This window comes from Longitalea arenae, from assembly GCF_016924755.1.
Lineage (GTDB): Bacteria > Bacteroidota > Bacteroidia > Chitinophagales > Chitinophagaceae > Niastella > Niastella arenae.
Window position 1 is genome coordinate 807,399 of sequence record NZ_JAFFJX010000002.1, and the last position, 115,343, is coordinate 922,741.

Genomic DNA, 115,343 nt, shown 5'->3' on the forward strand with positions numbered 1-115,343 from the left:
CGGTTAAATACATGAACCCCACGCACCGTTTCCGGGTAGTGGATCAATATAGTAATACATTATTGGCCGATACGACGGTCGATTATAAAGCCGGCGAAAAGAACACCATCACTTTTTTTCAGCCGGTAGCCGGTGGCATGCTGGTCTTGATCGGACCGCCGGTCAATGAACCGCCGCCGGCAGCAGAAAAGAAAAAGATCTCCATTGTATATTCTTTACCTGAAGTTCCTGAGCGGGTAAAAGTGGTTGTGGATAACAGTGTAAGCGGTAATTCAGGTGCTGATTATGCGCCATCAGACAGCTTTTCTTTGAAAAGAGGGGAGTTCTCGCCTTACTTCTGGAGCTGGAACAACAGGAAGCCGAAGCTAAGGATCTATGATGCCAACAATAGCCTGATCTTACAGGTTAATAACAGCCAGTTTGCAGAGGCCATTGCAGATTTCTCCATTTTCAGTTTTTCAGGTATTTCCGCCGGTTCCGTATCTCTTACCAAACTTTATTAATTCCATTAATTGTCATAAAAATGAAGTCTGTTTATACGCTTTTCATTGTATTATTCATTACCCAGCTCTCTTTTGGCCAGGTTGCCCTTACCCCTGTGATCTTTCCAAAATATATACAGGGAGCCGGTACCAATTCGGCTAAAGTGCCTTTTGTGTGCCGGGTTACCATTACCGGGTTGAACGCCAATACCACTTACCGGTATTACAACAGGTTTGTTTCCACTTTTACTGATCCCGGCAATGGGGAAGGCGTGTATTATCTGATAAAGCCGAATGGTACTTTATTCAGGGCATCGTTCCCCAGCTTATCAGGCGTCAGTAATAATGCCGGTGTGCTTACTACCGATGGTTCCGGTTCCTATACCGGCTGGTTTATTGCCGAGCCGGGTGCAGGCGCGGCATCTATTTTTGTACCTGATACCGAGATCTATTTCCGCATCATCCTGAACGATGGCACCAGTTCATCTTCGCCTGTTCACCGGCCTACCGTTAATATTCCCGTTAAAGTGATCGATTTTGGCAGTGGCGCCACCCAGGGAACTGCTATACGCAGCTCAGCGGTAACCGGTGGTACGGCCAAAAACTTCGTATTTCTATGGGATGTTGCTGATCCTGCAGGCGCACAGCCAGTATCCGGAACTTATGTAGAAGCAGATGAAATCGATAACAGCACTACGTTGGGATTTGCATCTTTTTATGCCGATCATGTAAATAATAAAGCGCAAACATGGGGTACCATCATTCCTAATAACCTGCCCAACGGCATCAAAAGGATCAATCAATACAGCGTAACCGGTGCCGTTGAAACTGGTTATAAAATTTCTTCCAATAGCGAATGGCCGGTGGAAGGTGGTGGTAAAGCCAGTACCGTTAATCCGAACGGCGGATCTGCCAATGTCATTGTCTTGAATGGTGCGGTTGCCAGGCTCGATGGCGCCAATGTGAAAACCGATCAAACCATTACATTTAACGCCCTGGCGCCGAAAACTTACGGCGACGATAACTTTGATCCGGGAGCAACTACGACTGCAGGTATCCCGGTAACTTATGCAAGCGACAATGCAGCTGTAGCCGGTATTGTAACCGTAAATAACCAGCAACTGGTTGCCATCAAAGGGGCAGGTACCGCCAATATTACTGCCATTCAGCCAGGTGATGATTTCTTTAATGCCGCCAGCCAGAAAGTGGAACCATTCACTGTTAATAAGGCAGCGCTTACGGTAACGGCCGATGATCACCAGATCCTGCAGGGCGATCCAATTCCAACACTTAGCTTAACGTATTCAGGATTTAAAAATGGTGACGATGCAGCAGATCTCAGCACCCTGCCGGTGGCCACTACAAGCGCCAACCAATCATCACCACCTGCTGTTTACGATATCATTCCGGATGGCGGGTCTGCGGCCAATTATACTTTCCATTATGTATCGGGCAAACTGACAATAGTACCGTCGAAACAGGCGCAAACAATCAATTTTGCGCCCATTCCTGACAAAACCTATGGCGACCTGGCTTTTGATCCGGGTGCCACTGCGCAATCGGGCTTGCCTGTTAAATATGTGAGCAGCAATACGGCCGTAGCCGACACGGCAGATGGCAAGATCGTGATCAAAGGCGTTGGAACGACTACCATTACCGCCAAACAGGATGGTAATAGCGGCTGGCTGGCAGCACCCGACGCAAGTGTGTTGCTTACGGTTCATAAAGCTACATTGACCATTACCGCAGAAAACAAAACGCGGAATGTAGGTGAGCCCAATCCAGCCTTTACCCTACGCTATTCCGGATTTGTTTATGGCGAAACCCCTGCCGTGCTCACTGCACAGCCGGTAGCTGCCACCACTGCCACTGCCGCTATGCCTGCCGGAAAATATAAAATTACCGTTAGCGGCGCTGCTGCTGATAATTATACTATTCAGTATGTTGATGGTGAATTAACCATAGATCCGCTGGCAGTTCAAACAATTTCATTTACTGCTTTTCCAGAAAAAAAATACGGGGATGCGAATTTCAAGCTCAATGCTTCAGCCAGCAGCGGTTTGCCGCTAAGCTTTAGCAGCAGTAATCCGGCAGTTGCAATGATCAGGAACGATTCGCTGATCATGCTGACAGCAGGGACCAGTATTATCACTGCTTCCCAGGCCGGTAATGCCATCTGGGGGCCTGCCAGTGCGTCGCAAACCCTTACCGTGCAAAAGGCCCGGCTTATTATAAAAGCCGATACTGTAATTAAAAAAGAAGGGCAAGCAGTTCCTGCACTTACTGTAACCTATAGCGGTTTTGTAAAGAACGAAGATTCTACTGTACTGACCACATTGCCCACAGTTACAACCACTGCCAGCACTCATTCCGTGCCCGGTAATTATCCAATAACGGTAAGCGGCGCCGCTGCCGTCAATTATTCGATCGCGCAGTTGAACGGTGTTGTTATTGTATTGCCCATGCAGGGCGCCGTACAGGATAATTTGTTTGCCTATATGAACAGGCCCGGGCAATTGCAGGTAAATGTGTTCGCTGCAGACGGAGGCAAAGGAGTTATCCAGGTATTTGACCTGAACGGTACCAGGCTGGTCAATGTAAATGTTACGCTTGTAAAAGGCAATAATACATTTCATGTGCCGGTTGGTAATGTGGCGCCCGGAATATATAATGTACGGGTAACCGTAGCCGGTGTATTACTGAAAACGAAACTGATCATACAATAGATCCAGGCACCTGTTCACTGAATCGTCTAACGAATCAAACAAAGAATTAATTATCCAAAACTTTTTGTGATGAAGATGTTTTTTCAATCCGCTCCTTCTCTGCTGCTGATCTTAATTACTGGCGGATCATTGTCGCTACGCGCCCAGGAAAACAGCACTATTAATATAACCACTACTGCAGTTCCTTTTTTACGCATTTCACCAGATGCCCGTAGTGGGGGCATTGGGGATGCAGGTATCGCTATAAGTGCCGACGCTAACAGCGTTTTTTATAACCAGGCTAAACTGCCCTTTGCCAAAAACAGGTCGGGTGTTTCGGCTACCTATACGCCCTGGCTAAAGGAAGTGGCAGACAATATGTATCTCGCTACCCTGGCCGGGTATCACCAGCTTGATGAGTTGCAAACCGTTTCGGCTTCGTTGCGTTACTTTAATGCAGGCGATATTGCGATGACAGATTATAACGGGAACAAACTGCAAACTGTTCAACCCCGTGAATTTGCTTTCGACCTCGGATACAGCAGAAAGTTATCTGATAAATTTGGCATAGGCGCTGCACTGCGCTATATCTCGTCCAAGCTCGTTACCGGCAGTTTCAATGGCGTGAACTACAAAGCAGGCAATGCCTTTGCGGCCGACCTTTCTGTTTTTTACAATGGGGTTGCTGAAAACGATCGTGGCTGGAGGGCCGGATTATCTTTGTCGAACCTGGGATCCAGGATCGGGTATACAGACGATTCCAATAATAAAGATTTTTTACCGGCCAGCCTCGGTCTTGGCGCTTCTTATACAGAGGTATGGGACGAAGATAACAAAATGACCTTCGCACTGCAGGCAGATAAATTACTGGTGCCAAAAATCCCTGAAACAACAGCGTCCATGCCCGCTTACCGCGATAAAAGCGTAGTAGGAAGCTGGTTCGATTCGTTTGATAATGGCGCCCTGCAACTGGCCTTTGGCGCTGAATACGGGTTTAAAGACCAGCTATTTCTGCGCATAGGATACAATAGCAAGTCCTATTCCTACGGCAACTGGCAATATGTAACGGCCGGCGCAGGGGTAACATTCAGTATGGCAACGGTTAATTTTTCTTACCTCGTTCCTGCTGGTGACAAAGTAAACAGAAACCCCTTAAGCAATACAGTGCGCTTAGGCCTGGTGTTTGGTATAAACAAATAGTTGTATACTCTTTGAAGAAATTCGGATCAAAAAAATGAAAAAGCAAGCCGTTACCTTTTGAAAATATAGCTGAATGGCAGCTGCCTTTGTAAAAACAAGGGCAGACTGCCGGCCGGCAGCCTTCCAGCCAACATTTTCTCTTTCCTGTAAGAAACTGCACGATTTGAATTTTTTTGAATGAATGAGCCGCATCGATCAACACCGTAGAACGGGATCTGCAGTGTCGTTTGTAATTGAGTTGCCAATTTCCGATGATCCTGTTCAGGTCTGATCCAAAACTGTTAATTATATTTTATAACTATTGAGAAATAACCGCATAAAACGGTTAATGGACATGTATTGCCTGCATGTATGGATGCGCAATGTAGTTACCTTAATGAACACACGCCATATTAACAGAACAATAACTAATTGCTAATTCGATTGTGAAGTGTTTTTTTGATAGCGTGGATGATTATTTTTACATAGAGATCATGGTTAAACGAAAAGTGTTGACAGTATTTTTCTCCAACTCAAAGCACCAATAAATCAGTAAAAGATTACCTGTTTCATATACCATTTTCAGTAATTGTTTAAACCAAATTAAATTAATCATGAAAAGACTTATCCTGAGCATGGCAGTGCTCGCTTTAGCCGCGGCTGCTTGTAAGAAGAACGGAGCCGAAAAAGGTTTTGATCCCCGCAGCACCTTTGCTGGTCCTTATGCTGACACCATCACGTTGCCTTTGACCATCACAACAGACACAGAGCTGGATCCCAGCATCCTGTGGGTATTGGATGGCAAGACCTATGTAACCAACGGCGCCACCCTGATCGTGCCTGAAGGAACCCGCGTTGAAGCAAAGAAAAAATCAACCAACGATTCAGCTTCAGCGTTGATCATTACCCGTGGCAGCCAGCTGTTTGCCGTAGGTAATGCACAAAATCCTGTTGTTTTCACATCACACGAAGCTAATCCTGCCAGTGGCGACTGGGGTGGTATCGTGTTGTTGGGAAATGCACCTTTGAACAGAGCTGATGCAACCATCGAAGGTATCAACCTGCCTAGCGTTCCTGCTGGTGTAGATATCAACTACGGTGGCGGTGCTGCAGGTCAGGGCGACGTTAACCATAAAGCTGGTGAACTGCAATTTGTGCGTATCGAGTATGCTGGTGCTGCTATTGCAACTGATAATGAACTGAACGGTTTGACTTGCGGTGGCGTAGGTGCTGGTACTGTACTGGATCATATCGAAGTTGCCTATGGTAACGACGACGCATTCGAGTTCTTTGGCGGTACAGTAAATGCCAAATACCTGTTCGCGCTGGCTCCGGATGATGATGCATTCGATTTCGATTTCGGTTACAGAGGTCATATTCAATATGCCGTTTCTGTACTGGATCCTAACGAAACCTATTCAGCCAATCCGAACGGTATTGAAAGTGATAACAACGGAACAGGTGCAGCTGATCAGCCTTACACCAATCCGTATATCTCTAATATGACTGTGATCGGTTGGTCAAATGCCATTTCTGGTACATTAAGCGCTGCTCACTTCCGCAGACACAGCCTGTATGATGTGCGCAACTCTGTTTTCATTGGTTTCCCAAGAGGTATCAGACTGGAGTCTACACCTACCATCAACCACGCCAGCCATTTTTCTCATAACATAGTGCATGCTTTCAATGCATCACAAGTGCTTGATCCGGTAACTGCTCCTTTCGGCGCTGGCATCTTTACATCAACTGCATCTAATTCAAATGCTGATGTAGTATTGAACAATCCATTTAACCTGTCCAGCCCCGATTTCAGAATTGTAGCTGGTTCAAATGCCGCTACGCTGGGAACAGACTTTACCGGTTTAGACGGTTATCCTGGTTTCTTCACTGCTACCAGCTATCGCGGTGCTTTTGACGTAGTGGCTGCAGGCAACACCAACAACTGGTTAGCCGGCTGGGCCAAATACGATTATTAATCATTATCCATTTCATCATTCATGAAACAGGTAATTTTTTAAATATGCCGGGTATCCTTGCAAAAGGATGTCCGGCATTTTAATTCGGTATAATGATACTCGCAGATTCAACTATTAAAAAAAATTTATGAAACTGAAATTTATCGTATTAGTATCGTTGCTGATCTCCACTGTGTCAGGCTTCGCACAGTCACTCACTGAAGTATATTTCCCTCAATATATCCAGGGCGCCGGTACTTTCAATGCAGGCGACGACCGCAAAGTACCCTTTGTTTGCCGCATGACGGTAAGCGGTTTAACACCCAATGCCACCTACCGTTACTATAACCGCTTTGTAGCCGATCCGGCAAGCGCCAGTATCGGTGAAGGGGCTTACATCCTGGTAAAAGACAGCGGCGATTTTGTACGGGTAACTGCCGCCTCGCTCGCGACCACTGGCCGTTATGGCACATTCACAACAGATTCCAGCGGTGCTTACACAGGCTGGTTCGCCAATGAAGTCAGTTCCGTAGGACTCTTCACGCCTGGCAATAACATTTATTTCCGCCTGGTCCTGAATAATGGTAACAATGGTATTACCGTTGCGCACCGCATCACTGCATCCAGTCCCGTTAAAGTAATCAATTTTGGTACTGATACAACAGCTGGTACCGGCATCCGTTGCACCCCATTGCGCAATGGCAGCCCCAAACAATTTATTCTCTTATATGATAACCTGTTCGCACAGGGCCGCCCGGTAAGCGGAACTTTTATTGAAAGCGATGGAACCGATAACAGCATTGCCAACGGGTATGCTCCTTTCTACGCCGATAGTGTAAACGGGATCCACAAAGCATGGGGTACGATCATTCCCAACACCTTATCGAATGGTATCCTGCACATTGCCCAGCGTTCACTGAACGGCAGCCTGAACCGCCTTTATCTCTCATTTAATGGTAAATGGCCCGGACAAAACTTTTCATCCATTGATACAAAGAATACCAGCGGTGGTTTGGATAAGGTATTGGTGATCGATGGCAACAGATTGTTCATCATTAACCTGTGGCTGAATGGCGAAGCAACGGATGAAGATCTGATCACCATGGAATGGAATACGCCTGACGAAGCCAATGCACGCGAATACGTTGTGGAAAGATCAACCGACGGTGGCAAAACATTTGCGCCTATCAGCAAACTGACAGCCGGAAGTGCAAAACCTTTCTATCAGCTTAGCGACAAACGTTCTGAAACAACTTCATACTATCGCGTAACCCTGCTGGGCAGGGATGGTGCTAAAGTAACCAGTGATGTACTGGCTGTTAAAGGGGTTATCAAATTGAACGTATATCCCAACCCGGTTCAAAACCAACTGATCATGAAGCATCCGCTTGCTGAAGCCGGTACTACCGTACAGTTAGTATCGATCGATGGCCGCCAACTGTTCACGCAAAACGTTCAACAGGGCGCTGTACAAACAACTATCAACGTGAGCAGGCTGATCCCTGGCAATTACATGGTAGTATTTAACATGAACGGCCAGCGTCAAAGCAGATCATTTATTAAAAAATAGGGTTATTTAAAATGCAAAAGGGCATTCCGCGGGCAGGCGGGATACCCTTTGCTTAGTAATTGTTTAAAACCGTTACAAAAATGAATTTTTCACCCTTAACAAAAAAATAAAAATAAAATAAAGGCCGAAGCGCATGATCGGTAAACGTGTACAGCCGGAACCTGGCAGTAACCGCCTTTCCGCATGAACTGTTTCTGCCTTCAGCCAAAGAATTGATACCAATGACTATAGGAAAATTAGTTGTATACCTACTGCTTTCACTGGCATTATTGCCCGGGCCTGCCTGTACCAAAAAAGACCTGGCCTGGCAACCAACCGATTCATTGGGTACATTGAACAAATGGATCTACGACAGTATGCAGTTATATTATTATTGGAGCGCCGCGATGCCGGCGCATCCGGATTACAGTTTGCCTGCAGCACAGTTCTTTAAACAGCTCTTGTCGCCTAAAGACCGGTTTTCCTGGATCAGTAACCGAAACGGGATTGCTTCACCTAAAACAAGCGCCGAACGCTATGGCTTTCACTATACCCTGGCGCCACATCCCTTTGACCCGCAAAAATTGGTGGGCGTTATTACCTGCGTAGTGCCGGGCAGTAATGTCAGCAACAGGGGATTTAAACGGGGCATGTTATTTACTGCGGTTAATGACAAAATTATCACGCCTGAAAATCGCGAGGCTGTAACGACTGCTTTGATGGCTGAATCGGCCATATTGCAGCTGGCTGCTTTTAATAATGACCAGAGCGCCCTGATGGATTCCGCCAGGGTAGGGGTTCAAAGCAGCTTTGTTCCTCAAAAAAGCGTGTATGCAACTAAAGTTTTTGAAAGGAACGGGAAGAAAACCGGGTACCTGGCCTATTTCCTGTGCGCCGATAAAGATGACGGTATCTTGTTAGCAGGTTTGCAGAAATTAAAGCAGCAAGCTGTTTCTGAATGTATCCTCGACCTGCGGTATAATCCAGGTGGCAGTGTAGCCGCTGCCACCAAACTGGCAGCCATGCTCGTTAGCCCGTTTAACCCAAACAATATATTCATCACCTATCGCGGCAACAAACATGGAGGCTCTGTGCGACAATCTTTCCAGGACGCCATTGCCTTTTCCGGTAATACCAGTGGTAAAAATATGAGCGATCTGCAGGCGCGTAATCTTTCATTGTCGAGGGTATTTATACTTACATCTCCTGCAACAGCTTCCGCGGCAGAATTATTAGCGCATAATCTCGCGCCCTATATTACTGTCATCCGTATTGGAGAAACGACCCTGGGTAAAGACGAGGCGGCATTTCCGATTGAAGATAAGCGAAGTCCCCGGCAGGTTGAATGGCTGATCATGCCTACCGTATATAAAATTGCCGACGGCCTGGGCCGGGGAGGCTATGATGCCGGCCTGGCGCCTGATCACCGGGTTGTTGAGACCAGCCGGTTACCACTATCACCGATCGGTGAACCAGGCGACCTGCCGGTAAATAAAGCACTTGAATTGATCTATGGTGCTACAGCCGTAAATGTGGTGACCCTCTGAGAAAAAAAAAAAGAGCCGCCTTACGGCAGCCCTTACTTAAAAGCGTGCTTGATGTACACAGCGTTTATAAAAATTTCAGCACTTCTTCGCCAATAGCGTCTGTGCCTAAGATCTTGCTGGCAGGTGTTTGTGCATCGGCAATATCCCGGGTGCGGAAACCTGCTTTTAATACTTTATCAACTGCATTGATCACCGCTTCTGATTCAGCTTTCATACCGAATGAGATATCCAGCAATAAAGCAGCCGATAAAATCGATGCCAGCGGGTTGGCTACGCCTTTACCGGTAATATCATGCGCGGAACCGTGAATGGGTTCGTATACGCCGGTGCCATCACCGATTGAAGCGGAGGCCAGCATTCCCATGGAGCCTGCGATCTGCGATGCTTCATCGGTGAGAATGTCCCCAAACAGGTTGGCAGTTACCACCACATCGAAACGGCGGGGATCTTTAATGAGCAACATGGCAGTGGCATCAACAAATTGATGTTCTACTTCCACATCAGGATATTCTTTGGCTACTTTTTGGATCACTTCGCGCCACAGGCGGCTTGTTTCAATAACATTGGCTTTATCAACCGAGCAGAGTTTCTTTCTTCTCGTGCGGGCCGCTTCAAACGCTTTGCGGGCAATACGTTCTACTTCAAAACGGCTATATTCCGCTACATCGTAAGCTGTATCGCCATTGTTCTTTCTGCCTTTCTCGCCAAAATAAATGTCCCCGGTAAGTTCGCGGAAGAACAGGATATCGGCGCCTTTTAAGATCTCCGGTTTGATGCTGGAAGCGCCCAACAGCTCATCGAATAACTTAATAGGGCGCAGGTTGGCATACAAGCCCAGCTCTTTACGCATTTTCAACAGGCCCTGTTCTGGACGAACTTTCGCAGAAGGATCGTTGTCATACTTGGGATGCCCCACCGCGCCAAATAACACGGCGTCTGATTTGCGCATTTTCTCCAGCGATTCGTCCGGCAGGGGATTACCGGTTGCTTCAATGGCCACATGGCCTATCAATGCTTCGTCGTATGTAAAGGTGTGTCCGAATTTTGCAGCGATCTTATCCAACACTTTTTTACCAACTGCAGTTACTTCCTGGCCAATGCCGTCGCCGGGGACGATGAGAATGTGCTTAGTTGCCATGCTTGACTTTAAAATTAGTTTTTACTAAGAATTATGAGTATCAAATTAGGAACGCGTTACCGGTTTCAGGTTACAAGTTACAGGGCTTTTGAATATTGCCGAGGCCACCAGTTAAAAAGGCCCCGGTAACCGGCAACTGGTAACCGGTAACTATTTAAATAAGATTCAACATCTTTTGAGTAGCCTTTATCGCCGCTACCGTTTGGTCGCTGTCGAGACCGCGGGTTTTGAATTCTTTTCCGTTAAAGCTCCAGGTGATAACGGTTTCGCAAAGGGCATCCGTTTTACCACCGGGCGGAATGCGCACGGCATAATCCGTTAATACCGGCAGTTCCTGTTTCAGCTTTTTATAAACCTTCTTCAGCGCATTCATGAAAGCATCGTATTGGCCATCGCCCTGCGCATGCTCTTCATGTAATTCGCTGTTGATCGATATTTTCAAAGTGGCTGAAGGATGAAGGCTTTTGGTGTGGGTGAGCACGTAATTGTCAATCCGCACTTTATCCTGGATATTCTTACTGTCGATCACATCGGAGATGATGTATGGCAGATCGGCCTGGGTAACCACTTCTTTCTTGTCGCCCAGCTCAATGATCCGCTGGGTAACTTTCTTGAGATCCGGTTCACTCAACTGAATGCCCAGTTGCGCCAGGTTATTTTCAATATTGGCCTTTCCACTGGTTTTGCCCAGGGCATAACGCCGCTGGCGGCCAAAACGTTCCGGCATCAGGTCGCTGAAATAAAGTTTGTTCTTTTTGTCGCCATCGGCATGAATACCCGCTGTTTGGGTGAACACGTTTTCACCTACCACCGGTTTGTTAACGGGGATGCGGAAACCGGAAAATGTTTCTACCAGTTTACTTACCCGGTACAAAGACGCTTCCTGTACTGAGGTCTTTACATCAGGCAGAAAATCGTTCAGCACGGCTACCGCACTGGCAAGGGGTGCATTACCCGCTCTTTCACCCATACCATTGATGGTAAGGTGAATGCCTTTGGCGCCGGCTTTTACACCTTCGAGCACATTGGCTGTGCCCAGGTCGTAATCATTATGTGCATGAAAATCAAAATGCAGGTCGGGATAGCGTTTTACAATAGCCGAAATGTATTCAGTTACTTCCGACGGCGTCAGAATGCCAAGCGTATCTGGCAGCATGACGCGTTTTACCGGCAGCTTTTGAATGAAATCGAGGTACTGGAACACATATTCTTTTGAGTGGCGCATGCCATTGCTCCAGTCTTCAAGATATACATTGACCTCGATGCCCTTTTTCCTTGCGAGTTTAATTACATCGGTAATTTCGGCAAAATGCTGTTCGGGTTTTTTCTTTAACTGGTGGGTGAGGTGATTCAGCGAACCCTTGGTAAGCAGGTTCATCACTTTGGCGCCGGCCTGCTGCATCCATTGAATAGATACATCGCCATCAACAAAAGTGAGCACTTCTACCTGGTTCAAAAAGCCATTGGCTTTTGCCCATTTTGTAATGGCCTTTACTGCTTCAAATTCACCTTCGCTTACCCGGGCAGAAGCAATTTCAATGCGGTCTACCTTCACTTCTGTCAACAGCAGTTGGGCAATAGTTAGTTTTTCGGTGGGGGAGAACGACACGCCGCTGGTTTGTTCGCCATCGCGGAGTGTGGTATCCATAATCTCTATGTGTCGCTGGTCACCAGACATAACCTATTCAAATTTCAAATCACAAATTCCAGGAGCCAACCTGTTTGGAACCTGGAATTTGCATTTGGGTGCTTATTAGTAGATGCTTTTTTCGGCGAATGACCTGATCTCGGATTTCAGGCTTTGCAGGTAATCGATATCATCGAAGCCATTCATCATATTGTGCTTTTTATAGCCATTGATCTCGAAAGTTTCAGAAGCACCGCCGACGATAGAGATCTTCTGTTCGGGAAGGTTTACTTCGAGCTCAGTTTTAGGATTGGCTTCTATGGCCTTGAAGATCTGATCGAGGAAGGATTCGCTTACCTGTACCGGTAATATACCAATGTTCAGGGAGTTGTTCTTGAAGATGTCGGCAAAGAAACTGCTCACCACACAGCGGAAACCATAATCATAAATGGCCCAGGCTGCGTGCTCACGGCTGCTGCCGCTTCCGAAGTTTTTACCACCTACCAGTATTTTGCCGGAATAGATGGGATTATTCAAAACAAAATCTTTTTTGGGGGTGCCATCGGCTTCAAAACGCCAGTCGCGGAACAGGTTATCACCAAATCCCTTGCGCTCGGTGGCTTTCAGGAATCGGGCCGGAATGATCTGATCGGTATCTACGTTCTCGATGGGCATCGGTACCGCGGTACTTCTTAATATTGTGAACTTATCGTAAGCCATTGTTTTGTTAGTCGTTTGTTGTTTGAGGTTTGTTGTTAGTGTTTATGGTTTATTGTTTTTAGTTTCTGGTTGTCCTCTTCAAACAGCCGTTGGTCTTCTATTACTCAGGGATGCGAGCATTAAAACCATAAACTATAAACCAAAAACAAAAAACTGATTTTAAATGAGTTCTCTCGGATCCGTTACAAATCCCGTAACCGCAGCGGCTGCAGCTACCAGCGGGCTTGCCAGCATGGTTCTGGCGCCGGGGCCCTGGCGGCCTTCAAAATTGCGGTTGCTGGTGCTAACTGCATATTTACCGGCTGGGATCTTGTCGTCATTCATCGCCAGGCAGGCTGAACAACCGGGTTGACGCAACTGGAATCCTGCTTCCAGCAAAAGATCCAGGATACCTTCTTCCTTGATCTGTTGTTCAACGATGTGTGAACCCGGCACGATCCAGGCAGTCACATGGTCGGCCTTTTTACGGCCTTTGATCACAGAAGCAAAGGCACGGAAATCCTCAATACGGCCATTGGTACAGCTGCCAATGAACACATAATCTACCTTTTTACCGATCATGCTTTCCTGCTCGTGGAAATCCATATAGGCTAAGGACTTGTCAAAGCTTGCTTTGCCACTGCCAATTTCTTCGGCAGTCGGGATCTTCTTGGTAATACCGATACCCATACCCGGATTGGTTCCGTAAGTGATCATGGGTTCTATATCAGCAGCGTTGAACTCATATTCTTTATCGAAGAATGCACCTTCATCGCTTTTCAGCGTTTTCCAGTAAGCCAGCGCTTTTTCCCAGGCTTCACCTTTAGGCGCTTTCTCCCGGCCTTTGATGTAGTTAAAAGTTGTTTCATCAGGAGCAACCATACCACCGCGGGCGCCCATTTCAATACTCATGTTGCACACGGTCATACGGCCTTCCATGCTCATATTCTCGAACACATCACCGGCAAATTCAACAAAATAACCGGTAGCGCCGGCTGCTGTGAGCTTCGAGATGATATACAGCACCACGTCTTTGGGCGTAATGCCTTTACCCAGTTTGCCGTTCACTTTGATCCGCATTTTCTTCGGGCGGGGCTGCATGATACACTGGCTGGAAAGCACCATCTCCACTTCAGAGGTACCGATCCCAAAGGCAATAGCGCCAAAAGCGCCATGGGTAGAAGTATGCGAATCACCGCATACGATGGTCATACCCGGCAGGGTAATGCCATTCTCGGGTCCCACAACGTGCACAATACCATTTTTGGGATTGCCCAGTCCCCAGTGTGAAATACCATATTTAGCCGAGTTGCTTTCCAGGGCTTTCAGCTGGTTGGCCGACAGGGGATCCTGAACGGGCAGGTGCTGGTTAATGGTGGGGGTATTATGATCGGCTGTCGCGAAGGTCTTCTCCGGGAACATCACTTTCAATCCCCGGCTTTCCAGGCCCAAAAATGCTACCGGGCTGGTTACCTCGTGAATAAAATGCCGGTCAATAAACAACACATCAGGGCCATCTTCAATATGCCTGACCACATGCGAATCCCATACTTTGTCGAATAATGCAGCGGGGGTTTTGCTCATTTTATATAATTTAAATCAAGTTGCAAAATTCTTAAAATATCGTCAGATTATAAGGGTTTTATGTGTATTTTTTCTAATAGTCGCGTTAAAAATGAAAAAACATCAAATTCTGAGTGAATCTGTTGCGATTTCTTCAATTAATCTGCTAATTACATGAAAATGAGAAAACTTCCAACCTGTACCAGGCTGGTTCCCGATGGAAGCAATTTCAATTTTTTTCCTACCTTCAGCCTCTTCTAAGCATTCCCCCAACCAAATTTCATGAAGTACCGCGTGTAAGTTCTCATCCCGTTTACCGGTTTGAAACTGCATGAACATTTGTCTTATCTAAAATTCAACTGTTTACAATGAAATTTGCTACGTTCCTCTCTTTCTGTCTGTTCTGTTGTTTTTGCCATTTATATGCGCAACAACCTGCTTACAAAGATGCCAAACAACCAGTGGCCAAACGGGTGGCCGATCTGCTCAGCCGCATGACGCTGGACGAAAAAGTGGCCCAGCTGCAAACCATGCATGCCGGGCGGCCTAAACTGGACGATAAGCTGTTCAGCAATACCGCCAAACTCGACTCTTTATATAAGAATGGCATGGGCATGATCAATCCCGCTTTTGATGAGACCATGGATGTTACTATAGCTGCGCGTAACCGGCTGCAGGAATATCTGCGTACGAAGACCAGGCTGGGCATTCCCATCATTTTTATCGATGAAGCGCATCATGGACTGGTTCAGCGCCAGGTAGATGTGTTTCCCCATGGCATTGGTTTATCCTGCTCCTGGGATGTAAACCTGCTGGAAAAGATCTATACACATGCCGCCAAACAGGCGCGGGTTCGCGGAACCAGCCTCGTACTGTCGCCCGTAGTGGATGTCACCCGTGACCCCCGCTGGGGCCGCACTGGGGAAACCCTGGGCGAAGACCCTTATTTATGTGGTATCCTGGGCAGCGCCATCGTACGCGGGTTCCAGGGCAGTAATAACGGCTCCATTGCCCCCGGCCATGTAGCTGCCACCCTGAAGCATTTTACCGGCCACGGCCAGTCAGAGAGCGGCAGCAACCAGGCGCCCGCCAACTACTCGCAACGGGTGATCAGGGAAGCCCATATGGAACCATTCCGCCTCTGCGTCAAATACGCCAATCCAGCCGCTATCATGGCTTCTTATAATGAGATAGACGGTTTGCCTTCACACGGTAATAAATGGTTGCTGAAAGATGTATTGCGCAAAGAGTGGAATTATAATGGTATCGTGGTCAGCGACTGGTTCGGCATCGATCAGTTGTGGAACAAACATTTTATTGCCACCGATCAGAAAGAAGCAGCGCTGAAAGCTTTCCAGGCCGGGGTAACCACCGATCTGCCTTATGGCGTCAATTACCGCCACCTGGGTACCCTGGTTAAAGAGAACAAGATCAACACCAAAACGCTCGACAGCGCCGTTGCCAAAATACTGGAGCTGAAATTCAGGCTTGGCCTCTTCGATGATCAGCAACCTATTGACCTGGAAAAAGCCAAAGAGAACGCGGCCGGTACGGAAGGCCGCCAGCTGGCCCTGAAAATAGCCGAAGAATCGATGGTCTTATTAAAGAATACACCCTTTGGCAATGGCAACGCCAATCTGCTGCCCTTGAAAAAAGACCAGTATAAGAAGATCGCCGTGGTTGGTCCTATGGCCGCTGTCAATTACCTGGGCGATTACTCGGGGCTGCCGAGCAAGAATGTTTCCCTGCTGGAAGGGATCACGAATAAAGTAGCAGGCAGTGCCGAAGTGCTGTATGCAAAAGGCTGCCTTATTACAAAAAATGGCGATAGCATCAGTCAGAATAACTACCAGTACATCGACACCATCATTTTTCCAACCGCGGCAGAAAACGCCCAGCTGATCGATGAAGCGGTTAAAACCGCGCAACAGGCCGATATAGTAATAGTAGCAGTAGGAGAGAACGAGCAGTTGTCTCGAGAAGCCTGGGGCCCCAATCATTTTGGCGATATGGCCGATCTGCGCCTGCAAAGCCAGCAGGAAGACCTGGTAAAAGCGATGGTGGCTACCGGTAAGCCGGTAGTGGTGTATTTAACGCATGGCCGTCCGCTCGCCATTCCCTGGGTTGCACAAAACGCGCATGCCATTGTAGATGGCTGGTTCATGGGCGAAGAAGCCGGCAATGCCTTCGCCAATATCCTGTTTGGCGACGTCAATCCTTCGGGCAAACTGACGATCACCTATCCCAAATCAACCGGACAGGTGCCTGTTTTTTATAATCACAAACCCAGCGCCCGGTATTTTAATTATGTGGCTGAAGATAAAATGCCCCTGTATCCGTTTGGGCACGGGCTCAGCTATACCACCTTTAGTTACTCGAAACCGCGGGTAAAAATGGCTACAGGCGCCCAGGCCAAAAAGACCAGCCTGGCCTCGGTGGAACCAGCCGGAAATCAGGTGTACGGTACCGTGGAAGTAGATGTAACCAATAGCGGGAGCATGGCAGGGGATGAGATCGTACAGTTGTACATTCGCCAGAAAGTAAGCAGTGCCACCCGCCCCGTAAAAGAGTTAAAGGATTTTACGCGTATTTCGCTTGAACCCGGACAAACCAAAACGGTTTCCTTTACCATTGACGCCGGCAAACTCGCCTTCTGGAATGCCGACATGCAATATGCAGTAGAAACCGGCATATTTGAATGTATGGTAGGCCGCAGTTCAACCGACCTGCAAAAGGTTGAATTGAAAGTAGGTAAGTAACCCGCTAACCTAAGAAGAACAAGTTCTGCCCCGGCCTCCCAGCCGGGGCTTTTTTCGTTCGGATGAACAGCATGTAAGAAATTATGAACTACAAAAAATAATAATTACATTTGTTCACCCTCTTTCGTTTGCTTTGCTAAATGACCAATGCTCAGGTCTTTATTGGGCAGCTCGATTGTTTGTCATCCCTGAAAAGAATCACTCCTTACAATTTTGTTATAATACCACTTTCTCATGCGCTTTTAATTGTCGCGGGTAAGCGATATAAGTTCCCGTTCCTATATTCGCGGTCCGAAAAACCGCAGAGGTTGACCATGCCACGGTGCTGAGCTTATCGAGCGAAAAAGCGTGACAGGGTTTTCATCCTATATTCGCGGTCGGAAAAAACCTAAAGAAACTTACCATGAGAACAGTCTGTATGGCGATTACCGCTTCCCTTTTGTTATCCACGATAGCCCATGCTCAGGTGCAACAAGGTGAAGCCGGAAGTACAACACCCGCAGCACCAGCACAGCCGGCTCCCGAAAAAGACGCTTTAAAATTCAATCTCAATTCCGATGGAAGCCGTTTCTTCCAGTTCACGGTAATGAACCAGACCTGGGTGCGGTTCAATGAAAGCAATCCGGGTACCCTGGTAGAAAATAAGCCCAAAGACAATACATTCGACATTGGTTTGCGCAGAACACGCTTTCAGGCCTTTGGACAACTCACCGATAAAGTATTTATATATTTTCAATTCGGCCTCAACAACTTCAACAGCCAGTTCAATACCGGTGGCAATCGCAAGCTGCATGCGTTCTTTCATGATGCCCTGGGTGAATATAAAATATCAAAAGGCAACCAGCTGAAAATGGGCGCCGGATTGACCATTGCCAATGGTTTATCCCGCTTTTCCCAACCCAGCGTCAGCAGCATTATGACCATGGATGTGCCGGTATTTGCGCAGTCAACCGTTGATCAAACGGATGAGTTCAGCCGCAAGCTGAGTATTTATGCAAGAGGCCAGGTAGGTAAGTTCGATTACCGCTTCGTGCTGAGCGATCCTTTCCCGATTGCATCGGCAGGACAAAACGGTCCCACCTCCCCGCAAGATTTTTCTACCTTCTCTCATTATGGGCACACCCTCCAGCAACAAGGTTATATCATTTACCAGTTCTTTGACCATGAAAACCACACCACGCCATATATGACCGGCACTTATCTGGGCAAGAAAAAGATCTTTAACATTGCAGTGGGTGGTATTTTTCAAAAAGACGCCATGTGGAAGTACGGAATGGGCGATACCGTGTACCAGGATCTGAAATTGTTTGCCGTAGAAAGCTTTCTCGATATGCCTTTAAGCCCCAAACAGGATGCGATCTCCGCCTATGCCGGGTTCTTCAATACCGATTATGGCACGAACTATTTACGGTATAATGGTTCTATGAACCCCGCCAATGGCAGATCCCCGCTTCCCATGAATTATATTACCGGTCAGGGCCCAACCTGGGGTAATTCCTATCCCATGTTTGGCACCGGCCAGGTCGTTTATACGCAGCTGGGTTACCTCTTGCCTGAAAACTTCCTGAAAAGCAAAAGCCGCTTCATGCCTTATGCCACGTTCACGACTGCGCGATTTGATGCACTGAACGATAAGGAGATGAACGTATACAATGCCGGTATCAACTGCCTGATCAATGGCCATAAATCAAAGTTCACGCTCGACTGGCAGAACCGGCCCACTTATGAGGTCAACCAAACCGGTGAAGTGGTAAAAGGCGTGCGGAAGAACAGCATTGTATTGCAGTACCAGGTGTTCTTTTAGAAAAACAGCAATAAAATAAAACCCTGTAATAAGGGGAATAAAGTGGGTAGTAAGCAGCAAGCAGCTGGCAGGGGCTTCACGGAGAAAACTTCCCACCAGCCACTTGCTGCTGGCTACTCGCTTTTCTTACTATTGGCTCCTCACTTTTTTATGTATCTTGCCTGTCATTTTAATTCCATAATTAAAGCCAATGATCATCGATCTGCTGTCAAATGCACACTTGTATTACAACCAGGGACCCTTGTTTAAAAAAGCGTTTGAATACCTTGCCCACACCGATCTTTCAAAAGTAGAAAAAGGGAAGTATGAGCTGGATGGTGACAAACTGTTTGCCATCGTGAATGAATACGACACCATTTCGCCGGATAATGAGCAGATGGAATCGCATAAAAAGTATATCGACATTCAATATATTGTTGCTGGCGCTGAACGCATCGGTCATGACTTCTTAAAGGAACAAACACCTTCTAAGGCCTACGATTCCGAAAAGGATTTTATGTTGTGGGGGCAAAAACCATCCTTTTTCTCTGTCTTACAGCAGGGCATGTTCGCGGTTTTCTTCCCGCATGATCTGCATATGCCGAATATCTTTATTGATAGTCCTTCTTATGTTAAGAAAGTTGTGATTAAGGTGAGTGTTGGTTGAAACGAATTATGAGTCACCAGTTACCAGTTACCGGTTACCAGTTGCAGCCTGCTGCAAACGAATTGGACCTTCGAAAACTACAGCCCCGGGAGACCGGTAACCGGTAACCGGCGACTGCGTCCTATGACGCACCACTCATCTTTTGTATGACCCAACTCCCAACCTTGCTCCCCACCACCAACCCATTCTCTATAGCGTCCATAAAATGAATGCCGCCGTAGAAGCGGCTGATGGCGGCTTCCTGGGCCGCCTGTTTAAAGGAACTGAAATGCCGCGGCGCCAATCCATAGGCTGCTTCTACATCATCGGTATACGCAAAATCATTTCCGAAAAAATGCGTTAGAATGGTGGCCGAACAGGCCGAGATCACTGAATGCCCGCTCAGGTATTCAGGAAATGGGGGCGTTTGTAAAACCGGCGTCCATTGCGGATCGATGTATTTGCGAATAGCCGTCTCCGGGCGAATGCGGTTGCTTCTGAATTTTTCATCCCAGCAACAGATAAAAGCATCCAGCAAACCTACTGCCACCCAGGTATGGATCTGCATCGCCTCTTCAAAACTTTTCCCCGCTTTTTTGCAGGCAATACCGGTGATGCCCAGCCAGTGTGCGCCCGGGGAGATCTTTTTACTACTTAATATCAGGTGACCATCATCCTGTATCGCAAACGGATTACAATCCCAGAAAGCGGCAATGACCCGGTGCTCCATCGATACGGGTTTGCCTGCATTATAATTTTGCAGTAATAGTTTGTAAAATGCCGACTTTTTACCGGTTGAAAAAGCGGTGGGCGGCGGCGCCATAAATTGTGAACAGGAATCCAGCGTCAGCGTACGCACGGTATTGAACCAGGGCTCTACCGCCGGCAAAAAACCGGGCGGGGTAGGATACCAGCAACCTTCTTTATCGATGGGCGAATAACGCGCGTAATTACTGATCTTGTTGTAATGGTCAGCCTTTGCATAGGCCAGTATTTTTTTACTGACCGCCTTTGCGTAGCGCCAGGAATTATAGATCACTTCTTCATCATATCCCAGGCGCCGGCAGGAGTCAAGGAACCCTTGTTCGTAATCGGCTAATAACTTACCAGAGGGTTGCATTTTCTGAGCTGTTTGCAGCATGGCCAGCACCGCGCTTAGCCGAACATCATACTGTTGTAAGCTGTCTGGTCGCCTTAAGTCGGGATATTCGTTTAACACACCATACATACTTTTAAACGCAGCATGCTGCTGCGTCACTACTTCATAACCGGCCAGGCAGGCATAGGAAAAAAAACGGGCAGCCAAAGGCGGATTGGTGATATCATGTATCATCACTTCCGTCATTTGCGTTAATACCTGGCTGATGGCCGCTGCTGTTAATGCAGGCGCCTGTTTAGTGCGGGTGGTACAACCGCTAAGCTCGATCATAAAAACTATTATGAAGTAAGTGATAGTATGTAAACGTTGTTTCATTTGCTTAATGTATAAGCTTTCACGGACTGCTGGTTGATCCCAAACAATAAGAATTGATTGATGGATAACACACGGCGCACATCTCCTTTAAGATAAAATCCCGAGCGTTGCTGATCGAGATAGCTAAACGCGCCTTTGCCGTCATTTTGCAATAACACGCCATAGTTGGCGTCGTATTTACCCGGACGTAACCTCGCTTTGTTCATATTGCCACATAAGAGCAGGTCTTCATGCCCGTCTTTATTATAATCAAGTGGGGTAATGGTAAATACCGGCGCCTGCTGGGCCTGAAGCGGCAGTGGTTTCATTTGTAATTTACCGGTGGTAGTGCTTTCAAAATACGCGGTCTGCAGGCAGTTCGCCTGTAAATGGCTGGCGCCGTCCATTTCTTCCCTCGAAAAAATATCGGTGAGGGTAGCACTTGCATAGGTTTTATAATCGGTAAAACGGGTGCGCATCATACTTATCTGATCGAGCAGTTCATCCCGCGTGCAATAGGGATAAGATCTTTCCCGGATGTAAAAACAAAAAAGCGGATCAATGGCGCCATTGTCGTCAAAGTCTTTATAGTACAGGTCGGCGGGTTTTGCATCGCTGGCGCGGCATTGGGTATTCAAACCCAGGTTGCCGATCACCAGGTCGGGCCGGCCATCCTTGTTGAAATCACCGCTTGTGATCGTATTCCACCAGCCCCGGTAAGGTTTATCAAAATAGCGCAGCGTTTGATCCTGCAGGGTATTATTGATATTGATGTAAACGCTCACCGGCATCCACTCGCCCACGACCACCAGGTCTTTTTTACCATCCTGGTTCAGATCGATCCAGGCAGCATCGGTGATCATGCCCGCCTTTGAGAGCGCAGGCGCAATAGTTTGCAGCTGATTGGTAAATCCTCCCTTGCCATCGTTAATGAGCAAAAAGCTTTCCGGCGTTTCGGGATAACGCCCCGGAATTACCCGGCCGCCTACAAAGAGATCAGGATGTCCATCGTCGTTTACATCCTGCGCCCGTACACAGCTTTTGCTCACCCGCATATCCGGCAGGGCATTATTGCTTTTGGTGAAATTGGCTTTGCCATCATTCAGGTATAAGCGATCCTGCAGGAGCGGGTCATCGGAGGCATAATTATGATAACCGCCACTGGCTACATAAATGTCGTTGAATCCGTCGCTGTTCAAATCTGTAATAACGGCATCCGCATCCTCGCAGAATGCATCAGCTTCAAATGCGGGCGCTTTCTTATGTATGAACCGCCCATCTTTTTGCTGCAGGTAGATCATTGCCGCCTGCCCGCTGCCACCACCGGCAAAAATATCTTCCAGTCCATCCCCGTTCACGTCGCCTTTTACCAAACAGGGCCCGTTGAAAGACAAAGGACTTACCAGCAGGGGTTGCCGCTTGAAATCGTTTATCGCGTTTGCCGGTGCTTTATAAGGTATCGGTGCATTCGTTTCCGTAAAGAGGGCAGGGGCGGCAGGGACTGCTCTGTACAGATCCTTTGCTGCTTTTTCTTCGATTAACAATGCCTGGTCGGCCCGAATGCTTTGCAACAATTCTTGTTTGCCACTGAGCCATATTACCCGTACGGAATCAATAACCGTTTCTGTTCCCAGTCCGAAATGAAGCAGGGATGATACGGTTGACAGATAACCGCGGGTGGGCATCTGTTCCAGGTATTGCTGACCGGACTTACTATAGAGTATTACTTTGGCGCCAATGCCCTGGGTATTACCCGGCAGGCCCTGCAGTTTGATCTGCAGGTAATGGGAATGGTTTTGCTGGCGGGCTTCATTGCGATAGATAAAAGCAGGCTGGTTGATATTGTTGATCACAAGATCGAGATCGCCATCATTATCCAGGTCGGCATAAGCTGCGCCATTACTATTCGACGCTGTGGTGAAACCCCATTGCGCCGATATATTCGAGAATGTACAGTTCTTATTATTTGCAAACACGTAATTGATCACATTCGAAGAGGGTATCTGGTGCACCAACTGCAACACATCTTCCCGCCGCAGGCGGCCTTTGCTTTGTACATAATCATTCATGTATTTGATGAAGTCGAGATTGGTATAGTCGCGCAGGTAGCCATTGGTCACCATAAGGTCCTTCCAGCCGTCGTTGTTGTAATCTGCTAATAAAGGCGCCCAGCTCCAGTCGGTATTGGAAACACCGGCTAACTGACCGATCTCGCTGAATAAAGGGCCAGCCATTTTGGCCTGGCCCTTTCCAATATTCAACTGCAACATATTCCGCATATACTGGTAGTGAAAGCCAGACCGAACGATCAATTCAAACTTCTCATAATTATCCGGGGCGAATAATAATTTCTGGCGATGGTTGTCTTCGGGCAGCATATCGAGCGTATAGATATCGGGCAATGCATCGTTATTGATGTCGGCAATATCGTTTCCCATCGAGAACTGGCTGTTTTGCCCAAGGCTTGTTTTCAACTGATCGGTAAAGCTTCCGTTATGGTTGTTGATGTACAAATAATCAGGTACCGTATAGTCGTTCGAGATGTATATGTCGGGCCAGCCATCTCCATTGAGATCGGCGATGCCGGCGCCCAGCCCATACGTTAATGAAGAGCTGCTGATACCGGCCTGCCGGGTGATATCGGTAAAGTAGTTTTTATCATTACGCAATAACCGTACACCGATCGCAGGGTTTTCTTTTTTTAACAGCGCCGCCGTACTGGCCTCATCCAGCACTGGCAGGGAATTGGGATTGTGATTGAGTAAAAAAGCATCCAGGTCGCCATCCCGGTCATGGTCGAAAAAATAAGCCTGGGTACTGTAACCCGAATCCGCAAGACCGTACTCCCGGGCCTGTTCCTGAAACTGCGGATAACCCTTTGCGTCATTACCGGTATTAATGAACAGTTGATTGACCCTATTTTTCGGCTGCAGCTTGCCGGAATAACAGAGGTAAATATCCAGCCGGCCATCGCCATTTACATCGGCCATGGTGATGCCGGTCTTCCAGGGCCCTGGTCTTCCTGCCACACCGGCTACCCTGGTTATGTCCTCGAACTGCATAGCCCCTTTATTTAGGTAAAGCTGATTCCCGCCCATATTGGCGGTAAAATAGATATCCGCCAGTCCATCCCCATTCACATCGCCGGTGGCCACACCGCCGCCATTGTAGAAATATTCATACATCAGCACATTTGTATTTATCCCCTCGGTTAAGGTATTGGTGAATGTAATGCGGGTACTATCGGCCGGCAGGAGGGTGAACAGGGGATGGGCCGGTGCTGCTTTGTCACCATTTCTGTGGCAGCCGAGCATGAAAAATATGCCGACACATAGTAAGCAATGTTTTGGTTTAACTTGGATCATATGCCGAAATACAATTTCTGATTTCAAGATTTCGGAATTTTGAGATTTCATCTGGTTTTAGCCTTCCGGTAAATCGCAAAATCCCGAGATCTCAAAATCGCTAAATTCCTTACTTTACAATTCTTCATTCCTTATATACTGAGCGCTTGACCCAGGTAAAAATGTGATTAATTGTACCCGGGGTTTTGTATCAATTTCAAATTCGTATTCATTTCGTCCTGCGCAATGGGCCTGAAATACATTTTATCGTCCCATTTGCGGTTTTCCTGCGCATTTACTTCCAGCGGCGTATATATATAATTATACCTGCTTTCATCGCGTTTGTAAGGCGCTGGCGGCGTAGCGCCGGGTTTCAGATTGCCTACTACATCTATGTACCTGAGCTTGCGACCAAGGGTTTCCGGGGCAATCATCCAGCGGCGGCAATCGTGGTAACGATGCTCTTCGAAAGCCAGTTCAACCCTTCTTTCATTCCAGTACCGTTGTTCCAGTGCAGCTCCGGTTTCATTCACGGCCGGCATGCCGGCCCGGTACCTGATCCTGTTCAGCCAGGTCAATGCTTCAAGATCTTCACCCAGTTCTATACAGGCTTCTATATAATTCAGCACAATTTCGGTATACCGGAAGAAAGGCCAGGGTATGGTTTGCCGGGTGGTATTGTCAACAATGTTTGGATCGGGATCTATGAATTTGCGCATGTAATAACCCGTCCAGCTGCCATTCCAGTTCTCAATAGAGCTGTTACGGGTGTCAAGCCCGGCAAGGAATTGCCCACCGCCCTGGTCGTATTTACCGGTCTGGATCTGGTTGGCGGGATCTACATTGCCAGAGATCTTATCCCGCGGTTTCCAGTCGGCCCCATCGTACAGGATCGAAGCATAAAACCGGGGATCACGATTGTTATAGGGTTGCGCTTTATGGGCTGGATTATTCCAGTCGAATTTCGATCCGTCCATCATTTCGTAATCATCTACCAATTGTTGTACAGGCGTATTACCGGCCCAGTTATGATAGCCATTGGGTCCATTGGTGAGCCCTACATACATGCCGGCATATTCATCCTTGCTGTTCGTCCAGTACCGGCCGAAAAGGATTTCACTTTCAGCCAGTTTGTCTACATCACCGGATTTACTGCCGCCCCCCATGGCCAGGGAGATATAATTCTTTTTTCCTTCGGCTGCCGATACCGGTGCATGCAGGTTCATCTTATAACCCAGGGTCGACGCAGCATCCATGACCGCTTTGGCGGCGTTTTTGGCGGCCGTCCACCTGGCTTTCCGGTCACCGCTTACATATCCCAGTAGTTCCGGGTTGGCATAAGCGCCGATCAAACCTGATTTTGATCTGGCAGTTGGAATATCGTGCAGATCGCTGGCAGCATACAATAACATGCGTGATTTCAAAGCCATTGCAGCCAGTTCGCTGGCCCGGCCTTGCGGCATGGCCTTTCCTTTCAATTGTTGAATGGCGCTGTCACATTCTTTTATTATAAAATCAACGCATTCCTGCCAGGTATTCCGCGTAACGCTGTAATCTTCGCCCAGTCCGTACGACCGGGTAATCAGCGGCACCCCACCGTAATACCGCACTAACTGGTGATAATAAAAAGCCCGCATGAAATGCGCTTCCCCCTGCAGTCTTTCATTAAGTGGCGGATCGTCGAAGGAAGCGGTGCGTAAATTTTCCAGCGCCAGGTTGGCCTGCCTGATCTTGGCATACATATCGTTATTACCGGCATCTTTTCCCCAACGGTAATTGGCATTCACCCAGCCGATGTTCGAGGGATTCAGGGTGCCTTCATTAACCACATTGATTCCCCGGCTGGGGTGGGTGAACAGCGCTTCATCTGATAGGGAAGCCAGCATTTGTTCATCAAATCCGCCCTGTCCCAATCCCGTATAGATTCCGGTGATAAATGCTTCCGCCAGGGCGCCATCTTTCCAGGCATCTTCTGACGGTACCCTATCCAGCGGTTTTGTATCGAGGAAGTCGCGATTGCAGCTTCCTGCGAACGCAATGATAAAAACACAAAACAGGATCTTTTTCATCTATAACTAGTTTAATAATGTTAGAATGATACTCTTGCTCCCACATTTAAAATCCTTGATTGCGGATAATATTGTCCATTGCCGCTGGTTGATTCGGGATCCCAGATCTTCATTTTATCGAACGTAAACAGGTTGATACCGTTTGCGTACAGCCGAAGACTGCTGATACCGGCCTTCTCCATGATCTTAGCCGGCAGGTTATACCCGAATTCGATGTTCTTCAATCGCAGATAATTGCTCTTCCGCAGCCAATAGGTATTGAGCCCAAAAGCGCCGCCGGCGAAATAGGTGTTTCCTCTGTTCACCAACCGGGGATCAACACTGCTGGGGTTTTCCACGGTCCAGCGGTTGTCGTAGGAATATTGCAGGAAGTTGCCAATGGTGCCCGATTCGGTACCAATGAATAGCAGTCCGCCAGTGGCGCCCTGGAATAGTAATGTACAATCGAAAGCCTTATACTGCAGGTTGAGATTTACGCCGCCGGTAAACCAGGGATCCCGGTTCTTTTCAAGGCGTACCCGGTCATCGGCATCGATCTTTCCATTTCCATCAATATCCCGCAGCTTCATGTCGCCGGGTAATAATTTATTGGTAGCGGCGCTATAGTCGATGGTATTTTTGTTGATATCATCCTGGTCGATAAACACGCCATCGTATTCGTATACCAGGAAAGCAGCGCCATTGGTGCCAAAGGTTTTTCCTTTGGAGAGCTGATGCGGTTTCAATCCCGGTGTCTCCGGCAGGTTGATCACTTTATTGCGGGCATAACCGCCATTCACACTTACGCTGAAACGCAGGTCGCCGAAATAATCATTGTAACCGATATTGAATTCAAAACCCTTGTTACTGACCTTGCCCAGGTTCTCAGGTGGCAGGGTAATACCCGCCGATGCCGGTACTACGGCAGAATTCTGCATCAGGATCTTGGTGCGAATATTATTGAATACATCCAGTTCAAAAGTGAGGCGGTTGTTCAACGCAGAACCCTCCAGTCCGATATTCGCATTGTTCGCTACTTCCCAGGTATAACCCGGATTCGGCACACCGGTTTCCGTAAGCGTCTTCACCATGTTCCCGTTGATGATATAGGTGTTCAATCCGTAGGTTGGCAGATAGCGGTATTCCTGCAATACATTATCGAAGAGAATATTATCGTTCCCCATCTGGCCCCAGGATGCACGTAGTTTCAGGTTATTGATAAAGGAAACACTTTGAAAGAACTTTTCTTCCGACAAACGCCAGCCAAGCAATACACCGGGGAAGAAACCAAAGCGGTCACTTGCCGGGAACATATAGGAACCATCATAGCGCCACAGGAATTCGATCATATACCGTTCCTTGTAGTTGTAATTCGCCCGGCCAAAATAACTCAGGCGTGCCCGGTTGTAAGCGCTGCCGCCGTTGTTCAGCTGAGCATCACCACCGGCGATCAACTGATCGATAGCGGTGGAAATATAATTGCGGCGGAAAGCATTGAAGGTCTGGTTCTCGATCGTTTCGCGGGTTACAGCTGCCAGTAAGTTCAGGGTATGATCTCCAAAGCTGCGGTCGTAATTGATAAAACCCGACAGGTTGATGTTCAGCTGATCTTCCTGCGATTCGGTCAACCGCGGATCGGTAAAGGTGGAACGCACCGAGCGGATGAGTTTGGGAGTAACGCCATCAGGTTCATAGCTGGTCTTATCCCAGTTATAGAGGTACCAGGGCGTTTCCCAGCGTTTGCCGCGGCGGAAATACCTGTCTACCGCTGCAAAACCCGATATTTTCAAACCCTCTACATAGGGCACCTGGATATCAACCCGGCCATTGGTTTGAAAATAATCACGGCGGTCCTTATCATAACCGGTTTGGTTGGTGGTGATCACGACCGGGTTCTGACCGTTCTCTATATCGGGCCCCGGCAACCCATTGGGCCAGATGGCCTGCTCTGTAGGTTTACCGCGCATGAGCATGCGGAATATAGGTTGTGCGCCTACGGTAGGAAAGAACCGGAACTCTTCGCGCGCCGTTAAGCCGATCGTCGTATTAATGTATTTGTTCACCCGCACATCGAGGTTCAGGCGCATATCATATTGTTTGTACCCCGTAGCAGAGTTTTTATAGTAACCATCCTGGTTGTTATAACCCAGGGAGGCGAGGTATTTCACATTTTCAGAACCGCCGGATAATTGCACATTATGTCTCGATTGGGGCGACCATTTTTTCAGGGTGGTGGCGAACCAGTCAGTGTTAGGATGTCCCCATGGGTCGGAGCCATCCGCGAATTTCTGAAAATCGGTAGGAGAGTAGATGGCATCTACTTTTACGCCATTATCGGTACGGGTATAGGTTCCGTTCTGTTTGAATGCATTCCAGCCTGCCGCCCACTGATCTGCCGGCAGATCGAATAAGGTAAGTTCATTGATGATGGTAGCGTATTCCACGGCGTCGCTCATTTCGGGTATCCGCGTAGGTTGCGCCCAGCCCTGGTTGAAATCATACGACAAGAGCGGCTTGCCCGATTTTCCCCGTTTGGTGGTAATGAGAATAACGCCGTTTGCAGCGCGCGAACCATAAATGGCAGCGGCTGCATCTTTCAGGATCGACATGCTTTCAATATCGGCCGGGTTCAGGCGTTCGAGCCCGCCGGCCCGGTCGGGCACCCCATCTATTACGATCAAAGCGCCGCTGTTATTGGGCGTATTGGAACCGCGAATGCGAATGGTAGAGCCATCATAACCGGGCTCACCGCTCGATTGAATGGTGGTAACACCCGGTAAGCGGCCCGCCAATGCATTTGATAAATTCACGGAAGGCGATTTTGCCAGCTCGGCGCCTTTCACCTGCGCAACGGCGCCGGTAACCGTTACTTTCTTTTGGGTGCCATAACCTACCACTACAATTTCACCTAACTGACCGTTGCCGCCGGGCGCCAGGGCGATCGTGATGGTCGTTTTTCCCGCAACGTTCACTTCCTGGGTTTGATAACCTACGGAACTAACTACCAGGATGGTATTACCTTCCGGTACATTGATAGTAAAATTGCCTTCTGCATCGGTATTGGTACCGGTGGCAGTGCCCTTTACAACAATGCTCACCCCTGGCAGGCCTACGCCTTTCTCATCGGTCACCTGGCCCTTGATCTCCTGCAACATGGCCGTTTCTACTTTTACGGTCAATACATCAATGCCGGGTGGATCACCCAACGCAGAAGATGACATCCTGTATAATATAATACGGTCTTTCACTAATTTAAAGGTGATGCCAAAAGGCGAAAGCAATTGCTCCAGCACTTCGCCGAGTTTTTTCTGACTGACTTTAATGGATACTTTGCGGCCTGCTTCAATGGTCTTGGAACTGTATACAAAGCGGGCCCCCGTTTGATGCTGTAACAGATTGAACACATCTTTCAGTTGTTCTTTTTCAACAGACACCGAAACGATCTTGTCGAGGATGCCCTGCGCTTCGGCCGAATTATAATACGCGTACGTATTCAGGAAAAGGACGAGGAAAACTTGCAGAAAGCCCAGCTGTAAGGCAATAGGTTTCATGGCAACAAATCGTTGATAGTTCATAGATGAGTTGTTATGGTGAATGGTGAATGGTCAATGGTGTGAATAGTCCTCGCCATTCTCAGGCGCAAACATACAATCGCAGCCATCCGGTATTGGCAGAAAACAAGTCGGCAAATAAATGACCTGTTCCGGTATTTGCCGGACCTTCACAATTGATCATGGAGATCATTCAATAATAATATGTCAGGAAAGTTGTTCCCGGTGCGGGACTACGTGATGAATAGTTTTTCTCTCATGCGACAATCGTTTTGGATGTTGGGTAATAATGAATATTAATTATCAAATGTTCCTGGCTGCCTTCAATCACAGCCGGAACCCTTTATCAGAATTCGTGTGCCGCGAACCTCGTAAGAGGCTTGCATGGATTCGCAAATAATTTCCAGTTGGTCGAAGAGATCCTGTCCTTTTATATCGCCTGTAAATAAACATTTCGCCAGGCTCTCATTTTCCATCACCATCTCAATATGGTAGGACTGTTCCAGATAATGCAATACCCTTGCCAATGGTGCTTCATCGAAAACAAAGTTCAACTCCGTTATTCTTTCTTCTGCATTTCCGCCGCTAATCACCGGTAGTGGAATATCAACCAGGGTTGTTCTGAAATGATGATCACTACCATTATATATTACCCGCTGGTTGGGTTTTAATATCACACCGCCCGATTCATCATTCCGCCGGTTCGATACGGTTTCCCGCCCGTATTCATAAACAGCTACCTTACCCGTTTGAACCGATACTTCTATATTCTTTGTATTTGGGTGGGTCTTTACATAAAAGCTGGTGCCCAGCACCTGCGTAACAATATTTTTGCTGTACACATAGAACGGCGATCTCGGGTTCCGCGTCACTTTAAAAAATGCATTCCCTTCCAGGTACACCTCCCGTTTAGCACCGGCTAATGAATCACTGAACTGTACAAGCGCCTTTGGTTCCAGGATCACCATCGATCCATCGGGCAAATGAACAGTATCGTTGGTTAAACCATCGTTCTTTATCCGGTGCAAATACGCCAACCGCGAATGATGGTCTTCGATGGCCGACTTGCTGTTATTGACCAGGTACCACCAGGCCGCTGCTATAACGGCCCCGCTGATAACAGCGGCACTCAACCAGCGTAACCATAAAGGCACGATAGCTGTTTTGCGTGGTAAGGGTGGGCTTCCGGTAAGCAGCGTTTGCTGTTGTACTTTCGGCCAAAGGCGCTCCAGCGACTCCTTTATTTCCTCCGGAGGCAGGGAGGGATCAATGCCTTCCTCATCACCCAGTAAGTCGTACCATTGTTCAACCAGTTTCCGTTCTTCCTCAGTGCAATCATTCTCTACATACCGTTTCAGCAAATGATAAAAGGCCTTTCGATTCATGTAGTTTTGTTTGTCTCTGCAGGCAGAGGTATAGATTAGTCGGTTAAGAAGGGCGCTTCCCTAAAGGGGAAGGAAAATTTATTGGGAGTAGGTTGAAAACTTAACCGTATAACGTTATTTGTTTCAGTGAAAATTCATTTAACGGTTACCAGTTTCCAGTTACCAGTTGCCGGGCCTTGAATGTCGATCACTCTACCTGCAGTCGGCAGGCTGATTTTGATCCCGGTAACCGGGAACCGGCAACCGGCGACTTTTCTGTTGATTGCAGGCATGTTTTCTACAATTCTCATTAATTCAACACATCACTGGATATCCACTTCACATTAAACTCACTGCTGAAAAAGAAGTATTTCCCATCCGGAGAGAGATTAGGGCAGTACTCATAGGTCCTGGTATTAATGCCGTGGCCTAATGGTGTAGGTGTTTGCCATTGACCGTTGCGGTTATGGGAGATATACAGATCAGCCTGGCCCAGCCCACCCGGCCGGTCCGATGCAAAGACAATGTACGATTCATCAGGCGCTATCAGGGGATCATGTTCATCGAAAGTGGTATTCAAAGCTTTCCCCAGATGAACAGGCACTGCATACCCATTGCCTGTCTTTTTACTCATATACAGGTCCAGGTTGCCATCGCGGTAGGAAGAAAAGAAAATATTACCTGCACGGGATACCGAGACGTAATATTCGGTGCTGTCGCTATTGACCGCCGTAAGCCGTTCCGGCGTCGCATAACCATTCGCGACTTTGGCCATGCGGTAAATATCATAGTCTTTGGTAGTATCATTGTTGTCTTTAGGCCGGTTCGAGATAAAATAGATAGCACTGTCGGCCGCGACGAAAGGGTCGGTATTGGAGTACAGGGTATCGAAAAGCGGGCTGATGGTTTCGGGCTGCCATTTATCTTCCCGCCAAATGGACTCATAGATCATATACTTCCGGTTTTGAGACCGGGAGAACAGAAAGGTTTTGCCATCTGTCGTAAAGGCAGCGTTGAAATCAAGCGTATCTGTCGATACAATACCCGGCAGAAAGACCTGGGCTGTGCTATCTGGCGCCGGCGAGGGATAGGCAATGCTGTTGGATGAACAGGCTGGCAAACCAGCAGCCACTGACATAATTAACCAGGCAGCAGTCCATGTATAATTGAATTTCATAGCAGAAGGTTTAGGCAGGTTTTGATGGTCAATACAGACTTAACAGGAATAATTCCACAATAATAAAATCTTTCAGGTGCAGCCGCATAAATTTCAGTGATTGTGTTACATGATATTCCACCGCTTTTTCCGACAGGTTCATATATTGCGCGATCTCTTTGGTAGAGCGCTTCTCATACCGGCTCAGGCGGAAGATCTCCTGCGTTTTATGGGGTAGTTTCTTAATGGTATTGTCAATGGCAATGGATAATTCATGTAGCAACAATCTGGACTCTGAAGAATTTTCATGCCCGGTTAGCTGATCCCTGGCTGACTGGTAATATTTTTCCCGGATAAGCTGGGAACGGATATAATCAATGACCTGGTAGCGAACGGCAGATTGCAGGTAAGATGGCAGGTGCTGGATCTGGGCGGTCTCGCGTTTTACCCATAAGCTGATGAAAAGATTTTGCACCAGTTCTTCGGCAATGGCTTTAGACCGCACTTTCTTCAGGGCTGCCAGGAAGACCATTTCACTGTAACGCGCATAGATCTCTTCCAAAGCAGATCCATCACCGGCTTTGAGTAATTTCAAAAGTATCGCATCGTCAACAACCTTGTAGTTCATATGGCTGGGTCTATACAAATATAACTAATTAGCCCGTGTGAAAATGTATATAACGGAATTTGGCAGACTAAGCTTGCTTGTTTTTTCATTGTCAGTAGCCTGTTACAGTTATACCAATTGGCTAATTGCCGATATGAATTAGTTAATATCAGACAAAAGGGCGAACGTATAGGGGTGATTATGATCATGTTGAACTTATTATAATATTTCTTAATTTAGCACCCGCTACGATCATCCCGCTCTATATAAACAGTACCCTGTATTGTTCACCACCAAAAAGCAATTGCATATGAAAAAAATGTTTTTCCTGGCATCCGCCGTATTGATGCTTTCCTTCCTGGTAGTTGATCCCATTTCAAAAAAAGAAAGGAACTACGCCACCAAACAATTAAAGGACACAGAAAAGGCGCTCAAAGAGCAGATCAAGGGGCTGTCGGAAGCCCAGCTGAAATTTAAACCTGCCGCTGACCGGTGGAGTATTGAAGAATGCGTTAAGCACCTGGCTGCCAGTGAAGAAATGTTCTGGCAAACTTTGGAAGGTACCGTAAAAATGCCTGCCAATCCCGAGAAACGCAGTGAAATAACAGTGACCGACGAACAACTGGTACAAAAGATCGGCGACCGCAGCACCAAAGTGAAGACCTCCGACAAGCTGATGCCTGAAAACCTTATTTTTAAAGACACCGACGAAGCATTTGAATCTTTCAAAAAGAACCGCGATAAAGTGATGGAATATGTGAAGTCGACCAATGATGGCCTGCGCGATCATATAACGCAAACGCCGATTGGTATGGTAGACAGTTATCAGCTAATCCTGTTCACGGCCGCTCACACCAACAGGCATACGCAGCAGATCATGGAAGTAAAAATGGATCCGAATTTTCCGAAGTAAAAGCGTAAGGTTTCATGCAAGCCATAACGGCCAAAGGAACAAGTGGTTTCTTTGGCCGTTTCCCCAAAAACAAAGCCCACCGCGGTTTACGCTGTGGGCTTTTGTGTTGTACCCTGAAATGTGCACAATCTATCTCTGGTTTTTCATTTTCCCCACTCACTATCTCTTAGATAACCCCGTATTGGTTTTCTCTAAAAGATGATTCACCTTGTATTTATTGGCGAAATGGTCATAATGCGCCAACTCATTGTCATTGCGGAACTGCATATCCAGGTAAATATGGAACAGGTCATTATCCGGAAATGATCTCTTCAGATTCGTTACGGTCAAAGGCAGGATCTCGCCTTTGCCATAGGTTGAATAGAAATATTTCCTTACCCGTTGCGTTCCCTTTGGTTGTGATGCATACACATCTTTATAATAGATCCAAATAGGTCCTTTCTCCAAAAAATAATACGGTGTAAAGTTCCAGGTGCGTATAATGTTATTTTTGTTCTTATAGGCATAGATCTCATCCTTGAAAACATGGATCTTTTCGCCATTGTGCTTTACGATGATGAAAGGTTTGGCAATAAATTCATTGAACCGTAATTTATTGTCGTTCGATTCATCATTCGTAGCATACGTTAACTTGTTATTTTCAAAATCATCCAGTGTACGATAAACTCCGCTCTGGGCATTTGCTACCATTCCGGTGGCTACTGTAAACGATAATGCCATAAAAATCCTTCTCATGGTCTTACGATTTATTGGTGATTGTACTATTGATTAAAGCCGCTGCACAGCTCAATGGCCGCCAGGTAAATTATAGCTTGCTGTAAAGTTTGTAGAGCAATGAGCCCCTGAAGTAATAACGGGGCAGAAGGATCGATCAGAGCCGGTGTACGCAATGCAAAATAAACAATGGAATATTCGCCTCATGCGGCGGCGCATTGTTTACTGGATAAACTTCCGGTAAAGCAGAAACCGGAACAAATGCGTAATCAGGATAAGAGGTATTCAGTGACGCCGGTACAAATTTGGCAACCCTGATCTTGGCATCATTCCGTTTTTGATCATGTCCCAGCTTGGCCTTCTTGTGATCGTCGTCGTTGCAATTACCTTTTTCCTCGTGTGATGTATTGTCCTGGGACGTGGCGCCCAGTCCTATAGAAACCAGTTTTTCCAGGCAACAATCCAGCCGCAACGTAGCACCGAAAGTGCTTGTCAGGTAAACGAGGGCCAATATGGTCACCAGAAATTTTTTCATCAGATTTCCTGTCGCAAAACTACAGTTTGTTGCTCTTATTGCTAAAAACGCTATGCCAGTCCTTTTTCTTTTATAATTTCCTTAACATTCTACAACTCATAGAATTATATAAATAAAATTGAGTTATGTCTGTTCTGCCGGTTTTGCGAAAAAAACAAAGGCGGGAAGCGGCTGCACAAGCAAAAAAATGCCGGTATTTACCCAAATTTAAGGGTGGCCAGCGCCCAGATCACCATAAACGCAATTGTGTATATGTTGGCGCTGTTCGTACAGCAATAGTTGCTTTTTGAGGCAGCTCAAAGGGCAATGCCTGATCATTTGATCTCACCTGGTAAACGGCTGTTTCCTCAAAGCGGGACGCTACAATGATCTGTGTATTGCCGGCATATTCGTTAAACAGCTGTTGCACCAGCTGGGGCGAATTATTATCTCTCGACAAATGGGAAAGGAACAGATGGCTCATATGTGCCGGCCGGTGTTTTGTAAATACTTCCAGCGCCTGTTTGTTCGAAAGATGGCCATGGCCACCGCGGATGCGGTTCTTCAAATGGCGGGGATAAGTTCCTTTTTCCAACATCTCTTCATCATAGTTGGCTTCCAGGAAAGCAGCATGGCAATGTTTGAAATGCATGATCAGGTTTTCACAGGGCGAACCTATATCGGTAAAGACGCCGATGTTCACATTGTTACCATTTACCATAAAACTATGCGGCTCGGCGGCATCATGTTTTTTAGGGAAGGCCTGAACAGCAAGACTGCCAATGCGAACCGGTTCATAGGCCTTAAAATTGAACACCTGTTCTTTCTCCAGCTCTAACCGGCCATGATACAATGTGGAGTCGGTAATGTAAACAGGCAATTTATATTTCTTTGCGAGCACAGGAATGCCGCAGATATGATCGGTATGTTCGTGGGAAACAAAAATGGCTTTCACCATTTGCATCGATAAACCGAGGCGGTTCATACGCCGTTCCGTTTCGCGGCAGGAAATCCCGGCATCTACCAGGATGGCTTCCTGGTCGTTGCCTACATAATAACAGTTTCCATTACTTCCGGAATTAAGCGATGCAATAAACAGCGACATGGTCTTACAAAGATAGGGTTTGAACGGTGCCAACAGCCAGGCAAACCCGCTGATCACCCGGGCCGGACAGGATTTTTTTATCCCCAGGCTTTCTTATGCCTGCCAAAAATTATGTCTACAAATTCGTTCGCCTCAGACAACCGACCTTCTGGCAGAAATATCGTTTAAACGGTACAGCGAAACAGCGTCAAAAACCAACCGTGCCACGGTTTGCATCCGTAACACGGTTAAACCTTTTATTTCGCTTCATTTCCACGGCAGGGGTTCTTGAAAATCGAAAATATCCGGCCGTTGGTCCTTCATTTTTTCCACAACGGCGAAAAAACGATAGCCCGTAACAGATAAATATTGAAATTGCTGCGCATAACAATACAATGCTCCCATTGTCATTTATCAGCATTTGTAACCCTGCCCCTAACCATCGTAATATTACTGGTTGCACTTTTATCAATAACCTCTTATCTGCTTAAAGCAGAACGCGCTAAACCCCGGAAAACAGGCAGGAAAATGGGAAGTTTCAAGACAGGCGTAGTATAAAAGCAATAGTGGATCCCGCATAAAATACCGGTAACCGCAAAGCGGCAACCGGCAATTATAAACTTATCTTATCTATGAAAAGATCGCTGCTCATAGTTGTATCTGCATCTTTGTTATCGTCCATTTTCTATTCCTGCTCAAAGAGCAATTCATTTATCCATTGTACCAACTGGGTGGGTGATTATGCTTTTTATGAAGCTCCCGTGCCTACGGCTACCGGCATTAATAAGATCATGGAATGGGAGTTGTCTGTATCACAGCAACGGGATACCTGCTGGGGTATGTTAGAGATAACCGGTCTTACGAATTATATGAAAATATTGACAACGCTTTCAGGGGATTCTTCGAAAGTGGATGTCGTTTACTACAAATACCTCGATGGTACTACCCATTTTAATCCGGGCGACATCTTGTTCAGTTTGAGCAGGGACGACAGCAGCAAAATACTGACCAATTGGAACCGCCTGCAACCGATGCTGGCGGAATTTCCTGACGTGGAAGGCAGCTGTTTCAAACGATTGAAGAATAGAAAAGCGAATGATCTGTAAAGGCTGGTTGGTGAAAAATAGATCTCATGATCTCTGAACCGCTAAAATTGCTGATTCTTTCAATTGCTTAGAACTTGTTTTGTAAATTTGGTTTACAACCTTACAGAACTTGCCCATGATAAAAAGAATATTCCTGCAAACGATCGCCTGCCTCATGATTGTTAATGTATGCAGCTTTGCCCAAACCGCCCGGGTCTCCAATCCCATTTTAGCCGGCTTCTATCCCGATCCTTCCATTTGCAAGGTGGGCAACGATTATTATATGGTCAATTCTACATTTGCCTATTACCCAGGTCTGCCCATATTTCACAGTAAAGACCTTGCCAACTGGGAACAGATCGGTTTTGCCATGGACCGGCCCGAACAGCTGGACCTCGAGGGGGCCGGCGTATCACGTGGCTTGTTTGCGCCTGCCATCCGCTTTCATAAAGGCACTTATTATATTACCTGCACCCACATCGATAAAGGAGGCAACTTCATTATCACGGCTAAAAATCCCAAAGGCCCCTGGAGCAACCCGGTGTACCTGCCCAGGGTGAATGGCATCGACCCTTCGCCTTTCTTCGACGATAACGGTAAAGCTTATATCGTTTACAACAGCGTTGCCCCGGATGATAAACCGCAATATGACGGCCACAGGACCATCAGAATGTATGAGCTCGATCTGGCTACCCTGCAAACGAAAGGTGAAGAGATCCTATTGGTAAATGGCGGCACAGACATCACTCAAAAGCCGGTATGGATAGAAGGTCCCCATATTTACAAATACAACAAGATGTATTACCTGTTGTGTGCGGAGGGAGGAACCGGCTTCAACCATTCCGCTGTCGTTTTCCGCAGTAAAAAGATAGAAGGTCCCTATGAGCCTTATAAAGGCAATCCGATTCTTACCCAACGAACTTTGGATGTGAACAGAAAAAAGGCGGTCACCTCTACCGGTCATGCCGACCTGGTTACGGCTCCTGATGGCAGCTGGTATGCCGTTTTCCTCGGCTGCCGCCCTTATGCAGGCGGGCATTACAATACCGGCCGCGAAACTTTCATGGCGCCGGTGAAATGGAAAGAGGATTGGCCGGTGATCCTCGCCCCCAATGAAACAGTCCCTAATAAAGTAACCATCACCGGCGCTACAGCCAAGGACCCATTGCCTTTCAGCAGTGATTTTCATTTTATTGATAATTTTAAAAATACCACACTGAACAAGCGGTACCAGTTCCTGCGAACCGTAAAGGCCCCCTGGTATCATATAAATAGTATTTCGGGCTTACTCACCATTCAATTAAAGCCCGAGACCTGTGCTGATAAAGGAAATCCGGCATTCATTGGTTTCAGGCAATCGCATCAGCGGGGATATGCCGCCACCGCATTGTCGTTTACCCCTGCCAGTCCGCAGGAAAAAGCCGGACTGCTGGTCTTTCAGAATGAACAGCATTATTACTTTCTCTGCCAGTCCATAGACAATAACCAGCCCGTGGTGCAATTATACAAGGGGCCTGGTAAAGAAGGCGGGCAGCCCAAACTCCTGGAGGTTTATAAGATCCAGACCAGCACTAACCAGCCGCTGCAGCTAAGAATACAGACCAACGGCAACGCCTATGCTTTTTATTATGCAGAAAAAGGCAGCAACAACTGGCGGGTGTTAAAAGAAGGGGTTGACGCCAGTTTCCTGAGCACCGCCACCGCCGGCGGTTTTGTAGGTTGTATGTATGCTATGTATGCAACGTCGAATGGCGCACCTACAACGAACAATGCAGTGTTCAGCCTGTTTGAGAGCAAGGGAAATGATCAATAAGGGCCCGCTCAAATAAAAAATCAGTAAAAATACGGTTGCTATAATATGCCGGACTTAGTAGCTTAGCCAACTGAGTTCCCACCCAACTGACTTTCTCTGTTGATGAACTAACCATCATGTACCCGCTGGAAAGAATGAATTGTTACCGGTTTTTCCGGTGGCCAGCTGCCTTATTCGAAAAAGCGCAGCCTTCGAAACAACCCATACACTGATTTATTAAACTGAATGAAAGATGATCCAGTTCGACAAAGGGCCGGGCGCTGCATTTGCCAAACATTTTGCCGCCCTGCCTGATCATGATGCCATTAAAGAGCATTTCTGGTACGACTGGGGCCCGGTGTTCTATCGGGGCCGGCTCGATGGAAGCGCCAAAATTATATGTGTAGCTTCTGATCCCGGGCCTACGGAACGTATTGCCGGCAGAACCCTGGTGGGCAATGCCGGCCAGCGCGTACAGGGCTTTCTGCATAAGATCGGTTGTACGCAATCTTATGTTTGTTTGAATGGATTTGCATTTGCCCTCTTTCCCAGTCATCTCAGTCAGGGATTAAAGATCATCGGCCAACCCGATCTGACGGCCTGGCGCAATAAGCTGTTCAATATGCTTAAGAAGCCCTCCCTGAAAGCGGTCGTGGCATTTGGCGCCGTGGCCCAAAAAGCCGTACAGCTATGGGACAATAAAGGTGATGTACAGGTGTTTGAGACCTATCATCCCAGTTATCATTCAGGTGGCGCGGCCGGCGAGAAAAAAATGCTTACCGACTGGAACCGGGTAGTAACGGCTTTGCGGGCGATCATTCCGCCCGATGAAGGTGCTTCCACCACCTTGCCCCTGTACGGAAATAAATTTGCAGAACATGACTATGCCGCTATTCCACGGCTCGACCTGCCATTCGGTTTGCCCGATTGGTTCGGCAACGATGCATTCTTCAGAAAAAAGCGGAGCATGAACAGTGTAAGCAGGCCTTCTCCCGATGACCGCCACACTTTGTTATGGAAAGCCCCCAAATTCAGTTGATATGCCCAAAAAACCTGTCATAGACCCGCTGGAAAGCCCTCATTACGCATTACAGGGCATTATCGTAACGATGGTTGCGCCGGATGAAATTATCAAAGGAACCCTATTTGTAAACGCTGCCCGCATTGAAGCGATCATCCCCGATGGCAAACCGGTTCCCGAAGCGCTGCGCAGTTACCCGGTGATCAAAACCAAAGGCACCATCTTCCCCGGTTTTATTGAATTGCACAACCATCTCAGTTATAATTGCCTGCCCCTGTGGCAAGTGCCCAAAAGATACGAGAACCGGGCCCAATGGAGTGGTATTGATCCCTACAAACAACGCATCAGCTATCCCATGAACCTGCTGGGTAAAACAAAGGGTTATGTTGAAGCCATTGTCCGCTATGTCGAATGTAAATGCCTGGCCGGCGGAGTAACCACTTCGCAGGGCATTATGCTCTTCAGCAATGCCGGTATCAAAAAATTTTATCGCGGTATCGTACGTAATGTAGAAGAGACCGCCGATCCAACACTGCCCGACGTAGATGCGCATATTCCGGATATTGTTGCCCGGGATGCAGAAAAGTTTTTTAAGCAGATCCAAAAAAGCAGCTGCATGCTGCTGCACCTGAGCGAAGGTACCAATGCATCGGCCCGCAAACATTTCACCAACCTGCAGTTCAGCGAGAACGAATGGGCGATTGGACCATCTCTCACCGGCATACATTGCGTAGCGCTGCAAGCGCCGGATTTTGCCATCATGAAACAAAAAGGAGCTTCCATGGTATGGTCGCCCTTCAGTAACCTGCTGTTATATGGACAAACAGCCGATATTAAAAGCGCGAAGGCCAGCGGCATTACCATTGCGTTGGGCAGCGACTGGTCGCCCAGCGGCAGCAAGAATATGTTGGGCGAATTGAAAGTAGCCAAATTGTACAGCGAGGCAAATGGTAAGCTGTTCACCGATTATGAATTGCTGGCCATGGCCACCAAAAATGCCGCCCGCATCATAAAATGGGATAAAGAACTGGGTACCCTTGAAAAAGGCAAACGGGCCGACCTGGTGGTCATACACAACCAGGGCAACGATCCTTACAAAAACATACTGCAGGCATCAGAGAAAAGCATAAGCCTGGTAGTGATCAATGGAACGCCCAGGTATGGTGATGCTGCCTTAATGCGCTCATTTGATCTCAGGCATACAGAAGCCAAAACCATTGCCAAAAAACAAAAACTGTTTTATCTGCAACAGCTGACCCAGGATCCGGTAGTAGGTGAGCTAAGCTTATCAGAAGCTACCAAACGGATGCGGGATGGCTTGCGCAATATCAAAAAACTGGCCGCAGGTTCTTTACCTTTAAGGGGGATGTTAGACAAAGCTGGAAACCGTTTCCTGGTGCCGCTTAAAGCAAGACCTGAAGCCAATGCAGAACCCGAATGGGTATTGGTGCTCGATCATAATGAAGATGAAGGCGAAGCGGTTCGCCCCCATTTCGATCCCATGGCAAAACATGGCCTGCCTTTTAAAAAAATAGCGGCTATGGAAATAACCCCCGAGGTACTGACCCCGATCCAGCTCGATGCGCTCACCGTAGCCAGCGACAAAAGCTTTTTCAAACGCATTGGAGCCCAGATAAATTTGCCTGATTATATCAAGAAGGGCTTGAAGAAAATGTATGCCGATCTGTAAACGCCCGCTTTTGCGGTAAAACGTTACGCGTTTGGCGTTTGGCAGTTTTGCCTTACATTCGCATGGTGAACGATAACGTTAAAATATTTTACTCCTACCTGGCATTCCTGCGAAGCGCATGCGCCAATGTGCCATAGCATTTACGTTTTTTGTACATATCCCATTTTCTTACAACTGTAAACCCTGAATTACCTGTCCGTCCTTGGCGGAAACCGGAAGGGTTATTATATTCATATTGTTAATCAAAATTAATTATGAAACATATTGCCGTTATCGGACTGGGCAAAGTGGGTTCACTGGTGGCCACTTTGCTGAATAATGTATTTACTGTTACCGGTGTTGATAAAAACAAACCTGCCGATGTACCATTTGAAACAGTTACCGGAGATGTAAAAGATGCGAAATTCCTCGAAGAGCTGTTATCGAAACACGATGCCGTGGTATCCTGTTTGCCCTATAACCTGAATTTGCCCGTAGCCGAAGCTGCTTATAAAGTAGGCATTCATTATTTCGATCTTACCGAAGATGTGCCCACGACAAGCGCTATCCGTAAAATGGCGGAAACTTCAAAAGGTGTTATGGCGCCGCAGTGCGGCCTGGCGCCCGGCTTTATTGGTATTGTGGGCGCCGATCTTTGCCATCGCTTTACCAAATTACGCGATGTAGAGCTGCGCGTGGGCGCCTTGCCGCGTTTTCCCAACGGGTTGCTGGCTTATTCATTTACCTGGTCGCCCGCCGGAGTGATCAATGAATACATCAATGATGCAGAAGTGATCCACAATGGAATGCGCAAGATGGTACCATCCCTGGATGGCATAGAACAGATCAATATAGAAGGGCAGGAGTTCGAAGCTTTCAGCACCAGCGGTGGATTAGGCACTTTGTGCGAAACCCTGGAAGGCAAAGTAGATACGCTGAACTACAAGACCATCCGCTATCCCGGCCATGCCCGGCTCATGCGATTTTTGTTATATGAGCTGATCCTGAAAGACAAACGCGCCTTAACGGAACAAATATTAACAGAAGCCAAACCGCCGGTAAGGGAAGACGTCGTTTATGTATATGCGGTGGTCGAAGGCTGGAAAGGGCAGGAACTGGCCCGGGAAGAATTTTATCAAGCCTATCATCCCATTACCATCAATGGCCAGGAATGGCGGGCCATTTCCTGGACCACTGCCGCTTCCGTAGCTGCTGTAGTGGAAATGGTAGCCAATAAAGAATTGCCGCAAAAAGGATTCATCAAACAGGAAGAAATTCCGTTTGAGAAGTTCCTGAGAACGAAAAACGGAAGCCTCTACGCGAAACAGCCATGATCGTCAGAAGGTGAATGGTCAATGGTCAATGGTGAATAACAGCTGCCGAAAGTATAGTGAGGACCGATGAAGCGTGAGGCTTGTATTTAAAGAACAACAAACCATAAACAATAAACTATAAACCCCTGAACGGGTGAGGATAAATAAATATGTCAACCATACTTGAAAATGTATTAGAAGGTTTGATGCACAGGTACCGTGAGCGGGTACCCGATGTGTCGGGCATTGTCAATGCCATGATAAAGGAAAATATCATCCAGCAGGCATCTGACATTGAGAATGACCATATTGCATTTCGAACAATGGGCGTGCCGCACCTGGGCATCCAATCGCTGGAAAAGATCTTTTTACACTATGGATATCAGAAAAGGGACTATTACCATTTTCCCGAAAAGAAACTGGATGCTTACTGGTATGCGCCGCCGGCGCCGCAGTATCCGCGGATCTTCATCAGTGAGCTGCGGGTAAAGGACCTGTCACCTGAAGTGCAGGCAATCATTACAAGTTATACGAATGAAGTTACTGCCGACCCGGTAGAACAGCTGAACCTGGATGATGCAAGAGCAGTAGACCAGTTCCTGCACAGCGGTTTGTGGCGCTTACCCACCTGGGAAGACTTTGAAGCGCTGGGCAAACAAAGCGAATACGCAGCCTGGGTAATTTATAACCGGTATTACCTGAATCATTTTACCATCAGCGTACACAATCTCAAAGAGGGCTACAATACCATTGCCCAATTCAACGAGTTCCTGGAACGCAATGGGTTTACCCTGAACAATGCGGGCGGAAAGATAAAGACCAGTCCGGATGGCGGGCTGCTACAAAGTTCAACCGTTGCGGAAATGATCGATGCTCGTTTTGCCGCCGGCGATGTACATAATATCTCCGGATCCTATGTAGAGTTTGCCGAAAGGCGGGTTTTGCCGCAATTTGCGCATTTGCCCCAAGATCTGATAACGCGCGAACACCGCCGCGAGGGGTTTGAAGCCGGCAATGCCGACAAAATATTTGAAAGCACCTACAGTTCGCAAACAAAGCGGTAAATGCTGCAAGCTGGTGCTACAGGTGCCACACTTTGAAAGTGTGGCACACTTCGTTAAAGGGAACACCTGAGGCAACCTTTTGGTCCGGTTTTCCGACTTTGTGAGTTACCATACATATCCTGGAATTCGGTATCTTTCGGGCACAGACCAAGCATGTAAAAAAATAACATATCATGAAGAAAACGATCCTAGTTTGCCAATTGCTTTTAATACTGACTGCTATCATCTCGCTTTCCTGTAAAGAAGACGATCCCCCGGCAAAAGACAGGGTGCTGGTATTTTCAAAAACAGCTGGTTACCATCATCAATCGATCGATATAGGGGTGAAAACCATCCAGGAGCTGGGTGTGAAATATAAGTTTGCGGTAGATACCACTACCGATTCCACGAAATTCGTAAGCAGCAACCTGAAGCAATATGCCGCCGTGATCTTTTTAAATACTACCGGCAATGTATTGGGTGATGAACAGCAGACGGCTTTTGAGCAATACATTAAGGGAGGTGGCGGTTTTGTGGGCGTGCATTCCGCAACAGATACCGAGTACGGATGGCCCTGGTATGGCAAACTGGTAGGCGCTTATTTTTTAAAACATCCCAAGATCCAGGAAGCTGTTTTGAACATCAGGGATCCGAAGCATATCGCCACCAGCCATTTACCCAATCCCTGGAAACGTACCGATGAATGGTATAATTTCAAGGATATCCAGACTGACCTGCATGTACTTATCTCCATTGATGAAAATTCTTATGAAGGCGGCAGCAATGGCGCCCATCACCCCATGGCCTGGTATCACAACTATGATGGCGGCCGTGCATTTTATACTGCGTTAGGACATACAGAGGAATCCTATGCCGACCCTTTGTTCCAGCAGCATTTATGGGGTGGTATTCAATACGCGATAGGAAAGAAGAAGTAATTGATGGAACAATATTAAATATTTTCAGCCTTCCATTCGGGAGGCTTTTTTGTTAGCGGCATACATGAAGGGGAAGTTATTGTCCTTTCTTCATTATCTCCTCATACACTTTTTCGGCGTTTTTGTAAGCAGCTTCGGCTGCGGTTCGTTCTGCTGCCCTGATATTCCCCTGTTTCATTTTCCAACACTGCTGCACAGCCCGTTTACACCACTCCGCACTTTTTTTCAGCTGCACATGCTGCTTATTCACCGCCACAAATACCGGATTTGTATGAGCGCTCGGATATATTCGCAACGCTACCCAGGCCGGTTTGCTGATAGTGTAATTAAAACTGAGATCTTTCCATTGACCATCAGCAACTATTTCTGTTGTATCAACCGCTATCCCGTTCACGATGAATTCTACTGGCACTTTCCTCGATCTTCCAATCCGGGCGCGTTCAATATGCCAGTAAGGCTGCCGGTCGATGGGCCTATGTGCAATCGTAGCGCCATATTCATCCTGCTCCACCGGAAGCATGGCTGCGACTTTTGCCCGAACGGTCACCGACTGCTTGCCTGCCAGATGTAACTCACTGTTGCCTGTGCCGGCTTCAAGTCCATTCACTGAAAAATCAATAATATGCGCGTTGCCTTCCGATACGTATGACCGGCCTTCTTTTATCGCCTTTACATAACCGGCATAACTCAATACGCTGTCTGATTTAAAATAACTTCTGGCCATGCCTACTCTTTCATCATACACACAGGGAAAATCTGTTTCGCCGCTCAATCTGGTCCTGAAGCCGCAATTAAGGGTATGGTACCACATATTGAGTTCCCAGGGGGCAGGCGTATCACCGGCACTGTAAAAATCCAGCAGATTCTTCGTAACGGTTACAATATATTCATTGGCCCCGATGCCATCCATTTTCGGCGTAACATCGTTGGGGAGCGATGTGGTTGCCTGCATCGGCTGCAGGCCATTGCCCGAATGCGCATACCCGGTTATGGCGCCCTGCGAGCGGGCCCATTGTAAAACGGGTTGGGTCCAGCTGGGCCAATCTTCTATTTGCCGGGTGCCTGGGTAATCGTCTTCTTTCAGCTGCAGCAATACCACATGGCCGGCATGTGAAGAAGGAAAGCCGGATACTTCCACATCATAGCGCATTACATTGCCGGGCGTTGATAAAGTATCGGTAGTACCGGTGAAGAACTGCTTCTGATGATACCATCCGGGCCCCCATGCCAGTACTGCCGCAATGCCCAGATCTTCGCCCAGCACCTGCCGCCACATGTCGGGTGGTTTTACCCCTTCTTCCGGACTCTCGTAGTGACTGCACCCGGCTGCATGCACATGGTGGTCGGCGCTGTACCAGCCCAGCCGCGCCATATGCACCCACCTTTTCAACTGAAAGGAAAGTTGAATGGAATCAACCCCTTTAGGTATAGTAATTTCTTTGGTTTGCACCGTATACTCCGGACCGCGGGTAAAACTTACCATATACCTGCCCGGGGGCAGCAACACATGTTCCCCATCACGGCGATAGACCTGGGGTTGAAAGAAAAAATCCGGGTATTCGTCATAGGCGGCAACCCGCCGGGAGGGCAGGGGATAAATGCCTGTAAGCCTGGCCGGCACTTTGTACCCTGTAGCCGGCATCCAGGATTCCCAATACTCCAGCTGGGCGCTGGTGAAACGGTAATCGATGTCCGAGCGGTTGATGGCTGTAACCGAATCATCGACGATACGTTCAATACCATCGGAAAAAATAAAGGAAGCCATAGTGGAGGAACCGTCTTCGTCCTTCACCTGCAGCTTCACTTTTACGGAAGGAAGAATGTTGAATAAGACGCTGATCGTATTCCGGAAACCAATATCCTGGGTCCCCTGGCCGATATTAAATCCTATTTCTGCTTCGCGTTGACCGGCATCTTTACTGTACAATTGCACTACGGCATATTCAAGTAATAAACCCGAGAGCTGGGCCAGCAAAGGCCTGTTTTGATACATCTTGATCTCCAGGAAGCGGTTGGCTACCTGTCCGGCCGTCAACAGGTTCTTCTCCATGGCGCGCTGGTTAAAAGTAGATACATGCAGTACCGGTTCTGCATGAACGCTTTCTGCATTCAACCGGGCGGTAACGCCGGCTTCATTGTGCACTTTCACGAGGAAGCTCGTCCACCCATGTTGCATTAAACGCGCCATGGCCGGTCCCCTGGTCACTTTAACGCGCGCTTCGGGATTGATATTGACCATCGCAATACAATATGGGTCGAGCAAAGCTTGCAGTTGCCTGGCAACTTCCCTGGTCAGGGGCTTTTGCCGCAGTGCATTCAATTGTTTTATATCTGCCTGCGACAGCGAGCTGCCCAAAAATGTAAGCGCCTCGTTTAACCGTAAGGCTTGTGCCAGCAACGGCTGCGGTTCTACGCCCGTAACAAGGGGAAGTTCATCGCTCTTTACAGTGGGGGTGTGCTGTGCAAACAAAAAAGATGGCAGGCATAAAATAATGTATAAAGACAGGATGTGGTATTTCAGCATGGCAACCCTTTTACGAATGATCAAATCGTTAACTGCAAAGGGATACGGAGGCTGTTGTAAGCCACAAAAGTAGGGAATTGGGATGTTTGCCGGAGAGACCACACCCATTATCCCATCCCGATCACCTTCGCCGCGCCAACATATTTTACCGGTTCAATATTGTTGCGCTGCATGGTGCCAAAGGCAATGCCCAGGCCAACCAGCGTGCTGCAGGAACCGTGTGCTGTGTCGGGTTTTACCGTCAGTTGACTGGCTGCAGCAGGGTCGTTCACGGGCAACCACCCTGTATTCGTGATCTCGGGCCCATACCACTGATCTCCTTCAGTTCTGTACCTGGTACCAGTGAAAAACAGATCGGGCACTGGTCCTGCCACTGCAGTAAACTGGTACCAGTTATAATTACCCGGCACTATAAAATTGATACCTGGTATTAAAGCAGGGATATCAATAGTCACCAACCCTTTTTCTTTTTGCATTCGACATGATACAGGCGTTCTTACGATGGATTCAAATAAATACCGCCGGTTTAATGTAAACCCTTCCAGTAACCGGGGCTCCTTCGAGATCAAAATATGCCGCTTTCCCAAATCGCTTTCATGATCCATTTCCTGTATGGGTTTCAGCAACGCATTTAATGGACCGGTTATATTATAATCAGCCAGGAAAAGCAGGGGTGACAAGATATCTTTTATATGCCGCACCGCTTTAGCCCTGCCGCCAAATTCATTGTTATTGCGGCGGGTGTTCGCAAAGGCTGAAGAATGCTTCACCTGCTTTCTGGAAGGGCCCCCTTTTTTGCGCACAACGATCTTGTTTGTACCACGCATTTTGTAAAAGCTGAGGTTCTGCAGGGAACCTGTAATCTGTATTGTACCATCTAACAGTGCCATGTGTACGGGTTTATTGTGAATGAAATTGGGTTTGCGATAGCAACAGGGACAACTCTCACGTATTATAGAAACAACTAAATAGTATAATTGTACTAAAGCGGAGATATGCCGGACTTAAAAAAAGGCGAGATAACAGCGGGACAAGTCCGGGATATCTCGGGGATATCTCCGGGATATCCTGATTTCTCGTATCAAAACAAACAGGGGTTGCTGCGAAGGAAAGGCCTGGTGAACCCTGAGTGCCCGCGATAATCACTTCCACTCTTGCTGACATAAAAAATTAACAATATATTACAGCCCAAACCAGCCATTGCTAACCAACCTATAACCCTGCTGTAAAGGCCTGACCTTTCGGGCAATTAAGACCTGGAAAACGACATACATAACTGAGTTTATTCACATTATACCGGATAGCGGTGGTAAAACACAAACTACAGAACTGAAGCGAATTGCTTATTTTTGTTTCAACTTAACGGATCAGTATGCAGGAGAATATTATTGACTTACGGCACGTAAACATCTATCAGGGGAATAATCTTGTTTTACAGGATGTAAATTTCAAAGTTCAGAAAGGGGAGTTCGTGTACCTGGTTGGAAAGACCGGCACCGGTAAATCGAGCCTGTTAAAGACCATGTATGGCGACCTGCGCCTGAAAGAAGGGGATGGTACTGTCGTTGGCTTTAACCTGCGCGAGATGGACTGGAAAAAAGTGCCTTTCCTTCGCCGGAACCTGGGCGTGGTGTTCCAGGATTTTCAGCTGCTGACCGACCGTAACGTGAACGATAACCTGCGTTTTGTACTTCGGGCCACCGGCTGGAAGGACGAAAAGCTGATGGATGAAAAGATCATCGATGTGCTGGATAAGGTAGGCCTGAAAGCCAAAGGCTTTAAAATGCCTTTCGAGCTGAGCGGCGGCGAACAACAACGCGTTGATATTGCCCGCGCCCTGCTCAATTCGCCCAAACTGATCCTGGCCGATGAGCCCACCGGGAACCTCGACCCCGAAACTTCCGATGAGATCATGCAGCTGCTATTCCATATCTCACGCGATTATGGTACTGCTATTGTAATGGCTACCCACGACTATATCGTTATCAACAAATACCCGGCCCGTACCGTACGTACCGAAAGAGGCCGGGTGATCGATAACGCTAAAATATCCATTGAATAAGCCGCTGGGCATTGCGCTTATTATCGAATGTAGACAGCAATAATGTGTTCCGCAGGCGGATCTCTTCTTCTGCAAATGGCTGCCGGTACAACTGTACTACCAGGCTCTTAAAAGCATTGGCATTCGCCCCGATATGGCAGGCCGGTTCCAGCCCGGTGCTTTGAACCGTAGCTTCATTCACCAGGCAATGCCGCCCGTTAAAGAGGGCATTCAGCAGTTTCAGCTTTACCCCCGTTACATTGAAGGATGGAAGGATGTTTATCTGCGCCTTGCCGATCATGTCCTGCATTTCCTGTTCAGACGGATCAGCCACCAGGCAGGTGTTCCGGTGATTATTGGCAATACGTTGTAATCTTTGCGAAGGCGCCTTTCCGGCAATTACCAGTGGCACCTTCAGATCATTGAACACTTTTTCCATTAACCAGATGGCCGCGCGCTCGTTTTCGATGACCGACAAATTCCCATGGTATAAACAAAAGCAACCCACCCCTTCGGGCGCCGATACCTGGGTATAGGGTAAGAATACCGGCAGCGTGGCCACTTTTTCCGCCCCAAATTCCTTGCGATAAACATTGGTATCCTGGTCAGATACAGCCAGCACCAGTCCTTTATTGGCAATGGCTTTTTCGTACTGTTTCAGCAGCCTGCTTTCGTTCAGGTAATACATTTTTTTAAACAAAGAATGGCTGGCATGGAACAACTGCTTATAATATTTATACTCCACGTTATGCAGCCGCAGAATGATCTTGCGGTTATTGAAACGCTCATCGTGCAACAGATAGGTACAGTGTACGCCTTCCAGTAATATGGGATAGCTATCCTTCAGTAGTCTTTCCTCCAGTTGAGCGTTGGTGCGGGAAGCTACGATATAAGGCAATTTATGCGAGAAACCCTTGTGGCCGCATTGCCGCGGATAGTACCGTACTTCCGCACAATACTGTTCCAGTTCGGGTTGTTGTGGACGTTTGTGTTCAAAACAATGTAAATGGATACGGATGCCTTGCTGATAAAGGGCTACCAATTTATAAAAAAGATCAAAATAGCCGCCATGATCAACAGGGTAGGGTACGTCGAATGAGATAATATGTAAATGTTTTTCCACTGGCTAGAATATGTTTTTATAGAACTCCAATAGCTTTTTTTCTTCCTGCTGCCAGTTAATGGCTTCTCTTGCCTGTAAACAATTTTGTTGCAAACGGTTATACAATTTTTTGTTATTTAATAATTCATTCAGCCCCCCGGCTATTGTTTCGGGGCGCAGGTCTTTTATTAGAACAGCCACATCGTGCTGATTGTTTATTTCCTGGTAAGCCGGGTAATCAACACACAATTGGGGTAGCCCGGCATGCAGGTAGTCAAAGAAGCGGTTTCCCAGCGAATGGTAATTGTTCAAACCATTGTTTTCGAACAGCGTTACCCCTGCCCAGGCCTGCAGGGTATACTGCCGCAATTCCGCGGGCAGGATTTTTCCTTTAAAGATCACTTTACCGGTAAGTCCATGCTCCTTTACCAGTTCCCGGGCGGCCTGCATAAAATTTCCGTCACCACAGATCACCAGGCGGGCATTTACCTGTTTCATAGCGGGTATCAGGGTCTCAAAACTACGGCCTTCGTTCACGGCTCCCTGGTAAATAATATAACGCTCGGGTTTATCGGGTATCGTAATGGGATACAAAACGGGCACATTCCGCACCACGGCATACTGTACCTGATACAAGCGGTAAAATTCCCGGGCAATGGCGTCATTGACGGTATAGCCGTATTTAAATTTTGGTACGGTATATTGCTCTACCTTTTTCCAGATCCGGTATACCGCCGGGCGGGTGACCACTTCTTTCATTTCGCAGAACAATTCATGCGCATCGTATACCCGGGGCACTGCTTTCAGCTTTGAGATAAAATAAAAGGGAAGGATCGTGTCCAGGTCAATAGCGCAAACCGCATCGGCCTTTTTAAATAATAAGTAGAGGAAGAGGCGCAGATTGTATTCCAGGTAGCTGATCTTGCCGGTCCTGAAGAAGCAAAACAGCCTTTTTTGCTGAAAGGGCCGCGGCACGAGGGCAGGGGATGCAGCCCATCGCCGTCCGATGAGGCTTACCCGGTAACCAGCTTCGGCCAGGGATGTACAGATGCGTATCATCCGCTGGTCGTAGTTCAGGTCGTTGGTGACGGCGAAAACGAGGTGTTTCATACGGTTTGAGAACGGCAATGATATATAAATGTTTGCAAATCACTAAATTTATCTGTCACCAATTACCAGTTACCAGTTGCCGGTTGCCGGCGCTGCCATGCAGGCAGCTTGATTATAGGCGGAGAGGTCGAATCCTGGGCCCCGGAAACCGGTGACGGTTCCCGCCGCAAAATAGTGTTTTTAAAAAAAATATCCCCATCCTATCCACTCAAATAGAATTTATTATATACCTTTGCCGGCAAATTAAGAAGAAAATTTTTGGATGTCTTTAAACAAATTGAGATGCCTTATTTAACAAAAGAGAAAGTTTCAAGCATTTTTGCACAATACGGTGGCGATGCTAAAAACACAGGGTCCGTAGAGGGACAAATCGCGTTGCTGACAGAACGCATCAACAGTATTTCTTTACACCTTCAACAGAACAAGAAGGATTTCTCTACTCACCGCGGTCTGATGACAATGGTGGGCCAGCGCAAACGCCTTCTGAACTACTTAAGCAAACATAACCTGCAAGGTTACCGCGCTTTAATTGAAAAACTTGGCATCAGAAAATAAGTGTATATAATAATAAACAACTATTCCCAACTGAACGTCGGTTGGGAATAGTTGTTTTTGCTATACTTTTTTTTCTGAACTTGTTGCTTTAATAACCTGGTCGCTGATGAATCTCCGGCTCTACATCCCACCTATGCCGAAGGATATCAGCTGCCATAAACTACAATTTTAGAATATGCTCTCTCAACCAATTAGCGTAACTTTTGATATAGGGGGCGGACGCGAGGTTTCTATTGAAACCGGCCGCCTGGCCCGTCAGGCAGACGGAGCCGTAACGGTTCGCCAGGGCAATTGTATCTTACTGGCCACAGTTGTTGCCAATAAAGAACCCAAGGAAGGACAGGAGTTCTTTCCCCTGGTAGTTGATTATATGGAAAAATTTGCGGCCGCCGGCCGTATCCCCGGTTCATTCTTCAAACGCGAAGGCAAACTGAGCGATTATGAAGTGCTGGTGAGCCGGTTGATCGACCGCGCTTTGCGCCCGCTTTTCCCGGAAGATTATTTTTGCGATGTACAGGTGCTGGTAACGCTTATTTCAAGCGATAAAGAAGTAATGCCCGATGCACTGGCCTGCCTGGCCGCATCTGCAGCCCTGGCCGTTTCAGATATTCCCATTAAAGAGATCATTTCCGAAGTGCGTATAGGCCGCGTAGAAGGTCAGTACATCGTAAACCCCACTCGCAGTGAATTGGCCAATGCCGACATGGATTTCATGATTGGCGCTACCAGCAAGAACCTGATGATGGTGGAAGGCGAATCTGAAGAATGCAGTGAAGAAGACCTCGTGAAAGCCCTCGAGATCGCCCACGATGCGATCCGCATTCAGATCAAAGCCCAGGAAGAACTGCGCGCCAAAGTAGGCGTTCAAGGTAAACGGGAATATACCAAACCCGAGCAGAATCCTGAGCTGCAACAAAAAGTGATCGATTTCGCCAAAGATAAGATCTACCAGATCGCCCGCGCTGCTTCTGCCAAACACGACAGGAACGATGCGATCGATAACCTGAAAAAAGAACTGATCGAAAGCCTCGGCGAAGACGCTGAAGATGATGTTAAGAAAAAGGCTAAAAAATATTTCGACGACCTGCAATGGGAAGTGGTTCGTAATATGATCCTCGATGACCGCATCCGCTTGGATGGCCGTCAGCTCGACCAGGTTCGTCCGCTGAACATGGAAGTGGATATCCTGCCTTCGCCGCACGGTTCCGCTTTATTCACCCGTGGTGAAACGCAATCTTTAACAACGGTCACTTTGGGTACGCCTTTAGATGAACTGCTGGTAGAAAGCGCCGCCACGTCTGACTACACCAAATTCATTTTACACTATAACTTCCCGCCATTCTCAACCGGGGAGGTGAAAATGATGCGGGCGCCCGGCCGCCGCGAAGTAGGTCACGGTAACCTGGCCATGCGGTCACTGAAACAAATGATGCCGGGTAATGAATATCCTTATACCGTTCGTATCGTAAGCGATATCCTGGAATCGAATGGTTCTTCTTCGATGGCTACCGTATGCGCCGGTTCGCTGGCCCTGATGGATGCCGGTGTGCCTATTCCCAAACACGTAAGTGGTGTGGCCATGGGTTTGATCACCCGCGCCAGCGATGGTAAATACGCCATTCTTACCGATATCCTGGGCGATGAAGATCACCTGGGTGATATGGACTTCAAAGTAACCGGTACCCGCGAAGGCATTTGCGGTGTACAAATGGATATCAAGATAGACGGTTTAAGCATGGATACCATGCGTGAAGCGCTGGCGCAAGCCCGCAACGGCCGACTGCACATCCTCGATGCCATGTATGAAAGTATCGCCGAAGCAAGAGCGGAGGTGAAACCACATGCACCAAGAATGGAAAAACTCTTCATCGACAAGGAATTTATTGGTGCTGTGATCGGGCCCCAGGGTAAGATCATCCAGGAAATTCAACGCGAAACCGGAACTACCATCAATATTGAAGAAATTGGTAACTACGGTGAAGTGAGCATCTTTAGTCCGGCCAAGGAAGGGCTTGAAAAAGCCGTTGCCTGGATCAAAGGCATCGTTGCCGTTCCTGAAGTAGGTTCAGTGTACGAAGCCACCGTGAAAGGCATTAAGGAATTCGGCGCATTTGTTGAATTCTTACCTGGCAAACAAGGTTTGTTACACATCAGCGAGATCAGCTGGAAACGCCTCGAAAGCATGGAAGGGGTGTTGAAAGAAGGCGATAAGCTGAAAGTGAAACTGATCGGCATCGACCATAAGACCGGCAAGTTCAAACTGAGCCGTAAGATCCTGATGCCAAAACCAGAAGGTAAAAAACCTGAAAGTCCAACGTCATAGTCATTAGCAATTTGCTATTCGACAATTGGCAAATATGATACAAAGGCCTGTAACTAAAATTGCAGGCCTTTTTTATTTAAGGTGTTATTTGAGCCATGCCACATTTTCAAAGTGTGGCACAGCCACCACCCCAACTTTTCAACTATGCAGAATTATATACATGTCAGGTTCCAGCCTGTAACAAAAGAACAACAGGAGATCTTGATCGCCCAATTAAGTGAACTGGGTTATGAAGGATTTGAGGAAGGCATCCATTTTATTTCAGCCTATATACCCGAAGAACAATTTAATGAACCGGATACTTATGCGTTGATCGCCGGTACAGATACTTCTGTTTCAAAAGAAGTAATAGCACCCCGCAACTGGAACGAGGAATGGGAACAGCATTTTCATCCTGTTATCATTGATGCATTCTGCGGTATACGCGCTCATTTTCATGCCCCCCTGCAACAGGTACAGCACGAGATCATCATTACGCCCAAAATGAGTTTTGGCACCGGGCATCACGCTACCACACACCTGATGATCCAGGCCATGCAGCAGCTATCCTTCACCGGTAAAAATGTACTTGATTTTGGAACGGGCACCGGCGTATTGGCGATACTGGCAGAAAGGCTGGGCGCCAACCCGGTGCTTGCTATTGATAATGATGAATGGAGCATTAACAATGCGCAGGAAAATATAGCGCTTAATCACTGTTCAAACATCACCATAGCGCAGGCAGATAGTTTACAAATGTCAACGGAATTCGACATAATCTTGGCCAATATCAATAAGCATGTACTTATTGCAAATATGCAGGCAATTAAACAACATTTAACATTAGGTGGCGTTGTAATAATGAGCGGTCTTTTGATCGGGGACAGACCCGATATCGAAAAGTCGGCTATTGATTGTGGATTATCAGTTCTGGCGTGTAAGACAAGGGGAGATTGGATGTGTTTACTGTTAAAAAAATAATAACAGCAAGAACATGATAGTTACCAATTAATTAACTTTTTTTCCATATTTTCGTCATCTAACTTCAACCAACTATTCAATGAAAGAAGCTTTACTCATTGTAATAGCATATTTGATCGGCTCTATTCCAACAGCAGTTTGGGTTAGTAAAGCGTTTTTTGGAATCGATATCCGTGAATATGGCAGCGGAAATGCCGGTGCTACCAATACTTTCCGCGTTTTAGGCTCCAGATGGGGCACTTTTGTCATGATTATTGACATGTTAAAGGGCGTAGCCGCCACCAGCCTGTATATTTTACTTCCTTTTTATATGAGCGGGGCCAATGAGTGGGAGCGCACCAACTTTATGGTTGGACTGGGCTTAGCCGCTGTATTAGGCCATATATTCCCGATCTGGGCCGATTTCCGGGGCGGGAAAGGGGTTGCCACCCTTTTTGGAATGATCCTCGCCATTCAGCCCCTGGTGGCCGTATTGTGCGTAGGCATTTTCCTCCTGGTTTTATATCTCACCCGTTTCGTATCACTCAGCTCCATACTTGCCAGCATTGCCTTCGCCGTGTTCATCCTGGTGATCTTTAATGAAAAAGAGCCATTGTACCGGGCCTTTGCCATTGCGGTGGCCTTACTGGTAGTTCTTACACACCAGAAGAATATCTCCCGCCTCTTACGTGGCAGCGAAAGCAAAGTTCCTATCTTAAAGTACCGTGACCGCCGCAGAGAGCGCAGAAGAAACAAATAACGGTTTGTGGTTTATGGTTTGTTGTTTGTGGTTGTTCAATCTTTTGGGCTCGCTATAAACAGGTTTATAGTTTATGGTTTGTGGTTTGTAGTTGTTCAACCTTTTGCGCTCGCTACTGATAGTTAAACAGGTTTATAGTTTATCGTTTTTTGTTTATGGTTGATCAATTTTTTCTGCTCGCTACTGAGCCTTAGCTCATGAACCTGGGAACTTAACAACTCGCGGACCATAGAAACTAATAACTCATGGACTCATGAAGTGAATGACTTAAGAACTTAGAAACTGAATAACTTAAGAACTCATGAACTGATTAACTCATGAAGCGATTGTAGAATAAATTCCTCCAACCTTTTATTGCACTTTCCTGTTAGGATACAAATATGTCCTGTTTATTATTTTGATGTTGCCGTTTTCATTTTATAAGTTTGTTAAAGAATCAGTTATAATCTGCATAATTTGCAGTTGGAATTAAACAGGCCGAAGAGCTTGGTATAAGGATTGTTTAAATGAATAGAAGAAAACCTATAGAAATGAAACAAGTTATGCATAAAGTTATTATTGCTGCCGTGCTGGCAACAGGTATAACTTCCTGCTCCCAGAACTCCATCACGGGCAGGAACCAGCTTTCCCTTTATAACGAAGCCGACATTCAATCAATGGCCTCCCAGCAGTACCAGCAGTTCTTAAGCCAGAATAAGGTGGTTAGCGCCAGTGCCAATAAAGACGCCGAAATGGTGCGCCGCGTAGGCGCCAGGCTGGTGGCTGCCATCAATCAGTATTATGCCTCCAAAGGCCTTACCCAGGAACTGGAAGGTTATAAATGGGAATACAATCTCGTTGATTCAAAAGAAGTGAACGCCTGGTGTATGCCTGGCGGAAAGATCGTAGTATATACCGGTTTATTACCCATCACACAGAATGAAGCCGCCCTGGCCGTTGTAGTAGGCCACGAGATCGCCCATGCCCTGGCAAAACATGGTAATGAAAGAATGAGCCAGGCAACCGTTCAGCAATTGGGTGGTGTAGCCCTGCAAACCGCCATCGCCAATAAAAGCGCCGCTGCTCAGAACTTACTGCTGAGCGCTTATGGTATTGGTTCTAATGTAGGTGCTCTGTTGCCATTCTCCCGTAAACAGGAGCTGGAAGCAGACCGGTACGGATTGATCTTCTCCGCTATGGCTGGTTATAATCCCCAGGAAGCAATTCCTTTATGGGAAAGAATGAAAGCAGCCGGCGGCAGTTCAAAACCACCGGAAATCTTAAGCACCCACCCGGCCGAAGATACACGTATCGCTAAATTGCGGGAGCTTATGCCGGAGGCTATGAAGTATTATAAACCCGTAGGTAAATAGCACAGCTTACAATATTTGTCAAAGCGTCCCATACCGGGGCGCTTTTTTAGTTATTAGATGAATGAGGATGTATGAAAAATAACGGAAGCGTTTGAGAATCGCTTAAACGACTACCTGCGCCACCAGGTACCCAAATAAAAAGAGGCTGCATCATACTTCACTTCACTTTTGATACAGCCTCTTATTTTTCTCCAAAACTGCCTATCAGTACTTCCTGTTCCTGCGGTGTTTTACCACCTGCTTTACCATTTTTGAAAACCGCCTTTCGTGTTGCCGCCTGTCGGCTTCACTGGCCTTAAAGTGGTTTTGCTCTCGCAATAATTTCAGATAGCTGCGATATACGAGTTCAGGTAATGTACCGTTTTCGACGGCTGTTAGGATCGCACAACCCGGTTCATGCTGATGGGTGCAGTCGCCAAACCGGCATAACGGCGCCAATTCGTCTATCAGCGGGTGATGTACGCCTTCACTTTCTGCGGCTCCCGTAAGGCCGAACTCGCGCATGCCCGGTGCGTCAATGATTATGCTGCCATTGGGTAGCAATACGAGATGCCTTGCAGTAGTGGTATGTTTACCCTTGTTGTTGGCACTGCTGGTAGCACCTTCCGCCTGCATCTTATAACCCAGCAGGCTGTTGAGCAGGGTGCTTTTGCCAACGCCCGATGATCCCAGCAGGATATAGGTGTGGCGGCGCAAAAGATACTGGCTAGTCCATTCATATTGGAGCGCCGGCTTGAGCGCACTGGTGAGCAGTACAGGACAATTGTACCCCAGCTCGTGCACCTGTTGCCGGTATATTTCGGGATCGGGTACAAGGTCTGCTTTATTGAGGATGATGATAGGTTTAATATTGCACTGCACGATCTGCTGCAGGTAGCGTTGCAGCCGCATGAGGTTATAGTCGCGGTCGAGCCCCTGCACGATAAAGGCCGCATCGATATTGGCTGCCAGCACCTGGAGGCCGCTTTCAGTGCCTGGTGCTTTCCGGCTCAGTTGATTGAAACGGGGCAGGGTGTCGATGATAACGCCTCCCTCTTCATAACATTTCAGCAAGACCCAATCGCCCACCTTAGGGTAGGCTTCCGGTTCGCGGCTGTTCATGAGGGCGCCGGAGAGTTGTGCTTCCACGTTACCACCTTCGGTAATTACCAGATGTTTAAATCCCTGGATAGAAAGGACCCTGGCGGCTTCGAGTCCTGATGACCGGCTTATTTCGAATTGATGCTTGAAATGCTCATTCCATCCGTACGACTGGAGTGTCGACATGGTATAAATAATTTTGCCTTGCTTGTGCGGTACATGCACAACATAGCGGTTACAATAATGTAATTAAAGACTTTCACGCAGGTGAACGGAGATTGTCAAAGCAACATAGCTTTGCGGACCTGCGTTAAGCAACAATGATCGACAGAAGATAATATGGTGACTGGCGTGTCATGAGATGCAAAAGTAATCATTTTGATGATATGTCTGCGCGCTTAATGCCGCCGGTATTTTTACGATTCCATTTAGTAATAACTGAAGCATTGACGCCTGCATGTGAATAACCAACCCTGATAGAGCCCCTTTTTATGATTATGATCGGCAAAAGTGGCACATAGCTTGTTTTCTACCCCCATGAATCAACAACAGCATCTTCCCTAAATAAGCTGTTATACTGTATGCGTGGTTAAGGTTGGATTTTCTGCCCATGTATCGCAGGTCCCGGACCGGCTCCCCCGCCGGTGTGAAAAAAGTATAACAGTACCGTTGAAAGGTCCAGATATCCTCTCTATCGTCAATCGTTTAGCGTGATTCGACAATGCCAGCTGATGGTCAAAAGCCGAGGCAGTCAGTAATGTTTACTACTATGTAGTAAACGACGCATTCATATGCCTGGCGGCTGTCGATTGCCGGTTAAACAATCCTGTCAATTAAACCTCATTTCATTATGAGAAAGCGGAAAATGCTTGCCCTGACCATCGTGGGAATATTATTGCATTTGTTGGTGCAGGCCCAACAAAACATCCTGGGTCTGGAAACTTATTTTGAAGAAGCATACTGGCGTTATCCCAATATTCCAAAAGGGGTGCTGGAAGCGGCAGCTTATTCCGCGTCCCGTTTCACCAATCTGCAGCCAGGTTCGAACCATACAAATAACTGTACGGGTATGCCGGAACGTTATGGCATCTACGCACTCGTCGAAAACGGACGCGGGTATTTCAAGAACAATCTGCTTACCGTATGCAGCGGCAGCGGCATTACACCCGATCAATATAAAAAAGATGTACGCTTGCAGGTACTGGCTGTTGCAAAATTTCTCAGCCGGGAGGCCAGCATGCGGCAAATGGATATAAAGATCAGCGCAGAAGGTTTTGCTGTATTATTCGATAAGCTGGCTGAATTTCCCGACGACAGTTCTGCGATCAATCAATATGCACTGGCCCTGTACAAATATGATATCTACGATCATTTGCGCCGCGGGTTCAGCCTCCCTTCGCTCAAAAGGGCGCCGGTGAAAGTGCAATGGGAGCAAGTTTTTCCGGCGCCTTTATTACGCAAATTACAATCGCCGGTTGTAGCGATCAATGCAGCTGAAGACAGCATCGGGATCTCCGCAATACCCGTAAAGGCTGATGGCAGCACCATTTTTACCGCTAAACACCTTCCCGGTCCAGGCAGCGGCATGGAGCCGATAGAAGCAAGCGAAGCAGATCATTCACCGGCCGTTTATGTACAGGCACATACCGGTAATTACCAGCAAGGCCGCAAAGGAACAAAAATCACCCATATAGCCATTCATACAGCAGAGGGCAGTTATGCAGGCACCATTTCCTGGCTCAGGAATCCGAATGCACAGATGTCGGCCCATTATATCGTTCGCGCATCAGACGGCCAGATAACCCAACTGGTAAACGAAAACGATATGGCCTTACATGTTCAAAACGCCAATGCTTATTCAATTGGCGTGGAGCACGAAGGTTATATGGAACACGGTAATAAGTGGTATTCCGGTAACATGTACCGCGCTTCGGCTGCGCTGGTACGTGATATCTGTATCCGCCGTTCCATTGATGAGAAAGCCTGCTTCCGCGGACAGCCGGCGGCCGGCACTGATTTTCAGGCTGCCGGCATCCATATCAAAGGGCATCAGCATTACAGTGGTAATATGCACACTGATCCCGGCAAGTACTGGAACTGGACCCTGTATGCTGATCTGCTGCTGGATAAACAGGTAATGGAAATAAACAACGAAGCGGCCTTTACAACCATCCCCAACGGCATTTACCGAATTACCAATGTGCACAGCAAAAAGGTGTTGAACACGCGGGACTGTTCAGGCCACCAGATGGCCAAACTCACGCAAAGTGCATGGATGGGCCGGAATTGCGAGCGCTGGCGTTTTGAATATGCGGGTGATGGCTGGTACAAGATCACCAGCCTGCTGAGCGGCCGGGCGCTGGATGTACCGGGCGGCACTAAGGAAAATGTACAGATCTACTTAAAAGACAGTAAAGACCAGGATGGTCAGTTATGGCGTTTGCTGGAAGCGGGCAGTAAAGGCGAGCTGCGCCTGGTAAATAAAGCCAGCGGCAAATCGCTTGACGTATTTGGCGGTTCTGTCAATAATGGCGCTGCGATCCTGCAAACGGCCTGGACGGGTAAAAGCCGCCAGAAGTGGACGATAGCCGCTGTACAGGCCAATGAACTCACTGAAGAAGACAGCAATCGATTCAGGAAGGTGCAGCTCGATACAACGGAAGTCATTCCTGCAGGCAATTAAAAAAGACGAAGGCCAGGCTGGTCAAATGGCCGGCTTTCACCAGCAGAAAAACAGGAGAGGAGTGCATTTTGTCAAACCGACACATATTCATAAAGCATTATATAACCGTTATAATGCCATCGATAAGCGGCGCAGCCAAGATCTAAGCATTTTCTAATCTCTCCGGCAACAGGTTTCTTCAGGCTTGATGCTGATCGTTTTAGATCCAAGCAATCCTATAAATTTCAACAACAATGGGTGTGGATGGAGTGATCCGCACCAATGTTGTTAAATTTTTTTTTATCTAGTGCCTAAGTTTTCATACCTTTGCAATCCCGTCTATTTTTTAAAACCTGAAAAGCTTATACAAAAACCTTCGGCATGTCGCAAAATTTGTTAGAAAAGCTTCAATTACAGGAAGAAAAAAACGTGTTAATCCAGGGTTTACCTTCCTCAATCGAGAAGCAATTTGCCAAATTATCGTTTGCCAAAAATGTAACACCACTGTTAAAAACCCGTAAGATCGACTTTGCTCTGGTGTTTGCAGTAAACGAAAATCAACTGAACTGCATTTTAAGGGATGTTCTTCCCGCCCTTCAGGAAGGAGGCAAATTCTGGATCGCTTATCCAAAAAGCACGTCCAAAATTGCTACCGATCTGAACCGGGTATGTAGTTGGGATGGCGTTAGGAACGCAGGCTTTGATAACGCTGATGAAGTGGCTTTGGACCATGTATGGACCGCAGTAAGGTTCAACAAGGCTGTAGCTACCGCAAAAGCTGGCGGCAGAAAAAGAGTGGTTGCTCCTGCTCCGGCAATGGTTGACTAATTTTCCCGTGCATTATTTACATGTATGTAAACTGTCTCATCACGACAGCTAATTAAATTTATTGCTTAACCCCGGCCGGCTATGCCAGCGCCGGGGTTAATTCGTCTTAAGAAAGGCATAAAAGGCAACAAGCCATAAAGGCCAAAGGCGCCAGTTGACATTTCGGAACACCGCACATTATCGGAAACTGCAAGATGCAGGCATAAAATGTTGCGCTATTACCGGCGATTCCGGATTTCAGTCTGAAGTGTTCAGGATTCACCTTTAAGCCGTATTATAATTTCTTGAACACACTGCCGGTGAGCTTCGTTATTTCCATTTCCATTTCCTTGATGTGCAAATGGGGGGGCAATAGTTCCAAAAACTTCTCGTACGTATTGTTGGTCTCCAGGTCGGCCTGGTTCTGCTCGAGTAATCGTTTGATCTTTTTCAACTTGAGGTATTGCAGGGTAGACACTACATCGTCTTTAAAGGTTTTTTCATCTTTCATCAGGGCTTTGTGCTTGTAGTCGATCCCCAGGTATTTTCTAAAACCCTGCTCAAGGGAAGCAAAAGCCTGTTTCTCTGCCGTCCAGTGTTCGCTTAATTCATAAGGAGTGTTTAAAATAGAAACCACCAGTGTGCTAACCTGGTTCTCCTGTGAGAACACAAAATCCTTATCGGTTGGTTCGCGCATTTCACTTAACATTTCGCGGTACAGGTTCAGTACCCTCACCACCGCCTGGTTCTCGATCATTTCTTCCGCAATATCCTGTGAAAAAATATAGTCTGCTATCTTCATTTGATCATCCCAGGCTTTCATGCCATGTTCCAGCAATACCTTTACCAATGCTTTCTCCTGCAATTCGTCTTTGAAGATCAGGTTAAAGCTTTCATCACTGTAATCCGCGGCGGCCCCACGCATGGCATTGTCATCATATTGTTGCTCATGATCAACGGGCAGTTGTTTACTTTCATCCTTCGCAATTTTTTCGCGGATGAATTTATTTACCAGGTTCACAAGGCCGCCTTCTTCAATCCGCAACAACTCAGCACACTTCTTTATATAGTCCTGCTGTTTGGTAAAATCTTCCAGCTTATTGATCTTGGCAATGGTTTCCGCCACCTGGTTCACAACGACGGCTTTTTTATTTGCATCATTGCCAACATCCTTCATTTGTACTTCCAACTGAAATAAAATGAAGTCCTTTTTATTCTTGTCGATAAACTCGCGGAAGGCAGCGGCGCCTACCTTATGCACATAACTATCGGGGTCTTCTTTGTCGGGGATCAGCACCAGCTTAACATTCAATCCTTCTTCCAATGCCATATCCAGTCCGCGTAAAGCCGCTTTTACCCCTGCCGCATCACCATCATAAATGATCGTAAGATTGTTGGTGTATTTTTTAATGAGCCGCAGCTGGTCCATCGTTAGCGAAGTACCACCCGAAGCTACCACATTCTCTATACCTGCCTGGTGCAGGGAGATCACATCGGTATATCCTTCCACCAGCAAACATTCATCGTATTTATCAATGGCCTGCCGGGCGAAATAAGTGCCATAGAGGATCTTGCTTTTTATATAGACTTCGTTCTCCGGCGTGTTGATATACTTGGGCGCTTTATCGCTTTTACCAATGATCCGCGCCCCGAAACCGATCACCTTACCCGTTTGGTTATGTACGGGAAAAATGATCCTGCCGCGATAATTATCGAATGGTTTTCCATCCCGCACCACTACCAGTCCGCTTTTTTGCAAATACTCGAGCGTATATTGGGCGGCCAGCGCCGTTTGGGCAAAGGCATCCCGGGTTTGCAAACAGTAACCCAGCTGAAAGCGCTCGATGATCTCTTCGCGAAAACCGCGTTCTTTCAAATAGCTTAAACCGATCGCCTGGCCTTCTTCGCTTCGCAAGAGATTTTCAGAGAAATACTGCCGCGCAAAATTGTTCAGGATGAATAAACTGTCGGCTGTCTGCTGCAATTGCTTCACTTCCGGGCTTACAGCCGTTTCTTCCACTTCCACATTGTATTTGGCAGCCAGCCAGCGCAATGCTTCCACATAAGAATATTTCTCATGCTCCATAATGAAGCTGATGGTATTGCCGCTGCGGCCGCAACCAAAACATTTGTAAATTTCCTTTGCCGGTGAAACGGTGAAAGAGGGGGTCTTTTCACCATGAAAAGGGCAAAGCCCCAAATAGTTTGCGCCTCTCTTCTTCAGTTTTATAAAGCTGCCAACGATCTCAATGATATCTATCCGGCTAAGGATCTGTTGTATGGTTTGCTGACTGATCATCAGCGGCAAATTTAAGGTTCAATTGACATTTAGGAGTAATTGATATGGAACAAGAAATGGGTGAGGCTGCAATTTGATGACTTACAGGTTATTGTATATATTCATTTCAGCAATGATCAGGAGTAATGTTGTAACAGTTAAGCGTTTAAGTTTTGGAGCAGTGCTAATTTTTATGGCCTTTCCCTGATTTTATCGCAAATCTTTCTTAAATTTAATTAACCACGCAATCAATACACCTTACCGACCAACTTGAGAAGCTCTTTATTTCTTCATTTATAAATTTTCTCCCATGGTAACAACAGATATCGCACAGCTATCAAGAGAATGCAATGCCTGGAGGGAGACATTGCGTTCTTACCGAGACGAATTCGGTCAACTTAAAAACCGCCTCCAGGATCTTGCGGGGCACCAAACCAACAGAGACGTACTCCTGGAAATTGAACACCTCGATAATCAGTTCCACATTCAGCTCATTAACATTCACGACCTCAAGCAAGCCATCAAATTTCACCACCGCAGGCTCGATCAGGAAATGGCAGAAAGTAATAATGGGCACCTGTCAGACGACACTACCACGGATCACGAAAGATTATACAACGACTATCAGCAACTCGAAAATACACTGCAGGAAGTAAAGCAGGAGTTTTCGCATTTTGCCAATCATATAGAATGATCACGGCAATAAAGAACCGGGCAGCAATGGCCGGTTAAGAAAGCCAGGCAATCGATTTTCGTTTTCAATTGCCTGATGCTAATGGCTTGCCGACGATAGAACGCAGCCGCATCCACCCTTTAAAACAGCCAATACTTTATTGGCAATAGACAATTGGCAATTAGCAACTGCCAGTTAAGAAAACCAGGCAATAATGATACCTGTCAATTGCCTATTGCTCTTTGTGTGTTACCATTTCTATATTCCCCCTGAATACAGCCGAAAAAGTCCTGCGTACTCCCCAGGACCGCATCCATACCTTTTTAAAGCTACCTATTCTTCATTTTAAAAAATTGTTTGCTATGGCTGAATTTGATACCTCACACGTAAAAAATGTAGTCTTGCTGGGCCATGCCGGCTGCGGTAAGACCACATTGGCGGAGTGTATGCTTTATGAAGCAGGCCTCATTACCCGCCGCGGCACCATTGCCGAAAGAAATACCATCGGTGATTACCATGAACTGGAACAGGAACGTGGTAACTCCATCTTCTCCAAATTAATGCATACCAAATGGCGGGGGTATAAGATTAATATCATCGATACGCCCGGTTACGACGATTTTGTGGGCGAAGTGATCTCGGCCCTGCGCGTGGCCGATACCGGCGTCATGTTGCTCAATGCCGTCATGGGGGTTGAGGTTGGCACCGACATTATCTGGGAATACACGGAGCAATTTAAAACGCCCATGATCTTCGCCGTTAACAAACTCGACGAAGACAATGCTGATTTTGACAAGACCATTCGCGAAGCAAAAGCCCATTTCGGCAACAAGGTAGTGGTAGTACAATACCCGCGCCAGCAGGGAGCAGGCTTTCACGAGATCATCGATGTGCTTCGAATGACCATGTATAAATTCAAGGATACCGGCGGCAAACCTGAAAAGCTGCCCATACCCGAAGAAGAGCGTGAACGTGCCGACGAACTGCATAAAGAACTCATAGAGGCCGTAGCCAGCAACGATGAATCGCTTATGGAAAAATACTTCGACAAAGGTGAGCTGGATGAAGATGAAATGAAGAGCGGTATGAAAAAAGCCATGATCAACCACGACCTGTTTCCTTTGTTCTGCCTTTCGGCCGAACGGAATATGGGCAGCGGCCGTTTAATGGGTTTTATCGACAATGTATGTCCCAGCGCCAATGAAATGCCGCCGCAAACCACCAGGAGCGGGCAGTCCCTACCATGTGAAGCAAACGGTCCCGCTTGTCTATTCATATTTAAAACCATCAGTGAACCCCATGTGGGCGATCTCTCCTTCTTTAAAGTGTATTCAGGTACTGTACAAAGCGGTATGGAGCTGGAAAACGAAACCACCGGCGTTACAGAAAAGTTGAACCAGTTATTCCTGGTAGAAGGGAATAAACGCACCAACATTTCCGAACTGGTGGCCGGCGACATCGGCGCAACCCTGAAATTAAAGAATACCCATGTTAATAATACCCTGCATGTAAGAGGCAAAAACATCGAGCTGAACTCCATCGAATTTCCACCGCCCAATATGAGCGTGGCCATAGAAACATTGAAAAAAGGCGAAGAGGAAAAACTGTCGCAGGCATTACACCAGCTAAGGGAAGAAGATCCCACCCTTATTGTGGAAGTGTCACCCGAACTGAAACAAACCCTGATCCATTGCCAGGGCGATATGCATCTGGCGGTGGCCAAATGGAAAATAGAGCATTTACATAAGGTAGAAGTAAAATTTGTAAAACCGCGCATTCCATACCGCGAAACCATTCGCCGGAGTGCCGAAGCCAATTACCGCCACAAAAAGCAGAGCGGGGGCGCCGGCCAGTTCGGCGAAGTGTTCATGCGTATTGAACCCTGGTACGAAGGCATGCCTGAACCTGCCGGATTAACAGTACGTGGCCGCGATGTGCATGATCTTGAGTGGGGCGGCAAACTGGTGTATTATAACTGTATTGTAGGAGGCGCCATCGACAACCGTTTTCAGCCTTCTATCTTAAAAGGGGTCATGGAAAAAATGCAAACAGGCCCGCTCACCGGCTCATATGTGCGCGATGTGCGGGTATCGGTTTATGACGGCAAAATGCACCCGGTTGACAGTAATGACATTTCTTTCAAGATCGCCGGTCTAATGGCCTTTAAACAGGCTTTCCAGCAAGCTGATCCGCAGATCCTGGAACCGGTGTACCAGGTGGATGTGCTTTGTCCCGACGACCTTACCGGCGCCGTTATGGGCGACCTGCAAAGCCGCCGAGCCGTTGTAGAGGGCATCGATACCCAGGGCCATTTCCAGAAAGTGATCGCCAAAGTGCCGCTGGCTGAAATGGACGGCTATTCTTCATCTCTCCGCTCCATCACCCAGGGCCGCGCCAAGTTCACGATGAAATTTTTTGATTACCTGCCTGTTCCATTCGAAGAGCAACGCAGGCTGATAGACGATTATTCAAAGACGGCGAAGGAAGAACTGGTGTAACGATGTGTTGATGTGCTGATGTGCTGATTTGCTGATTTGCTAATGAAAACAAAATACCAATGTGCTGATGTGCTGATGTGCTAATTAGCTAATGGAATACAAAATCCTGATTGGCTAAATATAATTTGATAATGTGATAATTCGATAATTGAATACAGGGTAGCGTACTTCCATCAGCAAATATCAAATCTGCACGCGGCGAGCAGGGTAGGCCGCGCGGAAGCACATCAGCACATTAGCTAATTAGCATATTAGCACATCAGCTAATTAGCACATTAGCTAATTAGCAAATTAGCACATCAGCTAATTGCCCATAGAACCAACTTGGCCCTAGCATATACGAATAGCTGCCCGCGGGCGGCTATTTTTTTTAAGAATATCCCTGGTTAATGTTGCCACGGAGAATACGGCCGCCTGTTATATAAAATTTTCATCTGAATTCATGAATAACCACTATTTTCAACCGGCAATGGGGAATTCGTTGAATATACTGGAGTTTATACCTGGAAATAGTGAAGCGGGACAAATAATCAGGTCGATGAACTGGGACGCCAGCCCGGCAGGCACGCCGGAAACCTGGCCGCAATGCCTGTTAACTACGCTTAATATCATTTTGCCGGCTCATATACCCATGTTCGTAGTATGGGGAGAAGCTGGCACCCTGTTTTATAACGATGCCTGCCAACCGCTTACCGGGCGATCACCCGCCGGGGCCATGGGACGCCCGGCCAGGGAAGTATTTGCCGCGGTATGGGATCTGCTGGAGCCTGCATTTGACCAGGTGCGGCAGGGCAGGGCCCTTACGCTGCCGGATATCAAAATGCCCATTAACCGCGACGGCTACACAGCCACCAGCAGTTTTACATTTTCCTGTATACCCATCCTGAATGAATCCGGTGTACCCGGTGGTATGCTGGTCAACGCTACCGAGAATACAGCCAGGGCACTGGCCGGCTACAATAAGACACTTGATGTATTGCTTCAGATCCCCATCGGTATTCTCATCGTACGCATGCCCAACTACATAGTAGAACTGGCTAACGATTCGTATGTACAAATGAGCGGCAGGGAATCGGTGACGGTTACCGGCCGGCCGCTTTTTGAAGTATATCCTGAATTAAAAGGTCAGTTAATGCAGCAGTTGATTGACCAGGTGCTGCAAAGCGGCCAGCTGCATATTGAAAATGGCCTCCCCATCAAGGAATTCCGGCATGGCCGGCCCATGACGGCTTATTTCAACCTGTTGTTTTATCCGTTGCAGGAACCGGACGGCACTACCAATGGCGTCATGCTGGTAGGCCGTGAAGTGACTGATATCGTGCTTGCAGCCAAGCGCATGGAGAAAAGCGAGCACTATTACCGGCGGCTGGCAGATACCGTTCCGGTCATGTTGTATATAACAAGACCCGACGGCTACTGCACCTACGTGAACCAGAATTGGTATAACTATACGGGCGAATCGCCTGAAAATACCCTGGGAAGAGGCTGGTTATCGGTTGTTCATCCTGATGATATTCAACTGATGGAAAGCTGCTTCCAGGAAGCCAATAAACGCCAGGTGCCTTTTAACCTGGAATACCGCATTCGCGGTTCAGACGGCCATTACCGGTGGATCCTGGATTCGGGTTCTCCCATGTTTGATAAAAATGGCGTTTTTGAAGGCTTTATCGGATCGGTGATCGATATCGATAACCGCAAACTGGCCGAAGACGCTGTACGGGAAAGCGAAAAGAGGTTCAGGCAGCTGGCAGACTCCATGCCGCAGATCGTGTGGACGGCCACTGCTGATGGTTTTGTAGATTATTATAACAAACAATGGTATCTGCTGATCGGCGATGAGAATCATTTTGGGAACGACAGCTTTCTCGCGCATGTTCATCCGGAAGATTATATCCGCTGTTTGAATACCTGGCTCGGCGTAGTGGAGTCCGGAGAACCTTACGAAGTTGAATTCCGCTTTAAGGTCAAGGAGCCGGTTGATGCTTACCGGTGGTTCCTGGTGCGGGCAAGACCCATTAAAAACGACAGTGGTCAGATCATTAAATGGTTTGGTACCTGTACTGATATCGATGAAGTGAAGCGCATAGAACAAACCCTGCGCGAAAGTGAAGAAAGGTTCCGGGTGGTCGTAAATTCAGCCCCGGTGATGGTATGGATGTCGGACCCACAAAAACGCTTTACCTTCTTTAATAAACGATGGCTGGAATTTACCGGCCGCAGCATGGAAGCCGAATTGTGGGATGGTTGGAAAGAAGGTATCCTGCAGGAAGACTTCACCGGTGCGATGGCCCAGTATGAAGAGGCATTTGAAGCGCGCACCGATTTTGAGATAGAGTTCCGCCTGAAGCGGTTTGATGGTGAATACCGGTGGGTGGTATTCCGTGGTATCGCGCGTTATTCTTATGACGGGGCCTTCCTCGGTTATATCGGATCCAGCATAGACATTCATGAACGCAAAAACATCAGGATAGAACTTGAAAACAGGGTCGCGGAAAGAACGCAGGAGCTTTCGCTCAAGAACAAGGCGCTGGAAGAAACTACCCGCGAGTTGAAGGAGATCAACCAGCAGCTGGAACTACGGCATGAAGAATTGCGCCAGAGTGAAGAACGTTATTTACGCATGACAAACGAGGTGGAAGACTATGCCATTATTCTTTTAAGCAAGGATGGATATATTGAGAACTGGAATAAAGGGGCTGAAAAGATCAAAGGGTATACGGCCGAAGAGATCATAGGCCGGCATTTCCGCCTGTTTTATACCCAGGCCGACCAGCAACTGGGCCTGGCAGATAAAGTACTTGCAGAAGCAAGGGAGTTTGGAAAATCAACCTATGAAGGCTGGCGGCTACGCAAGGATGGCACCACCTTCTGGGGTTATACGGTGCTTACCGCCTTACACGACGACAAGAACGACATTATCGGTTTTTCAAAGGTTACGCGTGATCTAACGGAACGCAAACATGCGGAGGACCGGCTGAAAATGTATGCAGAACAATTGGAGCAAAAGAACCGCGAACTGGAACGCAGCAATAGTGAACTGTCATCGTTCAGTTATGTGGCCAGCCATGACCTGCAGGAACCGCTGCGTAAGATCCAGGCATTTGGCAACCTGATCCAGGCCCGGGATGTGGCTAATTTGAGCGATACCAGTAAAGATTATTTCGATCGCATGGTAAAAGCTGCCGTACGTATGCAAAACCTGATCGACTCTTTATTGGAGTTCTCGCGTACTACCACCGCCCGTAAGAATTTTGAGAAGACCGACCTCAATGTATTGCTCGATGAGGTGAAAAAGGAACTGGCGCACCGCATTGAAGAAAAAAAAGCCGTAATAGAATCGGCGCACCTGCCTGCATTAACGATCATTCCGTTCCAGTTCAGGCAATTACTTTCTAATTTGATCAGCAATTCCCTGAAATATTCCAGGGAAGATCAAACTCCTGTGGTTTCCATTTCGGCAACCTATATAAAAGCAAAGGACCTGCATGAGAAAGCAGCCCTGCCGGGAAAAGATTATTTCCGCTTTATGGTGGCCGATAATGGGATCGGCTTTGAACAGGAATATGCAGAAAAGATCTTTGAACTGTTCCAGCGGCTGCACGGGCGAAATGAATACAGTGGCTCAGGTATCGGACTGGCCATCTGTAAAAAGATCGTGGAGAACCATCATGGTTTTATGCGGGCAGAAAGTGAGCCGGGGAAAGGAGCGACGTTCTATTTCTTTATACCAGTAAAATAGTTTATAGTTTGTGGTTTATGGATCTTTCGAGGCGCAATTACCTCAATAACTCACGGCCTCGCAATAACTCAATAACCCAGGAACTTAATAACTCATTAACTCAATTGAAAAAGCCCCCTTTATTAAAAGGAGGCTTTCTTATTATGGATTTACCAGTTTAATACTTGGCGCATTCCTTCAATTCTCTTTCAGAGTAGGCGAGTCCATATTGCTTCAGCACATCATCTGGCACGCCGTTCCATTTATTAGGGGCATTACCCACGTATCCCAGGTCTTTTACCCCCATTTCGCTGGTATAAAAACCAGAGGCGGTCATATCACGCATGAGATTGAAGAATGCAACGCCCTGGGCCATTTCCGGTTTGGCTTTTTTAGGCCAGGCAATTTCATCTACCATGGCCATCCGTTCCTGTTCAGTACCATCAACAAAGGGTTTATTAAAGCGTTTCAGGCATTGTACATCGAGCCAGCGCAATCCACCGCGCATCGGGATCTGATTCTCGGGCCGGTCTTTCACCATGAATTCAATGAACTCGGGCACTTTGGCATCAGATGCACTGCCGCTTACTTCGTCGCGGGGAATGATGATATCGGCCAGCACAGTAATGGTGGCCATTTCATGCGGCGTGAAGAAGGTCTGAGACATCAATTCTTTTTCACGGGCCTTTTCTTCTTCAGCACGGTCGAGGGTTAAGCCTGCACCCGGTTCAGTGCTTTTGGCATCAACTTCTTTTTTATTATCTGTTTTGCAGGCATCCAGCAGCAAACTGGCCGACAGGGTGCTTACTGCTATCGCTTTTAGGGATTTTCTTCTATCCATAATTAGTTTAAAGTTTTTAATTGCCAGGTGTGTCACAGTTGCTTTCGTTATGGGAAAGTATGGCACCCCTTTCTAACTAACCAAGAACTATAAATTCCTTTTCTTCATTTCGTCAATAATATATTCTGAAGCCCGCATAGACAGGGCGAGGATCGTCCAGGTAATATTTTTATCGGCCTGGGAAACGAATGGACCGCCATCTACGCAGAACAGGTTTTTACAATCATGGGCCTGGTTCCATTTATTCAATACCGAACGTTTGGGATCGTTGCCCATACGAACCGTTCCGGCTTCATGAATGATATTACCGGGTGCATGCAAACCATAATTATTCTTTTCATCATCATCGCCGCCATAGGTAATAACAGCGCCCATTTCATGCATGATCTCCTTGAAGGTTTCCTTCATGTGTTTGGCCTGTTTGATCTCGTATTCGGTAGGCTTCACATTAAAGCGCAGCACGGGGATACCGTATTTATCAACCACTTTAGGATCGATCTCGCAATAGTTGCTTTCCACCGCAATGGCTTCACCGCGGCCGGCCATGCCCACCCGGGCGCCATAGAAGTAACGATAATCTTCTTTCAGTGATTTACCATAACCACCAGCTTCTTTTTGCTGCCCTTTTACCGTGAATTTACCATTCATGTTATGAATACCCGCGCCAAAGCCATAGGCAGGCTGGCCGAAACCGCCCCAATACTCAATATGGTAACCACGGGGGAAATCAAGTTTTTTATTATCGCCCCACCAGGGTGTATAAATATGTGCGCCGCCCACGCCATCTTCATTATAGCGTTTGCGGTCGAAGAGCTCGGGAATAACACCGCCCATATCGGCGCCGGTGGAATCGTGGAGGTATTTTCCAACCACATTGCTGCTGTTGGCCAGGCCATTGGGATAACGGGCCGATTTGGAGTTCAGTAATAAACGGGCAGATTCACAGGCGCTGGCAGCCAGGATCACCGTACGACCCATTACCTGGTATTCCTGCAGGTCCTGCTTGTTCACATACGATACGCCGGTAGCCAGTCCTTCTTTATTGGTGAGCACTTCACGCGCCATGGCGTTGGTGATCACATCCACATTACCGGTTTCCATGGCGGGTTTTATCAATACTGAAGAAGAGGAGAAATCGGCATAGGCATAAGAGCAGGCGCGGTTACATTGTCCGCAAAAGATACATTCACCGCGGGAGTCATTGATCTTTTTGGTAAGGATCGACAGGCGGGAAGGGATCACCGGAATACCAATACCGGTTGCTGCTTTTTTGATCATCAGCTCGTGCAAACGCGGTTTGGGTGGCGGAAGAAAAATACCATCGGGATCATTTTCCAATCCTTCATTACTGCCAAACACCCCGATCAGTTTGTCTATTCTATCATAGTAAGGTTTAACGTCTTCGTAACCGATCGGCCAGTCATCACCCAATCCATCGATGCTGCGCCGTTTGAAATCTTTAGGTCCGAATCGCAGGGAGATCCGGCCCCAGTGATTGGTACGGCCGCCGATCATACGGGCGCGCCACCATTCCCATTTGGTATTGTCTGCGTGTGTGTAAGGTTCGCCGTCAATTTCCCATCCCCAGTAGCAGGCATCAAAATCACCAAATGGTCTGAACTTGGTGCTGGCGCCGCGACGGGGCGATTCCCACGGATTCTTTAGCTGGGTTACGTTGGTTCTTGGATCATACATTGGACCGGCCTCAATCAAACATACTTTCAATCCAGCATGAGACAATACATAAGCTGCCATACCGCCGCCGGCGCCGGAGCCTACGATGATTGCATCATACTGCTTTGCATTTTTTTTTACCTGAAGATCCCCCATAAATAGAGTGTAAGTTTAAAAAATTGACTATTGGTTTAGACCCATAAATGTAAAGTTTTAGCAATCCTGTCCAATTTTTTGTAATGTATTTTTTATGGTTGGTTGAAATAGCATCGCCCTGTGCAAATAAACTATTATCAAAGTGCCCGCAATTTCCTGCAAAGCGCGTGGGGAGCGGATTTGCGAAGGTGCAAGTTACATGTTTGCACTTACTGGTTTCAGGTATTGAATACATGAATTTGTTAAAATGCGCTAACAATTTACATCATGATTGGGCGTTAAGCAGATCCTGCCCGGGCCATCGTGCGCGTTGATCTTTCCCGCTGTGCAGTTGGTCTTACCAAAACAAACCTGAAAGACCAAGCCGGGAATAAGAGCAAGTAATGAATAAAACCGGCCGGCTGGAATGGGATTTCAGACTGTCCATTTAAAAAAAGCAGGAGAGAAACAGAGTTTTAGTGTTACCTACACACTTACTACTAGCTTTTTTTGAAATTTATATACCATTTGGCAGCTTTTTTTGCGTTTCATTCAAAGAATAAGGTTTTTAGTTGCCATATTAGTATTAGACCATATAGATAAACCCTTATTCGTTAAAAATTTGATTTCCTGGTTTCTGTTTTTATGTTTTAAACACGCAATTTTACGTAACAAAATTCGTTATACCGATGTCCAACTATTCTGTAAAAACCTATAATCGACTATCCCTATGACCCCTTACATTCAAAACGAGACCGATTATTTGGCCGAGAAGTTTATGATTTTGGAGTATCATATCGCGCATGCCAGTAAGATTGCCCTGCTGAAAATTCAAAGCTATAAATTCGCTATAAAGAATCCGGAGGTGGGCACCCGATATCAAATGGCCGCAGAGGATATGGTTCGTCAGTCGTTGATGAGCTTTGTACCCAATTCACATATCCTTACTGAAGAAGGATTTTATTTCCGACCGATCGCTAATTAATCTGTTTTAAAATAATCCAGGCAAGTCGCTTCCACCCGGAGCGACTTTTTTTATTATTGTTTTATCACCACGCACCTGCCGGCAGGCGACTCTGCCGGCACCGTTTTTACCCCTGTGCGGCAGCTTGCCTTACTGCTTATGCTCACGGGAAAAGCCGGTAAAGCGCTTTGCCGCCGGGTTGACTGAATATGCGCAATTGTCGTTTGTCACCTTTACACACGCCCGGTATTTATTTTTCTGATATATGGCAGAAAGCAGTAAATGATAATTTCTTAAAGAATAATTGATAGCGTTGTTATAAACCGCAGTGCCCGACTACCTGTAATGGTTAACCTGTACATGCTCCTGTAAAAGCCCACGAAAATTTTCTTTTACAAAATAAACATTCAAAAAGACCTCCTATCTTTGTTTCGGCAACACTGATCAAGCGACGTGAGCAAGAAATGGTGAGACGAATTATGTAGCCAATGCACAAACCTTATCTGATGAACCGGATCAAACACTTTACACCACTTCTTCTCTTTTTATCTCATTTGTTATTCTCTAATGCCCGCGGGCATTTATGGTGTGCCTTCTCATTTTGCGCAGATCTCCTGGATCCGTACAGCCGGCAGATTGCAAAAAAGAAAGATCTCAATTATCTCTTTACAGGCGTTGAACAAACGGCATGGCTTAGCCGCAACGGAAGGCGTATTCGATGCAGTGAATATGTACCGGAATGGTTCCATGCTGAACGGATGAACCTGAGCAGCTAAAGAGATGCATGATACATGCCCGACCATATGAACACGCAGTAAAACGGATAGCAACAACTCCTCATTAATAAATGGTGCTGCCGGCACCGGCAGCTACCAAAGGGTCAATTATTGTTACAGCAACAATAACCATGTTATTGCAGCACGGATCAACCTGTGCTGAACGAGCTCTTTGTAATTCGGAGCTGGCCAGTACAGGTTTGTATACACCACATTGTTATTGCAATAAACCTTTTCTTATGAAATTGAAAAAAGAGGACATTGAAAGGATCAGGCTCGCAAAGGATTTGTTAACCAGGAACCGGCGTTATCACATTACCATAAGTGATCTGAGTCAGCAAACGCAGCTTAACAGAACCAAGCTGCAATATGGGTTCAAACAACTGTACGGCGTAAGCATCGATGACTACCGTATTCTGCTGCGCATGGAAAAAGCAAAAGAGTTGCTGGAACAAACGGAAAAAAGTGTAAAGGAAATAGCCGCTTTAGTAGGATATAAAAGCATGGGAAGCTTCAGTACCATGTTTAAAAAAATATACAGTAAATCGCCCACCGAATGGCGGAACGGGCTACATGGCGAAAAATGAAATGTAGATATTATAACGATGCGCCAAAGTGAATACACTTTGAAAGGATAGTTATTTACCTGTACATAACACTAACAGTATAGAATATGTGTTTTTGTGAGTAAAACAAGCTAAATTGTGCAAACAGAATAAATGGAACATTGTATATTGCATACAGATATTTGAAAGGACGGTTTTCAATACATACACAGTCAGACAGCAGTAGCTGCGGTGCAAAGTTATTGGGTTCTTTAACCCTAAGCCCTCAAAGCTTTTTACCAGGTTAAACAGGCCTGTAAAGTACCGCGCTATTGCTGCTGATGAACACTATTTGATTCGTACGCTTCTATTATATAACTGTTCAGGCGCTTTACATTATTTGGCTATAGAATGATGATCCGGGCAGCCGGGCATTCATGAACGTGGTGCAACGATATTTTGCAGGAGGGTCAGGTAATTACACCCATTCATAAAATGCGGGTTGAATAACGAGTCGCTCCCGGTATTCGCCCAATGACCAGGCTTATAATCCCGGCATGGCCGGCTCCCGGATTCATTTAAAATAAAGGTTTCATTTACTAATTGGCCTTTCTTGATCTATTATAGAAGGTTTTTAACAGTGGCTTGCTTGTACTGCCTTTTCTGTCCAGTAAGGGCACTATAGGTAAGCATTTTGAGATTTGCTGATTCCGGGATTCCGGGATTCAAAGCAACGCATGAGCAGAAATCGAAAAATCTCAAAATCTAAAAATCAGGAAATCAGCTTTTAAAGAACACTATACCCCGCCGCAAATCATTCCCGTTGTTTCCCTACAGCTTCTTTTCACAATGAAGCCGGAATTGCTTTTGATCAATCGTAATTAACCAAAACCTTCAAGGTATGAGAAATCTCGCTCTGCTCAGCTTATCTTTTTGGCTCAGCGCAATGAAATTAACAGCCCAGCAACTGGTACTGGCGCTGCTCTTCACCGTTATAGGGTATGCTGCGCCCGGTCACGGCCGGCATGTACCTGACCGCGAAGTAACATTGAAGATCAAAGACAGAAAATTGGTGTATGTCCTGAGTAAAATAGAAGAGCAAACCAAGGTGATATTTACTTTCAGTCCCCGACTATTTCTTCCTATTACCGGTAAAATAACCAATGCCAAAGGCGAGCCCCTGCCGGGTGTAAGTGTTGTGGTAAAAGACAAAGCAGGCGGAACCTCCACCAATGCCAATGGCCAGTTTACCATCGATGCCAATGAAGGGGATGTACTGGTGATCTCCATCATCGGCTTCAAAACAAAGGAAGTAACGGTAGGCAGTCAGCATGAGATCAGTGTTTTTCTGGAAGAAGCCGTCGCCGAGCTCACAACAGTAGTTGTGGGCTCGCGGTCTTTACGGCCCAGGACCAATGTAGAATCTCCGGTGCCGGTAGATGTTATATCAAGCAAAGACCTGGTGGCCACCGGGCAAATAGAACCTGCGCAACAGATCCAGTTCACGGCGCCTTCTTTTGTATCGAACCGGCAAACCATTGCCGATGGTACCGATCATATCGATCCTGCTTCATTACGGGGCCTGGGACCCGACCAGGTACTGGTGTTGGTAAATGGTAAACGCCGGTATAATACAGCACTTGTTAATATCAACGGTACAGTAGGAAAAGGGTCCGTAGGCACCGACCTCAATTCCATTCCTGCCGGTAGTATTGAACGCATAGAAGTATTACGCGATGGCGCCGCCTCACAATATGGCTCAGATGCCATTGCCGGGGTAATTAATGTGGTGCTGAAAAAGAAGACCGGCACCCAGGTATTTGCTCATGCCGGTCAGCAGTATGCCGGTGACGGCGCCAACCTGCAATTTGGCCTGAACCAGGGATTTAAACTGGGCAAATCCGGCGTATTGAATATTACAGCCGAAATTAGGCACCGGCAGCCAACCAACCGCGCCGGCGAATACCTGGGCACCGTTTATAATAACAATCCCACGCAGGACAGCATCCTGATAGCACAAAACGGTGGATGGGATAGGAAGAACAATATGTACATCGGCAATTCGAAGCAACTGAATGCCTATGGCGAAGCAAACCTGGAAATACCGGTTTCGGCCAACAGTAAGTTTTATGCAACCGGCATGTACAGCTTTCGTAAAGGCAAAGCCGCCGGCTTTTACCGCTATCCCAAACAAACCAGCCAGGTAGTAGCGCAATTATATCCACGCGGTTTCCTGCCTTATATTGAATCGGAGATCAGGGACCATTCAGTGATTGCCGGTTTCAAAGGCAAAACGAAAAGCGCCTGGAACTGGGATGCCAGCACCACCTATGGGGGAAACCAGTTCCGGTTCGACGTTACCAATTCAAATAATGCCAGCATGGGCGCAAATTCACCCACCGAATTTTATTGCGGTAAACTGGGCTTTCAACAAAGCACGACCAACCTGGATCTTTCGAAAGATTTCGGCGCTGATCTGAACCTCTCATCTTTTAACGTAGCTGTTGGCGCTGAAATGCGTTTTGATCTATTTAAGATCACGGCGGGAGAAGAAACGTCGTGGCGCAATTACAATCCCAATTCCGGCAAGGCAGGAGGGGCACAGGTATTCCCCGGTTATCAACCTGCGAATGAAGTGGATGAAAGCCGCAGCGTGATCAGCACCTACATCGATGTGGAATCAGACATCACGGAAAAATTCCTGGTAAATGTTGCCGGCCGTTTTGAACATTACAGTGATTTTGGAAATGCTCTGGCCGGTAAACTAGCTTTGCGTTATAAGATCATCGATGCGCTATCCATACGTGGCGCCATCAGCAATGGCTTCCGGGCCCCATCTATTCACCAGTATTATTTCAACAATACCAGCACGCAGTTCCAGATCATTGGCGGCACCCTGGCGCCCAGCAATACCTTAACCGTGCGAAACAATGACCCCATTGCCAAAGCCTTGGGTATTCCCGACCTGAAAGAAGAAACATCGGTAAACTACAGCCTGGGCATAACTGCAAAACCTGGCCGCAACATGTCGCTGACGATCGACGCTTATCGCATTGATATTAAGAACCGCATCCTGCTGGCAGGTCCGTTCAGAAGATCGAATGCAACAGTGAACACCGTGCTGAACAATGCCGGGATCTCCAATGATGTACAGGTTGTACAGGCATTCTCCAACATCATAAATACAAAAACACAGGGATTGGATATTATCTTTTCGGTGAGCCCGCAATTGGGTAAAGGCAATCTCGACCTTACCCTGGCTGCCAACTTCAATGAGACCAAGATTGAAAAGGTAAAAGGCACCGATAAGATCCCTGCCGTTCCTGATTCGGTAGGCAATTATTTTTTCTTTGACCGTGCAGAACAATCACGGGTTGAACTGGCCAATCCGAAGAACAAGCTGACTGTTTCCGCCAACTACCAGTTGAAAAAATGGGGTGCAATGGCCCGCGTCACCCGCTTTGGGGCAGTTTCCTCATGGAATCTCGATCCCCGGCTCGATGAGACCTATGAGGCCAAATGGGTGACCGATGCCAGTATCAGCTACAGTATCATTCCCCAGCTGCGCGTGACCATCGGGGCGAATAACCTGTTTGATGTTTATCCAGATAAATTAAAGTGGTTCCAGGTGGCCAATGGTGACAAAACGAACACATTCTACAGCAATACTTCCGATGGGCGTTTCGTATACAGCCGCAATGCCACCCAGTTCGGTATGAACGGTGGTTACTACTATATCAGCCTTTCTGCAAGTTTTTAGCAGCGGGTCACATGAGCAATGAGCTGGCGGTTTGCTGAAACAGTGCAATTTGCCCCCGGGCGGATGGCACTGCTCTTTTAAGATGAAATGATTATCTTGCTCATCTTATTGATTCCACGTATGATTATCGTTATTCAATGTAAAGATCAGGTTGGGCTGGTGGCTGGTATTACGGGCGTTCTGGCGAAAGAACAATTGAATATCGTCTCTTTGCGCGAGCATGTTGACAAGGCAGAGAACCGTTTTTTTATCAGGATCCATCTCGAAAAAGAAACCGATTCCCAGGCCCTGGAATCAAAACTGCAGCAGGTACTGCCGCCGGATGCTATCATTAAAGTAAATCCATTACCCGAGAAAAAAGTGGTGGTGCTGGTGACCAAAGAATATCATTGCCTGGCCGATATTCTTATCCGCAATCATTTCAAAACCCTGGGCGCCCGGGTTCAATGTGTCATAGGTAATCACGACGTGTTACAAAACATCTGCCAGCGCTTCGATATCCCTTTTTACCTCGTATCACATGAACAATTGGAGAAGCCTGCATTTGAGGCGCAGGTGGCTACGTTGATCGACAAGTATTCGCCCGATTATATTGTGCTGGCTAAGTTCATGCGTATTTTATCGCCCGATTTTGTGGCCCGCTATACGGGGCGTATCATCAATATCCACCATTCTTTCCTGCCGGCCTTTGTAGGCGCCAATCCATACAGGCAGGCTTTTGAACGGGGCGTGAAATTAATTGGGGCCACCGCTCATTTTGTGACCAATGAACTGGATGAAGGGCCCATCATTGCACAACAGATCATTCCGGTTACGCATTCCCAGACGGCAGGCGATATGATGAAAGCCGGTAAGGAAATTGAAACGGCCGTGCTGGCAAAGGCGCTTCATTTGGTATTTGAGGACAGGGTGTTTGTTTATAAGAATAAGACGGTGGTGTTTGAATAATACTGACCTTGAATAATCAGTTCAAAAATCTATGTATTTGAGATTGCCGGATTTCGGGATCTTGAGGTTTGTTATAAGCATAACCTCGAAAGAAATCTAAAAATCCCGCAATCCCGAAATCAGGAATGATTTCAATCCTGTTTGATGAGTTGTTTATTATAGCCCATACCAACAAGCTTCTCATAAGCATCCCAAACAAAATCGGGTATTTCCTGGTATACCTGGAATCCTTTTTCAGGATACAGCTTTATGCGTTGCAGATCGCCCACCATCATGTTGATCAGCTTTTCGACAGTAATATCATTGGTCGGGTATTCTTCAAAACTTAGCCGCGGAGAGGTCACGAGCAGTTTTTTATCGGGCCAGTGTTTTTTGAAAGTGGCATAACTGCGGCGTTCCATATAGGGTTTCTGCACTACGATAAAACTGTTCAGGTGGAGGTTTTTCTCCTGTAACAGCTGTTGGGTGAAAAGTATATTCTCGCCCGTATTGGTGCTTTTATTCTCGATAAATATTGCTTCGGGTGGTACGCCTCTGTCGAGCGCAATCCTGGCAAACAGATCGGCCTCAGTGCCTGTCCACAGGTCTTTGGTAAGTTTACCCAGGCCTCCTGAGAAAATGATAATGGGGGCATATCCCTGCAAATAAAGATCAGCGCCCCGTTCGGCCGTGCGGGTATCGAGGTTGCCCAATACCAGGATGCAATCCGATCGTTCCAGCGTATGGTGCAGCTGGTGATAGTTCCATAAAACTTTTGCAAGCGCTAATGCTTCCTGGTGTATCATTTTGTACGGTTAGGTTAATGAACAGGATGATCTTATCCGGTTTTTGCAAAGATCCCTGCTGATAAGCAATAAATTTGCCAACATCATATAAAACGATCAATTAATGGTTAATCCTACATGAACAGGGGCTTTTATTTTTAGCATTGTCATGATAATCTTAATGCCACTTATTATCTCTTCTGTTCCAGGTAGTGATCCCGATCTTGAATTGTACCGGATTGTTGAATTTGTTGGCGGCAGACCCCACTACATATACGCCCAGCTTGAACTTACTTAATGGATTGAATGGCCATTTAAAAACACGTTCAATGCCCGCAAAGCTCTCTACATAGCGGAGGGAACGCTCCGGCGCAAAGAGGAAACCGCCGCCGGCCACTTCCCGCAACTGCAGTTTCTTCAGCAGCGGGATCTTATTGATCAGGGCGCCATTGAATTCATGCACAAAATGTCCCTGGTAAAAGCGCCTGAAGACGGCAAAAGTTGAGTCGAGCGACTGAAATGCTTCATGCGGATTCATGAAGAGCAGCGGATCGCCCTGGCGCTGCCATTTATAATCAACCAGCCGCAGGTCTTTTGTATTTAAAAAGCTGCCCGTTCTGGCACTATAGGTCGCAATACCCACCAGGCCTAATTTTATCTCCTGTTCTAAACCGAATTCGAGGTAATCAAAATTGACTTTACTGCCGAGGGGCCCGGCAATACCTTTTCGCCAGGAAGCATAGAATGTAGGCCAGGCTGATCCGAGGATGATCTTTTCTTTTGGTTCCCTGATATAACGTTGACGCGGCGTATACGATAATCTGATCTTGCCATAGGTAGCATTGTAGGGTTCAAAAGCAATGGCCTGGTTTCCGGGTAAGAGTTCGCCGAAGATACTATCTACCTGTGGATTGGTCTTATAATCGCTGACCGAACGGCGAAAGGCGATATCGAGATCCGTGTACAGGAATAAGCCATTCACCAGTTCCAGCTCATGTCCGATGCCCAAACCATTTTCAAGGTATACACTGCTGCGCTTAAGCTGGTTGATCCAGGCATCGCCCTGGAAGATCAGTTGGAACTGCCGGCCGGCAGAAAGCCTTACAATGCCCCTGTTGAAAGGATTATACAAATGACGTATGGAGACACTGCCATTGATATCGCGGTTGCGAAGACCATAACTGACATTCGGATAGATCCACACGGCTTTGCGCGAAGGAAAGATCCTGGAATAATTCAGGTAGGCCATGATGCGGGAGCCGCCAAATTGAAAAGGCTGGTATAACTGGGGCAGGGGTGGTATGGACCAATGTTCTTCCTTTTCATGATGATTAAATTCCTGTCCGCTCCAAAACCATTTTTTCCAGGTTATCTTATTGGTTACCCGGTCAACGGAATCCAGGTAGGCCCTGGTATGGCGTGCGCGATAAACACTGTCTTTATAATGAATGAACCGCAGTTCTTTTTCTGTCAGGGGTTCCGTACGGTTATTTTGCCAGAAACTGCTGTCTTTTTCATAGGCTTCCTGCGCCGTCGCGCTTATTTCCGTCCCAAAATGTTTTTTACCGAACTGTTTATGCAGCGCAAAGTTTTTATACGTAGCAACGGTAACACCTGACTTTTTGGCCCGGTTGCTTTTTGAAAAATAGGTGAACTGTTGGCGGGTGATCATCCAGGCTGTATCCTGAATGCGCTCATAATGTTGTTCCACTTCAAAGAAATCATATTCCGGCAAATGATAGGAGGGGAATTTCAATCTCGTATGCGTGATCACCCACAGACTATCAGCAATGGTTATTTCTCCTTCTACGGTCGCATTGCTTACCTGGCGTTGCTTCACACTGATCACATATAATTTGAGGCCATGCTGTTTTTCTGTTCTGATGATCTTAAAACGATAGGCCAGCAGTCCGCTATAACTGATAGGCGAGAGGAAAGGCGTTTCTGAAATAGCGGGCGTTTTAACCAGGTTATTGTAAAAACTGAAATCGCCCTGCGTAGTTGATAAATAGAACAAACCTTCTGTATTGCCGCGTTTGGTTACGCCCAGGCGTTCTTCTTTAGTGCCTTGTGGCGATTGATCGAGCTGCAGTACAATTTCAGCCATGGCCATCCGGTCGAGCCCGGCATTTGCATCGGCCTGTATAGCTGCGGGCAATGTATCCCTGGTTCTTTTCTTTTTTGTTTTTAGGGTAAGTGAATCTTCCTGAACTGCTTTGATATATACGGTGCAGGAATAAGGTCCGGCGGCTGATTGAATGGTCTCTTTGTTACGGATCACCTGTCGGATGATCTCTTCTGAACGGTCACGCACCCTGCCTTTCACTACTACTTCCGACAGGTCTTTTGAATGATCGGGTTCCAGGATCAGGTTCTGTACATAATCTCCTTTTTGTATAACGATGGTGATCAGCTGCGATTTATAACCAACCATACTGAAAACCAGATCATATTTTCCGGCTTCCAGTTCAAGCTCATAGCTGCCGTTCTCTTTGGTAACGGTACCATGCCGCCATTCCTTCACCTGCACAGACGCAAAGGCCAGCGGCTCGAGCCGGGTATTGGTTACTTTACCATACACTTTATACGATTGCGCCTGAGCGAAAGAAACAGCAGTGCCGATAAGGTAGATCAACAGTAAAGTTCGGTTCATGCAGCCGGGGATTGGATGTTTAAAATACACCCATTATACATGAGCTAAAAGACTGCCTTTTTACTTTAGATTGAATTTAACAGTTAACTTATTAACTTATTTTGCTTTATCAAGCGCCATTTTCGCTGCCAACCCGGTAAGTATACCTGCCATAAACCATTTCTGGATGCGGATCCATTTGGGATTGGCCGAAAACCAGCGGGCCGCCCTCGCTGCCAGCAGCACAATAATAAGATTAATTGTAAAACTTACCATTACCTGCACCAAACCCAGGGTTACACTTTGCATGAACACCGATCCATAAGCTGGTTTTATAAACTGCGGAAAAAAGGATAAATAAAAGACCGCTACTTTCGGATTGAGCACGTTGGTGAAAAAACCCATGCGGAAAAGTTTGCCGGGGGTATCGGATTTCAGGTCGGTACGGGCTTCAAATATATTTTTACTGCCAGGTTTGATGGCCTGCCAGGCCAGGTAGAGCAAATACACTACACCGGCTGTTTTTAAAATAGTATATGCGTACGGTATAGTGAACAGCACAGCAGTTAAACTACATGACACCATTATGATGTGAAAGAGGAAACCGCAAATAACGCCGGCCAGAGAGATCAACCCGGCCCTGCGTCCCTGGGTAATGGAGCGGGAAATAAGATAGATCATATTGGGGCCCGGACTGATCACCAGTCCAAATGCAGCCAGCGCAAACAGCAGGAGATCGCTTATCGGTATCATGTTGAGGGAGTTGAAAGTTGATAAAGCTGGTATTGTTGATTGGTTCAACTACCCGGTAAAAATACCAACTAAAGACCGTTTGCCTTTAGTCCAATTCTGAAAAAATCGATAGGCCAATTGTGCTGGTCAATGGTCAATGGTGAATGGTCAATGGTAAAGCGGGCAACTATTCACTGAATAACTTAATAACTATTAAGAAACCGGAACGCCATATTTCCGGGCCTGTGTTCTGATGAACGCATCCGCTTCATCACTGCCATCGGCACAAATTTGGTCCATCTTCTTTCCAAACTTTTGTACCAGCGCCGGATTATTCATCAGTTCATGAAAACCGGCTCTTGTGTGTACAGCAATGGTTGGCAGGCAGGAAGAATCGCCAAAAGCAGTCACTTCCTTCGGGTTGGTAACAAATGAACCACCGACACCACCATGCGAGGTATAGAAGAAACGTTCTTCAGCGTGATCAACACCAATATATTTAAGTGAAGTATTTCCAAAATAAGTACGCGATTTCACATCGGGATGGCGGCGCGCATGTGCCACAAACTTTACGTTCTCTACATTCATGCCATCCAGGCATCCCTGGCGGTCTACAGAGTCGTACAAGCCCATAAAATAAACCCGCACGAGGGGGCTCAACATTCTCGCCAATGCAGTAACGGCCAACCCACCACGACTGTGGCCGATCAATACTACGCGCACATCATCGGTCGTCAGGGGCTGATTGGCCAGCATCCCGGCAGTTACTGTCACCGGTGTACGGGCCACCACACTATACCCGTGGCTTTCCATCACCTGCCGGGTCGTACGTTCGCGGTTCTGCATACAGCTGTTCACGTCGAACATTTCCAATGGCTTTATAGAGCGCGAGCGCACTTCGGGGAAGAGGGCATTGATGCGTTGGTAAATAAAGTTCAGCGCTTCCTGCAAGATGGGTTCACTATCGCTGCCGGTTATTGTATTGGAAGGACCATGATACCAGCGGCGGTCGATTTGCATGGAACCGTAATGAACGTCGCGGATAAATTTATAAGTATTGCTGTTGCTTCCATCTGTAGACATCCATTCACGGGAGCCCGTGCCGTCTATTCCAACTACAATGTATTTGTAATTCATGAGTAAGGTTTTGATAATGGTATCTGGGTATTCCCAGGCTTTATTACATAAACGTAACAGAAACTTCTTCAGATTTCCTGCTCAGCAGTGTTATTGTCCTGAGCAGAGCCAATGTATACCCTAAGCGCAGCCGAAAGGCCTCTGCTTGTCAACAAATTTTACACCAATTTCGAATTTTTATTTTAATTTAAAACATCCGTTTATTCAAACGGCACGTAAATTGGTACTAAAAAGATACACATTGAATCTTTTTTTTGTATTAATTTCGTTTTGCTGCTGAGAGCATGATCAAGACATTCCCCTTTTGACACGCTTCACTGTTTACGTTGACTCGTCTTACCCGATACATTAATTTTTTCGATCATGCGGCTTAAGTATTATACATTACCACTGGATCCCGAATTACTGATGCAAAAGAAAGAGCATCCTGGTTGTACGCTCAAACAATCGGTTGGCCATAACCTGCACCTGATCATTACCACCGCCTTTGGTGAAATGCAAAGCGATGAAGATTTTGGCAACTCCATCTGGGATCACGATTTTGATAATCTTACTGCCCGCACCCGGCAACAGGAATGGATGAAAGAATCCCTGTTACAGGCCATCTCCAAACATGAAAAAAGGCTGGATGGCATTAGAGTAGATGTATTGGTAAAACAGGAAGAGGTAAGCGCTTTTACTTCCGAACGACGGGTAAAAAAACGCCTTGACATTCAAATAACCGCCAGACTCACGGCTACCAGCGAAGACATTACTTTCCGCGACAGCTTTTTTGTGAGCCCGTTATCGTATAGTTAACCTGATACCAGGCCTGATCATTAGCAACCTGGTTATACATAATCAGTAACATATTATTATACATGGAAAATCGGGAACAAATAAAGAACCGGATGATGAAAACGGCTGCAAGGCTGTGGGGATATCCCGAAGATGAAACCGAATCTTCATTCGATCCCCTGGTGAATGTGCTGTTCTCTGCCTGCGCATTGGAACTGGAAAAGATCTCCAATGAAGTGCATGCCTCACGCGCCCGTTTACTGGAACGGATGGTGCAATTATTGTCACCGGAAGTGTTAAGCGGGCCCCTGCCGGCCCATGCCGTCATGCATGCAAGAACAGTAGACGACGGCGCCACGCTGATAGAAAGTGACCAGTTCCTCTGTTCGCAAAAAATAAATGCCAGCTATGAAACGGCCGGTACCGGTTATAAGGATCTGTATTTTGCACCCAGCGCCAGCTTTCACATTAATAACGCAGCCGTTACCTACCTGGCCACCGGTCATCAACTGTTCCGGTACCGCGAAATGATCTCCAAGGAAGTGATCACCCATTGCCTGCCGGAAAAAGAACTGGAGCAAGGGGTATTGTGGATCGGCCTCACAGGCGACCGCCTCAACCTGCACAATACCCAATTCTATTTCGAGATCAGAAATGAAGTAAATAAAGAATTATTCTATAAGAACCTGCCACAGGCCCGCTGGTTCTATGACGACCAGGAATTAGCTGCACTACCCGGGTATAACCAGGAAAATATCAGCGGCGAGCTGCTGGATATAGAGCAGCTGCTGGTTAGAAAGAATACCGCCGCCTGGAAATTCAAAGCCTTTGTAAACGCCTATTACAAACCCAGGTTCATTACGATTCGCCATCCGCAAAATGACAGGCTCACCGGAAAGGAAGGCTGGCCGGCCGGGCTGTCACAGGCATTCAATAAAAATGAACTGTTATCCTTACGCGCCGAAAAAGTACACTGGCTAAAAGTGCAATTCCCGGAAAATATTGCCAGCTCGGTACTGCAGGATGTCGTATGCCATATCAATTGCTTTCCGGTGGTGAACGCCCGTTTACATGAAACAACCTACGCCATTCGCGACATATTGAACATTGTTCCTATGTACACGAATGATATCTTTTTCGACCTGCAGGAAATTTCAGACCTCGATGATAACGTGTACAACATCCGGACCCTCGAAAAAAACGTACATGAGAAACTAACGGTAATATTGAGGCAGGGTGGAGTAGGGCGATTTGACGAACGGGACGCCTCCATGATCATTGAACACATTGTACAGTTATTGAGCGATGAAGGTGCGGCCTTCTCGGTGCTCGGCCGCAGTTTTCTCACAGGAGAACTGAAGCAGCTGCAGCAGATCATTTACAAGCTGGAACAGCAAATGATCAACCGCGACCTGAACCGGGAATTCACGCCCTTCCTGGTGATCCGTAAAGAGACCAATGAAGCAATCAGTAACCTGATCATTAAATACTGGAGCACGTGCGGCGAAAAAGGCAATGATATAAAAGCCGGTACCAGTATGCAGGTGTATCATACCAATAGTCCGTATCACACCACCTGTACCCTGGTAACAACCACCATGGGTGGCCGCAATCGCCTGAGCGCCTCGGAAAGCATTACCGCCTATAAATCGGCCCTGCTTTCCCGCGACCGGTTGATCAGCCTGGAAGACATAAAGATCTTCTGCCGCCTGCAAATGGGAGCGATGGCCAGGCAGATCCAGGTAGCCAAAGGCGTAATGGTCCCCCGCCAGGTATCGCAGGGTTTTACCCGTACCATCGATGTTACCATCCGCTTGAACCGTAAAGATTATATGGATGCGCAGGATAAAAACCAGCTTTCCTATTGGAAAGAAAGCCTGGTGCAGCAGCTGACCGAAAGATCAGCCGGCTTAACACCTTTCAGGGTGTTTATAGAGCAGGAACTCTGAAGTAGTGGCGAATAGCAACTTGGCGAGTAGGGAAGAGACAAACATTAAACAATGAGCAGGAAGGACGAAGGAGAAATGAAGTACCGAGTGACAAGTGGCGAGTGGCGACTGGAAAAAGCGAGTATTAAAGAATAAGCAGGAAGGAGAAACGGGCAACTAAGCAAGCGTGTATTCATTAGCACATTAGCATATCAGCACATTAGCACATTAGCAAATTAGCACATTAGCAAATTAGCACATCGACCAATAACCATTAATCAATGTCCCGACAAATTGCAATAGAAACATTTCTCAAAGAGCTATCAGCTTTTCTCTATGATATTAAAGCAGAGGCCCTCGTAAACCAGGCGCTGCAGCACGATGTGCATCCGGAGGATTTCGTCGTGCTGCCCGATGGAAAATTTTACCGCGAATACCGGAGTGATCTGTATGCCATGAACATGATCGATGATACCCGTTTGCGCCAGTTACTGCAGCTTCGCTTATCCCGTTCCGGCATCTATGATCTTGTGCCGGAAGGTCTTTTCCACCAACCCTTTAATAATGCCAGGTCGAACAGCTCCGCCACCGAAATGGCCGCTCAAAGCCGTATCGACCGCAAAAAGGAAATGGCCGCCCGGAAATTCTTTCAACCCATTGAAAACAGTTTTTTTCAGCAACGGGTAATGATCGAACGGCAGGAAGAGCACTTACTGGCCGGCATGAACAATGGTTTGCTGAACGACTACTTTTTTACATTCTGGGAATTCCCGGAGAATTTGAACAGAAGCTCGGCCATGTTGCTGGTACTGCTTTTACCCTATGCACACGCCATTGCCGGCGACCTGCCGTTAATGCAGCAATGCCTGGAAATACTGTTGCAGGAAAAAGTGACCATTACACCGGTGCCGCCTGCGGAGTGTATAGCGCCGGGAAATGCTTTCCGCCTGGGCATGGGCGAACTGGGCAATGACCTGGTTTGCGGACAAAGATTTTCAGAAGATTATCCCTGTTTGCAATACAATATTGGTCCGTTAGCGAATGCAAGACCTGTTGATTATTGCCCGGGGGGCGACAATGATATACTGTTACAGGTGTTCAATAATTATTTCGCACCTGCAGAAGCAGACATCATTATCAATGTAGAAGTAGACCGTTCCAGGGCATTGGTAGCATTGAATGAAGCGGAAAGCCCGATCTTGGGTTATGCGGTTCTATAGTAAAACAGGCGGTATACTGTATTTCATTAGCATATTAGCACATTAGCAAATTATCATATTATGTTATCACCCGAACTTAACAGACTGTTACTTTACCTGGGGATCGGCCTGATCAGCTTTTCATCGATCATCGGCCTTTTTGCCAAAAAGATCCGTAACAGCTTTAAACCATTCAGCAAAAGAGCTATCTGGTATCTGTTGATTTCTGTGGCCGTCTTTGCGCTGACCGGATTGTTCATTGCGACCGGTTTCTTTTCCAATTATAACAGATACTTTATCTTCTTCCAGGTGCTTTTCCTGCTCTACGGCGCCCTCCATATTTACATGATGCAACGGAAAATGGATTGGGGGAAAGACAGGCAGTCCTTTGTTCCTGACCTCATCTTTACCCTGCTGATCCTGCTGGCCGGCGCCATTTGCTTTTTACTCGCTTACCGTTGGGTAAACCGCGAAGGGCTCGAACTGCCCATGATGTGGTCGACCCTCTTCTTCATTATTCCATTATTTGTTTGGCACACCTTCCTGGCAGCACTGGCCATTCCGCCCAAGGTACTGAACCAATGGTATTACCCGGTACATGAACCAATGGCCGACCCGGAAGAAAGTAAACTGAAGAACATGCTGCTCATCAGCTTTGAATTTCAGAAGAACGGACAGGAGACTTATTTTACCAATTTCAGGGCCAAGGCGCCGGTAGACATGGAACTGGGCCAGCTGTTCTATTATTTCATCAACGATTATAACGAACGCCATCCGCAGGGCCAGATCCTGTATTCAAATGGCACCGGTAAACCTTATGGCTGGATGTTTTACAAAAAGCCGAAATGGTACACCATCTTAACCACTTATATGGATGCAGATAAGACCATTTTCCTTAACCGCATAAGGGAGAACGATGTCATTGTATGCAGCCGCATTATTGAAAATTGAGCTTGAAACCACAAAATATATTACGCATGGAGGCAACACGTGAATACCTGCCCGTAAACTGGGTAGATGGGATGAAGATCAACAAAACGCATTTTATTACACAGGACAATGCATTCACTTACCGGCAGGCGCACACTGTAAGCAGTTTTTTAAATGAACACAATTATGGATTGCTGCCGGTATTCGACCGCCATCATACTTCCGCCAAATTATTTTTATCACTCGATAATGAGCAGACCGTACACCTGCGCATTCAACGATGCCGGGCTATTTCAAGAGGCGGTTATGTGATGGAATTCGATACGGATACATCGCTTACCGGTCAGCAGTTATCGGCCGGTATTCCAGGGCTGCAGGTGCCCTTCAGTGAGTTGAAAGACCGCTCCGAATTTTATTATGTAGTGTTAAGCATCGATCCATACGAACGGGTGCCTTTTGGTGTAGCTGATCCTAAAGAAACGCCACCGCGTATGCCATTTACCATGCCGGTATATCATCTTACCTTATTACCGGCGCAGGAAACCAGCGCTGTTTCATTGGGACAATTCCAGGTTCCGGTAGGGAAGGTAATCGTAGAAGAACAGGTCGTTCGCCTGCTGGACAATTATATTCCACCCTGTACGGCAGTGAACAGCCATTTCGAATTACTGGAAGTGCATGCCGGGCTGGAACAGTTCTTTGGCCAGATGGAATTATATGCCCTGCAGATCATTCAGAAAATATTACAAAAGAAACAGCAGAATGAACTCGCCGATGCCATTTACAAAATATGCGAGAACCTGAGCGTGTTCACTGCCACTGAATATACCAATTTCAAATTATCTTATATCTACCAGCCGCCGGTATTTATGATAACCGCCGTAACAGGTATGGCAAGGCTCATAAAAAATACGATTGATTTTTATACCGGAACCAGCAAGGATGAACTGATCAGTTATTGTACCGAATGGTGTGGCGTAAGCCAGGGCGAACTTGAATCAGCTATCACCACCTTGTGCAGTTACCAGTACAATCACCTGGATATAAATGATTCCCTGGAAAAAGTGTTGCGTTTTACCCAGATCATTTCAGCCCTGTTCAGCAGCCTGTCGCGCCTCGAGTACATTGGCAAGAAAAAAGAGACCGGCATATTTGTAAAAGAGCAGGTCCTGATCCCGCAGGCAGAAGCAGCGCCCATAAAGAAAAGAAGAAGTTTCCTGGCAGATTAATTAATGAATCATCATAATAAACCAACCAAAAATGCCAACCGTATTAAATCACAGGGAAAGGAACCGTGCATTTTTAAAGTTTTTGTTCTTTTTCATTATTGCCGTCTGGCTCATAGTAGGAGCCATTTATTTCGACATGCGGATTCCCTACAAAGAAAATGAAGTATTGCGCGAACAGGTTACCCGTTACCGCAACCAAAGCATTGCCCAGGAAAAATTTGTGACCAGCATGGATCAGGCGAAGATGCTGATCGACTCGCTGAAACAACCGGGCGTAAACAGCATGTACCTGAACCAGCAGATCGCTGCCAAATTACGGGAGCTTACAGATCTGCAATACAAAGACAGCAGCATGTACAGCAGGATGAACAAGAATGTGCTCGACCTGTACCTGCGTTACCAGGATGCTACCAACAAAGTGGTAAGCATGGGCGATCTGCCAAAACAGCTCGAAGATTATAAAGGAAAATATGAACAAACGCAACGTGATCTTGACCAGGCACGCCGCGATATCGATCTGCTGAGAAGGGCCAGCACGGCAGCAGGATTTTAGCCAATGTGATAATTTGATAATTAGCTAATGTGCTAATGACAACAGCCACAGGAAAGTCGATGGAAATAATGTTCTTTTTTAACGTTTGCCGTTTCACGTTTACGACTTTGCCTATCGCTTATTGCCAATTGCCGATTGCTTATTGACTTTAACCTACCCGCAGCAACAAAGCGCTTTTTCCAGTAAGGATCATCGAGGTTGGCCAGGCTTACGCCACTGGAAGTAGAAGCGTTGACAAAATACCGGTTATGCAGATACAGGCCAACATGGGATATAGGCTGTCCGGGAACCGTACGAAAGAAGACCAGGTCACCTTCAGAAAAATAGGTTTTATCATGAAAAGGCTCCACATTTTTTGTAAAGAACTGTTGCGCCGAGGTGCGGGGCACCTGGATCTTGTATACATCGCCGAGCAGGCGTTGAATAAAGCCCGAGCAATCGATGCCTTTTTCATCATTACCTCCGTACTTGTACGGCGTTTTCAGCCATTTATCGATGAACGCATACAATACGATATTGGAAAGACTATCCGGGTTGGCCCGCATAAAAGCGGCGTATTTGGCAATAAGCTTTTTTTCAGCACTGGCATTGGGAAGTGTAAGCGAAGCATCTGCCGGTTTCACTACTATGGTCTCATACTGATTGGCCGATCTGCGGGAACCGGAGCAGGCAACCAGCAAGAACAAAGCGGCAACACCCACAAAAGCTGGCAGCTTGCCAGTAAGAATAACACGGGAACTGTATTGAAAAAAGGTAATTCGTTTCATAGCTGACAATACGGTTTACAAAGACACACCCACGTAACAAACGTGAACGAAAAAGTAAAATTATGGAAAATAAAAAATTACAGCTGGCTTATCTCGATGAAAAGGTCATTCTCACAATGATCATTACGGCCTTGCTGGGACTGGTGATCACCGGCTTCAAGTATAAGAACTATGAACATTGCTTCGATTTTCACATAAAGGCAAAAGCGAATTTTTTCCGTACCGACGAACCTATTCGCTTCGAGACCGATGCCCTGTATGCCAAAGAATTTCAGTGGGATTTTGGCGACAATGAGAAAAGCCAGACCAATATCAGCTCAGCGGTTCATGCCTATAACCTGCCGGGCGAATATACGGTTGCCCTTACGATAAATGGCGTTTGTACCGAATACAAAACGATCTATATTACAAAAGCGCCCAAACTGGAGAACCCGCTGCTGATGCCCCGCTTTGTTTGTCCGCAAATGGCCGAAGTAGGCAAGCCGGTCACCTTCCAGGATACTACCGCCGGTGCGCATAGCTGGGAATGGCGTTTTGGTGAAACCGCTGTTGTAGACGCCACTTCCTCCACCGCCAGTTATGTATACAAAACACCGGGCTTAAAGACCATTTCCCTGATCCTGAACAATGATCCCAAACAATTGGGGGTTTGTAAGGTGTATGTGAACGATAAAACTGTGGCGCCGTCAAGATCGAACACGCGAATGCCTTCCCGGCAGCCTTCCTTTGTGGTTGTACCCGCCCGTCCGCAAACGCCCACACTCGAAGAACAAAACCAGGCGCAGCCTGCGGTTACCGAACCGCCCAAACCGCAGGGAGTAAGCATCAGCAAACAGGAGCTGGAAACCAAACTGCGTGGCGTAGTGAACAACTATTTAACGGCAGAGAATTTTGCGCCCTATTTTTGTAATAACCTGAATGTGCCCGTAAGTCTCAATGGCACTGAAATAACTTTCACCCAGTTCTGTAACAAACTCAGCTCTATCAGGACAGATAAAAAGATCAAACAACTGAATGTGCAGCAGATAAAGAGCAGCGAGAATAATTGTTTGATCGGACTGAATGTAAGCCTGAAAATGAAAAAGGAATTCCTCGGCATCTTTTAGGATTATGAGATTTCTGATCTCCAGATCTTAGGATTTGAAATCTCCCAATCATAAATCCCCCAAATCAGAAATAATAAATCAGAAATCAGAAATAAAGGTTTTGGTTAATCTAAAAACAGTGTAATGACTGATCAATTATTAGGGATAACGGTCTCGGATGCATTCAAAAAAATGAACCATATAGCGCAGGCGATTGCGCGTGAACATATGCATCCGCATATTGCGCCACCACATCTGTTAAAAGCGTTATTGCATAAAGACGCGGGATTGCAATCCCTGCTAAAGCAACTGGATAAAGACATTTATTATATGGAAGAATGGGCGGATGTGCGTTTGGAAACACTGCCCAAAGCCACCCGCCTCGATGATACGCTTAGCCCCGATGAACCGGTGAAAGCGGTGATGGAAGAAGCTGATACCATCCGGTTAATGACCGGCAGTGATGAACTGGAAACCCTGCATGTGCTGGCAGCTTTAAGCACACCAGGGGTTGGCTTCAGTTATGAACAGTTGAAAACCTTTCCCATTCAAAGGCAGGAATTATTGGCGCAATCAGTGGCTGATGCAACCCTGAGCAAGATCGCCGGCGTTGCAACAACCAATGTCACAGCAAAACATTCCAGTCACCAGGCCTTGTTGAAATATTGTACCCATAAAAATGAACGGGCCAAAGCGGGTAAGATCGATCCTATTACCGGCCGGGATAAAGAGATCAGGGCAATGGCTGAGATCCTGGGCCGCCGGTCAAAACCCAATGTGTTGATCATTGGCGAACCGGGTGTGGGTAAATCAGCCCTGGTAGATGGATTCACCCTGGCCATTGAAGAAAAGAAAGTGCCGCGCTTCCTGGAGAACGCCCAGGTGTTTGAACTCGACAACGGCGCGTTGGCAGCCGGCGCATCGTATAAAGGCGAAGTAGAAGAGCGCTTGAAAAATATTATCCAGGAAGTAAAACAATTCGAAAAGGCCATTCTCTTCATTGATGAAATGCATGTACTGATGGATAAACAGGGCGCCATGGCCGGCGCGGCCAATTTATTAAAACCCGAACTGGCGCGCGGCGAACTCACCGTTATTGGCGCCACCACGCTGGAAGAATACCGCAAGCATATTGAAAAGGATGAAGCTTTTGCCCGGCGCTTTGATGTTATCCAGGTAGATGAACCTGATGCTGCCACCACTTTCCGCATGATGCAAATGATCATGCCGCACTACCGCAAACACCATGGTATAGCCATTGAAGATGACACCCTGCATGACACCATCCGCCTGGCAAAACGCTATGTAAAAGACCGCCGTTTGCCCGATGCGGCCATTGACCTGGCCGATCATACCATGGCAGCCCTTCGCCTTGCCCGGGATACCGGCAAACAGGTAGTGGAAGAAATGCGGGCGGCTTTTGATGACATGAATAAAGAACCGGAGAAATATACAGCAGACGATTGGAAATGGCATTACAACCAGTTGCGCAACAAGCTCAGTCCGATCTTATGGGCCGCGGTACAGGCAGAAGCGGATCCCATGCAAATGACAACGGCCGCCGAGATCATTGCTTATCTGCATACAGCCTACGATGCCGTATCAACAATGGCTGCAGACGAGCGCTTAACATTGAACCATGCCGATGTGGCTGCTATTGTAGCACACAAAACAGGTATTCCCATTGGTAAAGTGCAGGCGCAGGAAAAAGAACGGTTATTAAAAATGGAGGAGATGCTGAAACAACGGGTGGTAGGGCAGGATCATGCCATCCGGTCGATCAGCGAAGCCATTCTTGAATCAAGAGCTGGTTTGGGCAAACCGGGTCAACCCATTGGCTCTTTCTTCTTCCTGGGACCTACCGGTACCGGTAAAACGGAACTGGCCAAAGCGCTGGCAGATTTCCTGTTCCAGGATGAAGCTTCGATGATCCGGTTCGATATGTCGGAATTTAAAGAAGAACATTCCGCTGCTTTATTATATGGCGCACCGCCGGGCTATGTGGGTTATGAAGAAGGCGGTCTGCTGATCAACAAGATCAGGCAGCAACCGTATTCTGTAGTGCTGTTCGATGAAATTGAAAAGGCCCACCAGTCGGTCTTCGACATCTTTTTACAGATCATGGATGAAGGCAAGCTGCACGACAAGCTGGGCAAGGAAGGTGATTTCTCCAACGCACTGATCATCTTTACGTCCAATATCGGCAGTCAGTATGTGGTGGATTCTTTTAATAAGAACCAGGTTCCTTCTTCTTCCCAGTTGATGGAGATCATGAGTAATTATTTCAGGCCTGAGTTCCTGGGGCGCTTAACGGAGATCTGTCCTTTCGCCCCCATGACCAATGAGATGGTTGAACGCATCCTCAACATTCAATTGCGCGGTTTATATAGTTCACTGGAAAAGCAGGGTATTACATTACAGCTCAGCGATGCAGCTAAAAAACAATTAGCAGTTATGGGCTTTGCTCCTCAATATGGAGCCAGGCCACTGGCCGGCGTTATCAGGAATAACCTTCGGCGGCCTTTATCGCGTAAGATCATTAGTGGTGAAGCAGGCGCTGCTGGTGCATCAACATTGACACTGGATCTGGACGCTAACGGCCTCTTTGAATGGAAGAGTGCATAAGCAAACTGAATTTAGTATATGTATGGCTTTGTGATAATGTGAATAACTAACAGCCATGCCAATGTCAAAAAAATGAGACTCCGTGCAACATTAACTTTATATGAATTGTCACCGTTACTAACGGAAATAAATAAATTTATTTATTCATATTAGCGCTTGATTAGAAAGATTTTCAAGCGTGTTTTTACTTAAAGGTTACTGGGGATTTTTAATTAATTGTTTGTTCTTTAAAAATTTGGATTGAAATTTGTAAAACCCATCCAGGAATTTTTTGTCTGATATCCAATCCATAAACCCCGGTTTGTTCGTAAATTATATTCGATTGTGCATTACGGAGAGCCAGTCTTATTCTGAAAACCAAAAATATCTATCATGAGCATTGAACCTTATGGAATTGGTGGTACGGAAGTAAAAACAGATGCTTTCGAAGCCTTTGCAGACATTCCTCAAAACCGCGTTTTGCTGGCGGAAAAACTCACTTACGATCCTCCTGTTAAACCTGTTATTGTAGAAGGTTTAACCAGTATCGACGATGTTTTCGAAAATTACAAACCGAAGGTGGATATGACCTTTGAAACGGAAGACGGCGCCATGCGCAGGGAAACCCTTCATTTCAAAGGACTGGCCGATTTTGGCGCCAAGGGTATCATTGCCCAAAGTGAATACCTGGGAGATGTAAATATGCAGCAATTGCAATATCAGAAGATCATCAAGCAATTAAAGAGCAACAAACTGCTTAAACAGGCGCTCGCCAATCCTGAAACAAAGGATCATATTATTAAAGCTTTACAGTCGCTTATCCAGGAGCTTGACTCGGCCAGGTAAGATCCCTATTACTTATTTATCTGTTTATCATTAAATCGTTATCATGAGTACTGAATCCATTAAACCCGCCCAGCAAACGGCTCTTAAGGAAGCGTTGCAACCGGTTGAACAACTGGAAAACAGTGTGCAGGGCCTTGCTAAATTCGGCGGATTTGATCTGCTGGAATCAGCTATCGATGCTGTACAAAATATCAATCCCGAAAGAAAGGCCAGGAAAAAGATCTTCCTCGAAGAGAGCAGTAAAAAAGAAGAGCGTACTGCGCTTAAGAAAACACTGAAGCTGTGGCTGGATGTACTGCAAAGCGCCGATGATCCTGCCGATATGATCAAAATTTGTAATGAAAGGTCAGAACAGGCAGGCCAGGTATTGAAAAAGAACCTGAAAGCTGCTGTTAAAGAAACCGAACAACTGGAAAGATCCTACCGCTCTGTAGCCCTCTTCTTTAAAAATACAGAAAGCCTTAAGGTTAAGAATGTATCGGTCATGAATGCCGATCCCGATCAATTGAGGGATCTCGACAATACCCGTTTTATTGATGCTGTTCACAACGAGCTGGTTGATAATTACGACCGCCTCGACCTGCGTAATAACTACAGCATTCTCATCCTGCCCGGCTATCTAGGCAGCAATAAAGTAGTGGAAAAATGGGCAAAGATCGCTTATGAGAATAAAGTAATGCTGGTGACCGATTTCGAAGACCTTGATTCACCGGATGATGTCATGGAATTGTTCGAAGCAGCGAATCTTACCGGTGGCGATCCTTATCGTTCGAATGTGATCATGGCCTGTAACTGGCTGGTTGGCCGTGGCCGTTTTGCAGAGATCGAAGAAGAGGACGACCTCATGGTGCCTCCATCAGCCGCATTGGCCGGAAAGATCTACAACACCCTGATGTCGCAGGTTACAGCCGGTAAAAAATTCGGTGGCATCAATGAAGTAGACGGCGTTCGCTTCGACCTGAAGAAAAGTGAAATTGCCAGCCTGGAGAAACTGGGTCTGATTCCCATGGTGAAAGAATACGGCAAGGTAATGGCATTTTCGGCCAAAACCCTGTTCAATGGCGACAATCTCGGCTTACAAACATACTCGGTAGTGCGGGTGTTTGATTATGTTACCAAAGTGATGATGGACTTTTTGAACCGTCGTGCTTTTGAGAACTTCAACGCATCCACGAGAAAGGAATTGAACGGTCAGATCGTTAAATTCCTCGATGGCATTACTGGTCCGAATAAATTGATTGAAAACTTTACCATCAAGCGGTTTGAGCAGGACCCTGTTCAGAAAGACCGCATCTACCTCGACATTCATCTGAAACCGTATTTCCCCGCAAAAACCTTCATGATCAAGTTAGAGGGGCAGAAGGGAGACGACGCCGATAAAACGGAGTGGTCTTCAAAATACGAGCAGGATAAATAGTACTGAGTGCATTCGATGTATCTGAGCATAGGTATAGTTCCAGGTTTCAGGTTGCAGGGAAGTACAGCTGCACTGATGCCCTTTGAAACCTGTTACTTGTAACCTGTAACACTGGCATGCCAGGATAAGCTCGAACATCTGGCTGCTTAAGCTTAGAGTAACTCAGATACATTTAAAATCCAAGCCTCACCCAACGGCCACCCCCGTTCCTTGAGTCACCTCAATGGATACCCATTCTGTAGTAGCAAATGACAGTATCATTGTCCAATGATGCTGCAAGGAGTCTATTTGCATGGCCGTTTTTAACTCCAGGTTTTAACACCGCCTAGTAAACTATTATTTGGTCAGGACTGGTTCCCGGCCAACAGGGATCGTTTTTTTTATTTTTTGGTCTATATACCATTTTTTTAATCATCAAACCATTAATTATGTCTTTTAAAGCAAAATTGAAAGTTGCCGGAAAGGATGTGAATGTCCTCTCATGTACCTATGCATTGAAACAGGAAACCGATGCAACAGGCCGTCCTTCCTCTATCACCCGCGGTGGTAAGATCACCATGACCGTTGAGTCTACCGGCGACACCCATTTATTCGAGTGGATGATAAACAACTTTGAACGCAAAGACGGTTCAGTTGTTTTCGTAAAGCGTGATACCGATGCCACCCTGAAAGAACTGAAATTCAGCGAAGCTTATCTGGTAGAGTACCGCGAGAATTTTGACAATGCAAACGATATGCCTGTTACCGAAACCTTTACGCTCAGCGCCAAAAGCATTGAAGTAGGTAGCGGTAAACATGAAAACGAGTGGGTATAATTAAAAGTATCATCAGTAGTAAATGAAGGAATGCCATTCATCCCGAACGCCTGGGATGAATGGCCCCTTCCATAAAAGCCTAGTTTATACTAAAACACTAATCAATTTTCCATGTCATTCCTAGCAAAACTTAAGTTAGATGGCGAAGAGTTGAATGTGCTGCATTGTGCATTTCGTTTTACGCAGGCTACCGATGGAACCGGAAAACCTACTGCGATTCCGCAAGGTGGCGCTGTAACGCTCATAGTAGAAAGCAATGGAAATACCGCCCTGTTCGATTGGATGATCAGTCCAACACAGACCAAAAGCGGCTCCATTACTTTTTATCGCCGGGATAATTTAAGCAAACTGAAGACCCTGCAGTTTTCCGATGCGCATTGTGTAGATTATTACGAGACCTATGATCACAACAGTGAGAGCCCGATGCAGGTGCAGATAACACTCAGCGCCAAAGAAGTGAAGTTAAATGAATCGAAATTCAAGAACAACTGGCCGCAGTGATACGAAAGGCTGAAGGAAAGGCTTAAAGCTAAGGCGAAAGGCAGGTTCCCGATTATTTGTCTACGCGCATTAGCACAACTTGTCCCGCGCTGCGGGATTAGTAAATCAGCACAACTTGTCCCGCCTTGCGGGATTAGCACATTAGTATTAGCATTGACCAATAACCATAAACGACATAACATTTTTTATGGCCCAACTAATTAGTAGCAATATAACCATTGCCGGAACTCCTATTAAACAAATTACCTCTTTTCAGCTAACCCAGAATATCTTCGATCACCATTATTTCCGGCTTGTATGTCCTGCAGAGTCCCTTGAAGGAATGGAAGGAGGCATGTTACAATCTTCCCGTAACCTCATCGGAGGTATATTACAGGCATCCTTCAGCACCCCGGGCACCGGCAGCGGATTGCAGTTCAGGGGTATTGTGATGCAGGTGGAAGCCGACCGGTTCAGCGGTCATACAGGCAATATCATTATCTCCGGAACCAGTCCCACCATTGTACTGGATAATGGTCCCCACTGTAAAAGCTGGGAGAAAAAGGCCATCAAGAACATTGCGCAGGATGTATTGAAACATTTTCCGCAAAACCTGCTGCAACCGCAGATCTCACCCTCTTATCCGGAAACATTGGCTTACATGGTCCAGTACAAACAAACGGCCTGGCAATTCCTCTCATTCCTCTGCGCCAACTATGGCGAATGGTTGTTCTACGATGGCAACCAGCTGCAGCTCGGAGCACCCAAAGCTTCAGAAGCCACAGCGCTCACATTCGGCAGCAATATCAGCCGTTTCAGTATGGCCCTGCAGGTACAGCCGGCCAACAGCCAGATGATGGCATATGATTACCTCAATCATGAAGTATATAACAGTACGCCGCAAAGCATAGAAAGCAAAGCCGGGCTCAACGAGCTGGGCCGTCATGTACTGCAGGCCAGTAACAATGTTTATGCTACGCAGCCCAAATTCTGGAACAACCAGTTCGTGAGTAATAAAAAACAGCTGGACGATGCCATTAATATCCGTACGGCTATGCAAAGCAGTAATACGGTTCGTTTCACCGGAAGCAGCCAGCATCCGGGGGTTAAGATCGGCGGCAACATCAATGTACAGGGCCGCAACATGTATAACCTGTCGGGTGAAAATTATGGTGAGTATACCGTGCTTTCCATCAGTCATTATTTCGATGGGCATGGCAATTACAACAATGAATTTACCGCTGTTCCTGCCGGCATAAAAGTGCCGCCTGTAAAAGCCGGCGCCATGCCGCATTCAGAAACACAAAGCGGTATTGTAACTGATAACCACGATCCTAAAGGCCTGGGCCGGGTGCGGGTAAAATTTCACTGGATGAACGGAACCGAGAAAACACCCTGGATCAGAGTGACCAGTCCACATGGAGGTGGCGGTAAAGGAATGTTTTTTATACCGGAAGTAGGCGAAGAAGTGATCGTAGGGTTCGAAGGCGACAGTCCTACCAAGCCCTATATTATAGGAACAGTATACCATGGCAAGGCGCCCAATGCCTTCAGCAATGGCGGCAACGATGTAAAAGCCCTGCAAACCCGGAGTGGTAATAAGGTAATTATGAATGATGCCGATGGCAGTATACTCGTCGAGGATAAAGACGGCAGCAGCATTCTGCTCGATGGTTCCGGAAACATAACCGTGAACGCCAAGAAAAAGATCTGGATCGACGCCAAGGAAGAAATAAAGCTTACCACAAAAAATATGATCATCGATGTGGAAGAGGAGATCAAAGTAGATGCAAAGACACTGACCGGTACGCTTACTGATATCTGTACCTGGAAAGGGTTAAATGAAATGACCATTTATTCAGAAAAACTGGCAAACGTGAAGTCAGATAATCTGACCAAAGTGCACGGCGAAAGTGATACAAAGATAAGTGGCAATAAAAGCGTAAGCGTCGATTCGTCGGAAGGCCAGGTATCAATAGATGGCCACCTGAACACCTGCGTTGTGGGCGGTCAGGTACTGATCAATTGCTAAACTGATTGTAATAGCCCAGCATATATGTGCTGCATGGCCGGAAAATATTTTAGTTGTTGTAATTCTTCATCCTGATATTATTTGGATGGCCTGGATCTCAGCAACTAAAATAATTTCTGTGTAAAGGACCGTATTAAATACCTTATTTATGAACGAGCATAATCCCATAACCATTCGGATCGATGAAATGGTGAAGGTCTGGAATACGAACGTTGAACCCCACCACACTCTTATCCGCTGGATGTTGAAACCGGAAGATCACCGCATGTACGAAGGATTTTGCAGGCTCGAAGCCTCGCCCCATGGAAAACTCAACAACCTGTTCGTATTCTTTTATACACCGTTTACATCTGTAAAAACCTATAGCCATGACCTTATTGAGAACTGGCTCCGGGAATATGATGATCCAAAACAAAAACAACTGCTCGAAAAAGCAGGAATAAAAACGGCCTGGGAGTGCAGCGCCTTCCGCCAGGCAGTGGAAGAGAAGAACTATACCGCTTGCAATAAGTTATTACCCGAAATGATCCAGTCGTACAGGAACTGGATCGGTCAACCGGAAGTTCCTTTTGTATTCAGTCTTTTGCCCAAACATATGAACAGTGTGCAGCAATTTGAGCAATGGTTGCAGCAATGGATGGAACAGATCAAAGAACCAGGTATGCAGCTATTGGTATTCGATCATGTTGATGGCAATTTCTGGGGGAAAGTATTTGAACAATACACCGGTTATACCGTAACGTTAAAACATGATCTGCGGATGCAGGACGCCATCCGGCAGATAGCTACCGCTGGCGCTGCCACCGATCCCTATGCATTTTTCAGAAAATGTATGTTCGAAATGGGCGAGGCTGCCAGCAAAAAGAACAAAGCCGGGGTGTTTGAATGGGGCGAGAAGGCCATTGAAAGCGGTAAGAAGACGGGCGATACAAATCTGCTTGCCACAGCGTATATCAGTTATGCCGGCATGTTGTTCAATTTTAAAGACCATGAGCGCATCAATGCGTTGCTCGATACCGGCATCCGTTTATGCAAACAGGAAATTGCCCGCGGCAATGAATCCATCAAACCCATGTTGCTGCAATATTATACCTACAAGGGAGCTGATTGCCAGATCCAGAAAGAAAGAAAAGAAGCCCTGGAGTGGTTTATGAAAGCCGGCGAGGAAGCGGTCGCCTACAACTTCGCCGGCCAGGCCGTATCGGCTTATTACAAAGCCTGGATCTTTGCCGATTACAAGAGCTGGCAGGAAGAAAAACTACAGGCAGCCCGGCAGGCATTACAACTCAGCAGCCAGCTGACCATAGAGGAGATCCAGGCGTCTGAATACCCCTTTATGGCTTATGATTACGTTCAACATAAAAGATCTACAGAAGACGAGCTGGCAGTGACCGTTAACAATAAAATGACAGCAGCCTATGGCGACGACTGGCAAAAGACCGTTGAAGAACTGAAACAGAATTATACCAGGAAAAAGATCAGGCAGGCGAACGAGGGTGAAATTGCGGTTCATTGAACCTGGCACCGTACAGTAGATTATCCACTAAAAAACCTATATGGAAAACATTGGCACTGTAAAGTCGAAAATCGAAATGATAGACGAAGAAATAACCCATAAGTATGTAGACGAATTGCGGGCAAAAGAAAGCCGCATTGATTTTACAAAAGACGGTTGGGTAGAAGAGATGCGGTCCATTGAATCTGAATACAGGGAAAAGATCCAACCGGAACTGGCATATATCAGAACAACGATCGGAGAGGTACTGGCCGGAAATGCGTTTAAAGATCTGCAGCCCATGGCCATTCTGCTCGAAGACACCCAACGCCTGAAGAATTACATTACACCCACTTTCGAAGAAATGGACCTGAATGTCCAAAGCGGAAGTGCAGAGTATATCACCCTGAGCCTGGTATTATTCATGGCCAGGAACCTGGAACCGGAAGCGCGTGATGAAATGGTTTACTTCGGTGATCTGGTGCGTTTCTGTGAATCAAAAAAGATCGGGATCAAAACTATTTTGCAAAAACTGCTTCCCTACGCATCCGATGAAATAAAATACGGTACCTATTCCGTACGGTCATTGTTCGAGGATGCCATAAAGCAGCAATCCGCGGCTGCGGGGAAGCATAAATAGTTTGATGGAGCCAACTATCAATCATTATACAATTGAACAATAGTAAACCTTATGTACGTAGCCAACACACACCTGAAACCGGTGATCGGCATTGATATTCACTTCGTGAATTTGCCTTTTCCTTTTGTACCACTTCCACATCCATATATCGGGTTGGTCATCGACCCTTTCGATTATCTGCCATTTATTGGCGCCACGGTAAAAGTAAACCACGTTCCACGGGGTAATACCGATACCGCAGGCATGATCATCACCTTTATACATATTCCATTTGGCGCCGGCTTTACCTTAATTCCCCTTATCGGGCACGACAGCTCGAATTTCTTTGGCAGTAAGACCGTATCGGTTGATGGCGCCCCCATGAGCGGTGCAGGCTACATGCTCATGACCTGTAACGACATCGGTTTGCCATTGTCGTTCAGACCTGGTAAGAAATTCAAACCTATTCCTTCGCTCTACCTGCCTACCTCATTCTGTATACCCCTGGAATGGGGAAAGCCGGTAAAAGTGGGTGGTCCGCTGGTGCCCAACTTCAGCATGATGGCATTATTGAAAGCATTTGCTTTTGGCTCTTTCTTAAAAGTATTTGGAAAGGCAGGCGGCAAAATGATGAAGAAGTTAGCTAAAAAAGCAAAAAGCAGCGGAGCCTCCAAAAAGCTTAAAAGCGCCTTGTGTAAGCTGGGCCTGGAACCGGTAGATCTGATAACCGGAAGGGTCACTTATGAAGTAACTGATTTTGAACTGCCGGGAGCGATTCCTATCCAGTGGGTGCGCACCTGGGATAGCGATGCTTCTTTTGACGGACCGCTGGGACATAACGTACAATTATGCTACGACCGCTGCGTGAAGCTGTGGGCAGAGGAAGAAGTTTTGACAATAACGCTCGAAGACGGACGGTTGGCAGCATTTCCACTGCTGGGTCCGGGAGAAAGTTTTTATCATCCCCATGAAAAAATAAAACTGCAACGCAGGCAGAATGGCCATTATTTGCTGGAAGATTATAACGAGGACCTCTATTACCATTTCAATCACGAAACAGAGCCGGGGGTCTGGCGTTTGTCGCTGATCGAAAATTACCACGGCAACTCAATAAAACTGCATTACACCGGCAGCTACCTTCGCGGTATTACAGACAGCGCCGGCCGGCAACTGATCTTTACCCTTGATAAAGCACATCGTATTACACAGGTAACAGTAAGGCATCACAATACCCAACAGGTGCTGGTGACATATGCATATAATGAAGAAGGCGATCTCACGGCCGTTGCCGATGCTTTGAATCAGGTGACCACCATGGAGTACCATTATCACCTGATCATTAAAAAGACTGACCGCACCGGTCAGCGGTTTTACTGGGAATACGATCGGCATAAACGTTGTATCCATGCCTGGGGCGATGACGGTGTGCTGGAAGGCTTCATAGAATACGGCAAAGGATATAATACGGTAACCAATTCCCTCGGCGAAACCACTACCTATTTTTACGATGAGAATAATTTATGTATCCAGGAAACCGACCACTATGGTAATCATAAATATACCGAGTACACAGAAGATTTTGAAGTGTACCGCAAAATAGATGAGCTAGGCAATATCGTTGGGTATGCCTATGATGAAAAGAACCTGTTAAAAGAAAAGACCTTGCCCGATGGGTCTGTCATCCAGTATCGCTATACCGGTTTCAATAAATTATCCCTCGTTGTATATCCCGATGCTACAACGGAATCGTTCAATTACGATGACCAGCGCAGATTACGTTTTGTGAACTATCCTGATGGCAAAACAATTTCCTATCACTATAATCTGGAAGGACAGCTGGAAACGATCACAGAAACCGGTAACCGGAAAACAATGCTTACCTGGGATGAAGACGATAACCTAACCGCGCTTCAGCTACCGGAGGGCACAAGCGCCAGCTGGAAATACGATGACCTGGGGAATTGCATACAAACAACTACTACAGCCGGCCTCACGCGCTATTTTGAATACGATGCTTTGAACCGGGTACGGAAAATTCACCTGCCAGATGGCAATACCATCATGCTTAATTACAATGCCTATGCTGAAGTTACCGAAGCGGCAGATAAGTACAACCAGGTATATTTTGAATATACGCCTTTCGGGGATCTGAAGAAACGCAAACAGGGTGATGAAGAAATGCGCTTTCTCTATGACACGGAAGGACAGCTGCGCACGATCATCGATGAAGCAGGACGTCATTACACCATTGATTATAATTACAGGGGCGAGATCGCACAGGAAACAGGCTTTGAAGGAATGCAGATACGCTATGAACGGGATGCCAGCGGCAGAGTGATCAAAGTACAAAGACCTGGTGGCCGGTATACCCAATATGATTATGATGCAAATGGAGATATCATCCGGGTGTCGTACCAGGATGGCAGCTGGGAAATATTCAACTACGATAAAGGCGGCCAGCTTATAGAAGCCATTAATGAGCATTGCACCATCCGCTACAAGCGAAATAAACAAGGCAGGATCGTTCAGGAAGAACAGGATGGTTATAGGGTAGAAGTTAGCTACGATGATCAGGGAAACCGCACACGGGTGAGGAGTAACCTCGGCGCCGACATTAAATTACATTATGATAAGCTCGGTTATGTAGGCGAATTGCATGCGGGTTTTCATACCCATGGAAAACAACCGGGCGCAGCTACGAATTGGCGGGCTGGTTTCAGCTACAACCAGTTTGGCTGTGAAACAGCCAGGGAACTGCCGGGAGGCATTAAAAGTGAATGGGTGCATGGCCCTGACGGAAGGCCGCAGGAAAATAAGATCAGCAAAAGGGGCGTGGTGAAAAGCTGGAAAAAATATACCTGGAACACCGAAGACCGCCTGGTAAATATTTTTGAAGCGCTTACGCAAAGCCATACACAGTTTAAACATGATACAGCCGGTAACCTGGTATTTGCGCAATATGCCGATAACCGCATCGTGCACCGCACAGCTGATGCCACCGGCAATTTATTTGAAACAAAAGAAAGGAACGATCGCCGCTATAATGCAGCCGGTGCCTTATTAGAAAGCAAAAAATACCTGTACGAATATGATGAAGAAGGTAACCTCAGCAGTAAAACGGAAAAAGCAACATCCGCGAAAACGCGGTACCAATGGTATGCCAACGGCATGCTGAAAAAAGTGATACGGCCCGACGGCAAAATGGTATCGTTCAAATACGATGCATTGGGCCGCAGAATTGAAAAACTCGTAACCAATGAGAGCTATAAAGGAAGTGCCACTGGCACCGTCACCCGTTGGGTATGGGATGGGGATGTGCCGCTGCACGAATGGAGCTATGATGAAAAAGACCGGCCACAGGCCATTGTAAATGAGTGGGGTAAAATTGAATATGACAAGGAAGAACCGAATCCGCAAAACGCTGCAGGCGGCATCACCTGGGTGTTTGAAGCGGAAAATTTTATACCTTGCGCCAAGCTTACCAGCGACAGTTCTTATAGTATCCTTTGTGACCATATTGGTACACCAACAGAAGCGTATGATGAGCATGGTAATAAGGCCTGGTGCCTGGAAATGGATATATATGGAAGAGCAAGGAACAATCAGGTAAATAACACTTATATACCATTCCGCTATCAGGGCCAGTATGAAGACGTGGAAACCGGCTTATACTACAACCGGTACCGGTATTATTCACCCGAGGAAGGTGCGTATATTAGCCAGGACCCTCAACGCTTACTCGGTGGCAGCCGGATGTATGCCTATGTGATTGATCCCAATGCCCTGATCGACATTTTCGGATTAAACCCAACTTATTTTCCGCTCGATAACCTGGGCCGGGCAACAGGCGGCACCGCAAAAGTTACCAAAAGCATGATCGGTACCGGTACCAGCGCAGGATCCGTTGATCCACCGGGATGGAGAGGCGGCGAACACCCATACCACCAACAAAGAGGTCACCTTATTGCCAAGAACCATGGCGGTAGCGGAACAGACCCGAAAAACCTGGTAACGATCAAGGATGGAACGAACCACCCGGGCATGACCAAATATGAGAACAGGATCACCAAACATGTGAAGAAAGGCAATACGGTCACCGTAACGGTGAAACCGCATTATAGGGGAACCAATAAGCTTCCTTATAAGATCTCGATGTATGCTGTGGATCAAAAAGGCAGGATTATTGTAGATACGGAGGTCAAAAACAACATCAGACAAAAACATAAGTGTTGTAAACCATAATAAAACAGATTGAGCATATGTTTTCTTTACAAGTGAATGGAACACCGACAGAGCATGGCAATATTTCTTTCCTGGAAAGTTATACATTCGACAATGGCAGTCATTTTCCGAAATCGTATCAGGAATTTGCCAAACAACTGGGTTATGGAAAATTAATGGACTCATTCATTATTTATATACCTATGGATGATCATGGCGATTCATGGAATGTAAGAAGCGAAGAGATCAGAGATACTTATTACGAAGAAATTGAAGACATCGAAGATGAAGATGACGATGATTTCATGTATGACCTGGAACCGGATGGTTCCCTGGAACTGATGAAAACATGGGTTCCCTTCGCATCCAGTGAGAACGGTGAATACCTGTTCTGGGATGTGAGGAAAGAGCACAATGGAGAATTCGATATTTATATTACCGACTTCCGTTCAGGGATCATAAAAGCAGGAAAAGACCTGAATGAAGTGATTGAAAAAATGTGTGATCCCAAAAAGTATAAAAAGGTGCTGCCTTTCAATGAAAAGCCGATGAATAAAGTATTTAAACCACTCGTAAAGAAGTAATACGCGTTTACTAATGTTCCAACCCTGCAAAAACCCGTTGGTGCATTATAGTTATAGCGCCCTGCCTTTTCTCATTGATACAGGCAGGGCTTCTGTTTAACTATTCCCGTTCTTCTTTTTTTCATCAAAATAGCCATCCACCGACCAGGGGCCGTTACCGGCAATCGCAAAATAAATAAGCCCGATCAACACAACCACGGTGATAGCCATTTGCTGAAAAGGCCGGAACATTTCTTCCTGGTTGATAAAGAAAATAGCACCAACCAGGATCGGGATCTGAATAATACAGGCAACCCGTGTAAGTAATCCCACGGCCAGGAATAAGCCGCCCACTATATGGGCAAAAACTATATAGTGACCAAGCATACTTAAAGCAAAATAACTGTTGGGCAGAAAATCACCCATGCGGCCAATCATCGCGCTCATGTTATGAAGAAACTCGATGCCTTTGTAGCATAAGAACAAACCCAGGGCGATACGGGGAATATCCGCCCATTTGGGATGATGCCTGTCACCCCAATACTCAAGACGTTGAAGGAGGTTCATCTGGCAAATTTTGAAGTTAATAAAGAAAGAGCGGTACAAAGGTAGGTATATTCCGGAAAAGCACTTGAAACACATGCTAATACATATAAAAAAGCGTCCCATCCGGATCAAACCCGAACGGGACGCTTTACTGCTGCTATTTTTATTCAACTTTTAAACGGATATAGAGGCGCTTTTTGCGGAAAACAACCAGTCAGATAACTTACTGGCGATCTTCAGCCGGCTGGGGAAAGAACCATTGATGTTGCCGGTATAATCTACAAACTTCACCATCACTTTTATCATGATCAACTGTTCATTTCTGGCTTTTTCCTGGCGCGCTTCGGAAACAGCTAACCATTTTTCCATCTCGGCAGCATCCACCACAATCTCACCTTTACCCTGCACCTTAAGGCGATAGCCGATCCCTTTTTTAAAAAACTCCAACCGTACGGGGAATTCCTTATCGAATGCCTCCAGGTCCTGCGCAGGTTTGGGAATAACAAACCGGATCTCACCATTGTCATTGAGCTCCATTTCAGTAACCAGGTGATTAGGTAGTTTAAACAAAGCGTCACCTTCAGCAAAAAACAAAGCGCTGTTCAGTTCAGATAACTTCCTCTTCAACAATTTACCGGGTAAACTAGTATTCATAGATTCCGTTTTATATGATAGAATAAAAAACATCGGTATGGATTACACATCTTCAGCCCCTCGGGTATAATATATGATACCCAATTGCCATACCATGTTCCTAATGAATGATTCTTAATGAATTAAAACAGGCATATCAAAAAATCCGTCCCATAAATGGACAGGTTTTTCCAAAATTGATATTCCTGGCACTTACCGTTGGATTACCCGGTGAATTGTAAAAAAAGTAGAATAAACTGGATTTATCAGACCTGTGAACCTTTTATAAGAACAACCGATTGAACAGATTGTTCTTTAAGATGTAGATAGCTTTTTCTTGTTTCATCTTCCTGATACCCCGCAAGACCCTGCTCGTTTTCAAAAGCTACCAGGTGGATTTCGAATGGCGGTTCTATTGAATTATCTACAAATGTACTACTTGTTGGCCGGATCCGAAAGAGAAGTTGTCCGTTATATTTCCACAATAGCGGAAGAACCAGGTTCTCAAATTCAAAAAATGCATCTTCCTGCCCCTCCCTGATATAAATGAGTTGTGTAATATATATCATGACAGCCTTTTCTGCAATATACCCTTAATACAACCTAAATCTGCAACATTTTTCTTTTACTGTTAATCATTGAATTGTTAAAGCATTCGATCCCTGCATAAAAAAAATGCAGGAGACAAATAAACAATGTGGTGAGTGGGTAACCAATAGCTTACTATAAACGTGTACATAAGCGTTATACAGCATCGATTGAATCAGGAAACATATAAATCAACAGTATGGTGTCAGTTGCATTTCTTACCCGGGCAGCAACCATCCATCTGCACAATCTATATTAAAGAAGGAGAAAAGATCGAAGTAAAAATAAAACACGTTATGCAACCGATTGCCTGCAATGGCCGTCCACGCTTACAAATGTTTTTAAACACTTATCTTAACATTTTTTATACACTGTGTTAATAGATCGATAACATAATTAAACTACATTTGCACTTTCATATGGCAAGCAATCGTTTGAGCCTTTTGTTTCTACAAAGGGCTTCTTTTTTTTAGCCAGTTGAGCGCTCAATAGCCACCTGTTGAAACAGTCAAATCGTAAAAATCCGCCCCCCGGCCGTGTTTTAACTATAAGCAGCATAACCTTACTGACAATCTATTGTATTATACATTCCATTTAAAAAGTTTGATCAGAACGTTATGAAATCCCGGTTTTAGTTGCATTCTTTGCACATCCATCCGATGAAAACCTGCACCTCGAGATCAGCAATTTACGTCCTTGCTATTTAATCAAGTTCCGGTGTTCCTGTAAAAACCTAAATCACATTGTTAACTTGATTAATTCCCGTACCAATGAACCTTTTTATGAGAACCTGTGTCCTGCTATTAGCAGGTACGATGAGTAACAGGAGTTTTGCAAACGATGGCCATACAACTCCATCCATTTTTACAGGCACCCATTTTATCAGATCCCTGCACTCTTTTGATTCTTTGATCACCGTGCATTCGACGGCCAAGGTATGCGCCTGCCAGATCCTGAACCTGCGCAGTAATAACCACCATATAATGAATGCGGTGGTCTTTGCAGAAAAGACCAATGAGGCCGGACAAGCCAATTTTACCAAAGCCAGGATCCGGCTCGAGAGAGAAAAGCGGATCTTAAGAGCACTTTTCTATAATAAGATAGAAGTGATCGGGAAAACGACAGCCGCAACCGACTGCAACACTTTATTCCAGCAGTTGAAAAAGAAAAAGGACAACCTGTTATTGTATGAAGTATTGGATGCGGATGTAGCAGTCAGATAGTTGAAGCGTTTATAAGTTGATATAGTTGATAAAGTGCACAGGGCAATACAATAATGAGGTTCGCTGCGGCGCTTTGTCAACTATATCAACCCTGTCAGCTTAATACTGTTCTTTATCGCTGGGGAATTTCTTTGCCTTTACATCATTCACATAATTCTTAACGGCACCCGTGATCTGTTCGTGCAGGTTCAGGTATTGCCGTAAAAAGCGGGGTTTGAATTCTGTATTGATGCCTAACATATCGTGCATCACCAGCACCTGGCCATCGCAATACATGCCGGCCCCGATACCGATCGTTGGTATCACCAGGGATTCCGATACCTCTTTGGCCAGCACAGCAGGGATCTTTTCCAGCACAACCCCAAAACATCCTGCTTCCTGCAGTAATTTGGCATCCTGGCGCAGTTTATTGGCCTCCGCTTCTTCCTTGGCGCGAACGGTGTAGGTGCCGAATTTGTAAATGGATTGTGGTGTGAGTCCTAAATGCCCCATCACCGGAATACCGGCAGCCACTATGCGCTTAACCGATTCCAGCACTTCTTCGCCGCCTTCGAGTTTAACGGCATGCGCACCGGTTTCTTTCATAATGCGAATGGCGGAAGCCAATGCTTCTTTTGAATTCGCCTGATAGGTGCCAAACGGAAGATCAACCACAACAAAACAACGGTTAATACCGCGGATAACCGAAGAAGCGTGATAGATCATCTGGTCGAGGGTGATAGGCAGGGTGGTTTCATGCCCGGCCATAACATTCGAGGCAGAGTCACCAACCAGTATTACATCTATACCGGCTTCATCGAAAAGGCGGGCAAAGGAAAAATCATAGGCCGTTATCATTGAAATTTTCTCTCCTACGGCCTTCATTCTTTGTAACGTATGGGTCGTTACTTTTTTTACTTCTTTGTTGGCGTGTACCGACATAACTGGGAGTTTAAACATGTAAGGCGGGAGGGAATATGGCTCTGCATTAGAATAAAACACATTCATAATGCTCCTCGCAGTTGTTAGCGGCTGCTAAGGTAGGTGAATTTAGCAAACAAGTTGCAGGTTACAGGTTACAAGTTTCAGGGAAATATGAAAAAAGAAGAATAATAATTTAAAAATGAAGCAGTTGATGAGTTGTTGAGTTATTAAGACTTTGAACAGTGAACTGTGAACCATAAACTTTAAACTATGAACTTAGAACTTCGCCTTTAACCTTCAGTTCATCATATAAATGCTGGATCAATCCATCCACCAGGCCAATTTTAGGCACATGGATCTCTTCAATATTTGCCCAACGCATCACATTTATATAAATGAAGAGGGCGGGCACAATGACATCGGCGCGATCTTCGCGCAGTTTATAAACGCGTATTCTATCAGCAACCGAAAAACTGCTCAGCTCCTTATAATAATCTTTCAGCAGTTCCAATGGCAGGGGCTTGCCTTCTTTACGTTTAGACAAAGAAAACACCTTGTTTATATTGCCACCCGAGCCAATGGCTACAATATCCTGGTAGGGTTTTGTTTCGCGCTTCACAAAATCTTTCATTTCGCCCCATAAAAAATCATCCACCTGGTTCTTCAGCAGCCGGATGGTGCCTATATTAAAAGAACGTTTGAAGATCAGGCGGCCATTGGCAAAAAAAGTGATCTCCGTGCTGCCGCCGCCAACATCTATATATAAATAAGTGTGATTTTTATCGAGGTTCTCTGCAATGTGATTCTCGTAAATGAGCGAAGCTTCTGCGTCACCGGTGACCACTTCAATGCCGATTCCTGTTTCCTTTTTTACCCGGGCCAGAATTTCCCCGGCATTGGAAGCGTCGCGCATGGCCGAAGTGGCAGCTGCCTTATAATGTTGTACACCATACGCATCCATCAACAGCTTGTAGGCTTTAATGGTGTTGAGGATCATGTCTTCTTTTTCGCGGCTGATCTTTTGTTGTTCAAACACATCAAAGCCCAGGCGCAATGGCACCCGCACCAGGTTCAGCTTCTGAAATTGCGGTCTTTTGTTATTGGTAAAAATAACATCGGAGATCAGCAATCTCGCTGCATTACTGCCTATGTCAATAGCCGCCAGCTTCATGAGTTAGTTTAAACGGCCGGTGCCTCGCCGATCACCGCAGGCTCTATCGCCTCTTCAGATCTTGGCCCACCGGGTATTACGTTACTTTTTTGGTGTAAGTAATTATATATTTCTACCTGCGACCGAACTTTTTTATGCTTCCGGTCCC

The 115,343-nt window shown here is 46.6% G+C and carries 84 protein-coding genes (2 of these 84 cut by a window edge); 51 read left to right on the forward strand and 33 right to left on the reverse strand.

The window, feature by feature from the left end:
- The 6 genes from JT717_RS08020 to JT717_RS08045 all read left to right on the forward strand — a co-directional run.
- A protein-coding gene (locus tag JT717_RS08020) for a hypothetical protein (RefSeq protein WP_205509679.1) crosses the window boundary here: on the forward strand, positions 1 to 503 show its 3' portion. The gene continues 223 nt to the left of window position 1, outside the view; 503 of the gene's 726 nt are visible here — the last part of the coding sequence; its start codon lies beyond the left edge, outside the window; its stop codon occupies positions 501 to 503.
- A gap of 20 nt (positions 504 to 523) precedes the next feature.
- Positions 524 to 3,208 carry an MBG domain-containing protein gene (locus JT717_RS08025; protein WP_205509680.1) on the forward strand — a complete coding sequence of 895 codons (2,685 nt, stop codon included), beginning with the start codon at positions 524 to 526 and terminating at the stop codon, positions 3,206 to 3,208.
- 69 nt (positions 3,209 to 3,277) lie between these two features.
- Positions 3,278 to 4,387, forward strand: coding sequence for a type IX secretion system outer membrane channel protein PorV (porV, locus tag JT717_RS08030; protein ID WP_205509681.1), 1,110 nt, complete (start codon positions 3,278 to 3,280; stop codon positions 4,385 to 4,387).
- Positions 4,388 to 4,980: 593 nt separating this feature from the next.
- Positions 4,981 to 6,342: a beta-helix domain-containing protein gene (locus tag JT717_RS08035; RefSeq protein WP_205509682.1), complete on the forward strand. Its 1,362-nt coding sequence runs from the start codon at positions 4,981 to 4,983 to the stop codon at positions 6,340 to 6,342.
- 127 nt (positions 6,343 to 6,469) lie between these two features.
- Positions 6,470 to 7,891, forward strand: coding sequence for a T9SS type A sorting domain-containing protein (locus JT717_RS08040; RefSeq protein WP_205509683.1), 1,422 nt, complete (start codon positions 6,470 to 6,472; stop codon positions 7,889 to 7,891).
- A gap of 221 nt (positions 7,892 to 8,112) precedes the next feature.
- The gene (locus JT717_RS08045; protein WP_205509684.1) at positions 8,113 to 9,417 is read left to right on the forward strand and encodes a S41 family peptidase; all 1,305 of its coding nucleotides are present in this window, start codon (positions 8,113 to 8,115) and stop codon (positions 9,415 to 9,417) included.
- Positions 9,418 to 9,481: 64 nt separating this feature from the next.
- Here JT717_RS08045 and leuB read toward each other — a convergent pair whose 3' ends face one another.
- The 4 genes from leuB to leuC form a co-directional block, all read right to left on the reverse strand.
- Entirely contained in the window at positions 9,482 to 10,555 is a 1,074-nt protein-coding gene (gene leuB / locus JT717_RS08050) for a 3-isopropylmalate dehydrogenase (protein ID WP_205509685.1), read from the reverse strand.
- A 154-nt stretch (positions 10,556 to 10,709) separates the two neighbouring features.
- Positions 10,710 to 12,203 (reverse strand): hydroxymethylglutaryl-CoA lyase-like TIM-barrel protein, encoded by a 1,494-nt coding sequence (locus tag JT717_RS08055; RefSeq protein ID WP_240347885.1) that lies wholly within the window; start codon positions 12,201 to 12,203, stop codon positions 10,710 to 10,712.
- A 105-nt stretch (positions 12,204 to 12,308) separates the two neighbouring features.
- Positions 12,309 to 12,902: a 3-isopropylmalate dehydratase small subunit gene (gene leuD, locus JT717_RS08060; protein ID WP_205509687.1), complete on the reverse strand. Its 594-nt coding sequence runs from the start codon at positions 12,900 to 12,902 to the stop codon at positions 12,309 to 12,311.
- Between the two features lie 159 nt (positions 12,903 to 13,061).
- Complete coding sequence (gene leuC, locus JT717_RS08065; RefSeq protein WP_205509688.1) at positions 13,062 to 14,465, reverse strand: 3-isopropylmalate dehydratase large subunit; 1,404 nt, start codon at positions 14,463 to 14,465, stop codon at positions 13,062 to 13,064.
- A 347-nt stretch (positions 14,466 to 14,812) separates the two neighbouring features.
- Here leuC and JT717_RS08070 point away from each other — a divergent pair, with 347 nt between their 5' ends.
- The 3 genes from JT717_RS08070 (at position 14,813) to JT717_RS08080 (ending at position 19,653) form a co-directional block, all read left to right on the forward strand.
- A complete protein-coding gene (locus tag JT717_RS08070) occupies positions 14,813 to 17,203 on the forward strand; it encodes a glycoside hydrolase family 3 N-terminal domain-containing protein (RefSeq protein WP_205509689.1) in 2,391 nt (796 codons plus the stop codon).
- Positions 17,204 to 17,606: 403 nt separating this feature from the next.
- The gene (locus tag JT717_RS08075) at positions 17,607 to 19,007 is read left to right on the forward strand and encodes a hypothetical protein (RefSeq protein WP_205509690.1); all 1,401 of its coding nucleotides are present in this window, start codon (positions 17,607 to 17,609) and stop codon (positions 19,005 to 19,007) included.
- Positions 19,008 to 19,197: 190 nt separating this feature from the next.
- The gene (locus JT717_RS08080) at positions 19,198 to 19,653 is read left to right on the forward strand and encodes a NanQ anomerase/TabA/YiaL family protein (RefSeq protein WP_205509691.1); all 456 of its coding nucleotides are present in this window, start codon (positions 19,198 to 19,200) and stop codon (positions 19,651 to 19,653) included.
- A gap of 121 nt (positions 19,654 to 19,774) precedes the next feature.
- Here JT717_RS08080 and JT717_RS08085 read toward each other — a convergent pair whose 3' ends face one another.
- From JT717_RS08085 to JT717_RS08115, 7 genes are all read right to left on the reverse strand, one after another.
- On the reverse strand, positions 19,775 to 21,106 hold the full coding sequence (locus JT717_RS08085) for a vanadium-dependent haloperoxidase (protein WP_240347886.1): 1,332 nt from the start codon (positions 21,104 to 21,106) through the stop codon (positions 19,775 to 19,777).
- Entirely contained in the window at positions 21,103 to 24,399 is a 3,297-nt protein-coding gene (locus JT717_RS08090) for a VCBS repeat-containing protein (RefSeq protein ID WP_240347887.1), read from the reverse strand. The genes JT717_RS08085 and JT717_RS08090 overlap by 4 nt, the downstream gene beginning before the upstream one ends.
- Before the next feature lie 218 nt (positions 24,400 to 24,617).
- The gene (locus JT717_RS08095) at positions 24,618 to 26,498 is read right to left on the reverse strand and encodes a RagB/SusD family nutrient uptake outer membrane protein (RefSeq protein ID WP_205509693.1); all 1,881 of its coding nucleotides are present in this window, start codon (positions 26,496 to 26,498) and stop codon (positions 24,618 to 24,620) included.
- A 20-nt stretch (positions 26,499 to 26,518) separates the two neighbouring features.
- Positions 26,519 to 30,052, reverse strand: coding sequence for a TonB-dependent receptor (locus tag JT717_RS08100; protein ID WP_205509694.1), 3,534 nt, complete (start codon positions 30,050 to 30,052; stop codon positions 26,519 to 26,521).
- Positions 30,053 to 30,351: 299 nt separating this feature from the next.
- Complete coding sequence (locus JT717_RS08105; RefSeq protein ID WP_205509695.1) at positions 30,352 to 31,413, reverse strand: FecR family protein; 1,062 nt, start codon at positions 31,411 to 31,413, stop codon at positions 30,352 to 30,354.
- 289 nt (positions 31,414 to 31,702) lie between these two features.
- Positions 31,703 to 32,569 (reverse strand): TolB family protein, encoded by an 867-nt coding sequence (locus JT717_RS08110; RefSeq protein ID WP_205509696.1) that lies wholly within the window; start codon positions 32,567 to 32,569, stop codon positions 31,703 to 31,705.
- A gap of 28 nt (positions 32,570 to 32,597) precedes the next feature.
- A complete protein-coding gene (locus JT717_RS08115) occupies positions 32,598 to 33,176 on the reverse strand; it encodes an RNA polymerase sigma factor (RefSeq protein ID WP_205509697.1) in 579 nt (192 codons plus the stop codon).
- A gap of 289 nt (positions 33,177 to 33,465) precedes the next feature.
- On the opposite strand from JT717_RS08115, the gene JT717_RS08120 reads away from it, so the two are divergent.
- A complete protein-coding gene (locus JT717_RS08120; RefSeq protein WP_205509698.1) occupies positions 33,466 to 34,068 on the forward strand; it encodes a DinB family protein in 603 nt (200 codons plus the stop codon).
- Positions 34,069 to 34,227: 159 nt separating this feature from the next.
- Here the strand turns inward: JT717_RS08120 and JT717_RS08125 are convergent, their stop codons facing one another.
- The 3 genes from JT717_RS08125 to JT717_RS08135 all read right to left on the reverse strand — a co-directional run bounded on the left by JT717_RS08125 (position 34,228) and on the right by JT717_RS08135 (position 36,401).
- A complete protein-coding gene (locus JT717_RS08125; RefSeq protein WP_205509699.1) occupies positions 34,228 to 34,803 on the reverse strand; it encodes a hypothetical protein in 576 nt (191 codons plus the stop codon).
- Between the two features lie 136 nt (positions 34,804 to 34,939).
- On the reverse strand, positions 34,940 to 35,317 hold the full coding sequence (locus tag JT717_RS08130; RefSeq protein ID WP_205509700.1) for an HYC_CC_PP family protein: 378 nt from the start codon (positions 35,315 to 35,317) through the stop codon (positions 34,940 to 34,942).
- A 229-nt stretch (positions 35,318 to 35,546) separates the two neighbouring features.
- Positions 35,547 to 36,401, reverse strand: coding sequence for an MBL fold metallo-hydrolase (locus JT717_RS08135; protein WP_205509701.1), 855 nt, complete (start codon positions 36,399 to 36,401; stop codon positions 35,547 to 35,549).
- A 611-nt stretch (positions 36,402 to 37,012) separates the two neighbouring features.
- Here JT717_RS08135 and JT717_RS08140 point away from each other — a divergent pair.
- The 7 genes from JT717_RS08140 (at position 37,013) to JT717_RS08170 (ending at position 45,241) form a co-directional block, all read left to right on the forward strand.
- Positions 37,013 to 37,486 (forward strand): DUF5991 domain-containing protein, encoded by a 474-nt coding sequence (locus JT717_RS08140; RefSeq protein ID WP_205509702.1) that lies wholly within the window; start codon positions 37,013 to 37,015, stop codon positions 37,484 to 37,486.
- A gap of 115 nt (positions 37,487 to 37,601) precedes the next feature.
- Positions 37,602 to 39,278, forward strand: coding sequence for a glycoside hydrolase family 43 protein (locus JT717_RS08145; RefSeq protein ID WP_205509703.1), 1,677 nt, complete (start codon positions 37,602 to 37,604; stop codon positions 39,276 to 39,278).
- A 232-nt stretch (positions 39,279 to 39,510) separates the two neighbouring features.
- Positions 39,511 to 40,296 carry a uracil-DNA glycosylase family protein gene (locus JT717_RS08150; protein WP_205509704.1) on the forward strand — a complete coding sequence of 262 codons (786 nt, stop codon included), beginning with the start codon at positions 39,511 to 39,513 and terminating at the stop codon, positions 40,294 to 40,296.
- Between the two features lies 1 nt (position 40,297).
- The gene (locus JT717_RS08155; RefSeq protein WP_205509705.1) at positions 40,298 to 41,968 is read left to right on the forward strand and encodes an amidohydrolase family protein; all 1,671 of its coding nucleotides are present in this window, start codon (positions 40,298 to 40,300) and stop codon (positions 41,966 to 41,968) included.
- A gap of 254 nt (positions 41,969 to 42,222) precedes the next feature.
- The gene (locus JT717_RS08160) at positions 42,223 to 43,281 is read left to right on the forward strand and encodes a saccharopine dehydrogenase family protein (protein WP_205509706.1); all 1,059 of its coding nucleotides are present in this window, start codon (positions 42,223 to 42,225) and stop codon (positions 43,279 to 43,281) included.
- A 149-nt stretch (positions 43,282 to 43,430) separates the two neighbouring features.
- Entirely contained in the window at positions 43,431 to 44,324 is an 894-nt protein-coding gene (locus JT717_RS08165) for a DUF1338 domain-containing protein (protein WP_205509707.1), read from the forward strand.
- 173 nt (positions 44,325 to 44,497) lie between these two features.
- Positions 44,498 to 45,241, forward strand: coding sequence for a ThuA domain-containing protein (locus tag JT717_RS08170; protein WP_205509708.1), 744 nt, complete (start codon positions 44,498 to 44,500; stop codon positions 45,239 to 45,241).
- 76 nt (positions 45,242 to 45,317) lie between these two features.
- Here the strand turns inward: JT717_RS08170 and JT717_RS08175 are convergent, their stop codons facing one another.
- Complete coding sequence (locus tag JT717_RS08175) at positions 45,318 to 47,765, reverse strand: CehA/McbA family metallohydrolase (protein WP_205509709.1); 2,448 nt, start codon at positions 47,763 to 47,765, stop codon at positions 45,318 to 45,320.
- 107 nt (positions 47,766 to 47,872) lie between these two features.
- On the reverse strand, positions 47,873 to 48,655 hold the full coding sequence (locus JT717_RS08180) for a hypothetical protein (RefSeq protein ID WP_205509710.1): 783 nt from the start codon (positions 48,653 to 48,655) through the stop codon (positions 47,873 to 47,875).
- Between the two features lie 482 nt (positions 48,656 to 49,137).
- Here JT717_RS08180 and JT717_RS08185 point away from each other — a divergent pair, with 482 nt between their 5' ends.
- Complete coding sequence (locus JT717_RS08185) at positions 49,138 to 49,827, forward strand: cell division ATP-binding protein FtsE (RefSeq protein WP_205509711.1); 690 nt, start codon at positions 49,138 to 49,140, stop codon at positions 49,825 to 49,827.
- On the opposite strand, the gene JT717_RS28775 is transcribed toward JT717_RS08185, so the two are convergent.
- Together JT717_RS28775 and JT717_RS08195 are read right to left on the reverse strand one after the other, a co-directional pair.
- Positions 49,808 to 50,929, reverse strand: coding sequence for a glycosyltransferase (locus JT717_RS28775; protein WP_205509712.1), 1,122 nt, complete (start codon positions 50,927 to 50,929; stop codon positions 49,808 to 49,810). The two genes, JT717_RS08185 and JT717_RS28775, sit on opposite strands and share 20 nt — an antisense overlap.
- 3 nt (positions 50,930 to 50,932) lie before the next feature.
- Positions 50,933 to 52,018: a glycosyltransferase gene (locus JT717_RS08195; RefSeq protein WP_240347888.1), complete on the reverse strand. Its 1,086-nt coding sequence runs from the start codon at positions 52,016 to 52,018 to the stop codon at positions 50,933 to 50,935.
- 282 nt (positions 52,019 to 52,300) lie between these two features.
- On the opposite strand from JT717_RS08195, the gene rpsO reads away from it, so the two are divergent.
- The 5 genes from rpsO to JT717_RS08220 all read left to right on the forward strand — a co-directional run bounded on the left by rpsO (position 52,301) and on the right by JT717_RS08220 (position 57,947).
- Entirely contained in the window at positions 52,301 to 52,573 is a 273-nt protein-coding gene (rpsO, locus tag JT717_RS08200) for a 30S ribosomal protein S15 (protein WP_205509713.1), read from the forward strand.
- A gap of 175 nt (positions 52,574 to 52,748) precedes the next feature.
- On the forward strand, positions 52,749 to 54,896 hold the full coding sequence (gene pnp, locus JT717_RS08205) for a polyribonucleotide nucleotidyltransferase (protein ID WP_205509714.1): 2,148 nt from the start codon (positions 52,749 to 52,751) through the stop codon (positions 54,894 to 54,896).
- Positions 54,897 to 55,040: 144 nt separating this feature from the next.
- The gene (gene prmA, locus JT717_RS08210; RefSeq protein ID WP_205509715.1) at positions 55,041 to 55,856 is read left to right on the forward strand and encodes a 50S ribosomal protein L11 methyltransferase; all 816 of its coding nucleotides are present in this window, start codon (positions 55,041 to 55,043) and stop codon (positions 55,854 to 55,856) included.
- A 79-nt stretch (positions 55,857 to 55,935) separates the two neighbouring features.
- Complete coding sequence (plsY, locus tag JT717_RS08215; RefSeq protein WP_205509716.1) at positions 55,936 to 56,595, forward strand: glycerol-3-phosphate 1-O-acyltransferase PlsY; 660 nt, start codon at positions 55,936 to 55,938, stop codon at positions 56,593 to 56,595.
- 530 nt (positions 56,596 to 57,125) lie between these two features.
- Entirely contained in the window at positions 57,126 to 57,947 is an 822-nt protein-coding gene (locus tag JT717_RS08220) for a M48 family metallopeptidase (protein ID WP_205509717.1), read from the forward strand.
- Positions 57,948 to 58,151: 204 nt separating this feature from the next.
- Here JT717_RS08220 and rsgA read toward each other — a convergent pair whose 3' ends face one another.
- Positions 58,152 to 59,213 carry a ribosome small subunit-dependent GTPase A gene (gene rsgA, locus JT717_RS08225; protein ID WP_205509718.1) on the reverse strand — a complete coding sequence of 354 codons (1,062 nt, stop codon included), beginning with the start codon at positions 59,211 to 59,213 and terminating at the stop codon, positions 58,152 to 58,154.
- A gap of 664 nt (positions 59,214 to 59,877) precedes the next feature.
- On the opposite strand from rsgA, the gene JT717_RS08230 reads away from it, so the two are divergent.
- Positions 59,878 to 61,710 (forward strand): RICIN domain-containing protein, encoded by a 1,833-nt coding sequence (locus JT717_RS08230; RefSeq protein WP_205509719.1) that lies wholly within the window; start codon positions 59,878 to 59,880, stop codon positions 61,708 to 61,710.
- Positions 61,711 to 62,070: 360 nt separating this feature from the next.
- Positions 62,071 to 62,517, forward strand: coding sequence for a hypothetical protein (locus JT717_RS08235; RefSeq protein WP_205509720.1), 447 nt, complete (start codon positions 62,071 to 62,073; stop codon positions 62,515 to 62,517).
- A gap of 274 nt (positions 62,518 to 62,791) precedes the next feature.
- Here JT717_RS08235 and dnaG read toward each other — a convergent pair whose 3' ends face one another.
- A complete protein-coding gene (dnaG, locus tag JT717_RS08240) occupies positions 62,792 to 64,795 on the reverse strand; it encodes a DNA primase (protein ID WP_205509721.1) in 2,004 nt (667 codons plus the stop codon).
- 289 nt (positions 64,796 to 65,084) lie between these two features.
- On the opposite strand from dnaG, the gene JT717_RS08245 reads away from it, so the two are divergent.
- From JT717_RS08245 to JT717_RS08255, 3 genes are all read left to right on the forward strand, one after another.
- Positions 65,085 to 65,468: a hypothetical protein gene (locus JT717_RS08245; RefSeq protein ID WP_205509722.1), complete on the forward strand. Its 384-nt coding sequence runs from the start codon at positions 65,085 to 65,087 to the stop codon at positions 65,466 to 65,468.
- Positions 65,469 to 65,809: 341 nt separating this feature from the next.
- Positions 65,810 to 67,945 carry an elongation factor G2 gene (gene fusA2, locus JT717_RS08250; protein ID WP_205509723.1) on the forward strand — a complete coding sequence of 712 codons (2,136 nt, stop codon included), beginning with the start codon at positions 65,810 to 65,812 and terminating at the stop codon, positions 67,943 to 67,945.
- Positions 67,946 to 68,387: 442 nt separating this feature from the next.
- Positions 68,388 to 71,684: a PAS domain S-box protein gene (locus JT717_RS08255; protein WP_205509724.1), complete on the forward strand. Its 3,297-nt coding sequence runs from the start codon at positions 68,388 to 68,390 to the stop codon at positions 71,682 to 71,684.
- 157 nt (positions 71,685 to 71,841) lie between these two features.
- Here the strand turns inward: JT717_RS08255 and JT717_RS08260 are convergent, their stop codons facing one another.
- Both JT717_RS08260 and JT717_RS08265 read right to left on the reverse strand, forming a co-directional pair.
- Positions 71,842 to 72,504, reverse strand: a complete 663-nt coding sequence (locus JT717_RS08260; RefSeq protein WP_205509725.1) for a gluconate 2-dehydrogenase subunit 3 family protein — start codon at positions 72,502 to 72,504, stop codon at positions 71,842 to 71,844.
- A gap of 87 nt (positions 72,505 to 72,591) precedes the next feature.
- On the reverse strand, positions 72,592 to 74,334 hold the full coding sequence (locus JT717_RS08265) for a GMC family oxidoreductase (RefSeq protein WP_205509726.1): 1,743 nt from the start codon (positions 74,332 to 74,334) through the stop codon (positions 72,592 to 72,594).
- Positions 74,335 to 75,043: 709 nt separating this feature from the next.
- Between JT717_RS08265 and JT717_RS08270 the strand changes: the two genes are divergently transcribed.
- The 5 genes from JT717_RS08270 to purU all read left to right on the forward strand — a co-directional run bounded on the left by JT717_RS08270 (position 75,044) and on the right by purU (position 81,306).
- On the forward strand, positions 75,044 to 75,298 hold the full coding sequence (locus tag JT717_RS08270) for a hypothetical protein (RefSeq protein ID WP_205509727.1): 255 nt from the start codon (positions 75,044 to 75,046) through the stop codon (positions 75,296 to 75,298).
- 546 nt (positions 75,299 to 75,844) lie between these two features.
- Positions 75,845 to 76,039 (forward strand): hypothetical protein, encoded by a 195-nt coding sequence (locus JT717_RS08275; protein ID WP_205509728.1) that lies wholly within the window; start codon positions 75,845 to 75,847, stop codon positions 76,037 to 76,039.
- A 253-nt stretch (positions 76,040 to 76,292) separates the two neighbouring features.
- Positions 76,293 to 76,640, forward strand: a complete 348-nt coding sequence (locus JT717_RS08280; RefSeq protein WP_205509729.1) for a helix-turn-helix domain-containing protein — start codon at positions 76,293 to 76,295, stop codon at positions 76,638 to 76,640.
- A gap of 859 nt (positions 76,641 to 77,499) precedes the next feature.
- A complete protein-coding gene (locus JT717_RS08285) occupies positions 77,500 to 80,358 on the forward strand; it encodes a TonB-dependent receptor (RefSeq protein WP_205509730.1) in 2,859 nt (952 codons plus the stop codon).
- 120 nt (positions 80,359 to 80,478) lie between these two features.
- On the forward strand, positions 80,479 to 81,306 hold the full coding sequence (gene purU, locus JT717_RS08290; protein ID WP_205509731.1) for a formyltetrahydrofolate deformylase: 828 nt from the start codon (positions 80,479 to 80,481) through the stop codon (positions 81,304 to 81,306).
- Between the two features lie 131 nt (positions 81,307 to 81,437).
- Here the strand turns inward: purU and JT717_RS08295 are convergent, their stop codons facing one another.
- The 4 genes from JT717_RS08295 to JT717_RS08310 all read right to left on the reverse strand — a co-directional run bounded on the left by JT717_RS08295 (position 81,438) and on the right by JT717_RS08310 (position 86,571).
- Positions 81,438 to 82,091, reverse strand: a complete 654-nt coding sequence (locus JT717_RS08295; RefSeq protein WP_205509732.1) for a YdcF family protein — start codon at positions 82,089 to 82,091, stop codon at positions 81,438 to 81,440.
- A 157-nt stretch (positions 82,092 to 82,248) separates the two neighbouring features.
- Positions 82,249 to 84,723, reverse strand: a complete 2,475-nt coding sequence (locus JT717_RS08300; protein WP_205509733.1) for a DUF5686 and carboxypeptidase regulatory-like domain-containing protein — start codon at positions 84,721 to 84,723, stop codon at positions 82,249 to 82,251.
- A gap of 96 nt (positions 84,724 to 84,819) precedes the next feature.
- Positions 84,820 to 85,455 carry a LysE family translocator gene (locus tag JT717_RS08305; protein ID WP_205509734.1) on the reverse strand — a complete coding sequence of 212 codons (636 nt, stop codon included), beginning with the start codon at positions 85,453 to 85,455 and terminating at the stop codon, positions 84,820 to 84,822.
- Between the two features lie 192 nt (positions 85,456 to 85,647).
- Complete coding sequence (locus JT717_RS08310) at positions 85,648 to 86,571, reverse strand: hypothetical protein (RefSeq protein WP_205509735.1); 924 nt, start codon at positions 86,569 to 86,571, stop codon at positions 85,648 to 85,650.
- Positions 86,572 to 86,934: 363 nt separating this feature from the next.
- Between JT717_RS08310 and JT717_RS08315 the strand changes: the two genes are divergently transcribed.
- The 6 genes from JT717_RS08315 to tssO all read left to right on the forward strand — a co-directional run bounded on the left by JT717_RS08315 (position 86,935) and on the right by tssO (position 93,187).
- A complete protein-coding gene (locus JT717_RS08315; RefSeq protein WP_205509736.1) occupies positions 86,935 to 87,369 on the forward strand; it encodes a GPW/gp25 family protein in 435 nt (144 codons plus the stop codon).
- Between the two features lie 62 nt (positions 87,370 to 87,431).
- Entirely contained in the window at positions 87,432 to 89,297 is a 1,866-nt protein-coding gene (locus JT717_RS08320) for a type VI secretion system baseplate subunit TssF (protein ID WP_205509737.1), read from the forward strand.
- A gap of 260 nt (positions 89,298 to 89,557) precedes the next feature.
- Complete coding sequence (locus JT717_RS08325; protein ID WP_205509738.1) at positions 89,558 to 90,496, forward strand: hypothetical protein; 939 nt, start codon at positions 89,558 to 89,560, stop codon at positions 90,494 to 90,496.
- Positions 90,497 to 90,556: 60 nt separating this feature from the next.
- The gene (locus JT717_RS08330; RefSeq protein WP_205509739.1) at positions 90,557 to 91,426 is read left to right on the forward strand and encodes a TssN family type VI secretion system protein; all 870 of its coding nucleotides are present in this window, start codon (positions 90,557 to 90,559) and stop codon (positions 91,424 to 91,426) included.
- Positions 91,427 to 91,452: 26 nt separating this feature from the next.
- A complete protein-coding gene (locus JT717_RS08335) occupies positions 91,453 to 92,634 on the forward strand; it encodes a hypothetical protein (protein WP_205509740.1) in 1,182 nt (393 codons plus the stop codon).
- A gap of 31 nt (positions 92,635 to 92,665) precedes the next feature.
- On the forward strand, positions 92,666 to 93,187 hold the full coding sequence (tssO, locus tag JT717_RS08340) for a type VI secretion system TssO (RefSeq protein ID WP_205509741.1): 522 nt from the start codon (positions 92,666 to 92,668) through the stop codon (positions 93,185 to 93,187).
- A gap of 32 nt (positions 93,188 to 93,219) precedes the next feature.
- Here tssO and JT717_RS08345 read toward each other — a convergent pair whose 3' ends face one another.
- Positions 93,220 to 93,954 (reverse strand): C40 family peptidase, encoded by a 735-nt coding sequence (locus JT717_RS08345; protein WP_205509742.1) that lies wholly within the window; start codon positions 93,952 to 93,954, stop codon positions 93,220 to 93,222.
- A gap of 62 nt (positions 93,955 to 94,016) precedes the next feature.
- Here JT717_RS08345 and JT717_RS08350 point away from each other — a divergent pair, with 62 nt between their 5' ends.
- From JT717_RS08350 to JT717_RS08400, 11 genes are all read left to right on the forward strand, one after another.
- A complete protein-coding gene (locus JT717_RS08350) occupies positions 94,017 to 95,060 on the forward strand; it encodes a PKD domain-containing protein (protein WP_205509743.1) in 1,044 nt (347 codons plus the stop codon).
- A gap of 123 nt (positions 95,061 to 95,183) precedes the next feature.
- On the forward strand, positions 95,184 to 97,664 hold the full coding sequence (locus tag JT717_RS08355; protein WP_205509744.1) for an ATP-dependent Clp protease ATP-binding subunit: 2,481 nt from the start codon (positions 95,184 to 95,186) through the stop codon (positions 97,662 to 97,664).
- Between the two features lie 372 nt (positions 97,665 to 98,036).
- The gene (locus JT717_RS08360) at positions 98,037 to 98,489 is read left to right on the forward strand and encodes a hypothetical protein (protein WP_205509745.1); all 453 of its coding nucleotides are present in this window, start codon (positions 98,037 to 98,039) and stop codon (positions 98,487 to 98,489) included.
- Positions 98,490 to 98,532: 43 nt separating this feature from the next.
- Positions 98,533 to 99,906: a DUF5458 family protein gene (locus JT717_RS08365; RefSeq protein ID WP_205509746.1), complete on the forward strand. Its 1,374-nt coding sequence runs from the start codon at positions 98,533 to 98,535 to the stop codon at positions 99,904 to 99,906.
- 428 nt (positions 99,907 to 100,334) lie between these two features.
- Positions 100,335 to 100,721, forward strand: a complete 387-nt coding sequence (gene tssD, locus JT717_RS08370; RefSeq protein WP_205509747.1) for a type VI secretion system tube protein TssD — start codon at positions 100,335 to 100,337, stop codon at positions 100,719 to 100,721.
- Between the two features lie 111 nt (positions 100,722 to 100,832).
- On the forward strand, positions 100,833 to 101,222 hold the full coding sequence (gene tssD, locus JT717_RS08375) for a type VI secretion system tube protein TssD (RefSeq protein WP_205509748.1): 390 nt from the start codon (positions 100,833 to 100,835) through the stop codon (positions 101,220 to 101,222).
- A 187-nt stretch (positions 101,223 to 101,409) separates the two neighbouring features.
- Positions 101,410 to 103,233 carry a type VI secretion system Vgr family protein gene (locus tag JT717_RS08380; protein ID WP_205509749.1) on the forward strand — a complete coding sequence of 608 codons (1,824 nt, stop codon included), beginning with the start codon at positions 101,410 to 101,412 and terminating at the stop codon, positions 103,231 to 103,233.
- Positions 103,234 to 103,381: 148 nt separating this feature from the next.
- The gene (locus JT717_RS08385) at positions 103,382 to 104,749 is read left to right on the forward strand and encodes a hypothetical protein (RefSeq protein WP_205509750.1); all 1,368 of its coding nucleotides are present in this window, start codon (positions 103,382 to 103,384) and stop codon (positions 104,747 to 104,749) included.
- Positions 104,750 to 104,789: 40 nt separating this feature from the next.
- On the forward strand, positions 104,790 to 105,368 hold the full coding sequence (locus JT717_RS08390; RefSeq protein WP_205509751.1) for a hypothetical protein: 579 nt from the start codon (positions 104,790 to 104,792) through the stop codon (positions 105,366 to 105,368).
- A 51-nt stretch (positions 105,369 to 105,419) separates the two neighbouring features.
- A complete protein-coding gene (locus JT717_RS08395; protein WP_205509752.1) occupies positions 105,420 to 109,589 on the forward strand; it encodes a DNA/RNA non-specific endonuclease in 4,170 nt (1,389 codons plus the stop codon).
- Positions 109,590 to 109,606: 17 nt separating this feature from the next.
- Positions 109,607 to 110,152 carry an SMI1/KNR4 family protein gene (locus tag JT717_RS08400; RefSeq protein WP_205509753.1) on the forward strand — a complete coding sequence of 182 codons (546 nt, stop codon included), beginning with the start codon at positions 109,607 to 109,609 and terminating at the stop codon, positions 110,150 to 110,152.
- Between the two features lie 96 nt (positions 110,153 to 110,248).
- Here the strand turns inward: JT717_RS08400 and JT717_RS08405 are convergent, their stop codons facing one another.
- The 3 genes from JT717_RS08405 to JT717_RS08415 all read right to left on the reverse strand — a co-directional run bounded on the left by JT717_RS08405 (position 110,249) and on the right by JT717_RS08415 (position 111,879).
- Positions 110,249 to 110,698: a DoxX family protein gene (locus JT717_RS08405; RefSeq protein ID WP_205509754.1), complete on the reverse strand. Its 450-nt coding sequence runs from the start codon at positions 110,696 to 110,698 to the stop codon at positions 110,249 to 110,251.
- 153 nt (positions 110,699 to 110,851) lie between these two features.
- On the reverse strand, positions 110,852 to 111,331 hold the full coding sequence (locus tag JT717_RS08410) for a hypothetical protein (RefSeq protein ID WP_205509755.1): 480 nt from the start codon (positions 111,329 to 111,331) through the stop codon (positions 110,852 to 110,854).
- Positions 111,332 to 111,576: 245 nt separating this feature from the next.
- Entirely contained in the window at positions 111,577 to 111,879 is a 303-nt protein-coding gene (locus tag JT717_RS08415) for a DUF1330 domain-containing protein (protein ID WP_205509756.1), read from the reverse strand.
- Between the two features lie 801 nt (positions 111,880 to 112,680).
- Between JT717_RS08415 and JT717_RS08420 the strand changes: the two genes are divergently transcribed.
- A complete protein-coding gene (locus JT717_RS08420) occupies positions 112,681 to 113,121 on the forward strand; it encodes a hypothetical protein (RefSeq protein ID WP_205509757.1) in 441 nt (146 codons plus the stop codon).
- A gap of 99 nt (positions 113,122 to 113,220) precedes the next feature.
- On the opposite strand, the gene panB is transcribed toward JT717_RS08420, so the two are convergent.
- The 3 genes from panB to ppk1 form a co-directional block, all read right to left on the reverse strand.
- On the reverse strand, positions 113,221 to 114,042 hold the full coding sequence (gene panB, locus JT717_RS08425; RefSeq protein WP_205509758.1) for a 3-methyl-2-oxobutanoate hydroxymethyltransferase: 822 nt from the start codon (positions 114,040 to 114,042) through the stop codon (positions 113,221 to 113,223).
- A 250-nt stretch (positions 114,043 to 114,292) separates the two neighbouring features.
- Positions 114,293 to 115,195, reverse strand: coding sequence for a Ppx/GppA phosphatase family protein (locus JT717_RS08430; RefSeq protein ID WP_205509759.1), 903 nt, complete (start codon positions 115,193 to 115,195; stop codon positions 114,293 to 114,295).
- 8 nt (positions 115,196 to 115,203) lie between these two features.
- Positions 115,204 to 115,343 carry the 3' portion of a polyphosphate kinase 1 gene (ppk1, locus tag JT717_RS08435; protein ID WP_240347889.1) on the reverse strand. Its footprint extends 1,984 nt past the window's final position, so 140 of the gene's 2,124 nt are visible here — the last part of the coding sequence; the start codon falls outside the window, past its right edge; it ends in the stop codon at positions 115,204 to 115,206.

Excerpts from the sequence above, each read along its gene's own strand:
- JT717_RS08110 (WP_205509696.1), bottom strand. The coding sequence starts at position 32,569 with ATGAAATTCAATTATACATGGACTGCTGCCTGGTTAATTATGTCAGTG.
- JT717_RS08410 (WP_205509755.1), bottom strand. The coding sequence starts at position 111,331 with ATGAATACTAGTTTACCCGGTAAATTGTTGAAGAGGAAGTTATCTGAA.
- prmA (WP_205509715.1), top strand. The coding sequence starts at position 55,041 with ATGCAGAATTATATACATGTCAGGTTCCAGCCTGTAACAAAAGAACAA.
- JT717_RS08055 (WP_240347885.1), bottom strand. The coding sequence starts at position 12,203 with ATGGATACCACACTCCGCGATGGCGAACAAACCAGCGGCGTGTCGTTC.
- JT717_RS08040 (WP_205509683.1), top strand. The coding sequence starts at position 6,470 with ATGAAACTGAAATTTATCGTATTAGTATCGTTGCTGATCTCCACTGTG.
- JT717_RS08095 (WP_205509693.1), bottom strand. The coding sequence starts at position 26,498 with ATGAAAAAGATCCTGTTTTGTGTTTTTATCATTGCGTTCGCAGGAAGC.
- JT717_RS08085 (WP_240347886.1), bottom strand. The coding sequence starts at position 21,106 with ATGAAACAACGTTTACATACTATCACTTACTTCATAATAGTTTTTATG.
- fusA2 (WP_205509723.1), top strand. The coding sequence starts at position 65,810 with ATGGCTGAATTTGATACCTCACACGTAAAAAATGTAGTCTTGCTGGGC.
- JT717_RS08045 (WP_205509684.1), top strand. The coding sequence starts at position 8,113 with ATGACTATAGGAAAATTAGTTGTATACCTACTGCTTTCACTGGCATTA.
- JT717_RS08150 (WP_205509704.1), top strand. The coding sequence starts at position 39,511 with ATGATCCAGTTCGACAAAGGGCCGGGCGCTGCATTTGCCAAACATTTT.
- JT717_RS08400 (WP_205509753.1), top strand. The coding sequence starts at position 109,607 with ATGTTTTCTTTACAAGTGAATGGAACACCGACAGAGCATGGCAATATT.
- JT717_RS08135 (WP_205509701.1), bottom strand. The coding sequence starts at position 36,401 with ATGTCGCTGTTTATTGCATCGCTTAATTCCGGAAGTAATGGAAACTGT.
- JT717_RS08140 (WP_205509702.1), top strand. The coding sequence starts at position 37,013 with ATGAAAAGATCGCTGCTCATAGTTGTATCTGCATCTTTGTTATCGTCC.
- JT717_RS08195 (WP_240347888.1), bottom strand. The coding sequence starts at position 52,018 with ATGAAACACCTCGTTTTCGCCGTCACCAACGACCTGAACTACGACCAG.
- purU (WP_205509731.1), top strand. The coding sequence starts at position 80,479 with ATGATTATCGTTATTCAATGTAAAGATCAGGTTGGGCTGGTGGCTGGT.
- JT717_RS08390 (WP_205509751.1), top strand. The coding sequence starts at position 104,790 with ATGGAAAACATTGGCACTGTAAAGTCGAAAATCGAAATGATAGACGAA.
- JT717_RS08105 (WP_205509695.1), bottom strand. The coding sequence starts at position 31,413 with ATGAATCGAAAGGCCTTTTATCATTTGCTGAAACGGTATGTAGAGAAT.
- JT717_RS08260 (WP_205509725.1), bottom strand. The coding sequence starts at position 72,504 with ATGGATAGAAGAAAATCCCTAAAAGCGATAGCAGTAAGCACCCTGTCG.
- JT717_RS08180 (WP_205509710.1), bottom strand. The coding sequence starts at position 48,655 with ATGGCACTGTTAGATGGTACAATACAGATTACAGGTTCCCTGCAGAAC.
- JT717_RS08115 (WP_205509697.1), bottom strand. The coding sequence starts at position 33,176 with ATGAACTACAAGGTTGTTGACGATGCGATACTTTTGAAATTACTCAAA.
- JT717_RS08145 (WP_205509703.1), top strand. The coding sequence starts at position 37,602 with ATGATAAAAAGAATATTCCTGCAAACGATCGCCTGCCTCATGATTGTT.
- JT717_RS08155 (WP_205509705.1), top strand. The coding sequence starts at position 40,298 with ATGCCCAAAAAACCTGTCATAGACCCGCTGGAAAGCCCTCATTACGCA.
- panB (WP_205509758.1), bottom strand. The coding sequence starts at position 114,042 with ATGTCGGTACACGCCAACAAAGAAGTAAAAAAAGTAACGACCCATACG.
- tssD (WP_205509748.1), top strand. The coding sequence starts at position 100,833 with ATGTCATTCCTAGCAAAACTTAAGTTAGATGGCGAAGAGTTGAATGTG.
- JT717_RS08360 (WP_205509745.1), top strand. The coding sequence starts at position 98,037 with ATGAGCATTGAACCTTATGGAATTGGTGGTACGGAAGTAAAAACAGAT.
- JT717_RS08320 (WP_205509737.1), top strand. The coding sequence starts at position 87,432 with ATGGAAAATCGGGAACAAATAAAGAACCGGATGATGAAAACGGCTGCA.
- JT717_RS08310 (WP_205509735.1), bottom strand. The coding sequence starts at position 86,571 with ATGAATTACAAATACATTGTAGTTGGAATAGACGGCACGGGCTCCCGT.
- JT717_RS08170 (WP_205509708.1), top strand. The coding sequence starts at position 44,498 with ATGAAGAAAACGATCCTAGTTTGCCAATTGCTTTTAATACTGACTGCT.
- JT717_RS08245 (WP_205509722.1), top strand. The coding sequence starts at position 65,085 with ATGGTAACAACAGATATCGCACAGCTATCAAGAGAATGCAATGCCTGG.
- plsY (WP_205509716.1), top strand. The coding sequence starts at position 55,936 with ATGAAAGAAGCTTTACTCATTGTAATAGCATATTTGATCGGCTCTATT.
- JT717_RS08300 (WP_205509733.1), bottom strand. The coding sequence starts at position 84,723 with ATGAACCGAACTTTACTGTTGATCTACCTTATCGGCACTGCTGTTTCT.
- tssD (WP_205509747.1), top strand. The coding sequence starts at position 100,335 with ATGTCTTTTAAAGCAAAATTGAAAGTTGCCGGAAAGGATGTGAATGTC.
- JT717_RS08120 (WP_205509698.1), top strand. The coding sequence starts at position 33,466 with ATGAAAAAAATGTTTTTCCTGGCATCCGCCGTATTGATGCTTTCCTTC.
- JT717_RS08365 (WP_205509746.1), top strand. The coding sequence starts at position 98,533 with ATGAGTACTGAATCCATTAAACCCGCCCAGCAAACGGCTCTTAAGGAA.
- JT717_RS08330 (WP_205509739.1), top strand. The coding sequence starts at position 90,557 with ATGTTATCACCCGAACTTAACAGACTGTTACTTTACCTGGGGATCGGC.
- JT717_RS08420 (WP_205509757.1), top strand. The coding sequence starts at position 112,681 with ATGAGAACCTGTGTCCTGCTATTAGCAGGTACGATGAGTAACAGGAGT.
- JT717_RS08175 (WP_205509709.1), bottom strand. The coding sequence starts at position 47,765 with ATGCTGAAATACCACATCCTGTCTTTATACATTATTTTATGCCTGCCA.
- JT717_RS08380 (WP_205509749.1), top strand. The coding sequence starts at position 101,410 with ATGGCCCAACTAATTAGTAGCAATATAACCATTGCCGGAACTCCTATT.
- JT717_RS08125 (WP_205509699.1), bottom strand. The coding sequence starts at position 34,803 with ATGAGAAGGATTTTTATGGCATTATCGTTTACAGTAGCCACCGGAATG.
- JT717_RS08280 (WP_205509729.1), top strand. The coding sequence starts at position 76,293 with ATGAAATTGAAAAAAGAGGACATTGAAAGGATCAGGCTCGCAAAGGAT.
- JT717_RS08265 (WP_205509726.1), bottom strand. The coding sequence starts at position 74,334 with ATGGGGGATCTTCAGGTAAAAAAAAATGCAAAGCAGTATGATGCAATC.
- JT717_RS08230 (WP_205509719.1), top strand. The coding sequence starts at position 59,878 with ATGAGAAAGCGGAAAATGCTTGCCCTGACCATCGTGGGAATATTATTG.
- JT717_RS08185 (WP_205509711.1), top strand. The coding sequence starts at position 49,138 with ATGCAGGAGAATATTATTGACTTACGGCACGTAAACATCTATCAGGGG.
- JT717_RS08305 (WP_205509734.1), bottom strand. The coding sequence starts at position 85,455 with ATGATACCGATAAGCGATCTCCTGCTGTTTGCGCTGGCTGCATTTGGA.
- JT717_RS08160 (WP_205509706.1), top strand. The coding sequence starts at position 42,223 with ATGAAACATATTGCCGTTATCGGACTGGGCAAAGTGGGTTCACTGGTG.
- JT717_RS08315 (WP_205509736.1), top strand. The coding sequence starts at position 86,935 with ATGCGGCTTAAGTATTATACATTACCACTGGATCCCGAATTACTGATG.
- JT717_RS08270 (WP_205509727.1), top strand. The coding sequence starts at position 75,044 with ATGACCCCTTACATTCAAAACGAGACCGATTATTTGGCCGAGAAGTTT.
- JT717_RS08035 (WP_205509682.1), top strand. The coding sequence starts at position 4,981 with ATGAAAAGACTTATCCTGAGCATGGCAGTGCTCGCTTTAGCCGCGGCT.
- JT717_RS08090 (WP_240347887.1), bottom strand. The coding sequence starts at position 24,399 with ATGCTCGGCTGCCACAGAAATGGTGACAAAGCAGCACCGGCCCATCCC.
- JT717_RS08415 (WP_205509756.1), bottom strand. The coding sequence starts at position 111,879 with ATGATATATATTACACAACTCATTTATATCAGGGAGGGGCAGGAAGAT.
- dnaG (WP_205509721.1), bottom strand. The coding sequence starts at position 64,795 with ATGATCAGTCAGCAAACCATACAACAGATCCTTAGCCGGATAGATATC.
- JT717_RS08235 (WP_205509720.1), top strand. The coding sequence starts at position 62,071 with ATGTCGCAAAATTTGTTAGAAAAGCTTCAATTACAGGAAGAAAAAAAC.
- JT717_RS08430 (WP_205509759.1), bottom strand. The coding sequence starts at position 115,195 with ATGAAGCTGGCGGCTATTGACATAGGCAGTAATGCAGCGAGATTGCTG.
- JT717_RS08220 (WP_205509717.1), top strand. The coding sequence starts at position 57,126 with ATGAAACAAGTTATGCATAAAGTTATTATTGCTGCCGTGCTGGCAACA.
- JT717_RS08080 (WP_205509691.1), top strand. The coding sequence starts at position 19,198 with ATGATCATCGATCTGCTGTCAAATGCACACTTGTATTACAACCAGGGA.
- JT717_RS08285 (WP_205509730.1), top strand. The coding sequence starts at position 77,500 with ATGAGAAATCTCGCTCTGCTCAGCTTATCTTTTTGGCTCAGCGCAATG.
- leuB (WP_205509685.1), bottom strand. The coding sequence starts at position 10,555 with ATGGCAACTAAGCACATTCTCATCGTCCCCGGCGACGGCATTGGCCAG.
- JT717_RS08295 (WP_205509732.1), bottom strand. The coding sequence starts at position 82,091 with ATGATACACCAGGAAGCATTAGCGCTTGCAAAAGTTTTATGGAACTAT.
- JT717_RS08100 (WP_205509694.1), bottom strand. The coding sequence starts at position 30,052 with ATGAACTATCAACGATTTGTTGCCATGAAACCTATTGCCTTACAGCTG.
- JT717_RS08070 (WP_205509689.1), top strand. The coding sequence starts at position 14,813 with ATGAAATTTGCTACGTTCCTCTCTTTCTGTCTGTTCTGTTGTTTTTGC.
- JT717_RS08395 (WP_205509752.1), top strand. The coding sequence starts at position 105,420 with ATGTACGTAGCCAACACACACCTGAAACCGGTGATCGGCATTGATATT.
- JT717_RS08165 (WP_205509707.1), top strand. The coding sequence starts at position 43,431 with ATGTCAACCATACTTGAAAATGTATTAGAAGGTTTGATGCACAGGTAC.
- JT717_RS08345 (WP_205509742.1), bottom strand. The coding sequence starts at position 93,954 with ATGAAACGAATTACCTTTTTTCAATACAGTTCCCGTGTTATTCTTACT.
- pnp (WP_205509714.1), top strand. The coding sequence starts at position 52,749 with ATGCTCTCTCAACCAATTAGCGTAACTTTTGATATAGGGGGCGGACGC.
- JT717_RS08355 (WP_205509744.1), top strand. The coding sequence starts at position 95,184 with ATGACTGATCAATTATTAGGGATAACGGTCTCGGATGCATTCAAAAAA.
- JT717_RS08075 (WP_205509690.1), top strand. The coding sequence starts at position 17,607 with ATGAGAACAGTCTGTATGGCGATTACCGCTTCCCTTTTGTTATCCACG.
- rsgA (WP_205509718.1), bottom strand. The coding sequence starts at position 59,213 with ATGTCGACACTCCAGTCGTACGGATGGAATGAGCATTTCAAGCATCAA.
- JT717_RS08255 (WP_205509724.1), top strand. The coding sequence starts at position 68,388 with ATGAATAACCACTATTTTCAACCGGCAATGGGGAATTCGTTGAATATA.
- JT717_RS08275 (WP_205509728.1), top strand. The coding sequence starts at position 75,845 with ATGCCCGCGGGCATTTATGGTGTGCCTTCTCATTTTGCGCAGATCTCC.
- leuD (WP_205509687.1), bottom strand. The coding sequence starts at position 12,902 with ATGGCTTACGATAAGTTCACAATATTAAGAAGTACCGCGGTACCGATG.
- rpsO (WP_205509713.1), top strand. The coding sequence starts at position 52,301 with ATGCCTTATTTAACAAAAGAGAAAGTTTCAAGCATTTTTGCACAATAC.
- JT717_RS08405 (WP_205509754.1), bottom strand. The coding sequence starts at position 110,698 with ATGAACCTCCTTCAACGTCTTGAGTATTGGGGTGACAGGCATCATCCC.
- JT717_RS08385 (WP_205509750.1), top strand. The coding sequence starts at position 103,382 with ATGAACGAGCATAATCCCATAACCATTCGGATCGATGAAATGGTGAAG.
- JT717_RS08335 (WP_205509740.1), top strand. The coding sequence starts at position 91,453 with ATGGAGGCAACACGTGAATACCTGCCCGTAAACTGGGTAGATGGGATG.
- JT717_RS08025 (WP_205509680.1), top strand. The coding sequence starts at position 524 with ATGAAGTCTGTTTATACGCTTTTCATTGTATTATTCATTACCCAGCTC.
- tssO (WP_205509741.1), top strand. The coding sequence starts at position 92,666 with ATGCCAACCGTATTAAATCACAGGGAAAGGAACCGTGCATTTTTAAAG.
- JT717_RS08350 (WP_205509743.1), top strand. The coding sequence starts at position 94,017 with ATGGAAAATAAAAAATTACAGCTGGCTTATCTCGATGAAAAGGTCATT.
- leuC (WP_205509688.1), bottom strand. The coding sequence starts at position 14,465 with ATGAGCAAAACCCCCGCTGCATTATTCGACAAAGTATGGGATTCGCAT.
- JT717_RS08130 (WP_205509700.1), bottom strand. The coding sequence starts at position 35,317 with ATGAAAAAATTTCTGGTGACCATATTGGCCCTCGTTTACCTGACAAGC.
- JT717_RS08325 (WP_205509738.1), top strand. The coding sequence starts at position 89,558 with ATGTCCCGACAAATTGCAATAGAAACATTTCTCAAAGAGCTATCAGCT.
- porV (WP_205509681.1), top strand. The coding sequence starts at position 3,278 with ATGAAGATGTTTTTTCAATCCGCTCCTTCTCTGCTGCTGATCTTAATT.